Origin of the sequence: Janthinobacterium glycogeni, from assembly GCF_051380725.1 — a bacterium.
GTDB lineage: Bacteria > Pseudomonadota > Gammaproteobacteria > Burkholderiales > Burkholderiaceae_D > Janthinobacterium.
Genome location: NZ_JBNYXP010000007.1, coordinates 224899 through 339527, shown reverse-complemented (window position 1 = coordinate 339527; position 114629 = coordinate 224899). Strand labels below are relative to the sequence as shown.

104 protein-coding genes and 2 riboswitches (2 of these 106 only partly in view) are annotated in these 114629 nt (G+C 62.2%); of the genes, 61 read left to right on the top strand and 43 right to left on the bottom strand.

What is annotated here, in order from left to right:
• The 7 genes from ispC to rpsB form a co-directional block, all read right to left on the bottom strand.
• A protein-coding gene (gene ispC, locus ACQ4W4_RS18705) for a 1-deoxy-D-xylulose-5-phosphate reductoisomerase (RefSeq protein ID WP_436543251.1) crosses the window boundary here: on the bottom strand, positions 1-726 show its 5' portion. It extends 459 nt beyond the left edge of the window; 726 of the gene's 1185 nt are visible here — the first part of the coding sequence; it begins with the start codon at positions 724-726; its stop codon lies beyond the left edge, outside the window.
• A gap of 8 nt (positions 727-734) precedes the next feature.
• The gene (locus tag ACQ4W4_RS18700; protein WP_152252664.1) at positions 735-1568 is read right to left on the bottom strand and encodes a phosphatidate cytidylyltransferase; all 834 of its coding nucleotides are present in this window, start codon (positions 1566-1568) and stop codon (positions 735-737) included.
• On the bottom strand, positions 1568-2335 hold the full coding sequence (gene uppS / locus ACQ4W4_RS18695; RefSeq protein WP_436543250.1) for a polyprenyl diphosphate synthase: 768 nt from the start codon (positions 2333-2335) through the stop codon (positions 1568-1570). Before uppS ends, ACQ4W4_RS18700 begins: the two co-directional genes overlap by 1 nt.
• A gap of 100 nt (positions 2336-2435) precedes the next feature.
• A complete protein-coding gene (gene frr / locus ACQ4W4_RS18690) occupies positions 2436-2996 on the bottom strand; it encodes a ribosome recycling factor (protein ID WP_436543249.1) in 561 nt (186 codons plus the stop codon).
• A 187-nt stretch (positions 2997-3183) separates the two neighbouring features.
• Positions 3184-3900: a UMP kinase gene (gene pyrH, locus ACQ4W4_RS18685; protein ID WP_034752258.1), complete on the bottom strand. Its 717-nt coding sequence runs from the start codon at positions 3898-3900 to the stop codon at positions 3184-3186.
• Positions 3901-4048: 148 nt separating this feature from the next.
• On the bottom strand, positions 4049-4960 hold the full coding sequence (gene tsf, locus ACQ4W4_RS18680; RefSeq protein WP_152252662.1) for a translation elongation factor Ts: 912 nt from the start codon (positions 4958-4960) through the stop codon (positions 4049-4051).
• A gap of 158 nt (positions 4961-5118) precedes the next feature.
• Complete coding sequence (rpsB, locus tag ACQ4W4_RS18675) at positions 5119-5871, bottom strand: 30S ribosomal protein S2 (RefSeq protein ID WP_010397614.1); 753 nt, start codon at positions 5869-5871, stop codon at positions 5119-5121.
• Positions 5872-6271: 400 nt separating this feature from the next.
• Between rpsB and map the strand changes: the two genes are divergently transcribed.
• The 4 genes from map (at position 6272) to ACQ4W4_RS18655 (ending at position 11408) form a co-directional block, all read left to right on the top strand.
• Entirely contained in the window at positions 6272-7084 is an 813-nt protein-coding gene (gene map / locus ACQ4W4_RS18670) for a type I methionyl aminopeptidase (protein ID WP_070221576.1), read from the top strand.
• A 55-nt stretch (positions 7085-7139) separates the two neighbouring features.
• Positions 7140-9707 (top strand): [protein-PII] uridylyltransferase, encoded by a 2568-nt coding sequence (locus ACQ4W4_RS18665; RefSeq protein ID WP_436543248.1) that lies wholly within the window; start codon positions 7140-7142, stop codon positions 9705-9707.
• A gap of 41 nt (positions 9708-9748) precedes the next feature.
• Entirely contained in the window at positions 9749-10498 is a 750-nt protein-coding gene (locus tag ACQ4W4_RS18660; protein WP_034752263.1) for a pseudouridine synthase, read from the top strand.
• Between the two features lie 145 nt (positions 10499-10643).
• On the top strand, positions 10644-11408 hold the full coding sequence (locus ACQ4W4_RS18655) for a flagellar brake protein (RefSeq protein WP_436543247.1): 765 nt from the start codon (positions 10644-10646) through the stop codon (positions 11406-11408).
• A gap of 177 nt (positions 11409-11585) precedes the next feature.
• Here ACQ4W4_RS18655 and def read toward each other — a convergent pair whose 3' ends face one another.
• From def to ACQ4W4_RS18620, 7 genes are all read right to left on the bottom strand, one after another.
• Positions 11586-12122 (bottom strand): peptide deformylase, encoded by a 537-nt coding sequence (gene def, locus ACQ4W4_RS18650; protein ID WP_070221525.1) that lies wholly within the window; start codon positions 12120-12122, stop codon positions 11586-11588.
• On the bottom strand, positions 12119-13012 hold the full coding sequence (gene galU, locus ACQ4W4_RS18645) for a UTP--glucose-1-phosphate uridylyltransferase GalU (RefSeq protein ID WP_326459948.1): 894 nt from the start codon (positions 13010-13012) through the stop codon (positions 12119-12121). Before galU ends, def begins: the two co-directional genes overlap by 4 nt.
• Positions 13013-13032: 20 nt before the next feature.
• Positions 13033-15399, bottom strand: coding sequence for an NAD-dependent DNA ligase LigA (ligA, locus tag ACQ4W4_RS18640; protein WP_436543246.1), 2367 nt, complete (start codon positions 15397-15399; stop codon positions 13033-13035).
• A 14-nt stretch (positions 15400-15413) separates the two neighbouring features.
• Positions 15414-16580, bottom strand: a complete 1167-nt coding sequence (locus ACQ4W4_RS18635; RefSeq protein WP_436543245.1) for a cell division protein ZipA C-terminal FtsZ-binding domain-containing protein — start codon at positions 16578-16580, stop codon at positions 15414-15416.
• Complete coding sequence (smc, locus tag ACQ4W4_RS18630) at positions 16577-20104, bottom strand: chromosome segregation protein SMC (protein WP_436543244.1); 3528 nt, start codon at positions 20102-20104, stop codon at positions 16577-16579. Before smc ends, ACQ4W4_RS18635 begins: the two co-directional genes overlap by 4 nt.
• Before the next feature lie 183 nt (positions 20105-20287).
• Complete coding sequence (locus tag ACQ4W4_RS18625) at positions 20288-20923, bottom strand: phosphatase PAP2 family protein (RefSeq protein ID WP_436543243.1); 636 nt, start codon at positions 20921-20923, stop codon at positions 20288-20290.
• 161 nt (positions 20924-21084) lie between these two features.
• Complete coding sequence (locus ACQ4W4_RS18620; protein ID WP_436543242.1) at positions 21085-21657, bottom strand: ATP-dependent Clp protease proteolytic subunit; 573 nt, start codon at positions 21655-21657, stop codon at positions 21085-21087.
• Positions 21658-21827: 170 nt separating this feature from the next.
• A riboswitch (glycine riboswitch) is annotated at positions 21828-21914 on the top strand.
• Positions 21915-21940: 26 nt separating this feature from the next.
• Positions 21941-22046: riboswitch (glycine riboswitch) on the top strand.
• Positions 22047-22120: 74 nt separating this feature from the next.
• Here ACQ4W4_RS18620 and gcvT point away from each other — a divergent pair.
• The 3 genes from gcvT to gcvP all read left to right on the top strand — a co-directional run bounded on the left by gcvT (position 22121) and on the right by gcvP (position 26712).
• The gene (gcvT, locus tag ACQ4W4_RS18615; protein ID WP_436543241.1) at positions 22121-23242 is read left to right on the top strand and encodes a glycine cleavage system aminomethyltransferase GcvT; all 1122 of its coding nucleotides are present in this window, start codon (positions 22121-22123) and stop codon (positions 23240-23242) included.
• 70 nt (positions 23243-23312) lie between these two features.
• Positions 23313-23693 carry a glycine cleavage system protein GcvH gene (gene gcvH, locus ACQ4W4_RS18610; RefSeq protein WP_436543240.1) on the top strand — a complete coding sequence of 127 codons (381 nt, stop codon included), beginning with the start codon at positions 23313-23315 and terminating at the stop codon, positions 23691-23693.
• Positions 23694-23811: 118 nt separating this feature from the next.
• Complete coding sequence (gene gcvP, locus ACQ4W4_RS18605; protein ID WP_436543239.1) at positions 23812-26712, top strand: aminomethyl-transferring glycine dehydrogenase; 2901 nt, start codon at positions 23812-23814, stop codon at positions 26710-26712.
• 178 nt (positions 26713-26890) lie between these two features.
• On the opposite strand, the gene ACQ4W4_RS18600 is transcribed toward gcvP, so the two are convergent.
• Positions 26891-27049, bottom strand: a complete 159-nt coding sequence (locus ACQ4W4_RS18600; RefSeq protein WP_157792492.1) for a hypothetical protein — start codon at positions 27047-27049, stop codon at positions 26891-26893.
• Positions 27050-27223: 174 nt separating this feature from the next.
• On the opposite strand from ACQ4W4_RS18600, the gene ACQ4W4_RS18595 reads away from it, so the two are divergent.
• From ACQ4W4_RS18595 to ACQ4W4_RS18575, 5 genes are all read left to right on the top strand, one after another.
• The gene (locus tag ACQ4W4_RS18595) at positions 27224-28441 is read left to right on the top strand and encodes a Bcr/CflA family efflux MFS transporter (protein ID WP_436543238.1); all 1218 of its coding nucleotides are present in this window, start codon (positions 27224-27226) and stop codon (positions 28439-28441) included.
• 22 nt (positions 28442-28463) lie between these two features.
• Positions 28464-29075, top strand: a complete 612-nt coding sequence (locus tag ACQ4W4_RS18590; protein ID WP_436543237.1) for a TetR/AcrR family transcriptional regulator — start codon at positions 28464-28466, stop codon at positions 29073-29075.
• A gap of 386 nt (positions 29076-29461) precedes the next feature.
• Complete coding sequence (gene mgtA, locus ACQ4W4_RS18585; RefSeq protein WP_436543236.1) at positions 29462-32146, top strand: magnesium-translocating P-type ATPase; 2685 nt, start codon at positions 29462-29464, stop codon at positions 32144-32146.
• A gap of 36 nt (positions 32147-32182) precedes the next feature.
• A complete protein-coding gene (locus ACQ4W4_RS18580) occupies positions 32183-32524 on the top strand; it encodes a hypothetical protein (RefSeq protein ID WP_436543235.1) in 342 nt (113 codons plus the stop codon).
• Complete coding sequence (locus ACQ4W4_RS18575) at positions 32521-33057, top strand: ribonuclease HI family protein (protein ID WP_436543234.1); 537 nt, start codon at positions 32521-32523, stop codon at positions 33055-33057. The genes ACQ4W4_RS18580 and ACQ4W4_RS18575 overlap by 4 nt, the downstream gene beginning before the upstream one ends.
• A gap of 5 nt (positions 33058-33062) precedes the next feature.
• On the opposite strand, the gene ACQ4W4_RS18570 is transcribed toward ACQ4W4_RS18575, so the two are convergent.
• The 3 genes from ACQ4W4_RS18570 to ACQ4W4_RS18560 form a co-directional block, all read right to left on the bottom strand.
• Complete coding sequence (locus ACQ4W4_RS18570) at positions 33063-34709, bottom strand: methyl-accepting chemotaxis protein (protein ID WP_436543233.1); 1647 nt, start codon at positions 34707-34709, stop codon at positions 33063-33065.
• A gap of 81 nt (positions 34710-34790) precedes the next feature.
• On the bottom strand, positions 34791-36410 hold the full coding sequence (locus ACQ4W4_RS18565; protein WP_436543232.1) for a methyl-accepting chemotaxis protein: 1620 nt from the start codon (positions 36408-36410) through the stop codon (positions 34791-34793).
• A 318-nt stretch (positions 36411-36728) separates the two neighbouring features.
• Complete coding sequence (locus tag ACQ4W4_RS18560; RefSeq protein ID WP_034752308.1) at positions 36729-37220, bottom strand: chemotaxis protein CheW; 492 nt, start codon at positions 37218-37220, stop codon at positions 36729-36731.
• 326 nt (positions 37221-37546) lie between these two features.
• Between ACQ4W4_RS18560 and ACQ4W4_RS18555 the strand changes: the two genes are divergently transcribed.
• The 4 genes from ACQ4W4_RS18555 (at position 37547) to ACQ4W4_RS18540 (ending at position 41387) form a co-directional block, all read left to right on the top strand.
• On the top strand, positions 37547-38197 hold the full coding sequence (locus ACQ4W4_RS18555; protein WP_436543231.1) for an HD domain-containing protein: 651 nt from the start codon (positions 37547-37549) through the stop codon (positions 38195-38197).
• Positions 38198-38316: 119 nt separating this feature from the next.
• Positions 38317-39600, top strand: a complete 1284-nt coding sequence (locus ACQ4W4_RS18550) for a TCR/Tet family MFS transporter (protein WP_436543230.1) — start codon at positions 38317-38319, stop codon at positions 39598-39600.
• 100 nt (positions 39601-39700) lie between these two features.
• The gene (locus ACQ4W4_RS18545; RefSeq protein ID WP_436543229.1) at positions 39701-40522 is read left to right on the top strand and encodes a substrate-binding periplasmic protein; all 822 of its coding nucleotides are present in this window, start codon (positions 39701-39703) and stop codon (positions 40520-40522) included.
• A gap of 7 nt (positions 40523-40529) precedes the next feature.
• Complete coding sequence (locus ACQ4W4_RS18540) at positions 40530-41387, top strand: EamA family transporter (RefSeq protein ID WP_436543228.1); 858 nt, start codon at positions 40530-40532, stop codon at positions 41385-41387.
• On the opposite strand, the gene ACQ4W4_RS18535 is transcribed toward ACQ4W4_RS18540, so the two are convergent.
• The gene (locus ACQ4W4_RS18535) at positions 41384-43339 is read right to left on the bottom strand and encodes a CocE/NonD family hydrolase (protein WP_436543227.1); all 1956 of its coding nucleotides are present in this window, start codon (positions 43337-43339) and stop codon (positions 41384-41386) included. The genes ACQ4W4_RS18540 and ACQ4W4_RS18535 overlap by 4 nt on opposite strands.
• A 316-nt stretch (positions 43340-43655) precedes the next feature.
• Between ACQ4W4_RS18535 and trpS the strand changes: the two genes are divergently transcribed.
• From trpS to ACQ4W4_RS18515, 4 genes are all read left to right on the top strand, one after another.
• Positions 43656-44732 carry a tryptophan--tRNA ligase gene (trpS, locus tag ACQ4W4_RS18530; protein ID WP_436543226.1) on the top strand — a complete coding sequence of 359 codons (1077 nt, stop codon included), beginning with the start codon at positions 43656-43658 and terminating at the stop codon, positions 44730-44732.
• Positions 44733-44861: 129 nt separating this feature from the next.
• A complete protein-coding gene (locus ACQ4W4_RS18525; protein ID WP_436543225.1) occupies positions 44862-46451 on the top strand; it encodes a pyridoxal-dependent decarboxylase in 1590 nt (529 codons plus the stop codon).
• Between the two features lie 36 nt (positions 46452-46487).
• Positions 46488-47732, top strand: a complete 1245-nt coding sequence (locus tag ACQ4W4_RS18520) for a voltage-gated chloride channel family protein (RefSeq protein WP_436543224.1) — start codon at positions 46488-46490, stop codon at positions 47730-47732.
• Positions 47729-48460 (top strand): class I SAM-dependent methyltransferase, encoded by a 732-nt coding sequence (locus ACQ4W4_RS18515; RefSeq protein ID WP_436543223.1) that lies wholly within the window; start codon positions 47729-47731, stop codon positions 48458-48460. Before ACQ4W4_RS18520 ends, ACQ4W4_RS18515 begins: the two co-directional genes overlap by 4 nt.
• Here the strand turns inward: ACQ4W4_RS18515 and ACQ4W4_RS18510 are convergent.
• Together ACQ4W4_RS18510 and ACQ4W4_RS18505 are read right to left on the bottom strand one after the other, a co-directional pair.
• Positions 48457-49380: an ADP-ribosylglycohydrolase family protein gene (locus tag ACQ4W4_RS18510; RefSeq protein WP_436543222.1), complete on the bottom strand. Its 924-nt coding sequence runs from the start codon at positions 49378-49380 to the stop codon at positions 48457-48459. The two genes, ACQ4W4_RS18515 and ACQ4W4_RS18510, sit on opposite strands and share 4 nt — an antisense overlap.
• A 21-nt stretch (positions 49381-49401) precedes the next feature.
• Complete coding sequence (locus ACQ4W4_RS18505; RefSeq protein ID WP_436543221.1) at positions 49402-49959, bottom strand: helix-turn-helix domain-containing protein; 558 nt, start codon at positions 49957-49959, stop codon at positions 49402-49404.
• A gap of 51 nt (positions 49960-50010) precedes the next feature.
• On the opposite strand from ACQ4W4_RS18505, the gene ACQ4W4_RS18500 reads away from it, so the two are divergent.
• On the top strand, positions 50011-50916 hold the full coding sequence (locus ACQ4W4_RS18500) for a DMT family transporter (protein ID WP_436543220.1): 906 nt from the start codon (positions 50011-50013) through the stop codon (positions 50914-50916).
• Between the two features lie 288 nt (positions 50917-51204).
• Here the strand turns inward: ACQ4W4_RS18500 and ACQ4W4_RS18495 are convergent, their stop codons facing one another.
• The 6 genes from ACQ4W4_RS18495 to ACQ4W4_RS18470 all read right to left on the bottom strand — a co-directional run bounded on the left by ACQ4W4_RS18495 (position 51205) and on the right by ACQ4W4_RS18470 (position 58056).
• Positions 51205-52155, bottom strand: a complete 951-nt coding sequence (locus ACQ4W4_RS18495) for a cupin-like domain-containing protein (protein WP_436543219.1) — start codon at positions 52153-52155, stop codon at positions 51205-51207.
• Positions 52156-52203: 48 nt separating this feature from the next.
• Complete coding sequence (locus ACQ4W4_RS18490) at positions 52204-52833, bottom strand: chemotaxis protein CheB (RefSeq protein WP_436543218.1); 630 nt, start codon at positions 52831-52833, stop codon at positions 52204-52206.
• 213 nt (positions 52834-53046) lie between these two features.
• Positions 53047-53790, bottom strand: coding sequence for a DNA-binding protein (locus ACQ4W4_RS18485; protein ID WP_046684938.1), 744 nt, complete (start codon positions 53788-53790; stop codon positions 53047-53049).
• A 142-nt stretch (positions 53791-53932) separates the two neighbouring features.
• Positions 53933-54550: an LON peptidase substrate-binding domain-containing protein gene (locus ACQ4W4_RS18480; RefSeq protein ID WP_436543217.1), complete on the bottom strand. Its 618-nt coding sequence runs from the start codon at positions 54548-54550 to the stop codon at positions 53933-53935.
• A gap of 67 nt (positions 54551-54617) precedes the next feature.
• Entirely contained in the window at positions 54618-55856 is a 1239-nt protein-coding gene (locus ACQ4W4_RS18475; protein WP_436543216.1) for a DEAD/DEAH box helicase, read from the bottom strand.
• A gap of 118 nt (positions 55857-55974) precedes the next feature.
• Positions 55975-58056, bottom strand: coding sequence for a TonB-dependent receptor plug domain-containing protein (locus tag ACQ4W4_RS18470; RefSeq protein ID WP_436543215.1), 2082 nt, complete (start codon positions 58054-58056; stop codon positions 55975-55977).
• Positions 58057-58437: 381 nt separating this feature from the next.
• On the opposite strand from ACQ4W4_RS18470, the gene asd reads away from it, so the two are divergent.
• Entirely contained in the window at positions 58438-59286 is an 849-nt protein-coding gene (asd, locus tag ACQ4W4_RS18465) for an archaetidylserine decarboxylase (protein WP_436543214.1), read from the top strand.
• A 17-nt stretch (positions 59287-59303) separates the two neighbouring features.
• Here asd and ACQ4W4_RS18460 read toward each other — a convergent pair whose 3' ends face one another.
• Complete coding sequence (locus tag ACQ4W4_RS18460) at positions 59304-60209, bottom strand: LysR family transcriptional regulator (RefSeq protein WP_070221552.1); 906 nt, start codon at positions 60207-60209, stop codon at positions 59304-59306.
• Between the two features lie 121 nt (positions 60210-60330).
• Between ACQ4W4_RS18460 and ACQ4W4_RS18455 the strand changes: the two genes are divergently transcribed.
• The 4 genes from ACQ4W4_RS18455 to eruA all read left to right on the top strand — a co-directional run bounded on the left by ACQ4W4_RS18455 (position 60331) and on the right by eruA (position 66927).
• Complete coding sequence (locus tag ACQ4W4_RS18455) at positions 60331-60930, top strand: FMN-dependent NADH-azoreductase (RefSeq protein ID WP_436543213.1); 600 nt, start codon at positions 60331-60333, stop codon at positions 60928-60930.
• A 56-nt stretch (positions 60931-60986) separates the two neighbouring features.
• Positions 60987-61862 (top strand): pirin family protein, encoded by an 876-nt coding sequence (locus ACQ4W4_RS18450; RefSeq protein ID WP_436543212.1) that lies wholly within the window; start codon positions 60987-60989, stop codon positions 61860-61862.
• Positions 61863-61979: 117 nt separating this feature from the next.
• Complete coding sequence (locus ACQ4W4_RS18445; protein WP_436543211.1) at positions 61980-62942, top strand: cation diffusion facilitator family transporter; 963 nt, start codon at positions 61980-61982, stop codon at positions 62940-62942.
• 25 nt (positions 62943-62967) lie between these two features.
• Positions 62968-66927: an NACHT domain-containing antiphage protein EruA gene (gene eruA, locus ACQ4W4_RS18440; protein ID WP_436543210.1), complete on the top strand. Its 3960-nt coding sequence runs from the start codon at positions 62968-62970 to the stop codon at positions 66925-66927.
• A gap of 136 nt (positions 66928-67063) precedes the next feature.
• Here the strand turns inward: eruA and ACQ4W4_RS18435 are convergent, their stop codons facing one another.
• From ACQ4W4_RS18435 to ACQ4W4_RS18425, 3 genes are read right to left on the bottom strand one after another with little or no spacing between them, the layout of a single operon-like run.
• A complete protein-coding gene (locus ACQ4W4_RS18435; protein WP_436543209.1) occupies positions 67064-69316 on the bottom strand; it encodes a RelA/SpoT family protein in 2253 nt (750 codons plus the stop codon).
• 32 nt (positions 69317-69348) lie between these two features.
• Positions 69349-69699 carry a RidA family protein gene (locus ACQ4W4_RS18430; protein WP_436543208.1) on the bottom strand — a complete coding sequence of 117 codons (351 nt, stop codon included), beginning with the start codon at positions 69697-69699 and terminating at the stop codon, positions 69349-69351.
• Between the two features lie 43 nt (positions 69700-69742).
• Positions 69743-70624, bottom strand: a complete 882-nt coding sequence (locus tag ACQ4W4_RS18425; RefSeq protein ID WP_436543207.1) for an alpha/beta fold hydrolase — start codon at positions 70622-70624, stop codon at positions 69743-69745.
• 308 nt (positions 70625-70932) lie between these two features.
• On the opposite strand from ACQ4W4_RS18425, the gene ACQ4W4_RS18420 reads away from it, so the two are divergent.
• Complete coding sequence (locus tag ACQ4W4_RS18420; RefSeq protein WP_436543206.1) at positions 70933-72234, top strand: dicarboxylate/amino acid:cation symporter; 1302 nt, start codon at positions 70933-70935, stop codon at positions 72232-72234.
• Between the two features lie 235 nt (positions 72235-72469).
• Positions 72470-72883 carry a DoxX family protein gene (locus ACQ4W4_RS18415; protein ID WP_436543205.1) on the top strand — a complete coding sequence of 138 codons (414 nt, stop codon included), beginning with the start codon at positions 72470-72472 and terminating at the stop codon, positions 72881-72883.
• Positions 72884-72891: 8 nt separating this feature from the next.
• Here ACQ4W4_RS18415 and ACQ4W4_RS18410 read toward each other — a convergent pair whose 3' ends face one another.
• From ACQ4W4_RS18410 to ACQ4W4_RS18400, 3 genes are all read right to left on the bottom strand, one after another.
• Positions 72892-74100 (bottom strand): phospholipase effector Tle1 domain-containing protein, encoded by a 1209-nt coding sequence (locus ACQ4W4_RS18410; protein ID WP_436543204.1) that lies wholly within the window; start codon positions 74098-74100, stop codon positions 72892-72894.
• Between the two features lie 152 nt (positions 74101-74252).
• Complete coding sequence (locus ACQ4W4_RS18405) at positions 74253-74903, bottom strand: CoA transferase subunit B (RefSeq protein ID WP_102294725.1); 651 nt, start codon at positions 74901-74903, stop codon at positions 74253-74255.
• A gap of 157 nt (positions 74904-75060) precedes the next feature.
• The gene (locus ACQ4W4_RS18400) at positions 75061-75759 is read right to left on the bottom strand and encodes a CoA transferase subunit A (protein ID WP_290603951.1); all 699 of its coding nucleotides are present in this window, start codon (positions 75757-75759) and stop codon (positions 75061-75063) included.
• 147 nt (positions 75760-75906) lie between these two features.
• On the opposite strand from ACQ4W4_RS18400, the gene ACQ4W4_RS18395 reads away from it, so the two are divergent.
• Positions 75907-76473: a LuxR C-terminal-related transcriptional regulator gene (locus ACQ4W4_RS18395; protein ID WP_436543203.1), complete on the top strand. Its 567-nt coding sequence runs from the start codon at positions 75907-75909 to the stop codon at positions 76471-76473.
• A 77-nt stretch (positions 76474-76550) separates the two neighbouring features.
• Here ACQ4W4_RS18395 and ACQ4W4_RS18390 read toward each other — a convergent pair whose 3' ends face one another.
• Entirely contained in the window at positions 76551-77327 is a 777-nt protein-coding gene (locus ACQ4W4_RS18390; protein WP_034752351.1) for an SDR family oxidoreductase, read from the bottom strand.
• Between the two features lie 264 nt (positions 77328-77591).
• Here ACQ4W4_RS18390 and ACQ4W4_RS18385 point away from each other — a divergent pair, with 264 nt between their 5' ends.
• The 10 genes from ACQ4W4_RS18385 to ACQ4W4_RS18340 all read left to right on the top strand — a co-directional run bounded on the left by ACQ4W4_RS18385 (position 77592) and on the right by ACQ4W4_RS18340 (position 89905).
• Positions 77592-79268, top strand: a complete 1677-nt coding sequence (locus tag ACQ4W4_RS18385; RefSeq protein WP_436543202.1) for an electron transfer flavoprotein-ubiquinone oxidoreductase — start codon at positions 77592-77594, stop codon at positions 79266-79268.
• Between the two features lie 230 nt (positions 79269-79498).
• Positions 79499-82108: a tetratricopeptide repeat protein gene (locus tag ACQ4W4_RS18380; protein ID WP_436543201.1), complete on the top strand. Its 2610-nt coding sequence runs from the start codon at positions 79499-79501 to the stop codon at positions 82106-82108.
• Positions 82105-83238, top strand: a complete 1134-nt coding sequence (locus ACQ4W4_RS18375) for a DegT/DnrJ/EryC1/StrS family aminotransferase (protein ID WP_436543200.1) — start codon at positions 82105-82107, stop codon at positions 83236-83238. The genes ACQ4W4_RS18380 and ACQ4W4_RS18375 overlap by 4 nt, the downstream gene beginning before the upstream one ends.
• Entirely contained in the window at positions 83235-83984 is a 750-nt protein-coding gene (locus ACQ4W4_RS18370) for an LbetaH domain-containing protein (protein ID WP_436543199.1), read from the top strand. The genes ACQ4W4_RS18375 and ACQ4W4_RS18370 overlap by 4 nt, the downstream gene beginning before the upstream one ends.
• Positions 83977-84573: an acyltransferase gene (locus ACQ4W4_RS18365; RefSeq protein ID WP_436543198.1), complete on the top strand. Its 597-nt coding sequence runs from the start codon at positions 83977-83979 to the stop codon at positions 84571-84573. The genes ACQ4W4_RS18370 and ACQ4W4_RS18365 overlap by 8 nt, the downstream gene beginning before the upstream one ends.
• Before the next feature lie 172 nt (positions 84574-84745).
• A complete protein-coding gene (locus tag ACQ4W4_RS18360) occupies positions 84746-85597 on the top strand; it encodes a flagellin N-terminal helical domain-containing protein (protein ID WP_099411526.1) in 852 nt (283 codons plus the stop codon).
• A 184-nt stretch (positions 85598-85781) separates the two neighbouring features.
• The gene (locus ACQ4W4_RS18355) at positions 85782-86633 is read left to right on the top strand and encodes a flagellin N-terminal helical domain-containing protein (protein WP_099411527.1); all 852 of its coding nucleotides are present in this window, start codon (positions 85782-85784) and stop codon (positions 86631-86633) included.
• A 184-nt stretch (positions 86634-86817) separates the two neighbouring features.
• The gene (locus ACQ4W4_RS18350) at positions 86818-87696 is read left to right on the top strand and encodes a flagellin N-terminal helical domain-containing protein (RefSeq protein ID WP_077403203.1); all 879 of its coding nucleotides are present in this window, start codon (positions 86818-86820) and stop codon (positions 87694-87696) included.
• Positions 87697-87869: 173 nt separating this feature from the next.
• The gene (locus tag ACQ4W4_RS18345) at positions 87870-88748 is read left to right on the top strand and encodes a flagellin N-terminal helical domain-containing protein (RefSeq protein ID WP_099664379.1); all 879 of its coding nucleotides are present in this window, start codon (positions 87870-87872) and stop codon (positions 88746-88748) included.
• Between the two features lie 56 nt (positions 88749-88804).
• Positions 88805-89905: a hypothetical protein gene (locus ACQ4W4_RS18340; RefSeq protein ID WP_436543197.1), complete on the top strand. Its 1101-nt coding sequence runs from the start codon at positions 88805-88807 to the stop codon at positions 89903-89905.
• Between the two features lie 68 nt (positions 89906-89973).
• Here the strand turns inward: ACQ4W4_RS18340 and ACQ4W4_RS18335 are convergent, their stop codons facing one another.
• From ACQ4W4_RS18335 to ACQ4W4_RS18305, 7 genes are read right to left on the bottom strand one after another with little or no spacing between them, the layout of a single operon-like run.
• A complete protein-coding gene (locus ACQ4W4_RS18335; protein ID WP_070220038.1) occupies positions 89974-92061 on the bottom strand; it encodes a flagellar biosynthesis protein FlhA in 2088 nt (695 codons plus the stop codon).
• On the bottom strand, positions 92058-93197 hold the full coding sequence (gene flhB, locus ACQ4W4_RS18330) for a flagellar type III secretion system protein FlhB (protein ID WP_436543196.1): 1140 nt from the start codon (positions 93195-93197) through the stop codon (positions 92058-92060). Before flhB ends, ACQ4W4_RS18335 begins: the two co-directional genes overlap by 4 nt.
• Complete coding sequence (locus tag ACQ4W4_RS18325; protein ID WP_230505569.1) at positions 93187-93987, bottom strand: flagellar biosynthetic protein FliR; 801 nt, start codon at positions 93985-93987, stop codon at positions 93187-93189. Before ACQ4W4_RS18325 ends, flhB begins: the two co-directional genes overlap by 11 nt.
• An 11-nt stretch (positions 93988-93998) precedes the next feature.
• Positions 93999-94271, bottom strand: a complete 273-nt coding sequence (locus tag ACQ4W4_RS18320) for a flagellar biosynthetic protein FliQ (protein ID WP_034757874.1) — start codon at positions 94269-94271, stop codon at positions 93999-94001.
• 3 nt (positions 94272-94274) lie between these two features.
• Positions 94275-95045, bottom strand: a complete 771-nt coding sequence (fliP, locus tag ACQ4W4_RS18315) for a flagellar type III secretion system pore protein FliP (RefSeq protein WP_230518671.1) — start codon at positions 95043-95045, stop codon at positions 94275-94277.
• Positions 95042-95407, bottom strand: coding sequence for a FliM/FliN family flagellar motor switch protein (locus ACQ4W4_RS18310; protein WP_436543195.1), 366 nt, complete (start codon positions 95405-95407; stop codon positions 95042-95044). Before ACQ4W4_RS18310 ends, fliP begins: the two co-directional genes overlap by 4 nt.
• A 1-nt stretch (position 95408) precedes the next feature.
• Complete coding sequence (locus ACQ4W4_RS18305) at positions 95409-96209, bottom strand: FliM/FliN family flagellar motor switch protein (protein ID WP_099411529.1); 801 nt, start codon at positions 96207-96209, stop codon at positions 95409-95411.
• Between the two features lie 629 nt (positions 96210-96838).
• On the opposite strand from ACQ4W4_RS18305, the gene fliE reads away from it, so the two are divergent.
• The 17 genes from fliE to ACQ4W4_RS18220 all read left to right on the top strand — a co-directional run bounded on the left by fliE (position 96839) and on the right by ACQ4W4_RS18220 (position 110535).
• Positions 96839-97177, top strand: coding sequence for a flagellar hook-basal body complex protein FliE (gene fliE / locus ACQ4W4_RS18300; RefSeq protein ID WP_034787870.1), 339 nt, complete (start codon positions 96839-96841; stop codon positions 97175-97177).
• Between the two features lie 60 nt (positions 97178-97237).
• Complete coding sequence (fliF, locus tag ACQ4W4_RS18295; RefSeq protein ID WP_436543194.1) at positions 97238-98974, top strand: flagellar basal-body MS-ring/collar protein FliF; 1737 nt, start codon at positions 97238-97240, stop codon at positions 98972-98974.
• Complete coding sequence (locus ACQ4W4_RS18290) at positions 98952-99992, top strand: flagellar motor switch protein FliG (protein WP_436543193.1); 1041 nt, start codon at positions 98952-98954, stop codon at positions 99990-99992. The genes fliF and ACQ4W4_RS18290 overlap by 23 nt, the downstream gene beginning before the upstream one ends.
• Entirely contained in the window at positions 99989-100678 is a 690-nt protein-coding gene (gene fliH / locus ACQ4W4_RS18285; protein WP_070219799.1) for a flagellar assembly protein FliH, read from the top strand. Before ACQ4W4_RS18290 ends, fliH begins: the two co-directional genes overlap by 4 nt.
• Complete coding sequence (gene fliI, locus ACQ4W4_RS18280) at positions 100675-101985, top strand: flagellar protein export ATPase FliI (RefSeq protein WP_436543192.1); 1311 nt, start codon at positions 100675-100677, stop codon at positions 101983-101985. Before fliH ends, fliI begins: the two co-directional genes overlap by 4 nt.
• 8 nt (positions 101986-101993) lie before the next feature.
• A complete protein-coding gene (locus tag ACQ4W4_RS18275) occupies positions 101994-102431 on the top strand; it encodes a flagellar export protein FliJ (protein ID WP_077403163.1) in 438 nt (145 codons plus the stop codon).
• An 89-nt stretch (positions 102432-102520) separates the two neighbouring features.
• Positions 102521-103930, top strand: coding sequence for a flagellar filament capping protein FliD (fliD, locus tag ACQ4W4_RS18270; RefSeq protein ID WP_436543191.1), 1410 nt, complete (start codon positions 102521-102523; stop codon positions 103928-103930).
• Between the two features lie 50 nt (positions 103931-103980).
• On the top strand, positions 103981-104370 hold the full coding sequence (gene fliS / locus ACQ4W4_RS18265; RefSeq protein WP_436543190.1) for a flagellar export chaperone FliS: 390 nt from the start codon (positions 103981-103983) through the stop codon (positions 104368-104370).
• 31 nt (positions 104371-104401) lie between these two features.
• The gene (locus ACQ4W4_RS18260) at positions 104402-104680 is read left to right on the top strand and encodes a hypothetical protein (RefSeq protein ID WP_230492253.1); all 279 of its coding nucleotides are present in this window, start codon (positions 104402-104404) and stop codon (positions 104678-104680) included.
• Positions 104677-105840, top strand: coding sequence for a flagellar hook-length control protein FliK (locus tag ACQ4W4_RS18255; RefSeq protein WP_436543189.1), 1164 nt, complete (start codon positions 104677-104679; stop codon positions 105838-105840). The genes ACQ4W4_RS18260 and ACQ4W4_RS18255 overlap by 4 nt, the downstream gene beginning before the upstream one ends.
• An 11-nt stretch (positions 105841-105851) precedes the next feature.
• Positions 105852-106316, top strand: coding sequence for a flagellar basal body-associated FliL family protein (locus tag ACQ4W4_RS18250; protein ID WP_306798497.1), 465 nt, complete (start codon positions 105852-105854; stop codon positions 106314-106316).
• 33 nt (positions 106317-106349) lie between these two features.
• On the top strand, positions 106350-107093 hold the full coding sequence (locus ACQ4W4_RS18245) for a FliA/WhiG family RNA polymerase sigma factor (protein ID WP_046684903.1): 744 nt from the start codon (positions 106350-106352) through the stop codon (positions 107091-107093).
• A 56-nt stretch (positions 107094-107149) separates the two neighbouring features.
• Positions 107150-108064 (top strand): flagellar motor stator protein MotA, encoded by a 915-nt coding sequence (gene motA, locus ACQ4W4_RS18240; protein WP_034757817.1) that lies wholly within the window; start codon positions 107150-107152, stop codon positions 108062-108064.
• Positions 107991-109052: a flagellar motor protein MotB gene (locus ACQ4W4_RS18235; RefSeq protein ID WP_436543188.1), complete on the top strand. Its 1062-nt coding sequence runs from the start codon at positions 107991-107993 to the stop codon at positions 109050-109052. Before motA ends, ACQ4W4_RS18235 begins: the two co-directional genes overlap by 74 nt.
• A gap of 16 nt (positions 109053-109068) precedes the next feature.
• Positions 109069-109359 carry a flagellar biosynthesis anti-sigma factor FlgM gene (flgM, locus tag ACQ4W4_RS18230; protein WP_436543187.1) on the top strand — a complete coding sequence of 97 codons (291 nt, stop codon included), beginning with the start codon at positions 109069-109071 and terminating at the stop codon, positions 109357-109359.
• Positions 109356-109796: a flagellar export chaperone FlgN gene (gene flgN / locus ACQ4W4_RS18225; RefSeq protein WP_083287147.1), complete on the top strand. Its 441-nt coding sequence runs from the start codon at positions 109356-109358 to the stop codon at positions 109794-109796. Before flgM ends, flgN begins: the two co-directional genes overlap by 4 nt.
• Entirely contained in the window at positions 109783-110535 is a 753-nt protein-coding gene (locus ACQ4W4_RS18220) for a glycoside hydrolase family 73 protein (RefSeq protein WP_436543186.1), read from the top strand. Before flgN ends, ACQ4W4_RS18220 begins: the two co-directional genes overlap by 14 nt.
• A 6-nt stretch (positions 110536-110541) precedes the next feature.
• Here ACQ4W4_RS18220 and flgA read toward each other — a convergent pair whose 3' ends face one another.
• Positions 110542-111138, bottom strand: a complete 597-nt coding sequence (gene flgA, locus ACQ4W4_RS18215; protein WP_436543185.1) for a flagellar basal body P-ring formation chaperone FlgA — start codon at positions 111136-111138, stop codon at positions 110542-110544.
• Between the two features lie 305 nt (positions 111139-111443).
• Between flgA and flgB the strand changes: the two genes are divergently transcribed.
• The 5 genes in view from flgB to ACQ4W4_RS18190 are tightly spaced (at most 58 nt apart) and all read left to right on the top strand, a layout consistent with a single transcriptional unit that may run on beyond the window.
• Complete coding sequence (gene flgB, locus ACQ4W4_RS18210; protein WP_034758109.1) at positions 111444-111806, top strand: flagellar basal body rod protein FlgB; 363 nt, start codon at positions 111444-111446, stop codon at positions 111804-111806.
• Positions 111807-111814: 8 nt separating this feature from the next.
• Positions 111815-112231 (top strand): flagellar basal body rod protein FlgC, encoded by a 417-nt coding sequence (gene flgC / locus ACQ4W4_RS18205; protein ID WP_034757795.1) that lies wholly within the window; start codon positions 111815-111817, stop codon positions 112229-112231.
• A 3-nt stretch (positions 112232-112234) separates the two neighbouring features.
• Positions 112235-112888 carry a flagellar hook capping FlgD N-terminal domain-containing protein gene (locus ACQ4W4_RS18200; protein WP_436543184.1) on the top strand — a complete coding sequence of 218 codons (654 nt, stop codon included), beginning with the start codon at positions 112235-112237 and terminating at the stop codon, positions 112886-112888.
• Positions 112889-112946: 58 nt separating this feature from the next.
• Positions 112947-114125 carry a flagellar hook protein FlgE gene (locus tag ACQ4W4_RS18195; RefSeq protein ID WP_436543183.1) on the top strand — a complete coding sequence of 393 codons (1179 nt, stop codon included), beginning with the start codon at positions 112947-112949 and terminating at the stop codon, positions 114123-114125.
• Between the two features lie 26 nt (positions 114126-114151).
• A protein-coding gene (locus tag ACQ4W4_RS18190) for a flagellar basal body rod protein FlgF (RefSeq protein ID WP_436543182.1) crosses the window boundary here: on the top strand, positions 114152-114629 show its 5' portion. It continues 251 nt past the right edge of the window; 478 of the gene's 729 nt are visible here — the first part of the coding sequence; it begins with the start codon at positions 114152-114154; its stop codon lies beyond the right edge, outside the window.

Genomic DNA, 114629 nt, shown 5'->3' with positions numbered 1-114629 from the left:
CTCGATCTGCTCGGCCGGCGCGCCGAACAGCCAGTGCGCCTCGATCACTTCCAGGCCCTTGTTCATCATGGTGGCCGAATCGACGGAAATCTTGCGGCCCATGGCCCAGGTCGGATGCTTGCACGCCTGGTCCGGCGTGACCGTGTCGAGCGTCTCGACGTCGCGCGTAAGGAAAGGGCCGCCGGAAGCCGTCAGCACGATTTTCGCCACGCCCGCCGCGCCTGGCGCGCGGCCATGGGCGTGCGGCATGCACTGGAAGATGGCGTTGTGTTCGCTGTCGATGGGCAGCAGCACCGCGCCGTTGTCATGCACGGCATCGATGAACAGCTGGCCCGACATGACCAGCGCTTCTTTATTGGCCAGCAATACTTTCTTGCCGGCACGCGCTGCCGCCAGGGTGGGCGCCAGGCCGGCCGCGCCGACGATGGCCGCCATCACGCCCGTCACCTGCGGCGCGCTGGCGATGGCGCACAGGGCTTCCTCGCCATACTCGACTTGCGTATCGACGCCCTGCCCGCGCAGCAAGCGCGTCAGTTCAAGGGCGGCGTCCGCCGTGGCGACGACGGCGCGCCGGGGCCGGAATTGCAGGCACTGCGCGGCCAGTTCGGCCACGCGGCTGTGGGCGCTCAGCGCATACACGCTGTATTGTTCGGGATGACGCGCGAGCACGTCCAGGGTGGACACGCCGATCGAGCCGGTCGCGCCAAGAATGGTGATGTATTGCATGAGTTTCCTTAAAGCCAGCTGGCCACGAGGGCGGCAAATGGCAGGACCGGGATCAGCGCATCGATACGGTCGAGTACACCGCCATGGCCGGGCAGCAGGTTGCTGCTGTCCTTGATGCCGGCGCGGCGCTTCAGCTGGGATTCGAACAGGTCGCCGACGATGCTGGCCGCGACGATCAGCAGCAGCACCAGCAAGGCCACCAGCCAGCCGCGGCGCAATTGCAGCTGCACGGCGAAGGTGTCTTGCAAGACCGGCAGCGATGGCGCGGCCACGATGGTGATGGCGGCGATGACCAGCACGGCGATGCCGCCGCCGATGGCGCCTTCCCAGGATTTACCTGGTGAAATACTTGGCGCCAGCTTGCGCTTGCCGAACGCCTTGCCCGAGAAATAGGCGCCGATATCGGCGATCCACACGAGGGCCATGACGGACAGCAGGTACAAAGGGCTATGCAGGAACAGGGCGATGATGGCGACGAAGCAGCCGACGATGGTCACCGGGTACACAAGGCTGAGCAAGGTATTGCCCAGGCCTTCGGTAGGCGGCAAGCCGGTTGCCAGCGAAGGCACGAAGCGGATCAGCCAGATGGCCACGCACAGGGCGAACCAGAAATTGAGCTGCGCCATGCCGTTGCCGACAAAAAACGTATACGCGAAGGCGGCAGTCCAGACGGCGGCGATCAGCAGCGCCTGGCGATTTTTGAAGATGCGGAAGCTTTCCCACACGGCGGCGCCGAAGAACGCCGTGGCGATCACGGCGAAGGCGGGGAAATAATTCAGATACAGAACCGGCAGCAAGACCGCCAAGAGGACCAGGGCGGTGATTATCCGTGTTTTCAGCATCAGTTTGTCTTTTCAGTTAATTGCGCGCTGGTACGGCCAAAGCGCCGTTCGCGCTGCTGGTAAGACGCGATTGCCGCGTCGAGGCACTCGGCATTGAAGTCGGGCCAGAAAGTTTCGGTGAAAAACAACTCAGTGTACGCCAGTTGCCACAGGAGGAAATTGGAAATGCGCTGCTCGCCGCCCGTGCGGATGAACAGATCGGGCTCGGGTGCGTAAGCCATGGCCAGGTGCGGCGCCAGCTGCTCTTCCGTGTAAGCGTGTCCGGCAGGCTGCCCCTCGGCGGGCGCCTCGGCCGTCATTTTGTTGACTGCCTGCATGATGTCCCAGCGGCCGCCGTAGTTGGCGCAGATGGACACCGTCAGGCGCGTGTTGTTCGCCGTCTTGCGCTCCGCATTGGCGATCAGAGTTTGCAGTTCGTCGTTGAAGCGCGACAAGTCGCCCACCACCTTCAGGCGGATGTCGTTCGCATGCATCTTGACCACTTCGCGTTCCAGCATCGTGACGAACAGGCGCATCAGCATCGACACCTCTTCTTCCGGGCGGCGCCAGTTTTCCGAGCTGAAAGCAAACAGGGTCAGGTATTCGACGCCGCGCTCGATACAAGCCTCGACGATGCCGCGCACGGCGTCCGCGCCCTTGACGTGGCCAGCCACACGCGGCAGGAAGCGCTTGGTTGCCCAGCGACCATTGCCATCCATAATGATTGCCACATGGCGCGGCACCGTGCCCACTTCAGGTACTGCCGTTGTCGAACTCGAATAGATCATGAAAACACGAATACCAAAAAATAAAAGATAACTATTATGCTCCAAATAGCACTGCCCGGAAAAGCCGTGCTTTCCCGGGCAGCGCCAAAAGGACTGAAAACTAGACGGTCAGCACTTCTTTTTCTTTATCGACAACCATCTTGTCGATGTCGGCAATAAACTTGTCCGTCAGCTTCTGCACTTCTTCCGACGAGCGGCGCTCATCGTCCTCGGAGCAGGCTTTTTCCTTGACCAGTTTCTTCAGCGACTCGTTCGCATCGCGGCGAATATTACGCACGGCAATCTTCGCGTCTTCGGCTTCGCTCTTGACCAGCTTGACCATTTCCTTGCGGCGCTCTTCCGTCAGCGGCGGCGTCGGAACGCGGATCAGGTCGCCCTGTGCCGAAGGATTCAAGCCCAGGTCGGCGTCACGGATGGCTTTTTCGATGGTGTTGGCCATCTTTTTTTCGTACGGCTGCACGCCGATGGTGCGCGCGTCGATCAGGGTCACGTTGGCAACCTGGGTCAGCGCCGTCGGCGAACCGTAGTAATCGACCATCACGTGGTCCAGGATACCCGTATGGGCGCGGCCGGTACGCACTTTGGCCAGGTCGGCCTTCAGTGTTTCCAGCGACTTCGTCATGCGTTCCTGGGTGTTCTTTTTAACGTCAGCTAAGGACATACGCCCTCCTTTATCTTGATAATAAATGGGTATTACAATTATTCACTTGCCGTGTAAATGTTCGCGCAGCCGGGAGTGCCGAAAACCGCTCAGGGCGAGGCGCAGAACCGAAGACGCTACGAATAGTACATAACGTGGATCAGGCGCTGCAACCCAGCCATGGCGGTTTCTCGGCGCTCCGCTTCCCTTATACGTGCACCAGGGTGCCTTCATCTTCGCCCATGATGACGCGCATCAGCGCGCCTGGCTTGGTGATCGAAAACACCTTGATCGGCAGTTTCTGGTCGCGGCACAGGGCGAATGCGGTGGCATCCATCACTTGCAGGTGCTTGGCGATGGCGTCGTCGAACGTAATCGTGTGGAACAGGGTGGCGTTCGGATCCTTCTTCGGATCGGCCGTGTAGACACCGTCGACCTTGGTGGCCTTCAGGACGATCTCGGCGCTGATCTCGGAACCGCGCAGGGCCGCTGCCGTGTCGGTGGTGAAGAACGGATTGCCGGTACCGGCGGCAAAGACGACCACCTTGCCTTCTTCCAGGTATTGCAGGGCTTTCGGGCGGACGTACGGCTCGACCACTTGTTCGATGCCGATGGCCGACATGACGCGCGCGGTAATGCCGACATGGCGCATGGCATCGGCCAGGGCCAGTGCATTCATCACCGTGGCAAGCATGCCCATGTAGTCGGCGGTGGCGCGGTCCATGCCTTGCGCACCAGGCGCGACGCCGCGGAAGATATTGCCGCCGCCAATCACGATTGCCAGTTCCACACCCAACTTTGCCACCTCGGCCACATCGGCCACCATGCGCTCGATCGTGGCGCGGTTGATGCCGTAGGGATCATCGCCCATCAGGGCTTCGCCGGACAACTTGAGGAGGACGCGCTTGTAGGCTGGTTTTGACATGAGCTGGGGCTCCATAAATGAGGTTATTCGAGTATGACATGGCGCAGCGCCTTGCAGCGCCGGATAGGCGGGAGGCAGCTGCCCATGCCGCCGCCCGGCACGACAGGTGCGGGCGGGCCAAAAAAACGGGCCTCTCGGCCCGCTTTACTTACGCTCCCTGGGAGGCAGCCATCTGTGCTGCGACTTCTGCTGCGAAGTCGTCCTGCTTCTTCTCGATGCCCTCGCCCACTACGTACATGGCGAAACCTTTGACGGTGGTGTTAGCCGCCTTCAGCATTTGCTCAACCGACAGCTTGTCGTTTTTCACGAAAGCTTGGTTCAGCAGGGAAACTTCTTTCAGGAACTTCTGTACGGAACCTTCCAGGCGCTTGGCCAGGATTTCCGGCGATTGCGCTGGCTTGCCTTCGGCGGCCGCTTTGGCTGCGTCTTCTTCGGCTTTCAGTTGTGCAACCGAACGCTCTTTTTCGATCAGTTCCGCTGGCACTTCGTTCGACGACAGCGACACTGGCTTCATGGCGGCGATGTGCATGGCCACGTCTTTGCCCACTTGCTCATCGGCGCCGTCGAATTCGACGATCACGCCGATGCGCGAACCGTGCAGGTACGAAGCCAGCTTGGCGCTGGTTTCGAAACGCTGGAAGCGGCGGATGGTCATGTTTTCGCCGATCTTGCCGATCAGGGCGGCGCGCACGTCTTCCAGGGTCTTGCCATCGAGTGGCAGGGCCAGCAAGGCAGCAACGTCAGCCGGGTTGTGTTCCGCTACCAGACGGGCAGCGTTGTTGGCCAGTGCCAGGAAATCGTCGTTTTTCGCAACGAAGTCGGTTTCCGAGTTCACTTCGACCAGGGCGCCTACGCCATTGGCGATGTAGGTTGCCACGACGCCTTCAGCGGTGATGCGTGCCGATGCTTTCGATGCCTTGCCGCCCAGTTTGACGCGCAGGATCTCTTCCGCACGCGCCATGTCGCCTTCGGCTTCGGTCAGTGCTTTTTTGCATTCCATCATTGGTGCGTCGGTTTTGCCGCGCAATTCGCCTACCATCGCTGCTGTAATCGCTGCCATGTGTTTCTCCTGATTCGGTGAGTCGATAGTCGCGGCCGGGCATGCATGCCTCGCCAGCGGTCACTATCGTTTTTTTGTTAAAAAAAAGGGGGAGCTGCTGCCACCCCTTTTCCCTTACTGCTGTGCTTACAAACGGCTATCCTGCGATAGCCTGGCCATTAAGCCTGTTCGTTAACTTCGACGAATTCGTCGCCAGCGGCTGCTTTAACCATTTCAACAACTTCGTTACCGGCAGCTGCACGGCCTTCGATGATTGCGTCAGCAACACCGCGAGCGTACAACATGATGGCTTTCGAGGAGTCATCGTTACCTGGGATCACGAAGTTCACGCCTTCTGGGGAGTGGTTGGTATCGACAACGCCGATGACCGGGATACCCAGTTTAGCTGCTTCGGTGATCGCACCTTTGTGGTAGCCGACGTCGACGACGAAGATTGCGTCAGGAATGCCGCCCATGTCCTTGATGCCGCCGATCGATTTTTGCAGCTTGATCATTTCGCGGGAGAACATCAGCGCTTCTTTTTTCGACAGCTTCTCGATCGAACCGTCTTCGATCATCACTTCCATGTCTTTCAGACGCTTGATCGAGGTTTTGATCGTTTTGAAGTTGGTCAGCATGCCGCCCAACCAACGTTGATCAACGAAAGGCACGCCAGCGCGTTGTGCTTCAGCAGCGATGATTTCGCGAGCTTGACGCTTGGTGCCAACCATCAGGATGGTGCCACGGTTTGCAGCCAGTTGACGCACGTGCTTCATTGCGTCCTGGTACATCGCCATGGTTTTTTCCAGGTTGATGATGTGGATCTTGTTGCGATGGCCGAAGATGAACGGTGCCATTTTTGGATTCCAAAAACGGGTTTGGTGACCAAAGTGGACACCGGCTTCCAGCATTTCGCGCATTGTTACGGACATTATTAACTCCAGGGTTGGGTCTGGAATCCGATCAGTCACCATACAGGCACCCTTGTCGACCGGATTCGCGTGTTTATATAAATTAAAGACACTGTTTTACTGCATTGCTTAAAAGAGAATTCAAGCAACCCGGGATTCTACACTGAAATGCCTGCCGCATCAAGTCCGCACCGCAAATCGCGCGCCCTGCGGAAACAGCCGGCGCACCACGATGGTGCAAGGCGTGGCAGCGCCGCCTTTTCATCCGATTTCTCTCCACAAATCCCCTCCCGTCCATAGGAAGGAGGCGGCGGATTCAGAGCGCCTCGTTTATAATTTCGGCATATTTGCAGACTTTTCCCCGTACAGCAGGAATCGTCTGTGCTTTTCACCTGAATTCTTGCAGATTGCGAATTACACCATGTCTACCATCCGTATCAATACCGCCGCCGACATCGAAGGCATGCGCATTGCCGGCAAGCTCGGCGCCGAAGTGCTCGACTACATCACGCCTTTCGTCAAGGTCGGCGTCACGACGGGCGAACTCGATCGCCTGTGCCACGAATACATGGTCAACGTGCAAGGCACCATCCCCGCCCCGCTCAACTACTGCCCGCCCGGCTACACGCCCTATCCGAAAGCCATCTGCACCTCCGTCAACGACGTCATCTGCCATGGCATTCCCGGCGACAAGGTCCTGAAAAGCGGCGATTCCGTCAACCTCGACATCACCGTCATCAAGGATGGCTACCACGGCGACAACAGCCGCATGTTCCTCGTCGGCACGCCGACCATCCTGGCCAAGCGCCTGTCGGAAATCACCTATGAGTGCATGTGGCTGGGAATCGACCAGATCAAGCCGGGCGCCCACCTGGGCGATATCGGCCACGCCATCCAGCAGCATGCGGAAAAGGCCGGCTACAGCGTGGTGCGCGAATTCTGCGGCCACGGCATCGGCAAGGTCTTCCATGAAGAGCCGCAAGTCTTGCACTACGGCAAACCAGGCACCCTCGAGCGCCTGGAAGCGGGCATGATCTTCACCGTCGAGCCGATGATCAACTCGGGCCGCCGCGAAATCCGCGAAATGAACGATGGCTGGACCATCAAAACCAAGGACCGCAGCCTGTCGGCGCAATGGGAACACACGGTGCTGGTCACGGAAACGGGCTATGAAGTGCTGACCGTCTCGCCGGGCATGCCGCCGCCGCCCGCCTTTATCGGCAATAAAGCCTGATAAGCGTCATTAATCAAGCCTGCCCCCACCCGACCCACCGCCACCCAGGGCCCAGATGAAAAAGCAAGTTCGGGAACAGCTGAAACAGCAACTGAAAGCCGACCGCCAGGTCGTCATTGCGGCCTTCCAGGCCGACGGCAAGCCTGAAAAACTGCTGCGCAGCCTGCGCCACAGCGTCGATGGCGTGCTGGCGCGGGCCTGGCAGGAAGCGGGTTTGCCGCCAGGCACGGCCCTGGTGGGCGTGGGCGGCTATGGCCGGGGCGAGCTGTTTCCGTATTCCGACGTCGACCTGCTGATCCTGCTGCAACAGGCGCCGGACGCCGCCACGCAGGAAAAGCTCGAGGAACTGGTGCAACTGCTGTGGGACCTGGGCCTGGAAATCGGCCACAGCATCCGCACGGTCGATGAATGCCTGGTCGAATCGAAGGCCGACATCACCGTGCAAACGAGCTTGCTCGAAGCGCGCCTCGTGTGCGGCAACGCGGACCTGTTCGCGCAATTGCAGCAGCGCTATGACGCGGCCATGGACCCGCAGGCCTTCTTCCAGGCGAAAACGGCGGAAATGCGCCAGCGCCATGCCAAGTACGAAGACACGGCCTTCAGCCTGGAACCGAATTGCAAGGAAAGCCCGGGCGGCCTGCGCGACCTGCAGGTCATCCTGTGGGTCGCCAAGGCGGCCGGCCTGGCGAACTCGTGGCGCACGCTGGCCACGGGCGGCCTGATCACCCTGACGGAAGCGCGCCAGCTGATGGAAAAGGAGCGCGCCTTCAAGGATATCCGCGTGCGCCTGCATCTGCACGCGGGGCGGCGCGAAGACCGTCTCGTGTTCGACGTGCAGACGGCGATCGCCGAATCGCTGGGCCTGCAAGCGACGGGCAGCGGGCCGCACATGCGCCGCGCCAGCGAATTCCTCATGCAGCGCTACTACTGGGCCGCCAAGACGGTGACCCAGCTCAACACGATTTTGCTGCAAAACATCGAGGCGCGGCTATTCCCGCAGGACGACGTGGCCGTGCCCATCAACGAGCGCTTCAATGAAGTCAACAGCCTGATCGACATCAGCGCCGACGACACGTTCGAGCAATACCCGTCGGCCATGCTGGAAATCTTCGTCCTGATGACGGAGCGCCCGGCCCTGAAGGGCATGACCTCGCGCGCCACGCGGGCCCTGTGGCACGCGCGCTTCAAGATCGACGCCGCCTTCCGCCAGGATCCCGTCAACCGCGCCCTCTTCCTGCGCATCATGCAAGCCCCTGTCGGCATCATCCACGCGCTGCGGCGCATGAACGAGATGAGCATCCTGGGGCGCTACCTGCCGAATTTCCGCCGCATCGTGGGCCAGATGCAGCACGACCTGTTCCACGTGTACACGGTCGACCAGCACATTCTGATGGTGGTGCGCAACATGCGCCGTTTCACCATGAGCGAACACGCGCACGAATATCCGTTCTGCAGCCAGCTGATGGCCGATTTCTCGCAATCGTGGCTGCTGTACGTGGCGGCCCTGTTCCACGACATCGCCAAGGGCCGCGGCGGCGACCACTCGAAGCTGGGCGTGGCCGACGCCACCCAGTTCTGCCAGGACCACGGCTTGTGCACCGAGGACACGGAACTGGTGGCTTTCTTGGTGGAAAATCACCTGACCATGTCGCAAGTGGCGCAAAAGCAGGATTTGTCCGACCCCGACGTCATCGCCGCCTTTGCGAAAGTGGTCAAGGACGAGCGCCACCTGACGGGCTTGTACCTGCTGACGGTGGCCGACATCCGCGGCACCAGTCCGAAAGTGTGGAACGCCTGGAAGGGCAAGCTGCTGGAAGACCTGTACAAGATCACCCTGCGCGTGCTGGGCGGCGAGCCGCACACGGCCGACCGCGAGCTCAAAAACCGCCAGCAGGAAGCGCTGGCCACCCTGCGCCTGTACGGTTTGCCGCCGGACGCGCACCTGAAGCTGTGGCAACAGCTGGACGTGGCCTACTTCCTGCGCCACGACGCGTCCGACATCGCCTGGCAGACGCGCTCGCTGTATGACAAGCTCGAGAGCAAGTTGCCGGTGGTAAAATGCCGGTTGGCGCCCATCGGCGAAGGCTTGCAGGTGGCCGTGTATATTCCCGACCAGCCCGACCTGTTCGCGCGCATCTGCAGCTATTTCGACCGCAAGAATTTCAGCATCCTCGACGCGAAGATCCACACGACGAAAAACGGCTATGCGCTCGACACGTTCCTCGTCACGGAGCAGAATTTCGCCAAGAGCTACCGCGACATCATCAGCCTGATCGAGCATGAGCTGGGCGAACTGCTGCAGTCGCAAACGCCGCTGCCGCCGCCGGGCAAGGGACGGCTGTCGCGCCTGTCGCGCACCTTCCCCTTCCAGCCGACGGTGGATTTGCGACCCGACGAACGGGGCCAGTACTACCTGCTGTCGGTGGCGGCCAACGACCGCACGGGCCTGCTGTATGCGATCGCCAACGTGCTGACCAAGTACCGCATCAACTTGCACACGGCCAAGATCATGACACTGGGCGAGCGGGTCGAAGACGTCTTCCTCGTCGACGGTCCCGCGCTCAACAATGCCCGCAACCAGATATTGCTGGAAACCGATTTACTCGATGCGCTGAAAGTGTAAGCTTTCCGCGCAGCGCCTACCCTTACTGAAACTGAAACAACATGACCGAAGAATTATTACGTTTGTCCAAACGCATGTCCGAACTGGGCCTGTGCTCGCGCCGCGAAGCCGATGAATGGATCGCACGCGGCTGGGTCCGCGTGGATGGCAAGGTGGTGTCCGAGCTGGGCAGCAAGGTCTACCCGAGCCAGCGCGTCACCGTGGAACGCCAGGCGGCGGCCGAGCAATCGAAGCGCGTCACCGTGCTGATCAACAAACCGGTCGGCTACGTCAGCGGCCAGGCCGAAGACGGCTATACGCCCGCCGTGGCCCTGATCAAGGCGGAAAACCGCTGGGCGGAAGACCGCAGTCCGGAACAGTTCCATCCGACCCAGCTGCGCAGCCTGGTGGCAGCCGGCCGGCTGGATATCGATTCCGTCGGCTTGCTGGTCCTGACGCAGGACGGCCGCGTGGCCAAGCAGCTGATCGGCCACGATACCGACATCGACAAGGAGTACCTGGTACGCGTGAGCTACACCAAGGGCGGCACCCTGCCCGACAGCGAACTGAAAAAGCTCAACCATGGCCTGTGGCTCGACGGCAAGCCGCTGCTGCCGGCCAAGGTGCGCTGGCAAAACGAGGACCAGCTGAGCTTTACCCTGCGTGAAGGCAAGAAACGCCAGATCCGCCGCATGTGCGAAGCCGTCGGCCTGAAAGTGCTGGGCTTGAAACGCGTGCGCATCGGCAAGGTCAAGCTGGGCGACTTGCCGACCGGCCAATGGCGTTACCTGAGCGCGGACGAACAGTTTTAAGCGGCGATGTCAAGGCGGCATACCAGGCCGGCATACATAAGCAACAGGAATATAGTGATATAAAATCAATTATTGTGATTTACTTAGTAAATATTGCCTTAAACCTATACACTATTCCCCATTAGAACAAAAGAGATACGCTGTCGTGAACGATCCCATCCCCAATCCCCTGCGCAAGGGCGCGCCCAGTCTGGCTGACGTGGCCGAGCCGATGGCCCCCGGCACCAAGCCGCACCATATGAGCGATCCGTGGGATATCGGCGAAACCTTGTGCAGCCTGGCTGACAACGGCGACGCCCTCTCCATCTACCCGGCTGGCGGCGAAGACCTCATCCTGGGGCGCATCCTGTCCGTTGACGATGACTTGCCGCAATTCGTGCTGGAACTCAATGAAGGTGCGACCCTGCCGCCTGGCGGCGCCACGTTTGTGTCATGGGTGCAAAACGCCAAACTGCAGTTCACCATCAATGGCGAATGGCAAGCGTATCCCGAGCGGCCGAACGTCTACCTGACGAACTTCCCCAGCCATTGCCTGGTCCTGGAGCGGCGCGAATCGGCGCGCCTGGAAACACCGCTGGGCGTGTACTACCTGGCCGCCTTCGTGCTCGAGGGCCGTCCGTATGAATTGCAGCTGTATGATTTCTCGGCTGGCGGCATCGGCATGCGCGCCCATCCGCGCGACACGGTAGGCCTGTACGTGGGTCGCAAGCTGTCGCGCGTGCGCCTGGAACTGGGGCCGGACAAGGTCATGATCGCCGACCTGGAAATCCGCCTGTCGCGCACCTTCCGCTCCTTCCTGCTGGGCGAACAGGTGCAGATCGGCTGCCGCTTCCTGAACCTGACGGACGCCATGCAGGATGAATTGAAAGCCTTGCTCGATAACCTGGGCAGCAGCCGCAAGGTGCGCTAGGTTTGCCTCTGGCATAAAAAATGGCCGCCCAGCTGATGCTGCGCGGCCATTTTTTGTTTAACAGCCAAAGTCACGAGGCGCCTGAAAAACGATCAGGGCAAGGCGCATTGCCGAAGACAGTACGAATAGTACGGCGAGGCAATGCAACGCAGCCATGGACGTTTTCTCAGGCGCCGATCAATCGTCGTCGTTTGGATCCAGGTCGGGAAACATCACTTCCGTGTAGCCGAATTGCGTAAAATCGACGATGCGCATTGGATACAAAATGCCGTGCAAATGGTCGACTTCATGCTGCACCACGCGCGCATGGAAGCCGTCGCAGTCGCGGCTGATGGGCTGGCCGAACTGGTCGACGCCTTCGTAGTGCAACTCGCTCCAGCGCGGCACGCTGCCGCGCAGGCCGGGCACGGACAGACAGCCTTCAAAACCCTCTTCCTTGCGTTCCGACAAAGGCGTCAGCACCGGGTTGATCAGCACGGTTTCCGGCACTTGCGGCGCGTCCGGATAGCGCAGATTCTGCTTGAAGCCGTAGATCACCACTTGCAGGTTGACGCCGATCTGCGGCGCCGCCAGGCCTGCGCCATTGGCCGCGTGCATGGTGTCGAACATGTCGGCGATCAGGGCATGCAGTTCTGGCGTATCGAATTCGCGTACGGGCTCGGCCATGCGCAGCAGGCGCGGATCGCCCATCTTCAGGATTTCACGTACCGTCATTTTGCGTCCAGTGCCGATTGCAGTTCTTGCAGGTAAGTGCGGAAAGCCGCACCCGTTTCCGGATGTTTCATGCCCATCGCCGTCGTTGCCTTCAGATAGCCAAGCTTGGAGCCGCAATCATAACGCTGCCCCTGATAACGGTAAGCCAGCACGCGCTCCTCGCGCATCAAGGCGGCGATGCCGTCCGTCAACTGGATTTCGCCGCCGGCGCCCGTACCGATTTTTTCCAGGTGCTCGAAGATACGGCTGGTCAGCACATAACGGCCGACCACGGCGAGGGTCGATGGCGCCTCTTCCGGCACGGGCTTTTCCACGATCCCCGAAACCAGCTCCAGGTCAGGCTGATAATGCTGGGCGCTGACGATACCGTACTGCCTGGTTTCCGCGCGCGGCACGTCCTGCACCGCCAGCAAGGAACAGTTTTCATACTGGAACACATCGGCCATCTGCGCCAGCACGGGGCGCACGCCCTCTTCCACATCCATGAAATCGTCGGCCAGCAAGACGGCAAACGGCTCGTCGCCGATCACGGGACGGGCGCACAGCACGGCATGCCCGAGGCCCAGCGGCGCAGACTGGCGGATGTAAATGCAATTGATGTGCTTGGGAATGACGTTTTGCACCATTTCCAGCAACTGGCGCTTGCCGGCCGCTTCCAGTTCCGACTCGAGCTCATAGGCCGTATCGAAATGGTCTTCGATGGCGCGCTTGTTGCGGCCCGTGATGAAGATCATTTCCGTGATACCCGCGGCCACGGCTTCTTCCACTGCGTACTGGATCAATGGCTTGTCAACGATGGGTAACATTTCCTTTGGCTGCGCCTTGGTTGCAGGCAAAAAACGGCTGCCCAGGCCGGCGACGGGAAAGACTGCTTTTCTGATTTTTTTCATGGGTCTTCTGCAATGAATGTTTAGTCTTGCGCCAACAGGGTCAGCAAACCAGCCTCGTCGAGTATGGTCACGCCCAGCTCCTGCGCCTTGACCAGCTTGCTGCCGGCGTCCGAGCCGGCCACGACGTAACCGGTTTTCTTCGACACGGAACCGCTGACCTTGCCGCCGGCCGCCTCGATCAACTCCGCAGCCTCGTCGCGGCTCATGTTGGGCAAGGTGCCCGTCAAGACAAAGGTTTTGCCGTCCAGCTTGCCGCCAGCGGCTGGCATTTCAGGCAATTGTGACAGTAATTCATTTCGCAGGGCGTCCAGTTGACCTAGCAGCTTGACATTGCCCTCATCGGCCAGCCATTGCGCCAGCGCTTCGGCCACGGCGGCGGGCAAGCCCGCGTGGAAGCTGGCACCCTGCGCCGCCAGGCTGGCCAGGGTCACGCCCCGCTCCACCAGCTGCCTGCTGCGCGGCTCCGTGAGCTTCGGGATGCCGATGGCGGCCAGCAAGGTGGTTTGTTCGAGTTGCGTGCGCAGCTTGGCGCTGGGCGCGTGTTCGCCCTGCGGCGCGACACCGGCGTCCAGCAATGCCTGCAACGCCTGCTGGTTCTTTTCTTCGGCAAAGAAATCGGCAATCGATTCAGCCACGGTGCCGCCGATGTCGGGCAGCACGCGCAACAAGGCCGCTGGCGCGCGACGCACATAATCCAGGCTTCCCAACCACTCGGCCAGCGTCTTCGCCGTCGATTCGCCTACGTGGCGGATGCCCAGTGCAAACAGGAAACGCTCGAGCGGCGGGCGCTTGCTGGCCTCGATGCCTGCCAGCAGATTTTCCGCCCACTTGGTGGGAATCTTGCCTTGTTGCACTGTTTCCGGCGTCGAAGCGTCGCGCTCGTCGGCGCGCAACTTCATTTCCAGCAATTTATCCAGGGTCAGGCTGTACAGGTCCGCCAGGCCATGCACGTACTCGAGTTCGACCAGGGTATCGATATAACGTTCCCCCAGGCCTTCGATATCCATCATGCGGCGGCCCGCGAAATGACGGAACGCTTCCTTGCGCTGGGCCGAGCAGAACAGGCCGCCCGAGCAGCGGGCGATGGCCTCGCCGTCTTCGCGCACCACGTGCGAGCCGCACACGGGGCACGCTTCCAGCATCTTGAACGGTGGCGGCGCCGGTTCCGGACGTTTTTCCAGCACCACACTCAGCACTTCCGGGATCACGTCGCCGGCGCGGCGCACGATGACGGTATCGCCCACGCGCACATCCTTGCGCAGCACTTCGTCTTCATTGTGCAAGGTGGCGTTGGTCACCGTCACGCCGCCCACGGACACGGGCGCCAGGCGCGCCACGGGCGTCATGGCGCCCGTGCGGCCCACCTGGATATCGATGCCCAGCACTTGCGTCAGCGCTTCTTCGGCGGGGAACTTGTGCGCCAGCGCAAAACGCGGCGCGCGCGAGACAAAACCCAGCTCCTGCTGGTCTTCCGTCGCGTTCACCTTGTAGACGACGCCGTCGATTTCATACGGCAAGGCGGGGCGGCGCGCGCCGATATCGGCGTAGTAGGCAAGCAAGCCCTGCGCGCCCTGCACCACCTTGCGCTCCTTGGACACGGGGATGCCCAGGGTTTCATACCAGTCCAGCAAGGCCGAATGCGACACGGGCATGGCGGCGCCTTCCAGCGCACCGATGCCGTAGGCATAGAAACGCAGCTTGCGCTGCGCCGTGATGCGCGAATCGAGCTGGCGCAGGCTGCCGGCCGCCGCATTGCGCGGGTTGGCGAATTCCTTGTGCCCCGCTTCGCGCTGGCGTTCGTTCAGGCGCGCAAAATCGCCCTTGAACATCATCACTTCGCCGCGCACATCGAGCACGGCGGGAATCTTGTCGCCATGCAGGCGCAAAGGGATGCCGGCAATGGTGCGGATATTCGCCGTCACGTCCTCGCCCGTGGCGCCGTCGCCGCGCGTGGCCGCCTGCACGAACAGGCCGTGCTCATAGCGCAGGTTGATGGCCAGACCGTCGAATTTCACTTCGGCCGCATACGCGACGTCCTGCGCATCGAGGCCCAGGCCTTCGCGCACGCGGCGGTCGAAGTTGACGATATCGTCATCGGTGAAACCATTGTTCAACGACAGCATCGGCACCGTGTGCGTGACTTGCTCGAATTGCGGCAAGGGCGCCGCGCCCACGCGCAAGGTGGGCGAGTCGGGCTGCAGCAACTCGGGATGGGCCGTTTCCAGCGTTTGCAGTTCGACAAACAGCTTGTCGTACTCGGCGTCGGGGATGGTGGGATTGTCGAGCACGTGGTAGGCGTGCAGATGCCGATTGAGTTCGGCCGTGAGTGCCAGGACGCGGTGGGCGGCACTCCGTGCAGCGGCGTCCTGGTGGATCGGATCAGTCATTGTTGCGGGATTCTTCAGCTAAATAAACGCAGGGCGCGGGTGGAACCGGCCGGAATGTCGGCCGCGTCCATTTCCTGGTAAAACTCTTGCACCTGGCCGGCGATCTCGGCCAGCGCCGCGTCGGACAAGGCCTGGTTGTAATCGTCGACGATGGTGGCGTCGAGGCGGCCCACCAGCGCCTTGGCGCAGGCGACCATGGCGCCGAAACCGTCGCGCGCGGGCGCCACGCATGGCACGTCCAGCAACAAGGTCAGGCGTGGCGTCGTTTCTTCGGCCAGGGTGACATTCGTCGACAGCGAGAACAGATAACTGCCTTCGCCGTCGGGCATGACGAAACGGCCATCCGGACGCACGTCAAAGCCCTGTTTTTCCAGCGCGAACAGCAAGGTGGAAATGGCCCATGGCGCGCCATTCGTGTGCAGGTTCACGCCCAGCTGGGCGTCATGGCCGGCGACGAAACGGTGCAGATTGCGCGCTTCGGCCATCACTTCCATCATGTCGGGCACTTCCGGCTCGGCGCCGATCTCGTCGGCAACACCGCGCAGGCGCGTGACCAGTTCCGAGTATTCGAGCTCATTCAGGGCCGTGCTGCGGCTGGCCAGCTGTACGCCGCCCTGCATCTTGGTATAGACACCGCCATGCGTGATCGGTTCCCAATCGCCATTCACGTGCAAACCGATGAAGTGGACGGGCTTGTTGCCCACCAGGCGCAGGGTTTGCAGCACGGGCAGGATCTTGTCGCCACGCACGGGTGCTTCCAGCGACAAAGGCAGCAGGCAATCGATGAGCGGGTCGACCAGGCTGGTCGCCTGCTCGCTGGCGGCGCTGACTTCCGGCTGCAGCGGCGCGGCCACGGCAGCCGGCGCTTCCACACCGGCATCGCCGAGCGACGGTTCCGCATGCACGGGCGCGTCCGGCACAGCGGCAGCCGGCGGCGCGCCGAACGACGGTTCGGCCTTGGCTGCGGGCGCCGCATCGAAGCGCGGCTCCTGGCGCAAGACGGGTTCCTGGGCTTCCACTGCCGGCGCATCGCCGTCGCGCATCAACACGTCATCGTGGTCGGTGGAAAAGGCACGCTCCACGCTTTTCTTGGCCTTGTATTCCTGCCATTTGTTGTAGGAGAAAACACCGACGATAAAGACGCCGCCGGCGCCGAACAAGGTAATTTGAAGGTCTGTCATGCTGCTTGTGCCTCGGTTGCAAAATTTGCGGCGGACTCCATGTCCACCGCCACGATGCGCGATACGCCCTGCTCCTGCATCGTCACACCGATCAATTGATGGGCCATTTCCATCGCAATCTTGTTATGCGAAATGAAAAGGAATTGGGTCTGGTCGGACATGCGCTTGACCATGCGGCAGAAGCGTTCCGTGTTCGAATCGTCCAGCGGCGCATCGACTTCGTCGAGCAGGCAGAACGGCGCCGGATTCAGGCGGAACATGGAAAACACCAATGCGGTCGCGGTCAGCGCCTTCTCTCCACCGGACAACAGGTGGATGGTGGCATTTTTCTTGCCGGGAGGCTGCGCCATGACTTGTACACCGGAATCGAGAATCTCGTCGCCCGTCATGGTCAGCCTGGCCTGTCCCCCGCCGAACAGGATGGGGAACAGCTCGGAAAAGTGGTGGTTGACCTTGTCGAACGTATCTTGCAGCAAGTCGCGCGTTTCCTTGTCGATCTTGTGGATCGCGTCTTCCAGCGTGTTGATCGCTTCCGTCAGGTCGGCATTCTGGGCGTCGAGGAAATTCTTGCGCTCCGACGCCTGCGCCAGTTCGTCCAGCGCGGCCAGATTGACTGCGCCCAGTGCCGTGATGGCATTGGTCAGGCGCGTCACTTCGCCCTGCAGATACGATGGACGCATGTCCGGATGCAGTTTTTCCGTCAGGGCCGCTTCATCGGCGCCCGACTCCAGCAATTGCTGGGCGAATTGCTCCTGGTTCAAGCGCGCGGCCTGCTCCTTGAGCTGCATTTCCATGATCTTGTCGCGCTGCGGCTGCAAGCTGCGTTCCGATTGCGTGCGCGCATCTTCGGACAGGCGCAGCTGCTGCGTAATTTGATCGAGTTCGTGACGCGCGTCCGCCAGCGCCTTCTCCTGCGTCGTGCGGCGCTCGAGCAAGTCCTGCAAGCCGTCGGCGGCAGCGCCGCTTTCCAGGTTGGCCAGTTCCAGTTCGCCCGCCTGCAGGCTGGCCGTCACTTGCTGGGCCTGCGTACTGGCCGTGGCGATATTGCGGCGCAATTCCTCGATCTTCGCGCGGTGGGCTTTTTCCGCGTATTCCGTATCCTTGGCGGCCCGCTCCAGGTCGCGCAAGGCTTCGCGCGCTTCGGCCAGCCGCTGTTCCTTCTGCAGGAAGTCCGTATGGCCGTCTTCGTGCGCTTCCTGCAAATTGCCCAGTTCCATGTCCAGCTGTTCGAACTTCTCTTCCGATTCGGCCTTGATCTGCTGCTGCTCCGCTTCCTGCGCGGCGATTTCGGCGAGATCCGCGCCGATCTGCGTGCTGCGCTGGTTGAAGCGCGCTTCCACTTCGGACAGTTTCACCACGTCCAGCTGCAAGGTATGCACGGAGGAAGTGAGCTGCTGGATGCGCAGGCGCAAGTCGGACAGGTTGCGCGTCAAGTTCGCCACGGCCGCGTCGGCCCGCACGGAACGGGCGCGCGCCTCTTCGGCCAGTAGCTGCTGGGCGCGCAACTGCTTGCCGATATTGTCGATTTCCTGCTGGCGCCCCAGCATGCCTTCCTGCTCCGAATCGGCCGCATAGAAGCGCACGCTGGTGGCCGTGACCACGTGACCTGCGCGCGTGACGAAATAGCCGCCCGGCGGCAACTTGCCACGCTCTGCCAGGGCTTCGGCCGCGTCTTCCACGGCGTAGGCGTTGTACAGCCAATCCTGCAGCAAGCCGCGCAAGCCCGGATCGTTGAGTTTGAGCAAGTTCAAAAACGGCTTCAGGCCAGCCACTTCCGGCTGCGGCAGCGGCGCCACGGTGGATGGCGCGTACAGGGCCAGCTTGGCCGGTGGCGCGTCGGCAAAAAACGCCTTGGCCCAGTCGATGTTCGACAGTTGCAGGGCCGACGTGCGCTCGCGCAGGATCGATTCCATGGCCGCTTCCCAGCCCGCTTCGATCTGCAGCTTTTGCCACAGGCGCGGCAAGCTGTCGAGTTCGTGCTTTTTCAGCCACGGCTGAACCTTGCCTTGCGTCTGCACGCGTTCCTGCAATTGTTTTAAGGCGGAAAGACGCGCTTCCAGCTGGGCATTCGCCGCCGTCTCGGCATTGACCTGTGCCTGCGCTTCGGCCCGCTCCTGCTCCAGCTTCGGTTGCTGCTCGAGCGCCTCTTCCAGATAGAAGCCCTGTTCTTCCAGCGCTTGCTGCTTTTCTTCCAGCTGCAGTTTCAGGTTTTCCAGGTGGCTGCTGTCGGGCAGACTCAGGCTGTTCTTTTCCTGCTGCAGGCGCTCGCGGCGCGTCAACAGGCTGGCCAGGATGTTCGAGGCGTTGCGCTGGTGCGCCGATTCCAGTTCCAGCTGCTGCTGCGCCTGCATGATGCGCGCGCGCGATTCCGTGCTCTTGTTTTGCGCGGCGCGCCAGGCGGCGTCCAGCTCGGGCAATTGCTCACCCTTCTGCTCGGCCATCATTTGCGACTGTTCCACCTTGGCGGCCAGTTCCTCGAGGTGGAATTCCGCCTCTTCGATCTGTTCCTGGTATTCGCTGCCCTGGCTGTTCCACTGGTCGCGCTGGGCCGTCAGTGTCGCCAGCTGGGCCTGCAGGCGGGCGCGCGATTCGATGACGAACTTGATCTGCGCTTCCAGGCTGCCGATTTCCGCATTCGTCTGGTACAGATGGCCTTGCGCCGTATGCAGGCGGTCGCCCACGGCAAAGTGGGCCTGGCGCATCTGCTCGAGCGTCAGTTCCACGTTGCGCAGCTTGGCCGTCTGCTCTTCCAGGTCCGTCTGCGCCTGTTCCACTTCGCGGAAATAGCGCGTCTGCTCGTGTTGCGCCTCGTTCTTGCGCAGCAGCCACAGCAGTTTCTGCTTTTCTTCCTGGTCCGCCTGCAAGGCGTGGAACCGCGTGGCCACGGCCGCCTGCGCTTCCAGTTTTTCCAGGTTGGCATTGAGTTCGCGCAAGATGTCTTCCACGCGCAGCAGATTCTCGCGCGTGTCCTGCAAGCGGTTTTCCGTCTCGCGGCGGCGTTCCTTGTATTTGGAGACACCGGCCGCTTCTTCGAGGAAGACGCGCAATTCTTCGGGGCGCGATTCGATAATGCGCGAAATCATGCCCTGCCCGATGATGGCGTAGGCGCGTGGCCCCAGGCCCGTGCCGAGGAAGATATCCTGGATGTCGCGCCGGCGCACGGGCTGGCCGTTGATGTAATAGGTGGAGGTGCCGTCGCGCGTCAGGGTGCGCTTGACGGCGATCTCGGCGTACTGGCCCCACTGGCCGGACGCCTTGCCGTCGTTATTATCGAACACCAGTTCCACGGAAGCGCGGCCGGCCGGCTTGCGGTGGGTGGAGCCATTGAAAATGACGTCCTGCATCGATTCGCCGCGCAATTCGGACGCTTTCGATTCGCCCAGCACCCAGCGCACGGCGTCGATGATGTTCGACTTGCCGCAGCCATTCGGCCCGACCACGCCCACGAGCTGGCCTGGCACCTGAAAATTGGTGGGATCGACGAAAGACTTAAATCCCGACAACTTGATGGAAGAGAGACGCACGTGTTTTAGAGTTCCTGGCCTATGCTGGCGGTTATATTATGGGTGAACCCGGTTCATGTTCAGTTCAGATGCCGCATCGCGACGGCAGCCTGGCCGCTCGCCGCAAAAAAGTGGTTCATCATACCATTTCCTGGTGCTTTTCTGGCCAAAAAACCGTCGCGCCAGGCGCCTGTCGGCAGCGGATCAGGGGGCAGGACGGCCATCCTGCGCCAGTTTCCAGTCCGCGCGGGAAAAAACGCGCTCATGGCCGGACAGCACCAGGGCCAGTTTTTTCAGCCATTGTTCGGTCGGCATGGGCTCCGCCTTGAAGCTGAGCAACACCATCAGCGCCAGGCTGGCCAGGGCCAGCGCATGGCTGACGGCAAAATTGACGGCGCCACGGGCATTCCACATGAAGCCCAGCGCCAGCGCCAGGCCCAGCACGCAGCCGCTGACGGCTTCGGACACGCTGTGCGCATGCACGACCACGCGGGAAATGGCCACCAGCACGGCAAAGGCCACGCCGACAAGCACGCCGGCATGGCGCCAGCGCGGCTCGGCCCGCTGCAACAGCACATACATCAGCACGGGAAACACGGCGCCGGCGCGCATGGCGTGGCCGCTGAAACCGGTAAAATCGAGCGCGCTGCTGCCCACGCCCCAACTCATGAAGGCCAGCTTCGACAGCACCACGAGGGCCAAGCCGCCGCCATACCACAAGCTCCAGCTGAGTACCAGCCGCCACTGGCGCGACACGAGTAGCCACAGGGCAATCGCCACGCCAGCCGGCCCCATGACGGACATATCGGCCGCAAAAGAAATCTCATTCCACCAAGTCATCGTGCCTACGCTTATTTCATGATCAGCGTGCACTATGCCACGAGTGGCCCTGCTTGCACCCGGGTTTTCATCAACTACAGGCAAGAATTACATTCCATTACAATTTCCACCTCAGAAATTGCCATATGAAAATATCTCGCGCACGCCGCAGCGGCGGCGCGTCAGATATTCGTCAGGCGCTTGCCCTTGGGCGGCGCAAAGTCGCGGATCGATTCGATCATGCCCACTTCCAGCGCCTGGTCGGCCGTCAGGTGCAGGTCCGAATACGCGTGCACCTGCCACTGCTCGTCCGTCAGCTTGACGTGGCCGCGCAGGATGCGCTCGGTGCGCATGTCGTCGGCGCGCAAGCCTTCGACGATGATGCTGAGCGCGTCGGGGCGCGAACCGGGCGAGGCGGTCGCATGCGACTTGTGCACCATGAAACGGGCCGTGTCGCTGGCATGGCGGCGCCGCCCCGCCAGGAACAGGGTGACGGCGATGGAGGCCACGGCGCCCGCGTTGTAGGTGATGATGTCGAGCGGCAACTTGCTGAGGAAGTTGTACAGACAGATGCCATCGCTGACATAGCCGCCGTTCGACTGGATCAGGATGTGCGCGGTGGTGAGCTTGTCTTCCGTGATGTCGGCGGCGGCATTGAAGACGCGCCGCACCATGTCGCTGTTGACGTCGCCCGAGAGGGTAAAGTAACCGTGCTGCTCTGTGTTGTTTTGCGTCTCGCTTTGTGTAGTGTTCATGGCAGGCACCCGCAAGAAAGCCAGGATTTCATCATAGCGCATTCCTGCGCGGCCGGGCGCCCTTTTACGCGCGGGCAGCCCCCTCCCCCAGCCCCGCAAACCGGGACTTTTGCGGCAATTTGGCAACGCCTTTACAGATTGACAGAAACACCCTGCTGGCATATATTCCTCCCACTTGATCGGGAGAGGGCAACCCAGCGTTGCCGCCGAAGGGGCACTACCCAAAAACTCTCAGGCAAAAGGACCGATCAGGCGGACTGAAGTTGTTGCTTTGGCGACACTACAGCTCAACTCTGGAGAGCGGCCGCGGCGAATGCCGGCGGCCCACCGAAGGGGCGCACGGGGCAAGCCCCCGTAATCTCTCAGGTACAAAGGACAGGGGGGTCAGTGATCACGCTGGAAAGCCGTGTTTGGCTATTCTATGTTTTGTTAACTTCCCCTTTACCTTCGTCCCGAGGAATCCATGACGCTCAAAGCGACCCCACTCAACAACGCCCACCGTGCCCTCGGCGCCCGCATGGTCGATTTCGGCGGCTGGGACATGCCCGTCAACTACGGCTCGCAAATCGAAGAACACAACGCCGTGCGCGGCGACGCCGGCATGTTCGACGTGTCCCATATGTGCGTGGTCGATATCGAAGGTCCGAACGTGCGCGCCTTCCTGCGCGGCTTGCTGGCCAATAACGTCGACAAGCTGCAAGTGTCGGGCAAGGCGCTGTACTCGTGCATGCTCAATGCCGAAGGCACCGTCATCGATGACCTGATCGTCTACTTCTTCAACGAAAACTGGTTCCGCCTCGTTGTCAACGCGGGCACGGCGGAAAAAGACGTGGCCTGGATGCAGCAGCAAAATACCGCCACCAACAGCGGCCTGACGATCACCGAGCGCCGCAATGCGAACCAGCCGATGGCCCTGGTGGCCGTGCAAGGCCCGAACGCGCGCGCCAAGGTATGGCAAGTGCTGCCGGAAACGCAGGCCGCGTCCGAAGCCATCAAGCCGTTCAACGTCGTCATCGTCAAGGACACGGCCTTCGGCGAAGTCATGCTGGCACGCACCGGCTACACGGGCGAAGACGGCTTTGAAATCGGCGTGGCCGCCACCCAGGTGGAAGCGCTGTGGAACGCGCTGGCAGCGGCCGGCGTCAAGCCGGCCGGCCTCGGTGCGCGCGATACCCTGCGCCTGGAAGCGGGCATGAATCTGTACGGCCAGGACATGGACGAAACCGTCAACCCGCTCGACGCGGGCCTGGCGTGGACCATCGACCTGGTCAGCGAGCGCGACTTCATCGGCAAGGCCGCCCTGCTGGCCAAAGGCCAGAACGCGCAATTCGTGGGCCTGATCCTGCGCGAAAAAGGCGGCGTGCTGCGCGCCCACCAGAAAGTCATCATCGCCGGCAGCGAAGCCACGGGCGAAATCACCAGCGGCACCTTCAGCCCGACGATGCAGGAAGCCATTGCCCTGGCGCGCGTGCCGAACGGCGTCGCCGTGGGCGACACCGTGCACGTGGAAATCCGCGGCAAGCAGCTGACCGCTTCCGTTGTCAAGCTGCCTTTCGTGCGTAACGGTAAAATCCTGGCTGCGTAAGCGTATTAGAGCCGCCCGCAAGACCGCACAACCATAATCAATAACGAACACTTACCATCTGGAGCCACACATGAACATTCCTGCAGAACTGAAGTACACCGCTTCCCACGAATGGGTACGCCTTGAAGGCGACGGCACGATCACCGTCGGCATCACCGAGTACGCGCAGGACGCCCTGGGCGATATCGTCTTCGTCGAACTGCCAACCGTGGGCAACAGCTATGGCGCCGGCGACGACGCCGCCGTGGTGGAATCGGTCAAGGCAGCGAGCGACATCTACGCGCCGATCGCCGGCGAAGTCGTGGCCGTCAACGACGACGTGGTCAACTCGCCTGAGTCGATCAACGCCGACGCCTACGCCAACTGGCTGTTCAAGATCAAGCCAGCCGACGTGTCGGCCCTGGACGGCTTGCTCGACGCCGCCGCCTATGGCGCCACCACCGGCGCGTAATCGCGTTTGATTCACGGGCCGCGCTTGCGGCCCGTTTGCATTTAATTTTGTAGCTATACCCCGCCGCCGCGCCCGCGCGCCGCCTCCCGGTTTTTCAGTCTTTTTTGGCCTCTATATCATGACCCGCACCAGCCTGACCCAACTCGAAGCACGCGATGCCTTCATCGCCCGCCACATCGGCCCTTCTGCCACCGAACAGCAAGCCATGCTGGCGACCCTCGGCTATCCATCGCGCGCCGCGCTGATCGACGCCCTGGTACCGGCCAACATCCGCAACAAGGGCGCCCTGCCCCTGGGCGCGTACTCGCAGCCGATGCCGGAACAGGAAGCCCTGTCGCGCCTGAAAGCCATCGCCGGCAAGAACCAGGTACTCAAATCCCTGATCGGCCAGGGCTATTACAACACGTTCACCCCTGGCGTCGTATTGCGCAACATCTTTGAAAACCCGGCCTGGTACACGGCGTACACGCCTTACCAGCCCGAGATTTCGCAGGGCCGCCTGGAAGCGATCCTGAACTTCCAGCAAGTGATCACGGATTTGACCGGCATGGGCATCTCGAACGCCTCGATGCTGGACGAAGGCACGGCCGCCGCCGAGGCGATGACCCTGATCCAGCGCGTGGGCAAGTCGAAGTCGAACGTGCTGTATGTCGCCAATGACGTGCTGCCGCAAACGCTGGAAGTGGTGCAGACGCGCGCCCAGCCGATCGGCATCGAAGTGCGCACCTTCGACCCGGCTGAAATCGAGTCGCTGGACGCCTGCTTCGGCGTGCTGCTGCAATACCCTGGCGTGAACGGCGTCGTGCGCGACTACCGCGCCGGCGTGGAAAAACTGCACGCGAATGGCGCCATGGTCATCGTCGCGGCCGACCTGCTGGCCCTGACCATGCTCACGCCGCCGGGCGAATGGGGCGCCGACGTCGTCGTCGGCAACAGCCAGCGCTTCGGCGTGCCGCTCGGTTTCGGCGGCCCGCACGCGGGCTACCTGTCCACGCGCGATGAATTCAAGCGCAATATGTCGGGCCGCCTGGTGGGCGTGACCGTCGATGCGCAAGGCAACAAGGCCTACCGCCTGGCCCTGCAAACGCGCGAACAGCATATCCGCCGCGAAAAAGCCACGTCGAACATCTGCACGGCGCAAGTGCTGCTGGCCGTGATGGCCTCGATGTACGCCGTCTACCACGGCCCTGCCGGCCTGCTGCAGATCGCCCAGCGCGTGCACCGCTTTACGGGCGTGCTGGCGGCGAACCTGAAGACCCTCGGCTACGGCGTTGTCAATGCGACTTACTTCGACACCCTGACCATCAACGTCGCCGATGCGGCGCAACTGCACGCGACGGCCATGCACCACGGCGTCAACCTGCGCAAAGTCGATGCTACCCACGTCGGCGTGTCGCTCGACGAAACCACCACGCGCGACGATATCGCGCTGCTGTGGAAGGTGTTCGCGCACGGCCTGGCCAACGCGCCTGCCGCCCCGGACCTGGATACAGTGGAAGTGGGCGTCACCAGCGCCCTGCCGACGCAGCTGGCGCGCGAGAGCGCCTACCTGACCCACCCCGTCTTCAACAGCTACCACTCGGAACACGAAATGCTGCGCTACCTGCGCAGCCTGGCCGACAAGGACCTGGCGCTGGACCGCACCATGATCCCGCTCGGCTCGTGCACCATGAAGCTGAACGCGACGAGCGAAATGATCCCCGTCACCTGGCCGGAATTTTCGAACATCCACCCGTTCGCGCCGGACGCGCAAACGGTGGGCTACCGCGAAATGATCGCGCAGCTGGAAGAAATGCTGTGCGCGCTGACCGGCTACGCGGCCGTCTCGCTGCAGCCGAACGCCGGCTCGCAGGGCGAATACGCGGGCCTGCTGGTGATCAAGGCCTACCACGAATCGCGCGGCGAAGGCCACCGCAACATCTGCCTGATTCCCTCGTCGGCGCACGGCACCAACCCCGCATCGGCCAACATGGTCGGCATGCAGGTCGTCGTCACCAGCTGCGACGCCAACGGCAACGTGGACCTGGCCGACCTGAAGGCGAAAGCGGAAAAGCACAGCGCCAACCTGGCGTGCGTGATGGTCACCTACCCGTCCACGCACGGCGTGTTTGAAGAAGGCATCCAGGAACTGTGCGAAATCATCCACTCGCACGGCGGCCAGGTCTACATCGACGGCGCCAACATGAACGCGCTGGTCGGCGTGGCCGCTCCCGGCTCGTTTGGCGGCGACGTGTCGCACCTGAACCTGCACAAGACCTTCTGCATCCCGCACGGCGGCGGCGGACCAGGCGTGGGTCCGATCGGCGTGGGTGCCCACCTGGCGAAATTCCTGCCGAACCAGCGTTCGTCGGGCTACCAGCGCGACGTCGCGGGTATCGGCGCCGTCAGCGCCGCGCCATTCGGCTCGGCCAGCATCCTGCCGATTTCGTGGATGTACATCGCCATGATGGGCGCGGAAGGCTTGACGGCAGCGACCGAGACGGCCATCCTGGCTGCGAACTACATCGCGCGCCGCCTGGCGCCGCACTATCCCGTGCTGTACTCGGGCCACGACGGCCTGGTCGCGCACGAGTGCATCCTGGACCTGCGCCCGATCACGGACGCCACCGGCATCAGCAACGAAGACGTGGCCAAGCGCTTGATGGACTTCGGTTTCCATGCGCCGACCATGAGCTTCCCCGTGCCGGGCACCCTGATGATCGAGCCGACGGAAAGCGAATCGAAAGTGGAAATCGACCGCTTCATCGACGCCATGATCGCCATCCGCGGTGAAATCGCCAAGGTCGCCAGCGGTGAATTCGACCACGACGACAATCCTTTGAGGAACGCGCCGCATACGGCACAGGTATTGATGTCGGACAACTGGGAACGCAAGTACAGCCGTGAAATCGCGGCCTACCCGGTCGCTTCCCTGCGCCAGCGCAAATACTGGCCACCGGTCGGCCGCGCCGACAACGTGTACGGCGACCGCAACCTGTTCTGCGGTTGCGCGCCCATCAGCTCGTACGAAGAAGAGTAAGCGCCGGGCGCCCGCTCCGGCGGGCGTATCGACGACAAGAAGGCAGGCCACGCGGCCTGCCTTTTTTTATGCCTGCACGTCCACGTAGGTCGGATTAGCGCGCAAGCGCGTAATCCGACAACATCGTTGGCGTATATGGGGATGTCGGATTACGCTCCGCTAATCCGACCTACAGTACCTAGAGTGCCAGCAATACCGCACCTGGCAATCCCAGCACGGTGCCCAGTATCGTCAGGCACACGACATCGCGCCGCTCGCAGCGGCTGCGGTGCGAACTCCAGGCGGCAAACAGCAGGGCCACGGCCACGCCGCTGAGCGAAATGCCCACTTCCGTCATGCCGGCTCTCCCCGCGGATGCGGCGCACCTGTCACTATTTCTTTTCTCATCGTCCTCATCCTTTTCAGTTATATGGCAATCTGATCACTTCCCTACCTATCGGTAGGTAGCCAGTGTACAATAAAAAAGACGGCAGTGTCCATGCCGGTTTTTTGACGACAAGAAGGAATCGCAATGCAGCAGCAAACCCCTCTCCCCGCCGCCAGTCTCGGGCTGGCCGCTTCCCTGGCCCTGGTGGCCGTGCTGGGCCCAGCCGGCATCGACATGTACCTCGCCTCCATGCCCGCCATGGCGCGCGAGCTGCACACTTCGTATGCGAACGTGCAGCTGAGCCTGACCGTCTTCCTGCTGGCCCTCGGCGGCGGGCAGTTGCTGTGCGGCCCGCTGACGGACATGCTGGGCCGGCGCCGGCCGCTGCTGGCCGGCATCGCCGTCTACATCGTCGCGGCCATATGGGCGTCGCAAGCGGAGCAATTGCACACCCTGCTGCTGGCGCGCACGGTACAAGGTCTGGGCGCGGCGCTGACCCTGGTCGTCGTGATGAGCATGGTGCGCGACGTGGCCGATGGCGTGCGGGCGGCGCAGTTGTTTGCCCTGTTAATGACCATCGTGGGCCTGGCGCCCGTGCTGGCGCCGGCCGTGGGCGGCTTGCTCGACGCGCGTTACGGCTGGCGCGCCGTGATGCTGGCCCTGGCCGCGCTGGGCGCCTTAACCCTGCTCAATAGCGCGCTGTTCCTCCCGGAAACCCTGCCGCTGAAGAACCGCGTGCGACCACAAGGCATGCACCGCACGTATGCGCGCATCGCGTTCGACCGCGCCTTCCTGCTGCCCGCGCTGGCCCTGTCGGCCGCGTTCTTTTTCCTGTTTGCGTATATTGGCGGCGCGTCGCTCGTCTACCAGCGCGATTTCGGCCTGTCCGCCGGCAGTTTCGGCCTCGTGTTCGGCGCCACCGGTGTGGCCGTGCTGCTGGGCGCGATGGCCAGCGGCCGCATGGTGGAGAAACACGGCGTGGCGCGCTTGAGCGTGGCGGGTGCCTGCGCCATGCTGGGCGGCGCAGCGCTGGCCCTGCTCGGCGCCTGGGCGGGCGCCGGCATCGCCGCCGTCGTGCCGGGCATGTTCATGGCCCTGTTTGGCCTGGGCATGGCGGAAGCGGCGCTGATGGCCATGGCCATGGGTTCGCAGCAGCGCGCGCTCGGCTCCACGGCCGCGCTGCTGGGCGCCATCCAGATGAGCTTGTCGTCCCTGGCCACGCCGCTGGCGGCCGGCCTGTCCGAACGGGGGCCGCTGCCGTGGCTGCTGTTCTTGACCGCGGCCGGCCTGCTGGTATCATGGCTGACCCTGGCCACTGCGCGCGTCCATCCGGTCCATGCCAGCAGCCTGGGAGCGCACTGACGCCTCACCCACTCTCACCCCAATGATGAAAAAACGCTCGGCCTCGGCCGATAACATCTGCGCCGTCGCCGTCGTGCACTTTTCGGAACACGGCTACGACGCTTCCTCCCTCAACGATATCGCCGCGCAGGCGGGCATGCGCAAGGCCTCGCTGTACTCGCACTTCGCCGGCAAGGACGCCCTTTTCCTCGACGTCTTTGCCGACGCGCTGGCCGAAGAACAAGCCTTCATGGACGCCTGCTTCGCCGACGAGGCGGCGCTGCCGGCGACCGGCGGCCAGCTGGCCGGTTCGCTGTACTGCGACCGCATGGCGCAGCGCTACGCCGATTCAGCCCATCTGCGCTTTTTGCTGCGCACGGCGTATTTGCCGCCCGCGCCCCTGCGCATCGAAGTCGGTACGGGCTACGAAGCCTTGCTGGCGCAATTGCAGCGCCATTACGTGTCCAGTCTGGGCCGGTCGGCGCCCGCCCTGCCCCCCCAGCGCATCGACCTGTATGCGCAAGCCTACCTGGGCATCGTCGACAGCCTGCACGTGGAGCTGATCTACGCGGGCGGCGCCGCGCTGCAGCAGCGCCATGCGGCCCTGTGGCAGATATTGTCTGATTCGCTGGCGATGGCGGTGCCAGCGGCATGACAGCGGCCGATACAACAACCACATTACACTTTGGAAACCTAAGATTTCTTCAGTTGACACTGATGCAGCCCATCCATAAGATGCCCTCATTATTCATTTACGGAGTCCCACGTGGGTACTTGTTCTAGTGACAGTAGCCGATCTTGTATCGGTGATTGCCTCGGCAGCTAAGCAGCAAGCAACGCGGAATTTCCTTTTCTCCGTGCCTTGCTGAGCAAGGTGCGGTGTCTCGCGCGGCCAGTCCGGCCGCGCGCCTCTCCCCCCTCTTTCCGATCGCGACCGGCTACTGACCCGGATTGCCCGCCAGCACTATCGTGCTTTGGCGGCACGCAAGTCTTGCCTGCGGCTGCGCCGCCCGTCAACACATCGTCGTGAAAGGAAGAGCAATGAATCTCTTCACCCGCTTATTCGAATCGTTCCTGCGCAAGCGCCATACGGCAGGCAACTTCCGCCGCCGCGCCATGCCGCTGGAAAACAGCACGGCCCGCCCCGTGCCCGACCACCTGGCGCGCCAGTTGCTGGCCGCCGCCCATGAAGACCTGGATAGCGCCCTGAATCGCCTGCACACGCGTCTGGAAGGCTTGCGCGATGCCGAGGCGCAAGTCATCGGCGCGCAAACGGGTCCGAACGAGGTCGAGCATGAGAAACCGCTGGCCTGGTACCAGCACCTGTGGCTGTGCTACAAGAATCCGTTCAACCTGCTGCTCACCGTGCTGGCCATCGTTTCCTACCTGACGGAAGACCCGAAGGCGACCATCGTCATCGGCACCATGGTGATTTTGTCGACCCTGCTGCGCTTCGTGCAGGAAGGCCGCTCGAACCGGGCCGCCGAGCGCCTCAAAGCCATGGTCAGCAATACGGCCACCGTGCTGCGCAATGGTCAGCAGATCGAATTGCCCATCCGCCAGCTGGTGCAGGGCGACCTCATCGTGCTGTCGGCCGGCGACATGATCCCCGCCGATTGCCGCCTGCTGTCCGCAAAAGACCTGTTCGTCAGCCAGGCCGCCATGACGGGCGAATCCTTGCCGGTGGAAAAGATGGCCGAGCTGGCCGACGCCCAGGGCAAAGACCCGATGGAGCTGGCCAATCTGCTGTTCATGGGCACGAACGTGATCTCGGGCGCGGCCACGGCGCTGGTCCTGGCCACGGGCAACCGCACCTATTTCGGCACCATCGCCACGCGCGTGACGGCCACCGAGCGCACGCCCACCGCGTTCGAGGCGGGCGTCAACAGCGTCAGCTGGCTCTTGATCCGCTTCGCCCTCGTGATGGCGCCGCTCGTGTTCCTCATCAATGGCTGGACCAAGGGCGACTGGATGGAAGCGTTCCTGTTCGCCCTGTCCGTCGCCGTGGGCCTGACGCCGGAAATGCTGCCCATGATCGTCACCAGCACCCTGGCCAAGGGCGCCGTGAAACTGTCGAAAAAGAAGGTCGTCGTCAAGCGCCTGGACGCCATTCAGAACTTCGGCGCCATGGACGTGTTGTGCACGGACAAGACGGGCACCTTGACGCAGGACAAGATCGTGCTCGAGCGCCATACGGACGTGTTCGGCCAGCCGTCCGACGAAGTGCTGCAATTTGCCTACCTGAACAGCCACTACCAGACGGGCCTGAAAAACCTGCTCGACCGCGCCGTGCTCGACCATGTGGAATTGCAGACGGAAATGCAGCTGGCCCGCGATTACGTGAAAGTCGATGAAATCCCCTTCGATTTCGTGCGCCGCCGCATGTCCGTCGTTGTTTCCGAAAAGAATGATCACCATGAACTGATCTGCAAGGGCGCCGTCGAGGAAATCCTTGCCGCCTGCAGCCACCTGCGCCTGGGCGGCGTCAACATTCCGCTCGACGCCGCCCTGCTGGACAAGGTACTGGAAACCACGCATGGCCTGAACGCGGAAGGCTTGCGCGTGGTGGCCGTGGCCGTCAAGGAAGTACCGCCGCATAAAACCGTGTACGGCGTGGCCGATGAAACGGCGCTGACCCTGATCGGCTATGTGGCGTTTCTCGACCCGCCTAAGGAATCGACGGCGCCCGCCCTGCGCGCGCTGGCGGAACACGGCGTCACCGTGAAAGTATTGACGGGAGACAATCACCTGGTGACGGCGAAGATTTGCCGCGAAGTGGGCCTGGCCGTGCACGGCGTTCTGCAAGGCCCGCAACTGGACGACATGGATGACGCAACCCTGGCGAAAGCGGCCGAGGACAACACGGTGTTTGCCAAGCTCAGCCCGCTGCACAAGGAGCGCCTCGTGCGCGCCCTGCGCGGCAATGGCCATATCGTCGGCTTCATGGGCGACGGCATCAACGACGCGCCCGCCCTGCGCGCGGCCGACATCGGCATTTCCGTCGATTCGGCCGTCGATATCGCCAAGGAAGCGGCCGACATCATCCTGCTGGAAAAGAGCCTGATGGTGCTCGAGGAAGGCGTGCTGGAAGGCCGCCGCACCTTCAGCAACATGCTCAAATACATCCGCATGACGGCCAGCTCGAACTTCGGCAATGTGTTTTCCGTGCTGGTGGCCAGCGCCTTCCTGCCGTTCCTGCCCATGCTGCCGCTGCACCTGCTGGTGCAAAACCTGCTGTATGACGTGTCGCAGATCGCCATTCCCTTCGACAATGTCGACGCCGAACTGATCCAGCAGCCGCTGAGCTGGAACCCGCGCGACATCGGCCGCTTCATGGTGTTCTTCGGCCCCATCAGCTCGATCTTCGACATCAGCACGTTCATCCTGATGTGGCATGTGTTCGGCGCGAATACGCCGGAACAGCAAACCCTGTTCCAGTCCGGCTGGTTCGTCGTGGGACTGTTGACGCAAACCCTGATCGTGCACCTGATCCGCACGCCCAAGCTGCCCTTCATCGACAGCATCGCTTCCGTGCCCCTGCTGGTGGCCACCACCATCATCATGGCCGTGGGCGTGTTCCTGCCGATGGGGCCGCTGGCGACCTACTTCAAGCTGCAAGCCTTGCCACTGGGCTACTTCCCCTGGCTGCTGGGCATCCTCGTCTGCTACACCGTGCTGACGACGTTCATGAAACGCGTGTATCTGCGCAAATTCGGCTGGCAATAGTATGATGAGCCGCTCTTTCTCCTCACAAAGGCACGCATGAGCGGCTCCTCCCTTTCCAAACGTCATCTCGCCCTGCTGCTGTCGGCCCTGGTCTTCCCCGGCAGCGGGCATTTTGTCTTGCAACGCAAGGCGCGCGGCTGCCTCTTCCTCGTGCCTGCCCTGGTCGCGCTGGTGATGGTACTGCGCCAGATCATGGCACGCTTAGACCAGGTAATGGCACAGATCGACAGCGGCGCCCTGCCCCTGGACGTGCAGCTGATCATGGAAAAAGTGGAGGCACTCTCGGCCAATGACGGCCCCGCCATGACGGTGGCCGTTTGTGTGCTGGTGGCGTGCTGGATCGGCAGCCTCATCGACACCATGTTGATCAAGCCATGACGGCGGAAGCGCAGGCGCGCAAAGCACGCAAGGAAGCCAAGATGCAGGCGCGCCGCGCGCAGCTGGCGCTCAGCCGCCAGGACCATGGCGGGCCGCTGGCCTGGCGCGGCTGGTTCGACGGTTCCGCCCATCCGAATCCGGGCAGGCTGGGCATAGGCGCCTTGCTGCTGGGACCGAGCGGCGAGCGTATCGAAGTGAGCGAGGCGGCCGGTTATGGTAGCAGCAGCGACGCGGAGTATGCGGCCCTGACGGCCTTGCTGCAGGCGGCGCTGGGCGTGCGCCCGCCGCCCGTGCAACTGCTGCTGTACGGCGACAGCCAGGTAGTGATCAATGATGTGCTGGGTACGACGCCGGTCGGCGCCAAGGGACTGGAAGTACAAAGGGCCACCGTGGTGGCCCTGCTGGAACAATTCACGGATGTCAGCTTGCGCTGGCTGCCGCGCCACAGGAATGGCGAGGCGGACCGGCTATCGCAGCTGGCGATTGATCGGGGGTCACACCCGTCGGGTCTGACCCCAGCCGTTACGGGGTAAGCAACTTAAGCGGCGCGGCCGATCTGCAATGCCTCTTGCGGCGCCTTGGCCGCCGGGCGCTTGCTGCCGCCCACGGCCTTCAAGCCGCCGGCGCCCGCCTGCTGCCCATTCAATTTGAACACACTGACGACTTGCGCCAGGTTGTGCGCCTGGTGCTGCATCGATTCGGCGGCCGCCGCCGATTCTTCCACCAACGCCGCATTCTGTTGCGTGACGGCATCCATTTGGCCGATGGCCCGGTTGATCTCGTCGATGCCCACGCTTTGCTCGCTGCTGGCCGCCGTGATTTCCGTGATGATGTCGCTCACGCGCTGCACGCTGTCGACGATGTCGTTCATGGTCGAACCGGCTTGCGCCACCAGTATGCTGCCCGCGTTGACTTGTTCCACCGACGCGCCGATCAGGGTCTTGATCTCTTTCGCGGCCGAAGCGGAACGCTGGGCCAGGTTGCGCACTTCGGACGCCACCACCGCAAAGCCTCGGCCCTGCTCGCCGGCGCGCGCCGCTTCCACGGCCGCATTCAAGGCCAGAATGTTCGTCTGGAAGGCGATGCCGTCGATCACGGAAATGATGTCGACGATCTTGTTCGACGAGGCGTTGATCGATTCCATCGTGCCCACCACCTGCGCCACCACTTCGCCGCCCTTGACGGCCACTTGCGCCGCCGACGCCGCCAACTGGTTGGCCTGGCGCGCATTGTCCGCATTCTGTTTCACGGTGGAAGTCAGCTCTTCCATCGACGACGCCGTCTCTTCCAGCGAACCGGCCTGCTCTTCCGTGCGGGAAGACAGATCCTGGTTGCCGGCGGCGATCTGCGTCGACGAGGTGGCGATGCTGTCCGTACCGCTGCGCACTTCGCCGACGATGTTGAGCAGGCTCGTGTTCATGTCCTTCAACGCGAGTAAAAGCTGCCCGGTTTCGTCCTTGGCGCTGGCGTCGATCTGCGCAGTCAAGTCGCCATCGGCCACCTTGCGGGCGATGTCCACGGCCGTGCGCAAGGGGCGCACGATGCCCGTCGTCAGCAGCCAGGCGCATACGACGCCAAAGCCCAGCGCCAGCACGGCCAGGGTCAGCAGCAAGTTGCGGCTCGTCTTGGCGACATCGTCGATTTCGCGCGCCGTCGTGTCGATGCTGGCGCGCTGGTGCTGCAGCATGTCGTTGACCACTTTCAGGTATTTCGTCGAACCGGGCACGAAGATGCCCTGGAAAGCCTTCTCCGCTTCCGCTTCCTGTCCATCCGCCTTCAACTTCGATACTTGCGCGCGTGAATCGAGGTAAACCTTGCGCTGTTCGCTCACCAGGCGGAACAGTTCCTTTTCTTCCGGGCTGGAAATCAAGGCTTCGATTTTCTTTTGCAGTTCGCCCGAGACGACCGACGATTGCTTGGCCTCTTCCGCAAAATACGCGCCCAGAGTCGTGTCGCTGCTGCGCGCGATGGCCGTGGTGCGGCGCACGCCGCTGTCGATTTTCGCGTACCAGTCGGAAATATAGCGTTCCTTCGCCAGCGGCAATTCCATCATGGTGCGTGTGGCCATGGCCACGTCGTGCAAGCGCCACACGCTGATGCCCGTGATGAGCATGGAAAACAGCAAGATCACGGCAAAACCCAGGCCGAGGCGCACACCAATACTGACGTTTCTTAACAAATTCATGTGAATATCCTAAAAAAGCGGAACCAGACTATATAAAAGGGGGACGGCAGAAAGCGGCTGCACGGGGCAGCCGCGCGGGCATCAGCGCGTGCCGATGCGCAAGGCCGTTTGCGGCGCAGCCGGGCGTTTCAAGCCGCCGGCGCCGGCCTGCTGGCCATTCAATTTAAAGACGCTGACGACCTGCGCCAGGTTGTGCGCCTGGTGCTGCATCGATTCGGCGGCGGCCGCCGATTCTTCCACCAGCGCCGCATTCTGTTGCGTCACGGCATCCATCTGGCCGATGGCCCGGTTGATCTCGTCGATGCCCACGCTTTGCTCGCTGCTGGCCGCCGTGATTTCCGTGATGATGTCGCTCACGCGCTGCACGCTGTCGACGATGTCGTTCATGGTCGAACCGGCTTGCGCCACCAGCATGCTGCCCGCGTTGACCTGCTCCACCGACGCGCCGATCAGGGTCTTGATCTCTTTCGCCGCCGAGGCGGAACGCTGGGCCAGGTTGCGCACCTCGGACGCCACGACGGCAAAGCCACGGCCCTGCTCGCCGGCACGCGCCGCTTCCACGGCCGCATTCAGGGCCAGGATATTCGTCTGGAAGGCGATGCCGTCAATCACACTGATGATGTCGACGATCTTGTTCGACGAGGCATTGATCGATTCCATCGTGCCCACCACCTGCGCCACCACTTCGCCGCCCTTGACGGCCACTTGCGCCGCCGACGCCGCCAACTGGTTGGCCTGGCGCGCATTGTCCGCATTCTGTTTCACGGTGCTGGTCAATTCTTCCATCGACGAGGCCGTCTCTTCCAGCGAACCGGCCTGCTCTTCCGTGCGGGAAGACAGGTCCTGGTTGCCGGCGGCGATCTGCGTCGACGAGGTGGCGATGCTGTCCGTACCGCTGCGCACTTCGCCGACGATGTTGAGCAGGCTCGTGTTCATGTCCTTCAACGCTTGCAGCAATTGCCCGGTTTCATCCTTGGCGCTGGCGTCGATCTGCGCCGTCAAGTCGCCATCGGCCACCTTGCGGGCGATGTCCACGGCCGTGCGCAAGGGGCGCACGATGCCCGTCGTCAAGACCCAGGCGCACACGACGCCAAAAGCCAGCGCCAGCGCGGCCAGCACCAGCATCAGGTTGCGGCTGGTATTGGCGACGGCGTCGATCTCGCGCGCCGTCGTGTCGATCGTGGCGCGCTGGTGTTCCAGCAAGTCCGACACCATCTTCTGGTATTTCGCGGCGGCCGGCACGAAGGTCTTTTCAAACACTTCATTGGCGGCCTCGACCTGCGCTTCGCCCTTCAGCTTGTAGACCTGGTCGCGCGAGCCGATGTACACCTTGCGCTGTTCCAGCAAGCCCGCGAACATGGCTTTTTCCTCGGGCTTGTCGATCAGCGCCTCGATTTTCTTTTGCAGCTCCGCCGAGCTGGACGACGAGACTTTCGATTCTTCGGCGAAATAGCCACTGAGCGAGGTGTCGCTGCTGCGGGCAATGGCGATGGTGCGGCGCACGGCGCTGTCGATGCGGCCATACCAGTCGGAAATATAGCGTTCCTTCGCCAGCGGCTGCTCCATCATGACGCGCGTGGCGCTGGCCACGTCGTGCAGGCGCCAGACGCTGATGCCCGTAATGAGCATGGAAAACAGCAAAATCACGGCAAAACCAAGTCCAAGGCGAACACCGATGCTGACGTTGCGTAATACATTCATGTGACTATCCTAAAAAGCCCGGATGCCGTGGCGACAGGCTGGCAGTTTCGCGCCGGGGCGGGTTGGCTGCCGTGGCGAAACGGGCGTGAAAAAGTGAAACGGAAGTGAAACTGGCGCACGGTTCGGCTGAACCGTGCGCCAGGAAAGGCGCTAGCGTGCGCCTTGCAGAAAAACCAAGCAATGCTTGGGGTCAATTGTTTCTAAAAAACCCTCTCGGCACTAGGGTGTCAGGAAATGTTCAGGGCACGGCGCGTTGCCGAAGACAGTACGAATGTACGGCGAGGCAATGCAACGCCGTCCTGGACTTTTCCTGGCGGCCTAGGCTGCCAATTTTTCAATTAAACCCATGTCGGCGCTGGACATCAGCTGATCGATATCGACCAGGATCAGCATGCGTTCGTCGATGGTACCCAGGCCGATCACGTATTCCGTGTTGATCGAACGGCCCATGTCCGGCGCCGGCTTGATCTGTTCCGGCATCAGGGTGGTGACGTCGGAAACGCGGTCGACGACCATGCCGACGACGCGGTTGCCGATATTGAGGATGATGACGACGGTGAACTGGTCATAGCTGGGCGTGCCCAGGTTGAACTTGATGCGCATGTCGACGATCGGCACGATGATGCCGCGCAGGTTGACTACGCCCTTGACGAACTCGGGGGCGTTGGCGATGCGGGTCGGCGTTTCATAGCTGCGGATTTCGCTGACTTTCTGGATGTCGATGCCATACTCTTCCTGGCCCAGGGTAAAGGCCAGGTATTCGGCAGCCTTGGCAACGGTTGCGCCAGTGTCGCTGGAATTGGTGTTCATAATAATCCTTTCGTTAACTCGCCTGGGGCGCAGTCAAGGCACGCTGCGCGCAACCTTGGACGTGACGGGCATGCGCGATGGAATGGCCGCCACTGCTATGTTTTTGCAAATACTTTCTCGCAATTAGCTTATGCTTCTAATTTCCGTGCGGCAATGTTACCCCATGTAAATTTTACATGCACTAAAAAAGAGCGGCTGCCTGAGCGAAACTTTTCAAAAATATAAGTTATGTGGCAAATACGGCACGCCGCAGCGCCGCCCTCCCCGCCGCACGGGACGGCGTTTTATGCCACACTGGCGGCCTCCGCTTTTTACGACAGTGAACCATGCATTCTTTGCTTTCCCAATGGCAGCCACGCCTGCTGACGCTGGCCACGGCCGGCCTGGGCGATGACAGCGCCCACGACATCAACCACCTGCACCGCGTCTGGCGCAATGCCAGCGTTCTGCTGCAGGAACATGCGCAGGCCGACGCCCTCACCGTGATGGCCGCCTGCTACCTGCACGACCTGGTCAACCTGCCGAAAAACCACCCGGAACGCCATCTGGCCTCGCGCCAGGCGGCCACGCTGGCGTGCCACCAGCTGGCGGAACTGGATTTTCCACCAGAAAAACTGGCCGGCGTGGCCCACGCCATCGAGACGCACAGTTTTTCCGCCAATCTGCCGCCGCACACGATCGAGGCGCAAATCGTGCAGGATGCCGACCGTATCGACGCGCTGGGCGCCGTGGGGCTGGCGCGCCTGTTTTACACGGCCGCGCGCATGGAGAGCGCACTGGCGCATGGCAGCGATCCGTTGGCCCAGCATCGCGAACTCGACGACAAGGCCTACGCGCTCGACCATATCGTCACCAAGCTCGACAAACTGCCCGGCAAGATGCAGACGGCGGCCGGCCGCGCGCTGGCCGAGCAGCGGCTGGCCGTGCTGACCGATTTCCGTGCCGCCTTTGCCGACGAATGGGGAGTTGCGCACTGACATGGGTGGCGATAGCCAGCAGCGCGCATGCTGTCTATAATGCAAGCCTCAGCTATCGCGCGGCGCGTCAGCAGCATCCTGTAACGCGCCGGCGCGATGCCAACGCGCCGAAAGCATGCATGTCCGATAAAATCAGCCCCGACAGTCATTCCCCGTCCTCGCCCGCCGCGCCCGCGCGCGCCGGCAATCTCAATTTCATCCTCGTCTGCGTCTTCATCGACATGCTGGGCATCGGCCTGGTGGTGCCCGTGCTGCCCATCCTGATCGGCGACTTTGTCAGCGGCAAGGATGAGCAAGCGTTCTGGTACGGCATCATGGCGGCCGTCTTCGGCTTGCTGCAGTTCATCTTCATGCCCATGCTGGGCGCCATCAGCGACCGCGTGGGACGCCGTCCCGTGCTGCTGTACTCGATGGCCGGCATGGGCATCAACTTTCTCGCCACAGGCTGGGCGCCGAACCTGGCCTGCCTGTTCATCGGCCGCATCATCGGCGGCGTCTCGTCGGCCAGCATGTCGGTCGCGTCCGCCTACGCCTCCGACATTTCCACGCACGACAACCGTGCCAAGAGCTTCGGCAAGATCGGCGCCGCCTTCGGCCTGGGTTTCATTTGCGGGCCCATGCTGGGCGGCCTGCTGGGCGAGGTCAATCTGCACCTGCCGTTTTACGTGGCGGCCGGCCTGTCGGCGGCCAATTTCATCTACGGCTATTTCTGCGTGCCCGAGTCGTTGCAGCCGGGCCCGCGCGCACCCTTTACCTGGGCGCGCATCAACCCGTTTGCCGCCCTGCTGAAACTGGTGCGCCGCGTGGAGATCCGCGGCCTGGTGCTGGCCTTCGGCCTGATGACGTTTGCACAAATGATGCTCAACACCACGTGGGTGCTGTACACGCACTTCCGCTTCGACTGGACGCCGCGCCAGAACGGCATCGCCCTGTTCTGCGTGGGCCTGTGCGCGGCCGTCGTGCAGGCGGGCTTGCTGGGCATCCTCATCAAGCGCTTCGGCGAAGTGCGGCTGTCCCTGCTGGGCATGGCCTCGGGCGCCCTCACCTATTTGCTGTACGGGCTGGCCACGCAAGGCTGGATGATGTATGCGCTGATCCTGTGCAACCTGCTGGCCTTCGCCGCCGGTCCGGCCCTGCAAGGCATCATCTCGAAGGCCTCCGCCGCCGGCGAACAGGGCGAACTGATGGGTTCCCTGCAATCGATCAGCAGCCTGGGCATCATCATCATGCCTTTGCTCGGCAGCATGATCCTCGGCGAAGTGAGCCATTTGCCGCCGCAGGACTGGCGCATCGGCAGCACCTTCTACCTGTGCGCCATCATGCAAACCCTGGGCATCATCGTGGCTTGGCGCTACTTCCAGGCGCAGCGCCTGGCCAGACTTGCGGTTTCCACCACAAAGTAGTCGGCGGGATAATATTGCATTTAAGAAATAAATAGGCGAGAATGGGACAATCAAGCGGACGTTGCCGACGCCCGCGATTCGATGGCAAGCAAGGATGGGTATGACTGACTTTTATTCCAGCGCCTGGCGCCGGACCGTGGCCATGCTGGCGCTGGCGCTGCCGACCCTGGCGGGCGCGCAATGCTCGCGCGACATCCAGGTGCCCGTCTCGGCCATCGGCGCCAGCGTGGTGACCAATGGCGCCACGATCAGCGGCATCTATCCCGACTTGCTGCGCAGCATGGGCACCAAACTCGGCTGCAATTTCATCTTCACGGCCGTGCCCCGCGCGCGCCTGGAAGCGATGTTCGAGGCGGGCAAGGCCGATATGCTGATCCCGGCCAGCAGCACGCCGCGGCGCGACCAGCACGGCCTGTTCATTCCCTTGATGGGCAGCCGGCCCCTGCTGATCTCGCTGCAGGGCACGCGCGCGCCCATCAACACCATGCAGGAACTGATCGAGCGGCGCGAATTGCGCGTGGCGCTCGTGCGCGGCTACGACTATGGCGCTCCGTACCAGGCGCTGGCCAAGGAATTGAGCAGCCAGGGACGTCTGTTCTACGAAGTCGACGCGCTGTCCGTGGCGCGCCTGATGCAAAGCGGCTTCATCGACGCCACCATCATGGCGCCCACCATCCTCGCCGGCGTGGCGCAAAACGATGCGCGCGTGTATGGCCTGGCCGACCGCCTGCGCCTGGAAGCCTTGCCGGAATTACCATGGGGCATGAGCGGCGTCTACCTGTCGCGCAAGTCGCTGACGGCGGAAGACCAGGCCACCCTGCGCGAATTGCTGGACAAGGCGGGCCGCTCGGGCACCCTGATGGAAGGCTTCCAGCGCCATCACCGCCAGGAACTGCTGTCGCAAAGCATACGCCCGCGCTAAGGCCAGCATGTCCGGTTTCGTCGTCGCCGTCGTCCTGTTTGCCGCCCTGCTGCACGCCAGCTGGAACGCCATCGTCAAGTCGGGCAAGGATACCTTTCTCAGCACGGTGCTCGTCTCCACGGGCGCAGCCCTGATTTCGCTGGCAATCCTGCCCTTTGTCGTGGCTCCCGCACCGGCCAGCTGGCCCTACCTGGCCGCCTCGGCCGTAGCGCAGCTCGCCTATTATTCTCTGCTGGCGGCCGCCTACAAGGCGGGCGACATGAGCCACGCCTATCCGCTGATGCGCGGCAGCGCCCCGCTGATCGTGGCGCTGGCCAGCTGGCCGCTGATCGGCGAGCGGCTTTCTGCCATGCAGATGGGCGCCGTCGCCTGCATCTGCGCGGGCATCCTCGGCCTGTATGTTGCCGCGCGCCGGCCTGTGACGGCCATAGCCGCGAAAAACACGGGACGCGCCACGGCCTTTGCGCTGGGCAACGCCTGCGTCATCGCCAGCTATACCTTGATCGACGGCATGGGCGTGCGCCTGTCCGGCGCGCCGGCCGCCTACACCATGTGGATTTTTGTCTTGAACGGCACGGGGCTGCTGCTATGGACGCTGCTGCGCCGCCCCGCCGATTTGCTTGCGTATGCGCAAACGCAATGGCGGCTGGCCGCCTTTGGCGGCTTCGGCACCCTCGCATCGTATGGCCTGGCCCTGTGGGCCATGACGCAGGCGCCCGTGGCCGCCATCGCGGCCCTGCGCGAGACGTCGATTCTGTTCGCCATCGCCATCGCGGCCCTGTTCCTGCGCGAAAAAATCAGCCCCCGCCGCTACCTGGCCATCGGCCTGATCGCGGCGGGCGCCATCCTGATGCGAATCGCTTAGCGCGCGTCGAGCGGCGCTATCGGCAACTCGATGGCGCTGGCCGCCCCTGTCGCGTGGTACACGCGCTGCGTCGCCTTTCTATAATGACCTGGGTCGGCCAGGAAGATGTTCGGCACGTAGTTTTGCGGGTTGCGGTCGTACAGGGGGAACCAGCTCGACTGCACTTGCACGGCGATGCGGTGGCCGGGCAGGAAGACGTGATTCGCGTTCGGCAAAGCGAAGCGGTAGCGCTCCACTTTACCTGCCGGTATCGGCGTCGGGTGCTCGAAGCTGTCGCGGTAGCGCCCGCGGAAGATATCCATCGCCACGCCCAGCTGGTAGCCGCCCATGGCCGGCTGCGACGGCACTTCGTCCGGATACACATCGATCAGTTTTACCACCCAGTCGGCATCCGTGCCGCTGGTGGCGGCAAACAGGTTCACCATCGGCGCGCCGGCGATGCGCACGGCCGTCTTCAACGGTTCGGACACATAGCTGAGCACGTCCGTGCGGTCGGCATAGCCGCGCTGGTCGCTGACCAGCCATGGCTTCCACACATCGGGGTCCATGAGGCGCACGGGACGGGGCACGAAAGGCACGGGCTTGGCGGGATCGGCCACGTATTCATCGAAGGCGCCTTCCGCCGCATCCGCAGCGCCCGATGGCGCCGCAAAGCCCAGCGTGGAACCGTCCTGCAGGTAGATCGGCGTCAGTTTCGTCTCGCACGTCTCGCAGGCCAGCGGCCACTGCTGCAGGCGCTGCCACTGGTTGGTGCCGCTCTGGTACGACACCACGGGCGCCGTGTTCGCTTCCGGCGCACCATCCTTCAGGTATTGATTCAGGAATGGCTGCATGACTTTTTCACGGAACTGACGCGCCGTATCGCCGTCAAACTTCAAGGCGCCCAGGCTGGAGCCGTCATAGTTGACGCCGCTATGGCGCCACGGGCCGATGGCCAGGTAATTGAGGTTGTTGCGCTTGTCGCGCCCCTCCATCGCCGTGTAGGTGGCGTAGGGGCCATAGATGTCTTCCTGGTCCCACTGCCCCACCACGTGCATGGTGGGCACGATCAGCGGGCGCTTGGCCAGGATCTTGTCGAGCGCCTGTTCTTGCCAGTAACTGTCGTAGGCCGGGTGCTCGAACAGCTTTTTCGTGTAGGTCAGCTTGTCGATGCCGAACTTCTTCGCATAGTCGCCGGCCGAGCCGATGCGCAGATACGCTTCGTAATCGTCGTAGACGCCCAGCGCGGGCGCCTCGCTACTGCCGCGGGCGCTCGTCTGCCACGCCAGGTAAGACAGGCTCGGCATGCGGAAGGCGCCGTTGTGGAACCAGTCGTCGCCGCGCCAGCCGTCGACCATGGCGCTCATGGGAATGGCCACCTTCAGCGCCGGATGCGGGTCGACCAGAGCCATCAGCACCGTATGACCCTCGTACGAGGAACCCAGCATGCCCACCTTGCCATTCGTTTCCGGCACGTTTTTCACGAGCCAGTCGATCGTGTCCCATGCATCGGTCACGTTATCGACTTTGGTATGGTTCAGCGGTCCGCGCACGGGGCGCGTCATCACGTAATCGCCTTCCGAGCCATGCTTGCCGCGCACGTCCTGGAACACGCGGATGTAGCCGTTTTCCACCAGGGTATCGTCACCCTGCGGCAATGCGGCCAGCATGCTGGGGCTGGCCGCGCGCTGGGCGCGGCGGGCCGCATTGTACGGCGTGCGCGTGAGCATGATCGGCGCCCGTTTGGCGTCTTTCGGCACGACGATCACCGTGTACAGCTTGACGCCGTCGCGCATGGGGATCATCACCACGCGCTTGACGTAATCATTGACATCGGGCATCACCAGCTTGGCGCCGATATCGGGCGTCATCGGCGGCGTTTGCGCCAGCACAGGCACAGCAAACAAGGAACTGAATAGGGAGCTGACAACAAAGGCCAGGCCGGTGAGCCGGACGGGGGACGACATGCGCATACTGTTCTCCAATGATTCATGCCACGCAAAAGTGGCCGAATGGCAATAGTACCCGGAAAGCAAGTTCTGCAATAGGCAAGCCTCTGATGCGGCGCAGCAGATAAATCCGGCCGCAACTTGACAGAACGCGCCCGAACTGCAACCATAACGCCATGAAATTTATCCCGTCACAACACGCCTGCTTGAATTGGTGGTCCCGCTCACTTTCGCGCGGCCACTCTATAGTGATGTGAATTTGATCCACGCCGCCTCGATCGGTGGCGTAACAGGCTCAGCCTGGATCATCCCCGATGCAGGCGGCTCAAAAGGAAACTTGATGAGCTTGCCTAACACTCCAGATACCCAAGACCAGAACGACGCACCGGCAGCACCGCTGTCGCCCGCGGCCATCGCCTCGCAATCCGTGATCCTGACGGGCGACCGCCCGACCGGTCCCCTGCACCTGGGCCACTACGTAGGCAGCCTGCGCGACCGCGTGCGCTACCAGAACAGCTACAAGCAATTCATCATGCTGGCCGACGCGCAAGCGCTGACGGACAATATGGACGACATCGACAAGGTGCACCGCAATGTCGTCGAAGTGGCGCTCGACTACCTGGCCGTCGGCATCGACCCGAGCAAGACCACGGTGTTCATCCAGTCGCAAATTCCGGAACTGGCCGAGCTGACCTTTTACTACCTGAACATCGTCACCGTGGCACGCCTCGAGCGCAACCCCACCGTCAAGGAAGAAATCCGTTTGCGCGGCTTCGAGCGCGACATTCCGGCGGGCTTTTTGACCTACCCTGCCAGCCAGGCGGCCGACATCACGGCCTTCAAGGCGGGCGTGGTGCCCGTGGGCGAAGACCAGATCCCGATGATCGAGCAAACGAATGAAATCGTGCGCCGCTTCAACCGCATGTACAACCGCGAAGTGCTGATGGAATGCAAGGCGCTGGTGCCGGACATCGGCCGCCTGCCCGGCATCGACGGCAAGGCGAAGATGAGCAAGTCGTTGGGCAACACCATCAACCTGGGCGCGACCGCGGCCGAAATCACGGCCGCCGTGAAAAAAGTCTATACGGACCCGCTGCACCTGCGCGTGGAAGACCCCGGCCACCTGGAAGGCAACATCGCCTTTACCTACCTCGATGCGTTTGACCCGGAAAAAGCGGCGCTGGCCGAAATGAAAGCCCATTACGTGCGCGGCGGCCTGGGCGACAGCATCGTCAAGAAGCGCCTGGACGTGGTCTTGCAGGACATGCTGGCGCCGATCCGCGCCCGCCGCGAAGAGTTCGCCAAGGACAAGGGGCAAGTCATCCAGATGCTGAAAGAAGGCACCTTCAAGGCACGCGAAGTGGCGGCCCGCACGGCCGATGAAGTCAAGTCGGCGCTGGGCCTCAACTACTTCTGATCAGCAGCAATAGCAAACTGATATAGCAAACTGATGCGCTCAGGCGGAGTCGGGTAAAATCCCGCTTCCGCCTGGGCGCAATTCGTTTGTCACCGTGGCACCAGCAATCCGTAGAGAAGACAACGCGCCATGACCGAGACCCCTATCGAACAGCTGCTGCAGCAGCATTTTTCCATCGCTGCGCTACAACAGGCGCCCGCGCCCTTGCAGCAGGCCTTGCGCATGCTGGGCGGCTGGCTGGCCGCCGAACGCGCCGAACCGTATCCGCACACGCCGTATGCGCAATTGCTGACGCAGTTGTCCGACACCAGCCTGCCCGCGCACGGCATGCCCATAACGGATTTCCTGCAGGAACTCGACTCCACGGTGCTGGCCAATACGGCCCAGCTGAACCATCCGCAATACATCGGCCACATGACGCAGGCCTTGCCCTGGATCAGCGTGCTGGCCGAAGCGTTTACAGCCACCCTGAACCAGAACCAGGTCAAGATCGAGACGGCGTACGTCTCGACCCTGATCGAAAAGCAGATTCTCGGCTGGCTGCACCGCCAGGTCTACCAGCAGGCTGACAGCGTCTACGCGCAGGCGATGGCCGCCACCAGCGGCGCGCTGGGCAATGTCGTCAACGGCGGCACCATGGGCAACCTGACGGCACTGGCCGTGGCGCTGGAAAAACAATTGCCCGGTACGCGCAAGCGCGGTCTGTTTGCCGCCATGCAGGAATCCGGCTACGCGGGGCTGGCCGTACTCGGCTCGGCCCGCAGCCATTATTCCGTGAAAAAGGCGCTGGCCACCCTGGGCCTCGGCGAAAATTCCTTGCACCTGGTGGCGGTCGATCGCGACAACCGCATCGACATCGCCGCACTGGAAGCGACGATTGCCGACTTGAAATTGCGCAAGATCAAGGTGGTCGCCATGATCGGCATTGCCGGCACGACGGAAACGGGCGCCATCGATCCGCTGGCCGCCATGGCGGCCATTGCCGCGCGCGAAAACATCTGGTTCCACGTGGACGCGGCCTGGGGCGGCGCGCTCTTGATCGCGGAACAGTACCGGCCCCTGTACGACGGGATTGCTTTGGCCGACTCCGTCGTCATCGACGGACATAAGCTGCTGTGGGTGCCGATGGCGCAAAGCATGGTGCTGTTCAAGGATAGCGCCAGCCTGAACCAGTTGAAGCACAATGCCAACTACATCTTGCGCGACAATTCGGGCGACCTGGGCCAGACCTCGCTGGAAGGCTCGCGCCGCTTCGATGCCTTGAAACTGTGGACCTCGTTCAAGGTGCTGGGCGTATCCGGCTACACGACCTTGCTGCAGCAGGCGGCCACCCTGTCCGCCCAGTTGCAGGACTTGCTGGCCGACCAGCAGGATTTCGAACTCGTCACGCGCTCCGACACCTTCATTCTGACCTACCGCTACGTGCCCGCGCATTTGCGCCAGCGCATGGACAGCTTGCTGGCCGGCGGCCAGGTGGATGCGGCAACGGAACTGAACAAACAGCTGAACACGCTCAACGCCAAGCTGCAGAACCGGCAGAAGGCGCAAGGCCACAGCTTCGTGTCGCGCACGGTCCTCGAATCGACGCGCTATCCCGGCCCGACCACTGTGCTGCGCGTGGTCATGACGAACGTCAAGACGCGCCCCCACCACCTGCGCGCCATCCTGGCCGAACAGCGCGCCATCGGCCAGGCGCTGGTGGCCGAGCTGGGCCTGTAAGGATTCCCCCCACCATCAACCTGGACTGGATGCCCGATGCACCGCCTGAGCGCCCTCACCGATCTGTTAAAGCATCTGTTGAAATGGCTGCTGCTCGCAGGCATCGTGGCCGTATTGGCCGGAACGGCCTCGGCCGGCTTCCTGTTCGCCCTGGAATGGGCCACGCGCACGCGCCTGGCGCACGCCTGGCTGATCTGGCTGCTGCCCGTGGCGGGCTTTGCCGTAGGCTGGCTGTATCTGCGCTACGGCAGCACGGTGGAAGGCGGCGCGAACCTGCTCATCGATGAAATCCACGACCCGAAAAAAATCATTCCGCTACGCATGGCGCCGCTGGTGCTGGGCGGCACCGTCATCTCGCATCTGTTCGGCGCCTCCGTCGGGCGCGAAGGCACGGCCGTGCAGATGGGCGGCGCGCTGGCCGACCAGCTCACGCGCATATTTCGTTTGAACAATGAAGACCGCCGCATCATCCTGATGGCCGGCATCAGCGCCGGCTTTGCCTCCGTCTTCGGCACGCCGCTGGCGGGCGCCATCTTCGGCCTGGAAGTGCTGGCCATCGGCCGCTTGCGCTACGAAGCCATGCTGCCCTGCCTGGCTGCCGCCGTCATCGCAGACCAGGTGGGCTTGCTGTGGGGCGTCCAGCATACGCATTACGCCGTGCCGTTGATCCCCGCCCTCTCCGCCTGGACTTTATCTGCCATGGTCATCGCGGGCGTGCTGTTCGGCGTGACCGGCAAAGTGTTTGCGCACGCCACGCACGGCTTGAGCGCATGGATGAAGCGCTGGATCGGCTACGCGCCGCTGCGCCCGCTGGCGGGCGGCGTCGCCGTCGCGCTCGCCGTGTGGCTGCTGGGCACCGACAAATATATCGGGCTGGGCATCCCCACCATCGTCGACGCCCTCCAGGAACCGCTGCCTGCATACGATTTCCTCGGCAAGATGGCGTTTACCATCGTCTCGCTGGGCACGGGCTTCAAGGGCGGTGAAGTGACGCCCCTGTTCTTCATCGGTGCGACCCTGGGCAATGCTCTGGGCCCGCTGCTGCACCAGCCCGCCACCTTGCTGGCCGCCATCGGCTTTGTCGCCGTGTTTGCCGGTGCCGCCAACACGCCGATTGCCTCGACCCTGATGGCGATAGAACTGTTCGGCGCCGAGATCGGCGTGTACGCGGCCATCGCCTGCGTCGTCGCCTACCTGTTTTCCGGCCACGCGGGCATTTACCGGGCGCAGCGGGGCGGGCACGCCAAGCGCACGGCCCACAAGGATTCAGCAGACACATGACACAGAATATCTACGACAACGACACCTTCTTCACGGCCTACAGCCAGCTGCCCCGCTCGATTGGCGGCCTCGACAGCGCCCCCGAATGGCCGGCCCTGCGCGCCATGCTGCCCGAACTGCAGGGAAAAAGCGTGCTCGACCTGGGCTGCGGCTATGGCTGGTTCTGCCGCTGGGCGGCAGAACAGGGCGCGGCGCGGGTGCTGGGCGTGGACGTGTCCGAAAAGATGCTGGCGCAGGCAGGCAGCATGGGAGCCCATGCAGCTGTCAGCTATGCCCGGCTTGACCTGGAACAACTGGCCTTGCCACCGGCCAGCTACGACCTCATCTACAGCTCGCTCGCCTTCCACTACATCGCAGGCTTCGACGCCTTGCTGGGCGCCATCCGCCACGGCCTGAAGCCGGGCGGCAAACTGGTATTTTCCATCGAGCACCCGATCTTCATAGCGCCGCGCCAGCCCGGCTGGCTGACGGATGGGCCGGGCCGCAAGCGCTGGCCCGTCGACAGCTACCAGCAGCAAGGCCCGCGCGTATCCGACTGGCTGGCGCCCGGCGTGATCAAGCAGCACCGCACCCTGGGCACGACCATCAATGCCTTGCTACACGCCAGTTTCCAGCTGGAGCACGTGGAAGAATGGGGACCGACCGACGAGCAGGTCGCGCAACAGCAGGCCCTGGCGGAAGAGAGGGAACGGCCGATGCTGCTGCTGGTGGGCTGCAGCCTGCGCTAGTCCCGGGCCCGCTCGAACAATTTGCCCGCCAGTTCCTCGATTTCGTCGCGCATGGCCAGCGCATCCAGCCACAGCGGCGGAATCGCCTGCGCGCCATAATACGCGCCGGCAAGCTGGCCGACGATGGCGCCGCTCGTATCGGCATCTTCGCCCAGATTGACAGCGCGCAATACCGCCGCTTCCAGTGAATCGGTATGGAAGAAGCACCAGAGCGCCGCTTCCAGCGATTCCACGCAATAACCGCTGCCGCGTATCTGCCGCTCCGTTTTGGCGAGGAAACTGCCGCTGGCCAGCTCCACCAGCTTCGGTTCCGCAGGCCGGAACGCGATACTGTCCAGCAGCGCATCCTTCGCCGTGCCCGCCAGCGCGCCGCACAGCAAGGCGGCGAAAAGCTGGCAGCTTTCGACGGCTTCCGCCGCCGCGTGGGTGGTGCGGGAACTGTCGGCGGCGCAGGCCACCGCCGCTCCGGCATCGGGATAGGCAAACAGCACGACCGGGACCAGGCGCATGAGCGAACCATTGCCCGCCGTGTCAGGCGCGGCGGAGCCGCTCCAGGGATTGCCCGTCTCCTGGAAACTGGCCAGCGCGCTCCTTACCGTGCCGCCGATATCGAAGCAGCTGCCGGTGGAACTCAGGTAGCCCCATTGCCACCAGTTCAAGTACCGCACCATCTGGTCCGCCGCATCGAACGCCCCTTTCTGAACCAGGCTTTCGGCCAGGCACAGCGCCATCGAAGTATCGTCCGTCCATTGTCCCGGCTGCAAGCCGAACGGACCGCCGCCAGTCATGTCCGTCACCGGCGCAAAGCTGCCGCGCGGAGAAAATTCCACGCTGGTACCGACGGCATCGCCGCAGGCAAGTCCCAGCATGGCGCCCAGATAGCGGTTGTGTAAGGTTGGCGTGTACAACGTTGACGTCATGATGATTTTCCCTTGATATTCCTAGCTGACCACATTGCGCGTAAAGCGCAAGGTGGATGCGCCCGCATTGACGTAGGCATACGCTTGCGCGCTGCTGAAGACGGAAAAATCGCCCGTGGCCAATTGTCTGGTTTCCGCCGCCAGCACCAGCTGTAACTCACCCTCCAGCACATAGAGCATTTCGCTGAAGCCCGCCGGATCGGCTTGCGCATCGTAGCGCTCGCCCGGCGCCAGGGTCCATGACCACAGTTCCACCTGGCGGCTGGCGGGCGCCGCGCCCAGCAGCACGGCCTGACTTGCCTGGGAGGCGCTTTGCCATATCAGCACGCGCAGGCTGTCATGCGGCTGCCGCGGCGGCTGGACCAGGTCGACAAAGGCCACGTTCAAGGCGACGGCTACGTGGTCGAGGTTGGCCAGGCTGATGTTGGTGCTGCCCGCCTCGACGCCATTGACCATGCGCCGGCTCAGGCCAGACTGGCGCGCCAGTTCCTCCTGGCTGAGGCCGGCGGCAAGGCGCAAGCGCCGCAGATTAGTGGCCAGGTGGGCCAGCACGCCACCGGCCTCGGCTTGACTGCGCAATATATTGCTCCTATGATGATGGGAAATATTTTGCTCATAGCATAGCCGCCCATGAAAACACACGCAAGTCCCCCGCCCGCCTTCGGCCTGCCCGAACTGGCCCTGATCGCCATTACGTTCGTCTGGGGCGGCACGTTTCTCGTCGTGCAACATGCCGTGACGGTCAGCGGCCCACTCGCGTTTGTTGCCGCCCGTTTTGCCGTGGCCGCCGGCATCGGCGCCCTGATTTGCCGGGGCCAGCTGCGCCATCTGACGAAGGCCGAATTGCTGACGGGCATGGGCATTGGCGTGAGCATCTTTGGCGGCTACGCGCTGCAAACCTATGGCCTGATGCATATTTCCAGCAGCAAATCGGCCTTCATCACGGCCTTTTATGTCCCCATCGTGCCGCTGGTGCAATGGCTGGTCTTCAAGCAGCGCCCCCACCCTGCCGTGTGGGCCGCCGTCGTGCTGGCATTCGTCGGTTTGCTGCTGCTCACCGGTACGGATGGCTTGAACATGGCCTTCGGCACAGGCGAGCTGATCACGGCCGTGGGCGCCATCGCCATTGCCCTGGAAATCATCCTCATCAGCCGCGTCTCGCCGCAATTGAACATCTTGCGCGTGACCATCGTGCAACTGGCGACGGCATCCCTGATCGCCCTGCTGCTGATGCCCGTCATGGGCGAAGCGCCACCGGTGCTCAGCAAGACCTTCCTCCTCAGCGTACTGGCCCTGGGCTGTGCCAGCGCGCTGATCCAGTATGTGATGAACTGGGCGCAAAAGCGCATTTCCGCCACCAAGGCCACCTTGATCTATGCGGGCGAACCGGTCTGGGCTGGCGTGATCGGCCGTATCGCGGGCGAACGCCTGCCGGCCCTGGCCATCGTGGGCGCGGTCCTGATCATCGCTGCCGGCATCCTCAGCGAATGGCGGCCCAGGCGCCGGCGCGGTACGGCCAAAGCCCTGCAACCATAAGGCAGCATGGGTGGCCGGAATTGCGCAAAATCAAACCGGCGCGCCTTACTTTCAGCGCAGACCCATCTCTTCCAGCCAACCAGGTACGCCCAGCGCATGGGCGGCCCGTACCAGGCTGGCTTGCTCTTCCGCACTGGCATGTTGCAATTCGGCCGAGACCGATTCCAGTGCGGCAATGTCAGCATCAGGATCGCCTTCGGCCAGGCGTTCAATGTAAGTGGTGGCGAGTATCAGGGCACGGGCCAGGGTATCGATATGCTGCTCCAGTAGTGGTTTAACAATGAGGGTTCAATCGGCGGCCCGCCGCAGCGCCGTATCTCCATGCAGCGCCAGCGGCACGGCCCTGGCCCAGCGGTTCGAGGACAGGGAAAACGTCAGCGCACGCACCTGGTGGTACCAGCCGGCGGGCACGTACAGCATGTCGCCCGGCTCGACGACGCATTCGATCATGGTGGCCTGGCGCGCCAGGGGGAAACGCTGGAAATCGGGCGTTTCCGGGTCGAATGGGGAGCCGAACAGGATGGCGTTCGCTTCGCTCGGATAGAGAAAGGCGTCATGGTGCGGCGGCGACAAAAAGATGCGCTTGCGGCCCCACACTTGCGCGAAGATATTGTCGTCGTAATCGCAATGCAGGGGCGTCACCGTGCCAGCCGGTCCCACCCAGAAGCGCGGCGGGCCCATCTTGTCGAAATACGTAGGCCAGTGGCACAGGCGGTTCAGCTCGCGCAATTCCAGATTGCCCAGGTACGGCGGCAGCGCATACCCGCCCTCTGCCACCAGGTCCAGGTATTGCCCCATTGACATGTCCTGCATGGCGCGGTCTGCCGCGAACGCCGTGTTGATGTAGTCGCCCACCCGCGCACGCACGGGCACATGGCTGAACTGCTCGCGCAAGACGCCGGGCTCCAGCTTGGACAAGGGCCAGCGCCGCACCAGTCCGCGCATCAGGAAGGGCAAGCCCAGCGCGGCGCGCGCGCGAAAGGCGGCGGCGTCCAGCATGGCCAGGCGCGGCACTTCGGTAATGGCGGGCAAGTCCCGCGCCGCCTGCTTGATGGCCTCGCGCATGGCATTGATGGACGTGACGCCGCGCACCTGCGCATCCTTGTCTTCGCGCGCCTGCCTGTGCGCGAGGGCCGCTTCGGGCGAACCGAATTCGGCAGGCGGGCGTGGCGGCAGCGCACGCGGCGCCGTGGATGGCGGCATTTGCCCGGTGGCAGGTGAATTTTTCTCTACTGACATAACCCTTCTTTGCTATCGATGCCTTGCGCGCGATGGGCCAGGCCTGCGCTATTTTAAGCGAGCACGGCCCGGTTGGGCGCATCGGCGATCATCTGCGTCCGGCACGGGACGGCCGCCGCCCAGCGCCAGCAGCACAGCGGCCATGCCGGCGACAGGCAGGCGCCAGTCCACCTCCACATGGGCCAGCGCGCTTTGCGGCATCGATGGGGCTGGCGCTTCCTGCGGCTCCTGCACCAGCGCCTTGCCGCCACGGGCCTTGATCGCCCGCAAGCCGGCCGTGCCGTCGTCGAGATAGCCGCTGAGGATCACGCCCGCCACCGCCGGCCCGAAAGCGGCGGCCGCGCTGCGAAACAGCGGGTCGATGGCGGGACGCGTGTGATGTTCCCTGGGGCCCAGGGTCAGCTCGACGGTGGCCTGGCCAGCCAGCCCGGCGACGAGCATGTGCCGGTCGGGCGGCGCCAGCAGGATGCACCCTGCGCGCACGGGTTCGCCCGTTTCGGCAAAGCGCACGGGCAAGGCGGAGTTTTTGCCGAGGAGCTCGGGCAGCACGCTGTTGCGCGCCCCGACGTGCATGACGGCCAGGATCGGGGCGGGGAAACTCGCCGGCAAGGCGGCGAAGATGGTAGATAGCGCATTCACGCCGCCCACGGAAGCCCCCATGACAATCAGCGTTACCATGCCAGGCCCTTTCGCCCCAGTCCAGCATGGATTCTGCTGCGCCTTGCATCATGATTCCGTGCGCCATATAACCGAGGGCACCACGACGCATCGACGCGCGGCAAAAGCGTCGCGAGCGGAAGGGAGAGGTGGCCGAAAAGCGCAACCGCACTGAAGTGCGGTGAGCATCGCAGGCTACCTATACCGACGCGCAGCAGCTGAGGCCAGGCGTCCTCAGACAGGTGTTTTGAAGATCGGATCGACGATGAACTGCTGCGCCTTGATGCGCAAGGTGCGCTCCTCGTCGAGCTCGGCGCGCGTTTCGCCCAGCTCTTCGCGTTCCGCTTCCAGTTCCAGGCGCGCGGCCGCCAGTTCCGTTTCCACGCGCGTCAGGCTTTCCAGCTTCAGCTGGGCCTGGATCAGTTCGGCGCGCGCCGCTTCGGCCGCCTCTTCCAGACGCGGGATGCCTTCGAGCTTGAATTGCGCCTTGGCCAGGTCCATGCGCGCCTGCTCGGCCGCCTCTTCCAGGCGCGGCAAGCCTTCCAGGCGCAGCTGCGCCTTGGCCAGGTCCGTGCGGGCCTGGTTCGCCACTTGCCGCTCGCGCTCGAGTTCCTCGCGCAAGGTTTCCAGCTCGCCCGCCTGCAAGTCGAGCAACTCTTGCTGGCGCTCGTTTTCGCTGGCCAGGTCCATCAATTCCTGTTGATTGTCGTTCATCTCGGCTTCATGCGCGCTGTGGCTGGCGCTTAATTCCTGTCCTACATAATCGAGGATGGCTTGCTGCAGCACGGGCGACAGTTCGGCGGCGGCGGCGATCTGGCGCTGCGCGCCCGCCTTGCGGCGCTGCAAGAGCTTGCTGATGGTGCCCAGGCAGGCGCCGTTGCCCAGCCGTTCGCGCAAGGCGCGCACCGTGATGGCCTGGCCTTCGCCCGCCATCGCTTCCATTGCAGCATTGATCTGTTCCGCGCTTACTTTTGCCATGTCGTGTGCTCTTGAATGTTGCCCAGGGCAATCTTGCCCAGGGGCATTATCTTATGCCAGCGGCGGCAAAGCGTAAAGTATTTCTCAATAGAAATTGCAATTGCACAACGAAAGCGCAAGAAAACATGCGGCCTGACATGTTTTACTCTTCCAGCAAGCCGTTTTCCGTCAGCATATCCTGCACCAGTTCCAGGCGCAGCACGGGATTGTCCTGGCTCAGCAGCAATTGCTTTTGCATGGCGCTCAGGGACAGCAGTTCGCACCAGCGGTTCGCCACCCAGCCGCACTCGTCGAGGCGGAAAGGCGGCTGCAGCGGCATCTGCTCGGGTGGAATCTTTTGCTCCTGCAAGGTGCGGATCAGGGCGCCCAGCGCGTCGGCCACGTTCTGCTGCTCCTGGGGAATGGGTATGGTTTTATCGGGCGGCAAGGTTTCAATGCGCGCCATCGACAAGCCGTGCTTCAGCTGTTCGCTGGAGACGATGTGAAAGCGCTGCATGCCCATGCATTTGATTTGCAGCAAGCCCGACAAGGGCGCGGACCAGTCGATGACGCGCGCCAAGGTGCCCACGGGCGCCAGGGTTTCCAGCTGGCCCGGCTTGCGCACTTCCGCGCCGTCCAGCAGCTGCACCACGCCGAACGGCTGCTCGCCCATGATGCACTGACGTATCATGTCCAGATAGCGTACCTCGAAGATCTGCAGGGGCAGATAGCCGTCGGGATACAGCACCGTATTGAGCGGGAACAAAGGTATCGAGGTCATACGCGCATGATGGCACGAATGGCATATCCGTGCTGCGCGCTTTGCCCTGCCTGGCCAACGTCCCCGCTTACTTGTAGAAGCGGCGCTTCTTGGCTCGCTCGGCCGCCTTCGGCGCCAGCACCTTGACGGCCTTTTTCTGGATGGTGCCGCCGGCGGACGTGCCCGGCACGCGGTGCTCCGCCTCGAAGCCCGGTTCTTCGCCGCGCTTGAGGGTTTGCCGCGTCAGCGCTTCCACGGCCGACAGCAATTCCACCTCGTCGGCGCAAACGAGCGAGACCGCTTCTCCCGAGGCGCCCGCGCGGCCCGTGCGGCCGATGCGGTGAATGTAATCTTCCGCCACGGTGGGCAAGTCGAAATTGACGACGACGGGCAACTGGTCGATATCGAGGCCACGGGCGGCCACGTCGGTGGCCACCAGCACCTGCACCTCGGCCGACTTGAAACGGGCCAGCGCGCGCAGGCGGTTTGGCTGCGTCTTGTCGCCGTGAATCGAATCGGCGCGCACACCCTGCTCCAGCAAGGTGTTCACCAGCAGTTCGACGCCCTTGCGCGTCTTGACGAAGACCAATACCTGGCCCCAGCGCTTTTTCTTCAGCAAGTGCAGAAACAGTTCCGGCTTGCGTTTCTTGTCGCACACGATCACCGACTGTTTCACGGCTTTCACCGTGCTGTTGCGCGCACTTACTTCCACCGACACGGGGTCCTTCAGCATGGTTTTCGCCATGGCGCGGATGGCGTCCGAGAAGGTGGCCGAGAACAGCAGCGTCTGGCGCTGCTTGGGCATGGTCATCAGCAATATATCGAGTTCGCGCTCGAAGCCCAGGTCCAGCATGCGGTCGGCCTCGTCCAGCACCAGGGTCTGCACTTGCTCGAACTTGACGGCGCCCTGCGTCTGCAAGTCCAGCAAACGGCCCGGCGTGGCCACCAGCACGTCGAGGCCCTTGCGCAGCTTGGCAATCTGCGGCTCGATGGGCACGCCGCCATACGCGACAAAACTGCGCAGCGGCAAGTTGCCGCCATAGCTGCGGAAGCTGGCATACACCTGCTCGGCCAGTTCGCGCGTGGGCACGAGCACCAGCACGCGCACGCACTGGGGCGCCACCATGCCTTCCAGGATCAGGCGCTGCAGCAGAGGCACGGCAAAACCGGCCGTCTTGCCCGTGCCTGTCTGGGCGGCGGCCATCAGGTCGCGCCCGGCCAGCACCGCGGGAATCGCCTGCGCCTGCACGGGCGTGGGCTTGGCATAGCCGAGCTCATCGAGTTTGCGGACCAGGGGATCGATCAGGCCGAGGGAGGAAAACGTCATGGGGAGAGCAATCTTGGCAAAGTAAAAGGCGGCGCGCACGGACGGGCCGTGCGCGCGATTGCCGAGATTATAGGCCAGCGGGGATGCCGGCCGGGGTTTCACCGTGAAAACAAACGCGTCAAAACTTCATTTCCAGGGTCGCGCGCGCCTGCGGCGAGCTGGGCGAAATACTGTTGCGCTGTATCGTGCCGCTGGCGTCCGTATAGACGGTGTTGCTTTCGAAGTCTTGCGCCAGCAGGTTCGACACGGCCAGGCGCAGCTGGTTCTTCGCATCGATTTTCCACAGCGCATAGATGTCGAGGTCGCGCCGCGGCGACGTGTAGGCGCTCTGGCGCTCGGTGATGCGCACGGGGCCGCCATTGCGGAAGTTGAAGCTGCCGCCCGTGGTCAGCACGCCATCGGGCGTCTTGTAGTCGAGGCCGAAGTTGCCGCTGACGGGGGTCTGCTGGTCGAGCCGGTTGTCCGGCCCCGGCACCTGCTCCACTTGCGACCAGTTGCGGCTGATGCTGGCGCGCAAGTCGATGGCGGGCACGGGCGCGGCCAGCACGGCGCGCAGCGGGAACTTCGCTTCCAGTTCCAGTGTCTGCGTATTCGCGCGGCCATCGTTGACGGGTGTGGATACCCAGCGGTCATTGATGAACAGCAAACCCTGGCGCGTGTAGCCATCGATCCGGCGGGCCGAGGCGCGCGCGCTGAGCAAGGCGCCTTCGGCCCAGTAATGTTCGTACGAGGCGTCGATGCCCAGCGCCAGCTCCGGCTTCAGATAGGGATTGCCTTCGCGGTCGGGGTCCGTCTGGCTGTTGTTGGTCGAGGTATTGCGGCGCGGAATCAGGCTTGACGTGGGCTGCGCCTTGTAGGTGCGCGTCAGGGCCAGGCGCACCTGGTCGCCCTTGGTGTCAGGCAGCTTCCACAGGGTTTGCAGCAGCGGGCTCCACACGCTGGTGCGCTGATTCACTTCGTCGTAGGTATCGCCCGCGCTGCGCGTATCGATGCCTTCCCAGCGCACGCCCGCATACATGGACCAGCGCGGCGTGACGTCCCATTCATCCTGCACGTACAGGGCCAGGCGCTCGATGGTGGCGTCGAAACCCTCGTCGCTGTTGACGGGCGGACGCGCGCCGGACACGCCCAGCGCCGCTTCGCGCTGGCGGCGCGTTTCCTCGCGCTCCGTGTAGGCGCCGTCCCAGCCCATCGACAGGGCATGGCCGGGCAGCAAGGGCGTGGAATACTTGCCGGTGGAACTGACGCCGTTTTCCGTCGCCTTCACGCCGACCTTGCGTTCGAGCGCCAGGCCGCCGCCATCGATAAAGCCTTGCTGCAGGCTGTCGGACGTATTGCGGGCGGCCGAGGCGCCGATTTTCAGTTCCAGCCTGGCGCCGCCGGCCAGCTTGTGCATCCACGTCAGGTCGCTGCGGCCGAAGGCATTGTGGTTGCTGGAGCTGCCCGTGTTGGTGTCGTAGTCGGGGCGCAAGCCCTGCTCTGTTTCCGCGCGGCTGACGTTGCGGTGATTCGAGCGCCCGCCGTTGAAGAACAATTGCGCCGTCACGTTGTCGCCGTTGGCCAGCACCCAGTTCAGGCGCGGCGACAGATTGATGCCTTCCGGACGGCCGTCGCCCGTGCCGTTCGTGCGGCGCAGCAGGTTTTGCCGGCCGTCGGGCGCGTAGCCCAGTTCCAGGCCGGGATTGTCGTAATGGTAGTCGTAGCGGTACAGCGAACCGGCCAGCGAGTATGAAAAATTGCCGTCGCGATCGGACAGCTGCAGATTCACGCTGGGCGAAAAGCTCACGTCGCTGCCCTGCACGCCCAGCTTGAGTTCGCGCTGCGCCGTCTTCACGGCCTTTTTCAGCACCACGTTGATGGTGCCGGCGATCGACTGCGTGCTGTACTCGGCGCTGGCCGCATGCAGGATCTCGATGCGTTCGATCACGTCCGGCGACAGGGTGTCGAGCGAGAAGCCGGCCGGCGCCCGCTCGCCATTGAGCAGGATCTGCGTGTAGCCGCTGCCCAGCCCGCGCATGCGGATTTCGCCGCCCGAGCGCCCGGCCGCGCCGGACACGGTAATGCCGGGCAAGCGCTTGAGCACGTCGGTGACGTTCGTGTCGCCATACTTGAGAATTTCCTCGCTGCCCACAATCATCTTGCTGGCGGTATCGTCGCGGCGCGGATCGTAGCCGCTGCCCTTGACTTCGACGGTTTGCATGGGCGTTTCAGCCTTGTTGGCCTTCAACGGCGCGGCGGCAGTATCGACGGCCGGCGTTTCGGATTGCTGGGCATGGGCATTCCATGCGAGTAAAACGGCGGAACAAAGGACGGTAAGACGAAGGCAACGGCGTGGCATCATGACCTGGCTGAAAAAAGTTGGCTGAATAAAAATGGCTAAAAGCTAAAAAACAGGCCGCCATATTGTGCTGTAATTTTTTCTCACTGGCACAGTTTCCTGAAAATATTTCCTATAGCAAATTAAATTCGGCGGCAGGCTGCGCTACGCCCCCTTGCATACGGCGCATATCATTGCGCGCCACATCGCCGCTATAATGCGTTTTCATCATTGTTCCCATCTCCCCGTCAAAGGCTTCCCATCGTGTCTGACCGTCTTGCCGTCCTGCCTCAATATCTGCTTCCAAAAGGAGCGTTGACCAACTTTGCCGGCCGGATCGCCGGCGCCAAGGGCGGCGCCATGACCACGCGGCTGATCCGCTGGTTCGTCGGCCGCTACAACGTCAACATGGATGAGGCGCTGGACCCGGATATCACGCACTACGCGAGCTTCAACGACTTTTTCACGCGCGCCCTGCGCCCCGACGCGCGTCCGCTGGCCAAGGCCGACTACATCTGCCCCGTCGATGGCCGCATCAGCCAGTTCGGCACGATCGACAAGGATCAGATCTTCCAGGCCAAGGGCCACAACTTCAGCACCACGGCCCTGGTGGGCGGCGACGCGGCCCTCGCGGCCCGGTTCGAACATGGCAGCTTCGCCAATCTGTACCTGAGCCCGCGCGACTACCACCGCATCCACATGCCGTGCGACGGCCGTTTGACGCGCATGATTTATGTTCCCGGTGAACTGTTTTCCGTCAACCCGACGACGGCGCGCGGCATTCCCGGCCTGTTCGCGCGCAACGAGCGCGTCGTCTGCGTGTTCGACACGGCCAACGGCCCCTTCGTCATGACGCTGGTCGGCGCGACTATCGTCGGCAGCATGGCCACCGTCTGGCACGGCGTCGTCAACCCGCCCCGCACGGGCGAGATCCGCGACTGGAGCTACGCGAACGACAATGTGGTGCTGAAACAGGGCGAGGAGCTGGGCCGCTTCCTGCTCGGTTCCACCGTCGTCATGCTGTTCCCGCAAGGCACAGTCAATTTCAATGCCGGCTGGCAACCGGCCGGCCCCGTGCAACTGGGCGAAGTCATGGGCAACGTGCCCAAGTAAATCCTCTGGACGCGCGCCTACACGGGCGCGTCGGTCCGGTACATTTCTTCCATCAAGTCAAGAAATGCGCGCGTCTTGGCCGGCATCAAGCGCCGGCCGGGAAACACGGCCCAGCCCGTGACGAGCGGGAAACTCCACTCCGGCAGCACGCGCACCAGCTCCCCCGTCGCCACATAGGCCTTGGCAAAACGGTCCGTGCTGGCCGCGATGCCCACGCCCGTGCAGGCCATGCGCACCAGCAATTCCGGCGAGTTCGCCAGCAGGCGCACCGGTAAATCGCGTTCCCACGTCGTCTTGCCACGGATCAAAGTCCAGTGCACGAGGCCATGCACGGCGCGTGGCAAGCTGAGCAAATCATGGCCGTACAGATCGTCGGGATGCTCGGGCAAGCCGTGCACGCTCGTGTATTGCGGCGAGGCATACAACGCCAGGGTGCTGAAGGCCACGCGCCGCGCGGACAGGCTGGCGTCATCGGGCAAGTTGCCCATGCGGATGGCCAGGTCGAAGTTCTCTTCTAACAAGTCCACGCGGCGCGCCGACAAGTCCAGTTCCAGCGAAATGGCCGGATAGCGCCGCACGAACTCGGCCAGCACCTGGCGCATCAGCGCGTCGCCGAAATCGGCCGGCATGGAAATGCGCAGCAAACCGCTGGGTCCCGCCTGCCGGTGCTGGGCCAGCGCCCCGGCCGCCTCCGTTTCTTCCACCACCTTGCGCGCGTGTTCGAGCAGGCTGGCGCCAAATTCCGTCAGCGCCAGCTTGCGCGTGGTGCGCAGCAGCAGCCGTTCGCCCAGTTTCGCTTCCAGCTGCGAGATACGGCGCGACAGGGTCGACTTGGGCAAATCCACGCGCACGGCGGCGCGACTGAAACTGCCGCATTCGACGACGCGGGCAAACAGCAGCAAATCTCCGGGATCGATATCCATCACTTACCTTTACGATTGTTCCATCAGTGGATTAATGTTATCCATTTTAACGGCTTCCGGATCAATTTTGGAATTGCTATAGTTCATCCATCGCAAGACACCTCACCACGGAGAAAACAAGATGAACATCCTGCAAATCAATTCCAGCGCCCGCAGCACCGGTTCCGCCTCGACCCGCCTGGCTGACGCCATCGTCAGCCGCGTACAAGCGGCCAACCCACAGGCAAGCCTGGTGCGCCGCGACCTGGCCGCCCAACCGCACCCCGTGCTCGACGAGCCGACCCTGCAAGCGCTGTTCACGCCAGCGGACAAGCGCACGCCGGAGCAAGCGGCCCGCATCGCCCTGGACGACGCGCTGATTGCGCAAGTACAAGCGGCTGACGTGATCGTCATCGGCGCGCCGATGTACAACTTCGGCATCACCGTGCAACTGAAAAGCTGGTTCGACGCGATTGCCCGCGCCAACGTCACCTTCAAGTACACGGAAAACGGCCCCGTTGGCCTGCTGACCGGCAAGAAAGTCTATGTGGGCCTGTCCCGCGGCGGCTTGCACCGCGACAGCGCCAACGATAGCCAGGTGCCTTACCTGAACACCATGTTCGGTTTCCTGGGCCTGACCGACGTGCAGTACGTGTATTCGGAAGGCATGGGCATGGGCCCTGAAGCCGTGGCCAAGGCGCAAGCGCAGGCGGACGCCGAGATCAACGCGATCCTGGTGTAATCACAGCAGTGAAAGGGGCGGCGCAGTGGCGCCGTCCTGGCCTAGAGGAGAGAACAATGAGCGATACCACCACCGTCAACAAGCCACGCGCCGTCGAGCGCGTAATCGCCGGCCAGGCCGTCATGGATGGCGCCGGCGTGAAGATCAACCGCGTGCTGACGCAGCAGCTGCAGCGCCGCCTCGACCCGTTCTTGATGCTCGACAACTTTGCCAGCGACAAGCCGAACGACTATATCGCCGGCTTCCCCGAGCATCCGCACCGCGGTTTCGAAACCGTGTCGTACATGATCACGGGGCGCATGCGCCACAAGGACAGCGCGGGCCACGAAGGCTTGCTGACCTCGGGCGGCGTGCAATGGATGACGGCCGGCAGCGGCGTGATCCACTCGGAAATGCCGGAGCAGGAAGAAGGCGTGATGGAAGGTTTTCAGCTGTGGCTGAACCTGCCCGCGCGCGACAAGATGCGTACGCCGTGGTACCGCGATTTCACCAGCAGCGAAATCCCCCGCTACACGACGGACGCGGGCGTGGCCGTGCAAGTGATCGCCGGCCAGAGCCATGGCGTGACGGGCGCCGTGCAGCGCGAGCTGACGGAACCGTTGTACCTCGATATCGACTTGCCGGCCGGCGCCAGCTTCGAGCAGCCCTTGCCGCCAGGTCATAACGCCTTCCTGTACACGTTCCGCGGCGAAGTGCGGGTCGATGGCAAGGCCGTGCCCGCCCTGCGCATGGCGATCTTCGCCAACACGCCGGGCAGCGATGGCGTGCGCATCGAGGCGCCGCAAGGCGGCCGCGTGATCCTCGTCGCCGGCCAGCCCTTGAACGAACCAATCGCGCAGTACGGTCCGTTTGTCATGAATACCCAGGCGGAAGTGTTCCAGGCCGTACAGGATTTCCGCGAAGGCAAGTTTGGCGAGACGGCGGCGCAGTAACATTGCTTGTCCCAGGAAAAACCTGCAGCGCCTCCGGGCCTGCAGGTTTTTTGTCGTGCCGACTATTTTGTTGCTTTTCAATTACACTGACGGCAACCTCATTCAACAAAGCACTCCATGCAGCCGACGCACACCGAACACGACGCCACCCATTTGCACGCCCACCTGAAGGGCGACGCCAAGCACACCCACTCGTTCGAGGGGCGCAGCCAGAGCATCCTCGCGTGGGCGCTGGGGCTGACCCTGTCATTTGCCGGCATCGAGGTGGCGGCCGGCTTCCTGTCCAATTCGCTGGCCCTGATTTCCGACGCGGGCCACATGGTCACGGACGCGGCCGCGCTGGGCCTGGCCTTGCTGGCGCAGATCATCGCGCGCCGCCCGCCCTCGCCGCGCCATTCGTTCGGCTTCGGCCGCGCCGAAGCGCTGGCCGCCTTCGTCAATGGCCTTGCCATGCTGTGCGTGGTGGGCTGGATCTGCTATGAAGCCGTGCTGCGCTTTTCCGCCCCGCAACCCGTCAAGGGCGGCATGGTCTTCATCGTCGCCTTCATCGGCCTGGCGATCAACGTGGTGGTGGCGTGGGTATTATCGAAAGACAAGCAAAGCGTGAACACGCGCGCCGCCCTCGTGCACGTGATGGGCGATTTGCTCGGTTCGGTCGCCGCCATCGTCGCCGGCGCCGTGATTTACTTTACGGGCTGGATGCAGATCGACCCGCTGCTGTCCGTGCTCGTGTCGCTGCTGATCCTGAAGTCTACTTTCGGGGTATTGAAAGAGTCGTACCACTTCCTGATGGAAGGCGTGCCGCACCACATCGACTACGTCGAGGTGGGCACGGACGTGGAACAAGTGGACGGCGTGATCGCCGTGCACGATCTGCATGTGTGGGACATGTCGCCGGGCCAGCCGGCCCTGATCGGCCACGTGGAAATCGAACACCTCGACCATTGGCCGAAGGTCTTGCGCGCGATCAAGAAGATGTTATTGAGCAAGCATGGCATCGACCACATCACCTTGCAGCCGGAGACGGCGACGATGGCGGGGCTGCATCAAGATGATCACAGCCACAGGAAGTTGACTTAAGGTCGCCAAGAAAGGCGGATGTTTGATGACGAATACCTCTCAGATTGAACACAAGGCAATCCTCAGAACACTTTGGTATCAAAAAGACGAGGCAAACACGGGCACACTTTCGCAGGCTGATCTTGTTCAGCGTGCTGAACCAATGATCATCCTTGGCGAAGCAGGAATGGGGAAGTCCTATCTTCTTGAATGGCTGGCCACAAATTCAGCCTATGCGCGCTGTACTGCTCGCCAACTCCTTAATCGTCATAACCCTCATACCCTTCTTGGCGATGCCAAAATTTTGTTAATTGACGCTTTAGATGAAGTGAGCACACAACAGGGTGGAGATGCTGTTGACCAAGTCCTTCAAAAGCTGGGAGAGCTTGGCTACCCGACTTTTGTATTGTCATGTCGTGTAGCGGATTGGCGTAGTGCCACTGGCCTGGCAGCTATTTACGAGCAATATGTAGAAAAACCACTTGAACTGCACCTTGAACCTTTCAATGATGATGATGCAGTCAATTTTCTTGGTTCCAGACTGGGAATCGATACAGCACAAAAAGTGATCGAGCATTTCAATGCGCGTAACCTGCAGGGCCTGCTCGGCAATCCACAAACACTAGAGCTAATAGTCAGAGTTGCTGATAAGGAAGATTTACCAGAAACGCGTAGTGAACTTTTCTCAAAAGCAATCGAAGTATTACGAGTTGAACACCAGGATAGCAAAGCGTCCTACCAACCCGCGGAGGAAGCCGGACTCAACGCTGCTGGAGCAGCTTTTGCGGCATTAATCCTGACTGGTAGCGAGGCTTTGGTGCGGAAAGCAGCAGCGAACCTAAGCGAAGGTGAGCTACTGCTTGCCGATATCGCTATTCTTCCGGGCACCAATGAGATCCGGGCGATGCTATCAAGCAGACTATTCAAGGCGGACGGCGCAGACCGGTTCAGCTACTGGCATCGCCGGATCGGTGAATTCCTGGCTGCACATTGGCTGGCAAAGAACGCTAACACGCAACGCAAACGCAGACGTCTTCTTACTCTGTTTCACAGTCATGGTTTGGTACCTGCAAACCTTCGGGGACTTCATGCTTGGCTAGCACGCGAACCCTCGCTTGCATTTCAAGTAATTGCGGCAGACCCTATGGGAGTCATCGAATATGGTGACGCCGATGACCTCTCACTTGAACAAGCACGTGCCCTTATTAACGCCCTGCAACGCCTTGCTATTGATAATCCTGATTTCCGCGACTGGGGCTCCTATTCGGTACGTGGGATCGTTCAATCAGAACTCCTCAGCGAGGTGCGCGAACTGATCACTCATCCTAAAACACCATTCGGTCTGCGTCTGCTTATACTTGAAGCGATGAAAGGAGCGAAGATTGCGTCTGATCTCACGAACGAACTACGTGCTCTCGTACTAGACGACAGCGCTTTTTTCGCAAATAGAAGCGCAGCAGCGGAGGCACTTGGGGGATTAGTAGTAGATGAAGATTGGGCAACTATCATACGAACTCTACACGCATATGGAAACGATCTCTCCGTTCGTCTAGCGATAGAAATAAGCGATGAAGTCGGCTATGCCCATTTAGATGACAGTTTGATTGTCGACCTAGTCATAAGCCATACACAGATCGACAATCACACGATTGGTATCCTTCTACGTATGCAACAACACTTACCGCTCTCACGTCTTGATGGAATTCTTGATCACCTTACATCTGCTACGAAAGCACTAGGTAATCCACTCAATCCCCATACAATTTACGATATTGCCGATTTTGCCAATTATCTCATCGTAAGGCGCGTTAGCGCTGGCGGAGTATCGGCAGATAATCTCTGGTCGTGGCTAGATACATTTGATAGCTGGGTAGGGTATCAACGAACACATAAACAACAGTTAGATGAGCTTATTCGAAATGATGACTCTCTACGCCAATGCATCCAAAGTCTCGTGCTGTTAGAAAAATGCAATGATGACTCTATCGAAAAAAGAGCATTTTCTCTGACCAGAAGAGCCCCAAGCCTTTTTCCGACATCTAGCGATGACGTTATTGCCTTGCTAAAAAAACTCGATCCAGCCAATCGAAACGATCTGCGTTGGCGTGAAATTGTAAATCTTGCCATGTATACGGATGAGACTAGCGCCATAATCAAAGAGACTGCACTGCCCTTCGCAGCACATAGGCCAGACTTGCAAGCTTGGATAAACAAACCCCGAGTATCTCAATTAACTAAATTGCAGATCCACAACAAAAGACTAGAACTTCGACATGCGGCAAAGCGCGCCAGAAAATACGCTGAACAACGTCAATATTTCACAGCTCAAATCGACCGTGTTCGTTTGGGTGAAGGCGATATACTCATCCGACCAGCCAAAGCCTATCTCAACCTATTCAGCGATCTCGACAAGTCGATCGCAGCTCATGAACGTATCGCGAATTGGCTCGGAAATGAACTCGCCGATGCTGCGCGCAATGGTTTTGAGGTATTCCTAAGAAGAAACCCGCCATCTCCTACGGCCAAAGAAATTGCCGACTCGCTTGCACAAGGCCGGCATTGGGAGTTGGCTTACGTCATAGTTGTAGCTCTTGCAGAACGCTTCCGGCAAGATATTAAATTGGATGACCTTACTGATGAATGCTTAATGGCGGGATTTTTCGAATTACGCCGCAGCAAAACAGAAAAAGACGCAGGAATCGACGGTTTAGATGGAGCGCTGGAGGCAGCACTCCATAAACGTGGGGTATGGTGCGCCGCGATGCGACTGTATTATGAGCCTCAGTTTGTGGCGCGGCTTACCTATGTTGATGACCTCTATGCATTGATGCGGGATGAAAAAAATGCGGTTGCCGCAGCCGATCTTGCAGACGATTGGTTGAGGCGCTTTCCAAAAATGCCGCACGCCCCAGAATTGCAACTAGTTACCCGCCTCCTCCGGTCCGGTGATTTCGAGAAACTACGTCGTGCAAGAGAACGATTTACAGAAATAAACGATGAAGAGCGCCGTCGTAATTGGTTTGCTATTGGCGTGCTAGTTGATTTCAAAAGAACTTTGACATGTCTTGAAACTTCCATGGTTGATCCAGAAGTGCTTTGGAATTTAAAAAAACTCATCGGCGGGACTTCTACTGCTGGCGCCAATATCGCACTTAGTCCCTCACAGTTAGAATGGATCATCAGAACCTTTCGTCCATTCTGGCCATTCGCCCATCGTCAGACTGGCGGCTTTGTTGGGGATAAAAATGCCTGGGATGCGAGCGATCAACTGACTTACCTTATTCGCCGTCTTGGTAACGATACTAGCAGCGAAGCCAGTGCATCACTCCAACGTCTGAGAAACGCGCCGGATGATGGCTATACAGAAACAATCAAATCCGTAGCCTCCGAGCAAGCACGAATCCGTGTCGAGGTTGCCTATACAGCACCTACGCTTGACGCTATTAATGCAATCGTTCGCGATCACGCACCTTCGAATGCCGCAGATATCCAATCCTTCATGATAGAAGAACTGTCAGTGGTGCAAGCAAAAATCAAGAGTGACGATGCAGAATCCTGGAGGGGCTTCTATAACAACGACACCGCGTGCGATGAGGAGCGCTGCCGGGATCATCTGCTCGGGCTCCTGCGCCAAGGTTCAGAGGGAATAGTACTCGAACCAGAAACCCATATTGCCGCAGATAAAGAAGTCGACATCACCTGTTCGGTGGGATCGATACGTATCCCAATTGAAATTAAGGGGCAATGGCATCCTCAGCTTTGGCTGGGCGCCGACGCACAACTCGATGCACTATACACACAAGACTGGCGCGCAAATAGATACGGTATTTATCTCGTGCTGTGGTTTGGAGAAGGACAACCAGCCAATAAACTCCTCAAGAACCCAGGTCACTCCAGAGAACGTCCTCAAAGCCCGGAGGACCTTCGTCAGATGCTAACGACCTCTAGCAGAGCCGCATCAGAAGGACGCGTCATAGTCGTTGTGCTTGATTTGAGACATCCCTAAAAAGTAGCAGATTTACATGAGCAGCCTTCGAAGCAACACGACCTTCAACGCTCATCATTTTATTTATATCGAACAATAATCAGCTAATTTTTAAGACTGGTTTCATTGACCGATATGACATAGCCTGCTTCAAAAATTAGCTCCTCCTTGCCTCCAGCACCCCGCTCACATCCTTGATCACATTCAAGGCTTTTAACAACTGCGCCGTCGAGCTGATCTCTGCCGTAAAGGTCATGCGAGCCTGGCCCTTGGCGCTTTGGGTGTTGACGCCAATCACGTTGATCTTTTCACGCGAAAAGATTTCGGAAATGTCGCGCAGCAAGCCCTGGCGGTCGCCGGCCAGAATGAAGATGTCGACCGGATACACGGTGTCGTGCCCGCCCGTGCTGCCCCATTCCGTGAAGATCACGCGCTCGGGCGCCTTGGCGCGCATTTCCTCGAAATTCTTGCAGGTGGCGCGGTGGATCGACACGCCCTTGCCGCGCGTAACAAAGCCCACGATGCTGTCCGGCGGCGCCGGCTTGCAGCACTTGGCCAGCACCGTCATGAGGCCTTCCGTGCCCACCACCAGCACGCCGGACTTGGCGCCCTGCTCCACGCTGGAAGCGCGGCTTTTGCCGACCAACACGGCGTCTTCCGGCACCACCACTTCGCCATTGTCGTGCAGCGCCTGCTCCACGTGGCGCAGGCTGAATTCATCCTTGCCCACCGACAGGAACAGCTCGTCGACCTTGGCAAAGCCCAGCTTTTGCGCCAGCGCCTCGAGGTTGACGGCTGTCTTGCCTTCACGCTGCAGCGATTTTTCCACCAGCGCGCGGCCATGCGCCAGGGTTTCCTGCATGTCGATGGCGTGGAACCAGGCGCGGATCTTCGAGCGCGTGCGCGTGCTGACGGCGTAGCCGGCGCTGAGCCAGTCGCGCGACGGCCCGGCCGTGCCCGGCGCGCCCTTGGCCGTGATGATTTCACAGGTCTGGCCGTTCTTCAGCTGCGTATTCAGGGGCACCATGATGCCGTCGACCTTGGCGCCGCGGCAGCGGTGGCCCACGTCCGTGTGCAGGTGATACGCAAAGTCGACTGGGGTGGCGCCCACGGGCAATTCCAGCACCCGCGCCTGCGGCGTCATGACGAAGATGCGGTCGTCCAAGGTGGCGGACTTGAGCTTTTCCACCCATTCACGCTGGATTTCTTCCTGCCCCACGACGGCGTCGGCCACCTCCGTTTTCCAGGCCAGCAGCTGGCGCAGCCAGGCGATCTTTTCGTCGTATTTCTGACCGGCAAAGTTCGAACCGCCCTCTTCCTTGTAGCGCCAGTGCGCGGCCACGCCGTATTCGGCAAAGCTGTGCATTTCATTCGTGCGGATTTGCACTTCCAGCGGGCGGCCATCCTCGGCCGTCACCACCGTGTGCAGCGACTGGTAACCGTTCGGTTTGGGCCGCGAAATGTAATCGTCGAATTCCTTCGGGATGGGGGTCCAGATATTGTGGACCACGCCCAGCACCGTGTAGCAAGTCTTCACATCGGCAACGATGACGCGGAAGGCGCGCACGTCGTACAGGGCCGTAAAGTCCAGTTCCTTGCCGCGCATCTTGTTCCAGATGCTGTAAATATGTTTCGGGCGGCCAAACACTTCCGCCTGGATGCCGGCCGAAGCCAGCTCCGTCTGCAGGCGCAGAATCGCCGAGGAAACAAAGCCCTCGCGCATCATGCGCTTTTCTTCCAGCATCTTGGCGATGCGTTTATACGCTTCCGGCTCGATGAAGCGGAACGACAAATCTTCCAGTTCCCACTTCAGCTGCCAGATGCCGAGGCGGTTGGCCAGCGGCGCGTACAAATCCAGCGTTTCCTTGCCGTATTCGCGCGTCATTTCGTTGAACAGCTTTAAATCGGCAAAATAACGCAAGGTCGTTACGCAAGCGGCCAGGCGCACCAGCACGACACGCATGTCGGACGCCATCGCCAGCAACATCTTGCGCAAGGTTTCCACCTGGGCCACGGCCTGCTGCGCAGCATTCTTGCCGCGACCGGCAGCGCCGCCGTGCTGCGCCTGGGTCAGCGCGCGCAAACGGATCAGCTGGCGCACGCCTGTCGCCAGGTCGCACACCTGCTTGCCGAAGCGCGGCTCGATGTCGGCCGCTGTATCGGGTTCCAGCAAGGTCAGCTCGAACATCAGGCCGGCGATGCGTGTTTCCGCATCGCTGCGCAGGAACGCCAGGGTGGTGGCCACGCCGATGGAGAAGTCCAGCGCGGAGCGGCCGGCAAAAGTCTGCTTGTCGCCATACGCTTCGGTGGCATACGCGAGCGCGTCCAGCACGCGCGCGCAGTCCGGCGCACTCAAGCCCTCTACCAGTTGTTCCGAGGTGGCGCTATTCGGGGCCGAGATGGAAACCATGTGATACCTTATAAACTTAACAACTCAATAACTTAGCGCTCTGCAGCGATGATGACGATTTCTACCAAGCAAGCTGGATTGGCCAGTTTCGCTTCCACGGTGGCGCGCGGCGGCGTGTGGCTTGATGCGACCCAATCGTCCCACACTTCGTTCATGCCCTCGAAATCTTTCATGTCGGCGATGTAGATCTGGCACGACAGGATGCAGGTCTTGTCGCTGCCCGCTTCCATCAGCAAACGGTCGACATGGCCGAGCACTTCGCGCGTCTGGCCGACGATGCCTTGCGTGGTGTCTTCCGCGATCTGGCCAGCCAGGTAAATGGTGTTGTTGTGTATCGCTACTTCGGAGAGGCGTTTGCCTACGTGCAGTCGTGTAATTTCCATGCTTCTTCTTTCGGTTGTTTCAAAATCTGTACAGCTGCTGGTGTTACTTGCCCAGCAAAAACTTGCGGGCGATGGCGATCTGGTCGTCGTGGACGAAAGTGGGCGCATGGCCCACGCCGGCGATTTCCACCAGTTGCGCCTTCGGGCCGCGGCCCAGCATCAGCGTGGCCGTCGCGTGCGACAACAAATCGGATTCCGAGCCGCGCACCAGCAAAGTGGGGCAGCGCACGGCATCATACGCGGCCCACAGCATGGCTTCGTCGCTGGCCGCCGATTCCGGCGTGGCCGAACGAAACGGCATGGCCAGTCCCATATCATAGTGACGGCGCCAATGGCCATCCTTATCCTGGCGCAACACATCGACCGCCAGTTTACGCCATTCCGCATCCGTGTGCGGGCCGAAGCTGGCGGACACGTCGCGAACAAAACGCGCGCCCTGCTCGAAGGTTTCGAAACGCAAGTCCTGGCCGATATAGTCGCCGATGCGCTGCAAGGCTTCCGGCGCCAGGGTCGGGCCGATATCGTTCAGCACCAGCTTGCTGATCGGGCTGTCCGGCAACGAGGCCAGGCCCAGGCCGATCAAGCCGCCCATCGAGGTGCCGAACCAGTCCACCGTCTGGCGCTCGCCATTGGCCAGCACGCGCGCCAGCAGGGTCACCATGTCGCTCACATACTGGGGCACGCGGTAGAACTGGGGATTGGCCAGCCAGCCCGAGCGCCCGCGCCCCACCACATCGGGGCAGATCACGCGGTAATCGCTGGCCAGGGCGCGCGCCAGGTTGTCGAAATCGTCCGCCACGCGCGTCACGCCATGGGCGCAGACGAGCACGTTCGGATTGTCGGGCGCGCCCCACTCCTTGTACGACATGCGGTGCAGGCCCGCCGGCGAGATGCATTGCACTGACTTGATGCTGGCTTCGATCATGCGATTCCTTTAACACCGGAGAAAACCTGCTGCGCGTCGATTTTGTCCGGCGTCGTTATTGGGTAGTAAAAAACAAAGAAACCGGCGATTTGCCGGTTGCCTCGCGCGCGACGCTACGGCAGTGTAGCGCAGCGCGGGCAATGCTCCAAGCGCACGGCTGAAATGCTGCGCCGCAGCACAGTACTGGCACGCTGGCCATGGCGCAATACCCGATATAGCGAAACTGCATATCTGCGGTTATCCACAATTGAGCACGCCTGCCAATGGGCGGATGATTCGCAGCATCAACCCGCAAGAGGAGACCACTCGTGAAAAAACCATTCTATAAAATCCTGTACGTACAGGTGCTGTTCGCCATCGTGGCTGGCGTGCTGCTGGGGGTGTTCTACCCTTCGAACGCCGTCGACATGAAACCGCTGGGCGACGGCTTTATCAAACTGATCAAGATGATCATCGCCCCGGTGATCTTCTGTACCGTGGTCTCCGGCATCGCCGGCATGCAGGACGTCAAGAAAATCGGCCGCGTAGGCGGCAAGGCGCTGCTGTACTTCGAAGTGGTCTCTACTTTCGCGCTGGCCATCGGCCTGCTGGTTGCTAACATTTTGAAACCGGGCGCCGGCTTCAACGCCGATCCGGCCCACCTGGACGCCAAGTCGATCGCGCAATACACGCATGCCGAAGGCTTGACCACCGTCGACTTCCTGATGAATATCATCCCGAAGACCTTCGTCGACGCCTTCGCCAAGGGCGACATCCTGCAAGTGCTGTTGATCGCCATCCTGTTCGGCTTTTCGCTGTCCCTGCTGGGCGAGCGCGGCCGTCCCGTCACCAAGCTGATCGACGAGCTGTCGCATGCCATCTTCGGCATGGTCAACATCATCATGAAAGTCGCTCCCATCGGCGCGTTCGGCGCGATGGCCTTCACCATCGGCAAATACGGCCTGGCCTCGCTGATCCCGCTGGCTAAACTGATGGGTTCGTTCTACCTGACCTGCTTCCTGTTCGTCTTCGTCGTGCTGGGCCTGATCGCCAAGTACACGGGCTTCTCCATCGGCCGTTTCTTGCTGTACATCAAGGAAGAGCTGCTGATCGTACTCGGTACCAGCTCGTCGGAATCGGCCCTGCCGGCCCTGATGAAGAAACTCGAGCGCCTGGGCTGCTCCAAGCCAGTCGTCGGCCTGGTCGTACCGACCGGCTACTCGTTCAACCTGGACGGCACCAATATCTACATGACGATGGCCGCCCTGTTCGTAGCGCAAGCCACCAACACGGAACTGACCATCTGGCAGGAACTGACCATCCTGGGCGTGGCGATGCTGACCTCGAAAGGCGCGTCCGGCATCACGGGCGCCGGCTTCATCACCCTGGCCGCCACCCTGGCCGTGGTGCCGACCATCCCCGTGGCGGGCATGGCGCTGATCCTGGGCATCGACCGCTTCATGAGCGAATGCCGCGCGCTGACCAATTTTGTGGGCAACGGCGTGGCCACCATCGTCGTGTCGAAATGGGAAAAGGAACTGGACATGGACAAGCTGCACAGCGAGCTGGCCCATCCCACCCACCCGGCCGACGATGCGTATGTCGCACCGAGCGTGAATATCGTCAAGTAAGCGAGACGTCTTCCTGAAAAGCCCCGCGGAGCGATCCGCGGGGCTTTTTGCATTGCGCGCCAGTTTGTTCGTATCATCAACAATCAGTAAATCATACATCAATATTTAGCATGATGATCAATGAATGAAAAACCATTACAGTACTGTCACCTGTTCGCCGCCAGGCTCCCGCATAATGACATTGCGTTAATGCAAGCCTGACACCGAACCATCCACCTTTTGAATGGAGCACCTCATGTCCCTCACGCCCGCCTTTTACGCCACCTGGTCCCCACGCTTGCTGGGCCTGCTGCGCATCATCCTCGGCTTCCTTTTCCTGCAGCATGGCACGGCAAAACTGTTCGGTGCGCCGCATGTGGCCATGTTCGACGGCTTGCAACTGTTTTCCCTGATGGGTGCGGCCGGCGTCATCGAGCTGGCGGGCGGCACCTTGCTGCTGGTCGGCCTGTTCACGCGCCCCATCGCCTTCATCCTGTCGGGCCAGATGGCGGCCGCCTACTTCATCGCGCATGCGCCTGCCGGCTTTTTGCCGATCCTGAACGGCGGCGAAATGGCTGTGATGTACTGCTTCACCTTCCTGTATTTCGCGGCGGCGGGCGCCGGCGCCTACAGCCTCGATGGATTGCGCGGCAAGGCGGCTAGCATCTGAGCGAGCAACTAGCGGGGACAGAGCAAGGGATAAGGCTTATCGTCGATCACGCCATGGAAGTTCAACTGCCCATGGCGGACAGTCTCCCTCGCAATCAATCCGGCCGAGGCCGCACCATCGTCGGGCTTCGTCCTGTCCTCGCAATGGCTGAACAGATTCCCTGGCCAGTCGCCGATCGACCAATGCGCCACGCCCAGCGGATCGCCAGCCAGCTGCAACGGCGGGAGCGCATAGTCTTGCGCCAGGCCCGCCATCATCCACGCCAGCGACAGGTCGGACAAAGCCCGTGAATCGGCGTAACCACCACCGATATCGGCATGCGATCCGGGAAACCAGAGTTCGCTGACCTGCGTGTAGTTGGCGTTAATGGACGGACACAGCAAAAGAGGATGGAAGCGGCTGCGCTTTTCATCGCGCGACACGGCGTGCAGAATACGCCTAATCGGTGGGTACGAGTCGGACTTGTAGCGGTCGCCTTCCCTGCGATCGTTCAGCTCCTTGCACACCCCGAAGTCCTTGAACAGCGAGCCGGGCACGGTATCCCACACGCCAAGAAACTGCACCTCAGCCGGCTCCATGTGCAGCTGAAAACGCTCATGCAACTCCTTGGCGGCGATCGGCTCCTGTCCGGGCCGCCAAGTTCTCCAGGCGTCCATATAGTCGGCATCGTTCTTGGCCTTGACGACCTCCAGGATGGCATTGCCGCGTTTCAGGCGCTGCGCCATATTGTCCTCCGACCTGGCGGGCACGCCCGCATAAGCGATCAGGCCGGCCAGCGCGCGCGCCTGGTGGGCGCCCCGGCTGAAGCCAAAAATATACAGTTTGTCACCTGGGCGAAACGCCTGCGCGATGAAATCATAGCCGCGCAGGATGCGCGGTTCCATGCCAAAGCCGAGGCTGGCACCCAGCAGCGGACTATCCACGCTGCCCACGCCTTCGATATAGATGCCGCTGGTCTGCGCATCGTTGGCATTGAACACCGCATCAAACACCTGGCGCACGTTGGTCCCGGAGGCGCTGTCATTACGCGTTCCGTCCAGGAACACAAAAATATCTTTCGCCAGTGTAGGGTCACCCGTGAAGGTTTTCTCCGTGATCGCCGGATTGCCATATTCGCCCATTGCCGCACAAGCAGAAAGCAACACCGCCATGCCCACTGCCGCGATACAGCCTGCCAGGTGCCGGCATCGCGACCAACCGCGCCCAATTGTCATCATGATTGCTCCCGGTAAAAGACCTCGACCACCGTGCTCTATTGCAGCTTAGGCAGAAACTCGGAACAGCATTAGACATGGCGCAGACATCAGGTGCCTCGGGCAAAAAAAAAGCGGACATCGCTGTCCGCTTTTTTATGCATGCAACGATCCGTTTATACTGCGGAAACGTCCAGTTCCGCGCCCGTGGCCGCCTGTACCTGTTCCTTGGTCACGCCCGGCGCCAGTTCCACCAGCTTCAGGCCGTTTTCCGTCACGTCGATGACGCCCAGGTCGCTGATGATGACGTCGACCACGCCCACGCCCGTCAGCGGCAGATCGCACTGTTTCAGCAGCTTGTGCGACGTCGTGCCATCCTTGGCCGTGGCCACGTGTTCCATCAGCACGACGACGCGCTTGACGCCGGCGACGAGGTCCATCGCGCCGCCCATGCCCTTGACCATCTTGCCTGGAATCATCCAGTTCGCCAGGTCGCCCTTTTCCGACACCTGCATGGCGCCGAGGATGGCCAGGTTGATCTTGCCGCCGCGGATCATGCCGAACGAGTCGGCCGAGCTGAAGTAGGCGGCGCCCGGCAAGGCCGTCACCGTCTGCTTGCCCGCGTTGATCAGGTCGGCATCGACCTCATCGTCCGTGGGGAACGGGCCGATGCCCAGCAAGCCGTTTTCCGACTGCAAAAACACTTCGATATTGTCCGGCACATAGTTGGCCACCAGGGTCGGCAAGCCGATGCCCAGGTTCACATAAAAGCCATCCTGCAATTCTTTCGCCGCGCGCGCGGCCATTTCGTCACGTGTCCAAGCCATGATCATCTCCCTCAATTTTCGTGGAACGCCTGTCCAAACCTACTGCGCGGCGCGCTTTGCGGCCTGCGATGCTCACCGTACTAAAGTACGGTTGCGCTTCTTAGCCACAAATCACTGCCGCTCGCTACGGTTTTGCCATGCGTAAATCTTCTATTTATTAGTCGGTGCGCACGGTGCGCTGCTCGATGCGTTTTTCCGGGTGCGCGTTGACCACGATGCGGTGCACGAAGATGCTCGGCGTGTGCACCTGGTCCGGATCGATCTCGCCCACTTCGACCAGTTTTTCCACTTCGACGATGGTGATCTTGCCCGCCATGGCCACGTTCGGGTTGAAATTGCGCGCCGTCTTGCGGTAGACCAAATTGCCCGCGCGGTCGGCCATGTAGGCTTTCACCAACGACACATCGGCCACGAGGCTGCGTTCCATCACGTATTGCTCGCCATCGAATTCGCGCAGTTCCTTGCCGTCGGCAACGATGGTGCCCACGCCCGTCTTGGTGAAGAAGGCGGGAATGCCGGCGCCGCCGGCGCGCAGCTTCTCGGCCAGTGTGCCTTGCGGCGTGAATTCCAGCTCCAGTTCGCCGGCCAGGTACTGGCGCGCGAATTCCTTGTTTTCACCCACGTAGGAGGCGATCATTTTCTTGATCTGGCGCGTGGTCAGCAGCTGGCCCAGGCCGAAGCCGTCGACGCCGGCGTTGTTGGAAATGGCGGTCAGGCCCGTCACGCCCGAATCGCGCAAGGCGCCGATCAGGGCTTCGGGTATGCCGCACAGGCCGAAGCCGCCGACGGCGATGGTCTGGCCATCTTGGACGATACCGGCCAACGCCGAGGCGGCGTCAGGATAAACTTTATTCATGGGTGTCCCTCTATCTTTTGTTAAGCTTTGGTCTTGAGTCCATGACTCAGGCAGCGACTCAGCATAAAATACGCGAGTGGAAAGTACAATACCGTAGAACTACCGGCGCCGTGCCGGCCATCCCCCTGTGAGAGTGATACGTATCAGATGAACGCCGCGTCAGCCATCGATTATGAAAGCATCTTCCTGCACGCGCCCGTGGGCATGTGCATGTCGGAAAACCGCATCATGCGCAGCTGCAACGAAGCGCTGGCGGCCATGTTCGGCTATGCGCGCGCCCAGCTCGACGACCAGTCCTTCGAGGTACTCTACCCCACGCACGACGAATTCCTGCGCACCGGTGACCGCATCATCCCCATCATGAACGCCAAAGGCCGCTATTCGGACGAGCGTATCATGCGCCGCAGCAATGGTGAATTGTTCTGGTGCCACGTGACGGGCCACGCCATGCTGCCGCACCAACCGCTGGGAGCGGGCATCTGGACGTTCGAAGATGTCAGCGAGAAACGTCCCGTAACGGCGGAACTGACCCCGCGCGAGCGCGAAATCGCCGCGCTGCTGGTGGAAGGCAAGACCAGCAAGGTCATCGCCCGCCAGATCGACCTGAGCCCCCGCACGGTGGAAATGCACCGCGCCAAGCTGATGCGCAAGTTCGCCGCGTCGACATCGTCGGAGCTGGTGCACAAGCTGGTGGGACTGCAGCTGCAGCGCTAGGGCTGCGGCCATGGTTACTTATCTTTTACGCCGCATAAAACCGTCGCAAGCGGCAGCGCGCAGCAGGTTTTATGGCGTTAAAAGGTGCTCATGCCGCCATCGGCGGAAATGATGGCGCCATTGATGAAATGCGAATCCTCGCCCGCCAGCAGCAGCAGCAGGCCGTCCAGGTCTTCCGGCTTGCCCGGGCGCTTGTTCGGCAGCATTTCGATCAGTTTCTTGCCCTGCTCGGTGGCAAAGTAATCCTCGTTGATTTCCGTGGAAATGTAGCCGGGGCAGATGGCGTTGGTGTTGATGCCATACTTGCCCCACTCCACAGCCATGGCGCGCGTCATGTGCACCATGCCCGCCTTGCTCATGCAATACACGCCGATCTGCGGCAGCACCTGCAAGCCCGCCATCGAGGCGATATTGATGATGCGGTGCTGTTTCTTCGGGTCGCCCTTGGCGCGCGCGATCATGCGCTTGGCCGTTTGCTGGGCCACGAAGAACGAACCGCGCAGATTGGTGTCCATCACGAACGAGTAATCCTCGGGCGTGACGTCGACCAGGCGTTGCGTGGTGGAGACACCGGAATTGTTGACGAGGATATCGATGGGGCCCGCTTCCGTTTCCGCATGCGCGATGGCCGACTTGATGCTGGCAAAGTCGGTCACGTCGAGCGACACCACGTGCGCGGCGCCGCCGTCGGCCTCGATTTCGGCGCGCAATTCCTTCAGGCGTTCGGTGCGGCGCGACGCCAGCACGACCTGCGCGCCGGCCTGGGCCAGCACTTTCGCAAAGCGCGCGCCGAGGCCGCTCGATGCGCCGGTAATCAGGGCAATCTTGCCCTCGAAATTGACTTCTATGCCCACGAGCTACTCCTGTTTTATTTTAGACAACACTTTACGCCGTGCCGATGGCGCAGGGGCAAAATACCCTGCGTCGCACTTGAGCAAAGGTAAACGCCATCATTACACAAAATGGCCGGATTTAGATTGCGGCGAGGGGCAATGTCACGCAAAATGGCGCCAAAGTTGCAATCCTCGTCAAAAACAAGCACACTCGTGCTTAAATTTCCCCGATGATGCTTTAATCCCTATCCTTGCTACCTAATTGAGTGACTATAAATCGAGACCATGACACAGCCTAATAACTTAGTTGAACAGTACGGACCGCGCGAAACCATGGAGTATGACGTGGTGATCGTCGGCGGTGGCCCCGCAGGCCTGGCCGCGGCGATCCGCCTGAAGCAGCTGGCCGCTGAAAAGAGCCAGGAAGTGTCTGTCTGCGTGCTGGAAAAAGGCGGCGAACTGGGCGCGCATATCCTGTCGGGCGCCATCATGGACCCGAAAGCGCTGACGGAACTGATTCCTAACTGGAAAGAACTGGGCGCGCCCCTGAACACGGCAGTGACGGAAGACCGCATCCTGTTCCTGACCGAAACGAAAGCCTATAAAACGCCAGGCTTCGCCGTGCCGGCCTGCTTTGAAAACCACGGCAACTACATCGTCTCGCTGGGCAATGTGGTGCGCTGGATGGGCCAGCAGGCGGAAAACCTGGGCGTGGAAATCTTCCCGGGCTTCCCTGCCGCGGAAATCCTCTACAACGACGACGGCTCCGTGAAAGGCGTGGCGACCGGCAACATGGGCGTCAAGCGCGACGGCCAGCCCGGTCCCGATTTCCAGCTGGGCATGGAGTTGCACGCCAAGTACACCCTGTTCGCCGAAGGCGCGCGCGGCCACCTGGGCAAGCAATTGATGGCCAGGTATGACTTGAATGCCGGCAAGGATCCGCAATCGTATGGCATCGGCATCAAGGAATTGTGGGAAATCGACCCGGCCCAGCACAAGCCGGGCCTGGTGATCCACTCGAGCGGCTGGCCGCTGGACACGAAGACCTACGGCGGCTCCTTCCTGTATCACCTGGAAAACAACCAGGTGATGGTGGGGTATGTGGTCGGCCTGAACTACGAAAACCCGTACCTGTCGCCGTACGAGGAATTCCAGCGCTACAAGACGCATCCGGAAATCCGCAAGTTCTTCGAAGGCGGCAAGCGCATCTCGTACGGCGCGCGGGCGATTGCGGCCGGCGGCCTGCAATCGCTGCCGAAACTGGTGTTTGCCGGCGGCGCGCTGATCGGCTGCGATGCGGGCTTTTTGAACATGAGCCGCATCAAGGGCAGCCACGCGGCCATCAAGAGCGGCATGCTGGCGGCGGATGCGGCCTTCGGCGCGCTGGGCGAACAGCGCCAGCACGACGAACTGACGAGCTACCCCGTCGCCTTTGAACAATCGTGGCTGCATGAAGAACTGCACGTGGCGCGCAACGTCAAGCCATGGCTGTCGAAAGGTTTGTACCTGGGCAGCCTGATGACGGGCATCGACCAGCTGATCTTCCGCGGCAAGGCGCCGTGGACCCTGCACCATTCGCATGGCGACCACGAATGCCTGAAACCGGCGGCCCAGTCGACACCGATCGTGTATCCGAAACCGGATGGCAAGCTGACTTTCGACAAGATGTCGTCCGTGTTCATCTCGAACACGAACCACGCGGAAGACCAGCCGATCCACCTGACGTTGAAGAACGCCAGCGTGCCCGTCGACGTCAACCTGGCCACGTATGCGGGTCCGGAGGCGCGTTACTGTCCCGCCGGCGTGTACGAATTCGTGAAGAACGACGACGGCGCCGAACGCCTGCAGATCAATGCGCAAAACTGCGTGCACTGTAAAACCTGCGACATCAAGGACCCGACGCAAAACATCGTGTGGGTGACACCGGAAGGCGGCGGCGGGCCGAACTATCCGAATATGTAATCGCAAGGTTCCGCGGCACCGGCTGAAAATCGGCCAGAACAGCGCACTCCCATCCGGCAGTGCGCTGTTTTTTTGTCGGAAGGATCAGAATTGCCCGCACTTTGGACCAACTGCAACAGCAAGTGCGCATTCGCGCGGCGTGCGCCAACAAATTCCCCTCGGAAAGTTTCTCACGGGCACTGTCACCAGTTACAATTCCCGTTGCTAAACATTTCTGCCAGCCTCAGCCCATGCACCCGACCCTCCCTCCCGCAGTCTCCCCCGACACCGAATTACAGCAAGCCATCGCTGAACACCAGGCAGGGCGTTTTGCCGAGGCGGAAGAGATTTACCTGTCGATCCTGCAGGCCCATCCCTATCATGCCATCGCCAACCATAACCTGGGCTTGCTGGCCGGGCAAGTAGGCCAGCACGTGGCCGGCCTGCCGTATTTGCGCAAGGCGCTGTCCGTCGCCCCGGACGAAGGCCAGTTCTGGCTGTCCTATGCGCAGGGATTGCTGCAGGCGGGACAGCCCGACGAAGCGCTCGACATCGTCGACACCGCCATCGGCCGCGGACTGGACAATGATGCTTCGCAAGCGCTGCGCCGGCAGGCGCAGGAAGCCGTCGCGCTGGCGGCCCTGTCGCCGTCGCAGCCGGAAATGGACCACATCGTACAGCTGTACCAGGCAGGCCAGCATGCGCAGATGGAAGCGGCCTGCCGGCAATTGCTGGCAAGCTATCCCGACTCGCCATTCGGCTGGAGTGTGCTGGGCACGGCCCTGCAGCTGCAAGGCAAGGATGCCCTCGCCACGCTGCAGCGGACGGTGGAACTGACGCCGCACGATGCGCAGGCGCATGGCCACCTGGGCAATGCCTGGCAAACGGCCGGAAAACTCGATGCAGCCCGCGACTGCTACCTGCGGGCGCTGGAAATCGAGCCGGCGTTCGCCGAGGCGCACTGTAACCTGGGCAACCTGCTCCAGGCGGAAAACCGGCTGGACGAGGCCGTGGCGAGCTACCGCCGCGCCCTTGCCTTGAAGCCGGACTACGCGCTGGCGGCATTTAACATGGGCAATGCGCTGCTGCGCCAGAAACAGTTTGGCGCCGCTGCCGACAGCTTCCGCGCCGCCACCCTTGCATTGCCCGACGACGCCGAAGCGCACAACCGGCTCGGCCAGGCGCTGCACGAAAACAAAAATGTGCAGGACGCCGTGCGCAGCTTCCAGCGCGCGCTGCAAATCAAACCCGATTACCGGGCGGCACGGAACAATCTGGTCGCCGCCTACCTGGCGCTGAAACAGTATCAGGATGTATTGACGTGCCTCAACACGGCCATGGAATCCGAACCAGATGATGAAGAATTGCACTTTCATTTAGGTAATGTCATGCGCACCATGGGCAAAAGCAAGGAAGCGCTGGCCGCGTTCCAGCGCGCCCTGGAAATCAAGCCCGGCTACGCAGCGGCGGAAATCAACCTGTGCTCGCTACTCCATGCCGAAGGCCACCTGGAGGAAGCCATCGCCAGCGGCTATCGCGCACGGACGGTGGCGCCGCATATTCCGGAAAGCCACAGCGGTCTGCTGTTTTGCCTCAGCCATAGCATCGACATCGACGCCCAACGCCTGTTTGAGGAACATTGCCGCTTCGGCGACGCCTTCGACCGCCCGTCCACGGCCGGGACAGCGGAAGGCCAAGGTTTCCACAACGACAACGATCCCGCGCGGCGCATCAGGGTCGGCTTTGTCTCGGGCGACTTCAATTCGCACGTGGTGTCCAATTTCGTCGTGCCCGTGATCGCGCACCTGAGCGCCAGCCCCGGCCTGAGCCTGTATGCCTATTACAACAATACGCTGGAAGACGCCGTCACGCAGCGCCTGCGCGGCTATTTCCCGCATTGGCAAAACATCATCGAGGTGAGCGACAGCAACTTGCAGGAAAAGATCCGCGAAGACGGCATCGACATCCTGGTCGACCTGTCCAGCCATACGGCCTTCAACCGCCTGACGGCCTTTGGCCGCAAACTGGCGCCGATTCAGGTCAGCTGGATCGCCTATCCCGGCACAACGGGCCTGAAAACCATGGATTACTACCTGACGGACCCGCAATTCGACGTCGATGAAAAGTACTTCACGGAAAAAGTCGTGCTGCTGCCCGCCAGCGTGCCCTTCCTGCCATCGTCGGACTCCCCGGAGCTGGTCCGCGCGCCCGCGCTGGGCAACGGCTACCTGACCTTCGGCAGCTTCAATCGGCTCAGCAAGCTCAATCCAGGCGTCATCGCCCGCTGGGCAAAACTGCTGCGGGCCCTGCCCGAAGCGAAAATGCATCTGGCAGCCATGCAAAAGGACAGCGACATCGCCACCTTGCAAGCCTGGTTCGCGCAGGAAGGCATCGCCGCCGACCGCCTGACCTTCCACGGCCGCACCCACCTGGGCGGCTATCTGGCCCTGCACCAGCAAATCGACCTTTGCCTCGACACCTTCCCGTACACGGGCGGCACCACCACGCTGCACGCGCTGTGGATGGGCGTGCCGACGCTGACGCTCAAGGGTACGAGCGTACCGAGCCATGCCGGCGCCTGCATCTTGCAGCATGTGGGTCTCGACGCCTTCATCGCGACCGACGACGACGATTTCGTCCGGAAAGGAATATTCTTGTCTAACAACATCATGCAACTGGCCGTCCTGCGCGCAGACTTGCGCAACCGCATGCAAGTGTCGGCATTGGCCGACTCCCGGGCCATCGCCCACAATATGGAACAGGCTTTCCGCACCATGTGGCAGCGCTGGTGCGGCGGCTTGCCGCCCGCATCGTTTGCCATTGCGCCCGACGACGCCAGCAAGCAGGCGGTGCAGTCATGAGCGCCAAGAAGCCCATTTACGTCACGCAGCCGCTCATGCCGGATTTGCAAGATTTCCTGCCGTATCTGGAAGAAATCTGGGAAAACAAAATCCTCACCAACGGCGGCCCGTTCCACCAGCAACTGGAACAGGCGCTGTGCGACTATCTGGGCGTCAAGCACATCTGCCTGTTTACCAATGGCACGCTGGCGCTGATCACGGCCCTGCAGGCGCTGCGCATCACCGGCGAAGTGATCACCACGCCCTATTCCTTCGTCGCCACCGCCCATTCGCTGCTGTGGAATGGCATCAAGCCCATTTTTGTCGATATCGACCCGCTGAGCCTGAATATGGATCCCGCCAGGATCGAGGCAGCCATCACGCCGCACACCACCGCCATCATGCCGGTGCACTGCTATGGCCGTCCCTGCGACGTGGAACGCATCGAAAAGATCGCCGACAACTATGGCTTGAAAGTCATCTACGACGCGGCGCATGCGTTCGGCGTGCGGCACAAGGGCAGCAGCGTGCTCAATTGCGGCGACCTGTCCGTGCTGAGTTTTCACGCCACCAAGATTTTCAATACCTTTGAAGGGGGCGCGATCGTCTGCCCCGACGCCAAGACCAAGCAACGCATCGACCATCTGAAAAATTTCGGCTTCGTCGACGAAGTGACGGTGGTGGCACCCGGCATCAACGGCAAGATGAGCGAGATCAACGCCGCATTCGGCCTCCTGCAATTGAAGGGCATCGATGCGGCTCGCCTGCAGCGGCGCGCCATCGATGGCCGCTACCGGGAACGGCTGGCGGCCATCGCCGGCATCGACTGCCTGCCGGCGGGAGAGGAAGAATCGGCCAACCATTCCTACTTTCCCATACTCGTCAAGGAAGCCTACGGCACCAGCCGCGACGCACTGTTCCATCTGCTGCGGGACGAGAATATCTATGCGCGCCGCTATTTCTATCCGCTCATCAGCGACTTCCCCATGTACCGCAGCATGCCGACCGCCGCCCACAGCAATCTGCCGAACGCGCTGCAGGCATCGCGGCAAATCATCTGCCTGCCCATCTATCCCGGCCTGGGCCTCGATCAGGTCGATGCCATCTGCGACATCGTCGAGCGGCATGCACAGGCCGGCCTGACTCCATGAATATTTCCACAGACACCGACTTTTTCGGCACCATCGACGACCATCGCTGGGCGGCACAATTTACCGTGCTGTCCTACAAGAACGGCGGCCAGACCCTGATACCGCATGGCTTTTTCCGTAACTGGCTGGGCAATGAGCCGGACTTCGGGCAATTTACCATTGGCCGCTGTTCCGGCATCGGCATCGGTTCGCAAGCCAAATACGATTCGACCGCGCAGCACCTGCAAATCGGGCGCTACGTTTCCGGCGGCGCGAATCTGCGCTTCATCCTCAACGGCCAGCACGACATGCGCACCATTTCCACGTATCTTCTGGCATTGGGCGGCATGGGCCTGGAAAACAGCCCGATTCCCCAATATGCCGATACGGTCATCAAGAACGATGTGTGGATCGGCGACGAGGCGATGATATTGGGCGGCGCGGTCATCGAGAATGGCTGCGTCATCGGTGCGCGCACGCTGGTGCCGCCCAATTTCCGCAGTGAACCCTACGGCGTTTACGCAGGGACGCCGGCGCGGCTGCTGCGCTTCCGCTTCAGCGAGGAATTGCGCGCAGCCCTGCTGGCGCTGGCCTGGTGGGAACTGCCGCTGAGCTGGATACGCGAGAATAATGCGCATTTCCTGCAAAACATGACGGCCGACGACGGCGAGGCGCTGCGCATCATTGCCGAACTGGCAGAAAGCAAGCGCCGCCACCTGGAAGCCGGCACCGGCGCCGCACACCCGCACAAGGATGACCATGTCTGAACTTTTCAATCCCGGCTATTACACCGAAGAAGACTTGCACGGCGCGGGGTTTCGCAGCCTCGGCCACAACGTGCGCATCGCCAGGAACTGCGTCATCATCGGCATCGACAATATCGCCATCGGCAACAACGTGCGCATCGATGGCTACAGCACGCTGGTGGCGGCAGGTGGCCATATCCGCATCGGCAGCTACGTTCACATTGGCGGCGGCTGCTTTCTCTCCGGCGGCGCCGGCATCACGCTGGAAGACTACGCCGGCTTGTCGCAGGGCGTGCGCCTGTACAGCAAGACCGATGACTACAGCGGAGCGAGCATGACCAACCCCACCGTGCCGGCGGAATTTACAAACTGCAAAAGCGGCGCCGTCCACCTGGGCAGGCACGTCATCATCGGCTCGGGCAGCGTGGTGCTGCCCGGCGCGCAGCTTGGCGAAGGCGTCGCCGTGGGCGCGCTCAGCCTGGTCACCAAGTCCCTGCCGGCGTGGGGAATCTATGCGGGCACACCGGCGAAGCGTATCAAAAGCCGCGACCAGGGGCTGTTAATTGCGGAAGAGCAATTGCGCGCGCGGGATGCCGTGAAAAATAGTTAAAAGTATATTTTTAATCATAATTTCCATGGCAATAAAAAATCATCGCAGGCCAGCGGCCAGATAAAAAATATTTCCATGTAGCATTTAATACATAAGCAGAAATAGCCGCCTTGTGCTTGTGAGAGCAGAAAAATAGCGCGTCTCGCTGAATATATCCTACAGGAGCAATACAATGCTGAGCCTTCACACCAATAACGCATCGCTGTCCGCACAAAACTCGATCGCCAAGACCCAATCGCAACTGTCGACCTCGATGACCCGCCTGTCGACCGGCTACCGCATCAACTCGGCAATGGACGACGCTGCCGGCCTGCAGATCGCTACCCGCCTGAAAGCACAGACCAGCGGCATGACGGTCGCCATGAGCAACACGCAAAACAGCACCTCGATGCTGCAAACGGCTGAAGGCGCGTTCGGTGAAGTCACCAACATGCTGGTGCGCATGAAAGATCTGGCCACGCAAGCTGCCGATGCTTCGTCGAACACGGCCGACAAGGACGCCATGCAAGCCGAGTACGACGCACTGGGCCTGGAATTGTCCAACGTGATGAACAACACCACGTTCGGCGGCCAAGCTCTGCTGACCGGCGGCACCATCGCCAGCGCCATGACGTTCCAGATCGGCGCCGCGAAATCGGAAACGATGACCATCAACCTGTCCACCTCGATGGGCAGCGTCGCCACCGCACTGGGTTCGGCCACCGCCAACTTCGCCGGCACCGCTGGCGGCACCGAACTGAAAACCCTGGCCAACACGGCCATCGGCAGCCTGGTTTCGGCCATCGACAGCATCGGCGTGGTACGTTCGGCACTGGGCGCCGCCGCCAACCGCCTCGACCACGTCAACAGCAACCTGTCGAACATCTCGACCAACACCAAGGCCGCTACCGGCCGCATCATGGACGTCGACTTCGCCACCGAAAGCTCGAACATGACCTCGTCGCAGATGCTGCTGCAAGCCGGCACCGCGATGCTGAAACAAAGCAACAGCATGTCCTCGATGGTCATGTCCTTGCTGCAATAATCACCGGCGCCTCGCGCCACATGAAAGCCCCGGCAAACGATTGCCGGGGCTTTTTTTCATGGCGGCGCGCCAGATAAAAAATTTCCATGTGGAATTTAATGAAAGGCGCTCCCCTGTCGCCTTGTAGGGGTGAGGGCAAGAAATTACCTGCCGCTCGACGAATTCACTTACCAGGAGCAATACAATGCTGAGCCTTCACACCAACAACGCATCGCTGTCCGCACAAAACTCGATCGCCAAAACGCAATCGCAACTGTCGACCTCGATGACCCGCCTGTCGACTGGCTACCGCATCAACTCGGCAATGGACGACGCTGCCGGCCTGCAGATCGCCACCCGCCTGAAAGCACAGACCAGCGGCATGACGGTCGCCATGAGCAACACGCAAAACAGCACCTCGATGCTGCAAACGGCTGAAGGCGCGTTCGGTGAAGTCACCAACATGCTGGTGCGCATGAAAGATCTGGCCACGCAAGCTGCCGATGCTTCATCGAACACGGCCGACAAAGACGCCATGCAAGCAGAATACGACGCATTGGGCCTGGAATTGTCCAACGTGATGAAAAACACCACGTTCGGCGGCCAAGCTCTGCTGACCGGCGGCACCATCGCCAGCGCCATGACGTTCCAGATCGGCGCCGCGAAGTCGGAAACGATGAGCATCAACCTGTCCACCTCGATGGGCAGCGTCACGGCCGCACTGGGTTCGGCCAGCGCCAACTTCGGCGCCGCCGGCCTGGGCACCGAACTGACCGCCAGCGCCAACGCCGCCATCGGCAGCCTGGTTTCGGCCATCGACAGCATCGGCGTGGTACGTTCGGCACTGGGCGCCGCCGCCAACCGCCTCGACCACGTCAACAGCAACCTGTCGAACATCTCGACCAACACCAAGGCCGCTACCGGCCGCATCATGGACGTCGACTTCGCCACCGAAAGCTCGAACATGACGTCGTCGCAAATGCTGCTGCAAGCCGGCACCGCGATGCTGAAACAAAGCAACAGCATGTCCTCGATGGTCATGTCCTTGCTGCAATAATCACCGGCGCCGCGCGCCACATGAAAGCCCCGGCAAGCGATTGCCGGGGCTTTTTTTCATGGCGGCGCGCCAGATAAAAAATTTCCATGTGGAATTTAATGAAAGGCGCTCCCCTGTCGCCTTGTAGGGGTGAGGGCAAGAAATTACCTGCCGCTCGACGAATTCACTTACCAGGAGCAATACAATGCTGAGCCTTCACACCAACAACGCATCGCTGTCCGCACAGAACTCGATCGCCAAGACCCAATCGCAACTGTCGACCTCGATGACCCGCCTGTCGACCGGCTACCGCATCAACTCGGCAATGGACGACGCTGCCGGCCTGCAGATCGCTACCCGCCTGAAAGCACAGACCAGCGGCATGACGGTCGCCATGAGCAACACGCAAAACAGCACTTCGATGCTGCAAACGGCTGAAGGCGCGTTCGGCGAAGTCACCAACATGCTGGTGCGCATGAAAGACCTGGCCACGCAAGCTGCCGATGCTTCGTCGAACACGGCCGACAAGACCGCCATGCAAGCCGAATACGACGCGCTGGGCCTGGAACTGTACAACGTGATGACCAATACCACGTTCGGCGGCCAGAATCTGCTGGGCGACGGCACGACCGGCAAGGGCACCCTGTCGGAAGCCAAGATGACCTTCCAGATCGGCGCCGCCAAGTCGGAAACCATGGACTTCACCGTGCAAGCAGGCATGGTCACGCTGGACGGCGCGCTGAAAGGCCTGTCCGCCAACAACTTCAAGGCAACCAGCGCCGGCGTCGGCACGGAACTGACCGGCACGGCAAACGCCACGATCGACCTGCTGAAAAATGCCATCGACAATGTCGGCACGATCCGCTCCTCCCTGGGCGCCGCCGCCAACCGCCTCGACCACGTCAACAGCAACCTGTCGAACATCGCCACCAACACCAAGGCCGCTACCGGCCGCATCATGGACGTCGACTTCGCCACCGAAAGCTCGAACATGACCTCGTCGCAAATGCTGCTGCAAGCCGGCACCGCGATGCTGAAACAAAGCAACAGCATGTCCTCGATGGTCATGTCCTTGCTGCAATAATCTTTGCCGGGCCGCTTGCGGCCAGCAACGCCAAGCCAGACTGCGGTCTGGCTTTTTTTATGCGCGAAACGTATTTATTTTACTATATTGCCTTTCGATTTAACAATGCGGGCGGCGCAGTCGCCTATACAAGGTAGACCCGATTCACCCTCACCGCCCACCGGAGCCGCCTTGTGCTGAGCATTCACACCAATATCGCCGCAATGTACGCCCAAAGCGCCGCCGCCAGTGCGCAAAGCCGGCTGGCGACGTCGATGCAGCGCCTGTCCACCGGCTTTCGCATCAACTCGGCCATGGACGACGCCGCCGGCTTGCAGATTGCCACGCGCCTCAGTGCCCAGGTCAGCGGCATGACGGTGGCCATGCGCAACACGCAGAACAGCACCTCGATGCTGCAGACGGCCGAAGGCGCGTTTGGCGAAGTCACCGACATGCTGGTGCGCATGAAAGACCTGGCCACGCAGGCGGCCGACGCTTCATCCAACCAGACCGACCGCGACGCCATGCAGTCCGAATACGATGCGCTGGGGCTCGAGCTGTACAACGTCATGACCAACACCTCCTACGGCGGCGGCCTGCTGCTGGGCAACGGCAGTGCCGGCAAGGGCACCTTGTCGGAGGCGATGACCTTCCAGATCGGCGCCAGCAGCAGCGAAACCATGCAGTTCGACGTGTCAGGCAAGATGGGCGGCCTGGACACCTTGCTGAAAGCCATTTCGGCCAACTTTGCCGCCAGCGGCACGGCCGGCAGCGAAATCGGCACGAATGGCAGCGCCAACAACATGATCGACCAGCTGGCGGCGGCGCTCGACCAGGTCGGCGGCGTGCGCTCGGCCCTGGGCGCGGCGGCCAACCGCCTCGACCACGTGCACAACAACCTGGCCAACATGGTCACCAATACCAAGGCCGCCATCGGCCGCATCATGGATGTCGATTACGCGGCGGAGAGCGCCAACATGGTGTCGGCACAAATGTTGCTGCAGGCAAGCACGGCGATGCTCAAGCAAAGCCAGAGCATGCAGAAAATGATACTGTCCCTGTTGCAGCCATGATGGCTGATACCGCCTGACTCACCGGCTCTTATAGACTTTCATCTGGACATAGTGGCATGGCGATAGACCGCATTTCATCGGGCAATCCGGTGCCTCTGATTACCCAGCGCTTCGACGTCAGCCCCGCGACGCCGATGGTGCCGGGCGTGGTGCAGCCGCTGGTGCCGATCGGGCCCTACATGGCGCCCGCGCCCGACGCCGGTACTCTGCCCGCCCAGCTGCAGCAGCAGGGCCAGGACAGCCTGGCGTCCCTCATCAAGCCCAATGCCGATGGCACGGGCGGCGCCTTGCCGCGCGACAGCAGCGCCATGCAGGTCAATCAGCTGTTCTTCACGCGCCAGCTCGTCTGGCAGCCGCCCGACGCGGCGCAGCTGGCCGCCTCGTGGCGCGTGATGGTCAGGACCTATGGCGAACAATATGCGGCCCTGCAGGAACAGGCGCGCGGCCAGCACGTGCCGGGCAATCTGTTCATGGCCGAGCAACAACCGGCGCTGCTGCGCGAAGGCGTCCGTCCGCCCCTGACGGTCGACAGCGAAGCGTGGCGCTTTGCCGTGTATGGCTGGGGCGGCCAGCGCCTGCTGCTGCGCGTGCTGGCCAGCGACGAAGATGAAGAAGCGACACCGAGACGGCGCGGCAAGGTGGCGCTGCGCGTCGAACTGATCATCATCGGCGTCGGCCGGGTCGTGATCCAGATGGAGCCGTCCGGCGACGGCGTGCTGCTGGAACTGGCCGCCGACGAGGAAGCGGCGCTGCGCCATCTGCGCCTGGCCCTGCCCGAGATCGCCGACGCCGTGCGGCGCGCCGGCCTGCGCCTGGTGCGCTGCCGCCTGAACCGCCAGCTGCATGCACAGCGCATACACGGCAACTACCCGATGCAGGCGGGCGCCGCCTCGCTGTCGCTGGCCCTGTTCCGCGCCATGGCCGAAGTGGCCCTGCTGCTGACGCAGCCGGAAGCGGAAGCGGCGGCCGATCCCGACGCACCTGCGGCCCCCGCGGACGCGGCCGAAGAGGAAACCATCGTCACCTCGAAGGAAGTGGCGGCGCCGCTCGGTTACGACTATGGCGACGACGAAGACACGGTGCAAGGCCGCACCGTGCTGCTGCTGGCCGACGGCCAGGAGCACGACCTGCTGCCGCCCATCGACGAGCAGGATTGAGGCAACAGGATTGAGGCAACACAAAAAAAACGGCGCCCGCAGCGCCGTTTTTCTTTTTACTCCACCGCTTACCCCACCGTGCCGATGATGCTCACTTCGCGGTTTTCCGGGATTTCGTTGTATGACAGCACGTGCAGGCCAGGCGCGAACAGGCGCGCGTAGCGGGCCAGCAGCGGACGGATCTGCGGCAGCACCAGCAACAGCGGCGGCGTGGCCTGCTGCTTCATCTGCTCGCGCGCCACCGGCATGTTCACTTGCAGCTGCGACAGCAGATGCGGGTCGATCGGATAGTTATCGAGCGTCACCTTGCCCGACTGGCGCGCCTGGTTCAGGGAGCCGAGCAGCATGTTTTCCAGCTCGCCGCCCAGATTAAACGCCTGCATTTCCATCTTCTGGCCGAACAGGCCGCTGACGATCTGGCGCCGCAGCGCGCAACGCACCTCGGCCGCCAGCAGGATCGGATCCTTGGTCGTTTCCGAACTGTCGAGCAAGGTGGTGGCGATGGGCACGATATCCTTCAGTGACACATTTTCCGCCAACAAGACACGGAACACGCGCAGCATCTGCGTGTGCGTCAGCGCCTTGTCCAGCGCGCCGGCCAGCTTCGGCGACAGGGCCGTCAGGCGCTCCATCAGGTTCGAGACATCTTCGTGGCGAAACAGCTCCGGCAGGTATTCGCGCACCATTTTCGACAAGTGCGTGGCGATCACGCTCGGCGCCTCGATGACCTGGTAACCGAGGCCCAGCGCATGCGCCTTTTCACTCGGCTCGATCCACGTGACGGGCATGCCGTAGGCCGGTTCGATGCCGGGAATGCCGTCGAGCTGGCCATATACGTTCGGCGAGGGGATCGCCATCAGCCGGTCGGCCTGCACCTCCGCCTGCGCCACCACGGTGCCTGACAGCACGATCGCGTACTGCGACGGCTTCAGCGCCAGGTCGTCGCGCACGCCGATGTTCGGCAGCAGCAAACCCATCGCCTCGGACAGGCTCTGGCGCACGCCCTTGACGCGCTTGGTCAACGGTTCGCCCTGGGTTTTATCCACCATGCCGACCAGCTTGTAGCCGAGCATCACCATCAGCGGCTGCACGGCGGGCAGCTGCTGCCACTCCAGTTCGGCAGGCTTGTCGTCGCGCAAGGCTGCCTCGATGGCCGCCATGCCGGCCGCATCGGGTCCCTTCACGCGCTTGGTCAAGCGCCAGGCAACAAAGGCCAGCACGGCGGCAAAGGTCATGAACATGAACCACGGCATGCCCGGAATCAGGGCCAGCGCCACCATCATGCCGGCCGCGCTGTAGATCACCGTTGGCGAGGTCAGCACCTGGCCCGCCACCTGCTGCTCGAAATCGCCCGAATCGCTGATACGGGTCACCAGGATGGCGGCCGCGGCCGACAGCAGCAGCGCCGGAATCTGCGCCACCAGGCCATCGCCGATGGTCAGCAGTGCGTACTGGCGGAAGGCGTCGCCGAACGACAGGTCGTGCATCAGCGAGCCGATGGCCACGCCGCCCACCATGTTGATGATCAGGATCAGGATACTGGCGACGGCGTCGCCGCGCACGAACTTCGACGCGCCGTCCATGGCGCCATAGAAATCGGCTTCGGCGGCCACGTCCTTGCGCCGGATCTGGGCTTTTTCCTGGTTGATCAGGCCGGCGTTCAGGTCGGCGTCGATCGCCATCTGCTTGCCCGGCAAGGCATCGAGGGTAAAGCGCGCCGACACTTCCGAGATGCGCTCGGCGCCCTTGGTGACAACGGCGAAGTTGATGATCATCAAGATCACGAAGACCACGATACCGACGACGAAGTTACCTCCGATCACGACGTTACCAAACGCCTCGATCACCTTACCGGCCGCGTCCGCGCCCGTATGGCCGTGCAGCAGCACCACGCGCGTGGACGCCACGTTCAGAGTCAGCCTGAGCATGGTGGTGGCCAGGATCACCGTCGGGAAGACGGAGAAGTCGAGCGGCCGCTTGGCCGAGACGCTGACGAGGATGACGATCAGTGCCAGCACGATATTGAAAGTGAACAAGATATCGAGCAGCACGGGCGGCAGCGGCAAGATGATCATCGCCAGGATCACCAGCAGGAACAGCGGCGTGGCGAACTTGTGGCGGCGCATTTCGGCAACCAACCGGTTCAGGAAATTCATGAAGGTACTACCTCGCTCAAATGAGATGGCACGACCACCTCGGTGGGAAATGGGGGCTGGGCGGCGCGCTGCCCAGTACGGAATGCTTTCAGCTGCAGGATGTAGTTGAGCACCTGCGACACGGCCTGGTACAGCTGCACGGGAATCTGCTGCTGCACCTGGCTGGTGTTGTAGATGGCGCGCGCCAGCGGCGGCAACTCCAGCGTTTCGATGTTGTGTTCCTTCGCCACCTGGCGGATATACAGCGCCATCTCGTCGACGCCCTTGGCCACGACAAACGGCGCCTCGGCGCGGTCCTGATCATACTTGAGCGCGACGGCGTAATGCTCGGGGTTGACGATCACCACGTCGGCGTCGGGCACGGTCTTGCGCACGCTGCGCCGGCCGATCTGCTGCTGCAGCTGGCGGATGCGCTGGCGCACTTCGGGCCGCCCTTCGCTGCTTTTATGTTCTTCCTTGACGTCCTGCTTGCTCATGCGCTGGTTGCGGGCAAAGAAAAACGCCTGCGCCGGCACATCGATGATGGCAAACAGCACGAAGACGGAAATGAGCGCCATCAGGCCGTCGAGCATCAGCGCCGAGCCGTCGAGCATGGCTTGCTGCAGGGGCCGGTGTTGCAGATCCACGTACTGCGTCAGGCTGGAGCGGCTCACGTGCACGAGCACCATGCCCAGCACGGCGGCCTTGGCGATCGACAAGCCGAATTCAAAGCCATGCTTGGGCGACACCAGGCGGCCCAGGTTCTTGGCCGGACTCAGGCGCTCCATCTTCGGCATCCAGTTCTTCGTGCTGATGACCCAGCCGCCAGGGACCAATGAGCCGAGCACGACAAACAAGGGCACGCAGAACAGCGGCACGATCATCTTGATCAGCAAGCTCACGGAAGTCGTAAACGCCATCGACATGGCATTGTCCAGCGCGCCCTTGCTGTCGAGCGGCATGAATGCCATGGCGAACAGCTCGCGAAAGCTCACCAGATAGCCGGGCAGCAGGTAAATGAAGACCTTCATGCTGATCAAAATGCCCAGCGCCGTCGACAGGTCGCGCGAACGCACCACCTGCCCTTCCTGGCGCGATTTCTTCAGCTTCTGTGCTGAAGCCTTTTCTGTCTTGTCGCCCGTGCTGCTATCCGCCATGGGCCACCCGCATCTGTTCGGCGATCATGTCGAGCACGCGGTTCGTCATGGCAATGTAGTGCTCCGGGATAAAGCGCACGATCTGCCCCAGCATCAGCAGCCCGAACATGGTAATCATGGAAAAGCCCAGCGAAAACAGGTTCAGCGACGGCGCCACGCGGTTCAGGAAGCCAAAGCCCAGTTGCACCACCATGGTGGAAAAGACGATGGGCAAGGCCAGCAGCATGGCGGCGGCGAAAATCCACGCCACGTTATACGCCACCGTCTGCAGCAGCAGCGGTCCGTAGCCCTGCCCCACGGGCCAGGCCTTGAAACTGGCGCCGATCACGCCCGTCAGCACGAGGTGGCCATCGATGGCGAAAAACACGATCATGCACATGATGGTGAGCATCCCCGTGATCACGTCCGACGAGGTGCCGTTGAGCGGATCGTTCATGACGGCCATGGAAAAGCCCACCTGGCTCGACACGAGGTAGCCAAGCACCGACATGACCGACATGGCGAAGTGGAAAGCCAGGCCCAGGACGAAGCCGATGATGGCCTGCTCCAGGGTGGCGACGAGGGCGTGCAGGGAAAACGGATCGATCTTCAACAAGTCCTGCGACACGCCCGACGCCTGCATGACGGGCAGCATCAGGATCGCCAGCACCAGCGACAGCAGCACCCGCACGGGGACGGGCACCATGGCGTCGCCGATTACGGGCGAAGCGCTGAGCATGGCCAGGATGCGGCAGAACGGCCACCACACGGCCAGCAGAAACGGCAGCACCTGATTGAAAATCTGATCCATGGCGCGCGGCGCTATCCGACCAGGGTGGCGGCGCGCTGAAAAATGGACACGCAATAATCCATCAGGTAACCGGCCATCCAGCGTCCGGCCAGGATCAGGGCCAGCAGGGTGACCAGCAGGCGCGGCAGGAAACTCATGGTCTGTTCATTGATCGAGGTGGCCGCCTGCACCAGCGCGACCAGCAAGCCCATGAGCAAACCCGGCACGACCAGAATCACCACCAGCAGCATGACGACATGCAGCGCTTCGATGATCAGGTCGACGGCGACTTCAGGGGTAAACATCGGTCAATAGCCCTGTATGCTGGTAACTAAGGTGTTGACGGTCAGCGTCCAGCCGTCGACCAGCACGAACAGCAGCAGCTTGAACGGCAGCGAGATGACGAGCGGCGAGAGCATCATCATACCCATGGCCATCAGCACGGACGCCACCACCAGATCGATGATGAGGAAGGGGATGAACAGCATGCAGCCGATCTGGAACGCTGTCTTGAGTTCGGACAACACGAATGCGGCCAGCTTGACCGTGAAACTGTGGTCTTGCGGACGCATGGTCGACGGTTCGCCGGCCAGGTGCGCGATCTGCGCCAGCGCGGCCTTGCTCGTCTGCGCCAGCATGAAGCGCGAAATCGGCACTTCGGCGATCTTCAGCGCTTCCTGCATGCCGATCTGGTCGCGGTCGTAGGGCACGAACGCTTCCTTCCACACCTGGTCGCCGATGGGACGCATGACCAGCAAGGTGAGGATCAGGGCGATGCCGGTGACGATACGGTTGGGCAAGCCCTGCTGCAGGCCCAGGGCCTGGCGCAGCAGGGACAGCACGATGACGAAGCGGGTAAAGCTGGTCATCATCATGACCATCACGGGCAGCAGCCCGAGCAGCGTCATGACGACGAGGATCTGCATCTTGACCGACAAGTCGGTCTTCGCGCCCGGCACCACGCCAGCGAGCAGGTCCTGTGCGCCGGCGGCGCTGCAGCACAGCATCAGAACAGGGACAGCCAGCGCGGCAGCCAGCGCGCCGCGGCGCCGGCTCAAGCCGGGTACCGCCAGCTTCATGCTGTCATCAGGTCGAGATTGAGGCCGTCGAGGTCGATGACTTTCAGGCCATAGTTCTCGCCGGCCACCACCACTTCGGCACGGCCGATCGGCGTGCCATTGACCTTGATCACCAGCGGTTCGCCGGCCAGCATGTCGAGTTCGATCACGCTTTCCGGGCCGATGGCCATCAACTCTTCCAGTGAAATGCGGGCCGAGCCCACTTCCAGGGTCAGGGTGACGGGAATCTTGCGCATCATCTGCGGAATGTCGCGGCGCGCGCGGGTGCTGGCCACTTCGGAGACGTCGCCCTGGTCGATGATCATGTCATCGCCCAGGTCTTCCAGCAGGGTTTCGCTCTGGTTGGTATCGGTCATATTCATATTATTCGACATCTTCAAATGAGGTTAAACAGAGCTTGCCCTTGTGTTCGGAAACAGCCGCTGTAAATAAACGGGAGTCGTCCAACATGACGTCGGTACGGCTCAGACTGACGGGAATCACGTCGCCCACGCGCAGGTCGAACAAGGCGCCCAGCTGCATCTGCTTGCTGACGAGCCGGCCTTCCAGGGTCACTTGCAGGCGCGAAGCGAGCGGGCGCACGCTGCCACGCAAGGCTTTCTTCGCTTGCGCGCGTTCGGGCAGCAGGCCGCGCAACACATCGGCCATCAGGCGCTTGTCCAGCGAGAACCAGAACTGGCCGCTCTGCCCCGCCTCGACGTCGCTGAGCGACACGGTGACGATCCAGCTGCCGCGCGCCGGGTGCACGCCGGACTGCACGGCCACCTCGGCACTGGTGTCGATGTCGCTGCTCTTGCCCAGGGTTTGCAAATTCTTGTGGATGCGCGTGAACAAACTGTTCACCAACTGTTGTCCCAGCACCACAGCGAGGCGCTCTTCCGTGGCCGTCACGCGCACTTGCGCCGGATCGGGCAGCGCGCCCTTGGCGCCGGCACTACCGTAGCGATAGTTCAGCACGCTCAAGAGGATCTGCCGTTCGAGCGCAAAACCCGGCTGACCAGCCGGCGTGGAAAAACTCAGCCAGCGATTCGCGCTGTCCTCGCTCTCCACGCGCGACAAGGTCACGGCATCGATCTGGAAATTGCCCCAGTAGCGCCGGCTCATCGGCTGGCGCAGGGCCACGGCCAGGTCGTCGCGCAGCTGGGCGCCGAATACATGCAGCAAATGGACAGGACGTCCAAGCAGACAGGAATCGAGGACTTGATGGCGCACAGTTTGATCTGTCTTGGTAATGATTGTCATGTAGTGGTCATGTCGGTATTGCGGTGGCAGAACAAATTATACGGATCGCCCGAAATTAAATACAGCATCATCTTGGCCTTGCCAACCGGCCGGCGAGCAAACGATTGCGCATCGTATCGCATGCTGGATGACTACGGTGCTGAACAATACATGAAAAAGCAAAATATTGCCATGTATCAATATTCCTTGAGGCAATCCTCTCTTTACTTTATAGTTGCCTCGAGGTAAGCTTATAGCGAGAAAAAAGTGATTTGCAGTGCGCCATTCCGCTTACCTGATTCCGGTTTTTATGGCAGTTTCCAGCCCCTCTTATTGCCACCAGAAGAAACTTTTATCAGATAATTATTAGTTGTCATGGCCATGTAAATCATTCGGCGCGAGTCTGCCGGGTTTGTTTGAATCTGCTTGAGCGGATGGTGTGGCAACTGATAACACTGATGGGCTCTGTCAATTGGGCCGGGCAAGATGGCATTGGATGTAATGCCTGCCGGAATGGCAACACCAGTAATTTCTGATTGATACGTCACCGCATATTGAAAGTAGAGGGCAAGATGAGCAACGAACTCGCAGGTCTGATCAAGGCCGATCTGGCAGCACTGAGCAATGACGCGCGCGCCCTGGGCGCCAGCATCGCGCCGGCCGCCCAGTTCGGCGCGCCGGAACAATCCGGCTTCTCGTTTGCGCAAAGCATGAAAGACGCCATCGGCAAGGTCAACGGCGACGACCGCATGGCTGCGCAGAAAATGAGCGACGTCGACAGCGGCAAGAGCGACGACATGGTCGGCGCCATGCTGGCCAGCCAGGAAGCGAGCCTGTCCTTCTCCATGTTGATGCAAGTGCGCAACAAGGTCATGGGCGCCGTCGACGAACTCATCAAACTGCCTCTGTAATCTTCACGTCCTGATCCACGCCCAGCCTCCCAGCGAAAGTTACCCCAAGTGATTACCCCCATGAAGTCCGCATTTGCGCGCTGGCGCCTTGGCGCCCAGCCCGCCATCCCGCCCGCCCTGCTGAAAAACCTGGTTCCCATCGTCGTGCTGGCCATCGGCATCACCGCCATGGTGACCATGTATGCCTGGCGCGACCAGGCCAACTACAAGCCGGTGTTTGGCGCGCGCGAAAAAGTGGCCGTGACGGACATGATGGCCACCCTGGACGCCGAGCACATCCCCTACCGTTTGCATCCGGACAGCGGCCAGGTGCTGGTGCCCGACGCCATGCTGGGCAAGGTGCGCATGCTGCTCGCCTCGAAGGGCGTGACGGCGCAGCTGCCGGCCGGCCTGGAACTGATGGACAAGAATGACCCGCTGGGCGTATCGCAATTCGTGCAGGACGTGCGCTTCCGCCGCGGCCTGGAAGGCGAGCTGGCGCAAAGCATCATGACGATGGACGCGATCGCTTCGGCGCGCGTCCATCTGTCGATTGCCAAGTCGACGTCGTTTGTCGCCAGTGACGGCGACAAATCGTCGGCCTCCATCGTCGTGGCGCTGAAACCGGGCCGCACCCTGGCGCCGGAACAGATCGCCGCCGTCATCAACATGGTGGCCGGCAGCGTCGCCAGCCTGGCGCCCACGCGCGTGAGCCTGGTCGACCAGGGCGGCAACCTGCTGTCCTCGCACGTCGACCTGACGGACGGCTTCGATGCGTCGGCCGCCGGCAATGAAGGCGCGAAACGCTTCCAGGATGAAATCCGCCGCAACGTCACGGGCTTGCTGGGTCCCGTCATCGGCGAAGACAACTTCAAGCTCAGCGTGACGGCCGCCGTGAACAACGACCGCGTGGACGAAACGCTGGAAAAATACGGCGAAGCCCCGAAAGTGACGAGCGAAGCGATGCGCGAAGAGCAGGAGCGCAACCGCACCGTGGCCGGCATTCCCGGCAGCCTGTCGAACCGCCCGCCGGCGGCCGCCGTGCCGGCGCCGGCCGACGCCGCCGGCGCCGCGCCCGCCGATGGCGCGCCGAAGCCGTCCGACGACGGCACGGCCCGCAAGAACGCCACCACGCGCCAGTACGCCTACGACCGCAGCATCACGCAGATCAAGCGCAGCCGTGGCCGCCTGGAAAAACTCAGCGTCGCCGTCGTCCTCAACAGCGCCGCCGCACCGAACCCGAAAACGGGCTGGACACCAGCCGAACTGGGCAATATTGAAAAAATGCTGAGCAGCGGCCTGGGCATCAACGCTCAGCGCGGCGACAGCCTGAGCCTGACGGCGCTGGCCTTCCCGGCCAAGCCGCCCGTGGCGCAGTGGTGGGAAGAGCGCGACACCGTCGTCGATTTCAGCAGCTGGCTGCTGTACGCCCTGGGCGCCGTGCTCGGCTACTTCCTGATCCTGCGTCCGCTGCTGCGCCTGTTGACCACGCGCCTGGCGCCGCCGGCACTGAAACAGCTCGATCCGGCCCTGGCGCTGGGCGGCGGCAGCGCCGCCGCCGGCGCCAATGGCGCGGCCGTTGCCGGCGCGCCAGCCCTGGGCGTGAATGGCAGCCCGCTGGCGCTCGAAGGCGAGGCCGCCGCCGGCAACACCATGCCGGTCGTGCCGCTGCTGGAAAATTATGACTTGCCGCCACCAGGCTCGGCGGTCGACGTGATGGTCGACCACCTGAAAGTGCTGGCGGAAAAAGAACCCGAGCGTGTCGCCGAAGTCGTCAAACAATGGATGCAGAAAAATGGCCGAACTCAACAACAATAATCCCTCCGACGGCGCCGAATACGAAAGCGCCAGCCTGAACCCCGTGGAACAGGCCGCCATTGTGCTGCTGAGCATCGGCGAAGAACAGGCCGCCAATGTGCTGCGCTGCCTGTCGCGTGAAGAATTGCTGGAAGTCACGCAGGTGATGTCGCGCATGAGCGGCATCAAGGTCGAATCCGTGAAAACGGCGATGCAGACCTTCTTCGACGACTACCGCCAGCAAAGCGGCGTGCATGGCGCTTCGCGCAGCTACCTGAAGCGCTCGCTGGACATGGCGCTGGGCAGCGATATCGCAAATAGCGTGCTCAACAACATTTACGGCGACGCCATCCGCCCCAAAATGGCGCGCCTGCAATGGGCCTCGCCAAAATGGCTGGCCGAATACATCGTCAACGAACACGTGCAGATGCAGGCCGTGTTCCTGGCCTTCCTGCCGCCCGCGCTGGCCGGCCAGATCCTCGACGCCCTGCCCGTCGAAGGCCGCGACCTGGTCTTGCTGAACCTGGCGCGCCTGGACGAGATCGACCGCGACCTGCTGGTCGAACTCGACGAACTGGTGGGCCGCTGCCTGGGCGCGCTCGACACGCAAAGCACCAGCGTGGAAGGCATCCGCCAGGCGGCCGAGATTCTCAACCGCATGCCGGGCAACCGCGCCGCGCTGGTCGAGCTGCTGCGCGCGCACGACCCGGACGTCGTGTCGGAAATCGAACTGAGCATGTACGACTTCCTGATCCTGGCCACGCAGAGCGATGTCACGCTCACGCGCATCCTGGAAGACGTGCCGATGGAACAGTGGGCGATTGCACTGAAGGGTGCGGAACCGTCTATCCGCGACGCCGTGCTGAAAACCATGCCGCGCCGCCAGGCGCAGAGCTTCGAAGACATGATGCGCCGCTCCGGCCCCGTGCCGCTGTCGCGCATCGAACAGACGCGCCAGGAAATCATGGCCACCGTCAAGGGCCTCGCCGATGCGGGCGAGATCGAAGTGCAACTGTTTGCTGAAGCGGTGATCGAATGAAACACTTCCGCTCGTATCGTTTCCCGCCGCTGTCGCAATTCATCGCCGCCGGCCAGCGTGCCTCCAACGAGGACACGGATGGCCAGTGGCAGGCGTCCGTCTCGGAAGGTTTCGAGCAGGGCCAGCGCGACGGCTACGAAGTGGGCCTGGTGCAAGGCCAGCAGGATGGCTACGACGCCGGACGCAGCGACGGCATGGCGCAGGGCCGCGAAGAAGGCCGCAATGAAACCCTGGTGGCGCTGGACCGCCTGGCGCGCCCCGTCGACGCCATCTTGCGCGACCTGAAAAAAGTGCGCGCCGATTACCGCGAAGCGCAGCGCAAGGAAGTGGTCGACCTGGTGGCCAAGGTGGCGCGCCAGGTGATCCGCGCGGAACTGGCGCTGCAGCCGGTGCAATTGCTGGCCCTGGTCGACGAGACCCTGGCCTCGATGCCGCCCACGCGCGAGGAAATCGACGTCTTCCTCAATCCGGAAGAACTCAAACGCATCAGCGAACTCGATCCGAAGCGCGCCAAGCGCTGGAACCTGATCGCCGACGCGCGCCTCGACGCGGGCGAATGCCGCATCAAGGCCGGCGACAATGAAGTCGACGCCGGCTGCCATCAGCGTCTGTCGGCCTGCATGGAGCAGGTCAGCAGCCATCTGGCGCTGGCCGCCGAACACGCAGACCACGGCGCGCCTGCATGATCGCCGACACGCTGCGCAGCTTCGAGATCGGCGACATTCCGGTCGCGACCCCTACCGGCCGCCTGGTCGGCGCCTCCGGCCTGCTGCTGGAAAGCGCCGGCTGCCGCCTGCACACGGGCCAGCGTTGTCAAATTGAAACTGTCAGCGGCGAGTGGCTCGATGCGCAAGTCGTCGGTTTCCGCGAAAAACTTTCCTATCTGATGCCGTTCAAGAAGGCCACGGGCCTGACCACGGGCGCGCGCGTGCTGCCCCTGCCCGACAAGGCCAGCCTGCAGATCGGCCCGTCGTGGCTGGGCCGCATGGTCAATGGCCTGGGCGAGCCGATCGACGACCTGGGCCGCCTCGGCGGCGAACACATCCTGGAAGTCACGCCGCCGAAGATCAATCCCCTGAAGAAACAACCGGTGGTCGAGCCGCTGGACGTGGGCGTGCGCGCCATCAACAGCATGCTGACCCTGGGCAAGGGCCAGCGCGTGGGCCTGATGGCCGGTTCCGGCGTCGGCAAGAGCGTGCTGCTGGGTCTGATCACGCGCCAGACGGTGGCCGATGTCGTCGTCGTCGGCCTGATCGGCGAGCGGGGCCGCGAAGTGCGCGAATTCGTGGAAAAATCGCTGGGCGCCGAAGGCTTGAAAAAGGCCGTGCTGGTGATCGCGCCGGCCGACGAATCGCCCTTGATGCGCATCATGGCCACCGAACTGTGCCATTCGATCGCCGCCCATTACCGCGACCAGGGCAAGCACGTGCTGCTGCTGGTCGACTCGCTGACGCGCTACGCCATGGCCTTGCGCGAAGTGGCGCTGGCCCTGGGCGAGCCGCCGGCCACGCGCGGCTACCCGCCGTCCGTGTTTTCGAACCTGCCGCAACTGGTGGAAAGCGCCGGCAATGGCGCCCATCCGGAAGGCAGCATGAGCGCCATCTACACGGTGCTGGCCGAAGGCGACGACCAGCAGGACCCGGTGGTCGATACGGCGCGCGCGATTCTCGACGGCCACATCGTGCTTACGCGCGAACTGGCGGAGCGGGGCCACTACCCCGCCATCGATATCGCCGCCTCGATCAGCCGCTGCATGGCGCAGGTGATCACGCCCCCCCACATGCAGGCGGCGCGCGCGCTGAAAGCGTCGATGGCGCGCCATGCGCGCGTGCGCGACCTGATCCCGCTGGGCGCCTACGTGCCCGGCGCCGACCCGGTCACCGACCGCGCCGTGCAGCTGCACGCCCCCATCGAAGCCTTCCTGTGCCAGGGCACCAAGGAAGAGGCGCCGATGGGGCCGTGCATCGAACAACTTGAACAGATCATGGCCTAGGAGCATACGTGAGCGACGCGCATACCATCCGCAACCTGACCACCCTGGTCGGCCTGCGCAGCACCGAAGTGGAACGCCTGCAAGGCGAAATGGCGGCGCAGACGGCCGTGCGCGAGCGCTACCAGAAAAACCTGGAGCGCCTGACGGGCCTGTACACGGATAGCGGCCCCAGCGGCGCCCTGCCCCTGGCCCTGTCCGTCAACTGCGGCAACTTCAAGCAAGCCGTCATGCAGATGGCCGACCAGCACCGTACCGACCTGCATTTGCACGAGGCCAACATGGCCGTCTCGCAACGCGCGCTCAATACCGCCTGGGCCAAGCGCGAAGTGCTGGACCAGGTGCTGACGCAAAAACAAAAATATGTTGCAAATGAGCAACAACGTGTCGATGCCAAGCGGCAAGACGAGCTGGCGACGCAATTCTGGTTCCGCGGGCAGGTAAAATGAGCTTGGTATAAGTTTCTTTCAGGAAAACTTCACAAAACGGGAATAGGGGTCGCCTTGTACCGGTATATCCCTTTATTCAGGAGTCTGGCATGGCAAGCGTAATTACTGCACCGCAATACGATCCGATCCCAACGGCCGAAAAACTGGCGACCAAGGCAGTCGCCGCGCAAAAGGCTGCCCTGCAGGCGCAAAACACGCTGGCCAGCAACACCAGCACGGCGCTGGGTAACTTGAAGTCGGCCATCTCCGCCTTCCAGAGCGCCATGTCGGCCATGACCAGCAGCAAATCGGTGCTGAGCCAGTCCGCCACCTTCCCGGCCGCCGGCTATGGCACGGCCACGGCAGGCATCAATGCGACGCCGGGCACCTATTCCTTTTTTGTTGAAAAACTGGCCACGGCCAGCCAGATGTCGTATGGCGGCTTGAGCAGCGTCAATACCGCCGATGGCACGGGCACGCTGAAAGTGAAAATCGGCGATGGCGTGGGCGACAACACGCTCGACATCGACCTGGCCGCCGCCGACAAGGATGGCAACGGCACACTGACACCGCAAGAAATCGCTGCCGCCATCAACGGCAACAGCAAGAACAATTCGCGCGTCACGGCGTCCATCGTGACCATCAATAACCAGGCGCAACTGGTACTGACGTCGAATGCGACGGGCATTGCCAACGCCGCCACGCTCGACGCCAGCGCTGTCGACAATATCGCGCTGAAAGGCGCGATGATCGCTCCAGCCAACATCAAGGAAGTCGTCAAGGCTGACGACGCCATCGTCTGGCTGGGCGGCAAACCCGGCGGCACCGCCATCACGCAGGCATCGAATACATTCACCAACGTGCAGGATGTGAAAATCACGTTCACGCGCGCCATGAGTGCCGGCGAAGCGCCCGTCACGCTGACCGTCGCCACGGACAACTCCGGCACCGCCGCCAACGTGCAAGCGTTCGTCGATGCCTACAACAAGCTGAAAAGCCTGATGGATGGCCTGGCCAGTCCCGGCAATCCGGAAAAGAACATCGCCGCGGGCATCTTCGCCCATGATTCCGGCCTGAATGCCCTGCGCACCAGCATGGGCAATGCCCTGCGCCTGAACGTCAATGGCGTCTCGCTCGTGTCCTACGGCATTACGGCCCAGCGCGACGGCACAATCAGCCTCAACGCCGCCAAGCTGACGGCCAAGCTGGCCGACAACCCGACGGGCCTGGACAAGCTTTTTGGCAACAACAGCCTGTCCGCCCCGGCCGGCGTACTCGGCAGCCTGGACAAGGTACTGGGCCAGTGGAGCAATGTGACCAAGGGCCAGATCACCCAGCGCCAGGCCGCCACGGACAAGCTGCAAAAAAGCCTGGTCAAGAGCGGTGAGCGCCTCACGGCCCAATATGACACGGCATACAAACGTTTCCTCGATCAATTTTCACGCCTGCAAGTAATGCAGGAGCAAATGAGCAAGACGTCCGATATGTTCGATGCCATGTTTAGCAACAATAAATCCTAAGGCGGATGCGCCTGCCGCGCCGCCACAGTTAACATAGCGAGAAGACAATCATGTTAAACAATGAAGCTTACGGCAACTACCATGCCGTCAACCTGGATGCCCAGACCGCCCGCGCCACACCGGTCGAGCTGGTACTGGTGCTGACGGACGGCCTGCTGGAAGAACTGGCGCGCGCGCGCGGGCATATCGTAGGCAAGCGCTACGAGCAAAAGGCCATCAGCCTGGATAAATGCACGCAGATCATCAACGGTCTGTCGAGCTCGCTCGATTTCGACAATGGCGGCGAAGTGGTCGTCAACCTGGCCCGTCTGTACGACTATTGCGTGGCGCGCCTGTACACGGCCGGCATCAAGCTCGACCCGACCCTGATCGACGAAGTGACGACCCTGATGACCACCATCAAGCGCGGCTGGGTGGGCGTCCAGACCAACAATGCCTAGGCGCGGCGTCCTGCAACAGCTGAACCGGCAATTGAGCGCCGCCATCGCGCAAGCGGATTGGGAAGCAATGGGGAAACTGTCCGCCAGCCTGGCGAAAAACATCCCCCTGCTGGCCGAACGAGGCGCATGGAATGCGCTGGAACAAACAGAATTGTTGCAATTGCGCAAAAATCACGCGCAAGCGGTTAAAATTTGCTCTGAGGAAAAAGAACGCCTGGGTCAACACCTGGGTGCATTACAGGCAAATAAGGAAGGTTGGGTCGCCTACGCCGCGCTCGGCGAATACGACTCGGACGGGAATCAAGCATGATCATGAACTTCAACACGGCGCCGGCCGCTCCGGCACCGGCGACCCCTGCGGCATCCGCACCGGTACCGGCGGCAGCGCCGTCACAGGCCGCCGCCTTGCCCGGCACACCAGGCTATGCCGCTACTGGCGCCGTGGCCTCCGCCCTGCCCCTGTTTGCGCAGGTGCTTGACGTGACGGGCGTGGAAACGGCCGATGCCGATACGCCCGCTCCCGCGAAGGAGAGCAACAGCGACAGCCAGGCCGACAGCAGCCTGCCGGCCATGGCCGCCCCCGTCATCGGCTTGCCGGTGACCATGCTGCCGCCAACGGACGCGGCCGCAGCCGAGGCACGTGCCGCCGCCCAGGCGCAAGTACAGACACAAGCACAGACACAGGTGCAGGCGAATGTGGCGCAAGCCAATCCTGCACTCAACATCACCCTGCATCCGTCGGCGGTCACCCTGAACGCACCGGCGCCAGCGCCAGCGCCAGGCCGCGACACGCGCGAGCCGGTGGCTGCCGCCAACCCGGCAACGGTCGCCAAGGGCGGCGCGCCGGCACAACCGTTCGAATCGCTGCTGCAGCAAAGCGCGCCGGCAACCGCCGTCGCCGCACCTGCCGTTGCCGCGCGCGAAGGCGAACGTGGCGCCGCGACGCCGGCGCCGGCCACGCCCAACCTGGGCCTGACGGGCGCGGTCGGCAATACGGCTACAGCGGCCCCGGCCGGCGACACCATCAAGCTCAACGGGCCAGCCCAGCAATGGCAGGAACCGCTGCGCGAAGCGCTGGGCGAACGCCTGCAGACGCAGATCGGCCGCAACAGCGAACACGCGACGATCCGCCTCGACCCGCCCATGCTGGGCCGCATTGAGATTTCCATCCGCCACACGGCCGGCGCGCTGCAGGTAAACGTCACGGCGTCGAATTCGGAAGTGTTGCGCCAGTTGCAAGGCATCGGCGAGAACATGCGCAGCGACCTGACGCAGCGCCAGTACACCGACGTGGCCGTCAATATCAGCGCCACCCCGCGCAGCCCCGCCGCCCAGGCGTTCGCCGAAGGCGATGCGCGCGGCCAGCGTCAGCCGGGCCGCCAGCAGGACGACGCCGAGCCGGGACGCGCCCTGTACGACGGCAGCACTGCCGCTACCACTTACGCCAGCCACGAGCGAGAGACCGCCTGATGAATATGAAAATGAAACTGATAGCCGGCTTTGTCGGCGTGGCCGTGCTGGCCGCTGGCGCCGCTGGCGGCGCCATCTGGTATCTGGCCAAGCCGGTCGCCGGCCATGCCGATGTCGCCGAAGCGAAAGCCCCGCCACCGCCCGCCACGGGCAAGAAGGCGCGCAAGTTCCTCACGCTGGATAAAGTCATCGTGATGTTGCGCCGCGGCCCCGGCGAAGGCGAAACGCATTACCTGTCGGCCGACCTGGTGATCGCCACCACCGAGGAAAAGGAAAAGCTGACCAAGGACCACTTGCCGCTGATGCGCTCGATCGCCGTCAGCACCTTGTCGAGTTTTCCGCTGGACAAGGCGCAGACCATGACCGTGGAACAATATGCCGAGCAGATCAACAAGGCCTTCAATGTCAGCTACGAGCGTGAACAGATGGAAAAACCGTTCACCGAAGTCATGGTCGGCAAGCTGATCATTGAATAAGCCAACACGCCAGCCGACCTAGTGGGAGATCCCTTGGCCTATGTAGAGCAATACCAGGAAGCGTATGGCGCCGGCGAATATGCCGCCGCCAGCGCTTGCGCGGCCGTGCTCAGCGTTGCTGAAGAGCAACAACATCTGGTGGCGTACTCCCCGTTGGTGAAACGCATCGTACGCCAGCTCAATTCGCAGGTGTCGGGCGCCATCGACCGCGACGACATGGAACAGATCGGCCTGATGGGCCTGCTCGAAGCCTTGCGCCGCTACGGCGTGCCGGATCAGTCTTTCGGCAGCTATGCCAGCCTGCGCATCCGTGGCGCCATCCTCGATGAACTGCGACGCCAGGACTGGCGCCCGCGCGCCGTGCGCCAGGAAAGCCACCGCCTGCGCGACAGCGTGCGCGCCCTGACCCGCCGCCTGGGACGCGAGCCGCTGGACGCGGAAATCATGGCCGCGCTGAAGCTGACGCCGGAAGCTTTCCAGGAATACCAGTTGGCGGAAAACGCCGAGCTGATCGCCAGTTTCGATGAAGTGCTGCAGGAAAGCCTGGGACAGGCCGACAGCGCACCGAGCCCGGAAGAGCAATTGATGGTGCGGCGCAGCCTGGAGCAGGCGCTGCGCGCGCTCGACGAACGCGAGCAGCGCGTGATCCAGATGTATTACGAATTCGAACTGAGCTACAAAGAAATAGCCGCCGTACTGGACCTGAGCGACGCCCGCGTCTGCCAGCTCAACAAGACGGCGCTGGGCAAGATGAAAGCCATGCTGCAAGACGCATAAGTTTCAGCACTATCCATCAAATTGACGCAGCACAATGACGCAGAAAGGCAGTTGACATGGTAATTATCGGTATCTTAATCGTGATGGGGTGTGTATTCGGAGGCTTCGCCCTGATGGGCGGCACCGTCCACGCGATCTGGCAACCGGTCGAGTTGATCATCATCATCGGCGCCGCCGTCGGCGCCCTGGTGCTGGGCAACCCGAAGCATGTACTCGGTGAAATGCTGCACCAGATGCGCAAGATCGTCACGCACAAGAAGCAAGGCTCGGAATTCCAGCGCCAGTTGCTGCTGCTGATGTATGAACTGCTGCAAACGGCCGCCGGCGGCCTGAAGGCGCTGGACGCCCACGTCGAGGCGCCGCGCGAAAGCGCCCTGTTCCAGCGCTATCCGCTGGTGCTGGAAGAGCCGAAGCTGCTGGCCTTCATCGTCGACAACTTCCGTTTGATGGCGATGGGTAAGATCAACGCGCATGAGCTCGAAGGCGTGCTGGAGCAGGAACTGGAAGCCATCCACGACGAATTGCTGCAGCCGTCAAAGTCCCTGCACAAGATCGCCGAAGCCATGCCCGGCTTCGGTATTCTGGCCGCCGTTCTGGGCATCGTGATGGCCATGAATTCCGTGGCCGACGGCGCCGATGCGGCGGAAATTTCGGAAAAAGTGGGCGCCGCCATGGTCGGTACCTTCATCGGCATCTTCTTTTGCTACGGCGTGCTCGATCCGATGTGCAACATGATGAAACAGCTGGTGGGCGAGGAAGGCTCGACCATGGAATGCGTGAAGGTCGTGCTGGTCACGCACGTGGCGGGCAAACCGCCCCTGCTGGCCATCGACGCGGGCCGCCGCCTGGTGCAGCTGAACATCAAGCCGAGCTTCGCCCAGCTGGAAAGCTGGATCAATGCGCTGGAAGATGGCGGCGCCGAACAAGAGCAAGGCCAAGGCCGGGGAGGCCGCCGTGCTAAAGCCGCATGAGAAACATGAACAGGCCATCATCAAGCGTGCCGGCCGCAAGCATGACGACGATGGCCATGGCGGCGCCTGGAAAGTAGCGTTCGCCGACTTTTGCCTGGCCCTGCTGTCGCTGTTCCTCGTGCTGTGGCTGATGGCCGCGCGCGAGCAGCAGGCGATGAAGGAAATCATGATGGACGCATCGGCGGGCAGCCGCCAGGGCGAAGGCCAGGGCGTCATGCCGGAACAGAAAGGCGGCCCGCGCGGCAGCCTGATCGAGCGCTTCCCCATGCCCCGCAAGGGTACCGGCGACACGCGCACGGAAGGCAAGCAGACGCAGGACGGCAAGGCCGGCAGCGCGCCGCAAAACCAGACGAAAGTGAGCTACCAGTCGCCGGAAGACTTGCTCTCCCTGTCGCGCGCGCTCGACAAGCTCAGCGACGAAGCGGGACTGAAGAGCAATCTGCAATCGGTGATCACGCCCTACGGCTTGCGCGTCATGCTGCACGATACGGACAAGCAAGGCATGTTCGTGCGCGGCAGCGCCGTGCCGACCGACCGTTTCCGCAAGCTGCTGCGCCAGATGGGGCCCGTGTTTGCGCAAATGGACAACCAGATGCTGATCGTCGGCCATACGGACTCGATGCAGTACGCCAATACCGGCTATGAAGGCTTTTCAAACTGGACCCTGTCGGCCAACCGCGCCATGTCGGCGCGCGCGCAATTGCTGATCGGCAGCATGAGTCCGGACAGCGTGCTGCAAGTGGTCGGCATGGCCGACCGCGCGCCGCTGGACGTGAAAAATGCCAGCGCCGGCATCAACCGCCGCATCGAACTGTTAATATTGACGCGTGGCCAGGCCGACAGCATCGCCGCCATGTTCGGCATGGCCGGACAAAAGGCGCAGGGCGAAGAGCTGCAGGTGGGTGAGCCGGACTCCGGCACCCTGCAACGCCTGCGCGAAAAACTGGGCCTGCCCGCAAAGAAAGATCGGGAAGAGCATGCAAATTAAGGGCAAGGGACAACGTATGAAAATCTCCTCCGGCAACACCGGCGCCGCCGTGCGCAGCAGCGCCGTCGCGCCGGCCGAGGCGATCGCCGAGAACGCGGGCGCCGCTGGCGTCATGCAAGGCTCGTCGGCCGGGGCGGAACTGCAATCGGCCGTGCTGCAGCCGGCCATGGCCGCCCTGCGCGCCATGCCCGAGATCGACCATGAACGCGTGGCCATGCTGCGCGATGCGCTGGCCAAGGGCGAATTGCCGTTCGATCCATCGAAACTGGCGGGCCTGATCCAGCGTTTCCACGGCGGTGAGTCGTGACCGCGCCGCGCAAGGGCATCACGCGCCAGGAAGCCGTGCGCCGCGTGCTGCAAGGCATGACGGACGACCGCGCCGGCTATGCCGCCCTGCAAACCTTATTGGAAGAGCAATTCCAGGCCACCTTGCACCACCAGAGCACCCGGCTGACGGCGCTGGCCGACCAGGTCGTCGCCGCCGTCGAGCCCCTCGATGCGCGCCGACGCCAGCGGGTCAGTCTCGTCACCGCCCTGCTGGGCCCGCAAGGCGACATGCCCCAATTGTTTGCGCTGTTGCAAGAAGATGCGCGTGCGACCGCCCAGCGCGACTGGGCCGCGCTCGAGCAGATGGTGCTCGAATGCAAGCGCCTGAATGCCCGCAACAGCGATTTATTAACAGAGCAGTACAGCATCATGCAGCGCGTGCTGCATGGCGAGGAAGATACGTATGCGCCAGGCTGATTTCCTGACCACCCGCGCCACGGCGGCGACGCCATCGACGGCGGCGACCCATGCCGTGCAGAGCAATATGCGCGCCACCGAATCCACGGCCTCCAGCGGCAACTTTGGCAGCGTGTTCCGGCAGGTACAGGGCGAAGTGGCCCGCTTCATCGAACAGGGCGGCGGCAACGCCACCAACCTGAGCCCGCAAGGACGCGCCTATCTGGAACAGAGCCAGCCCGTCAATGTGCTGGGCGCCATCAGCCAGGGCGGCGAGATCGGCGAAACGCAGCAGCAATTCCTCGCCTCGATCAAGCCATGGACGGAAGAAACGGGCGCGCGCCTGGGCGTGGCGCCGGAAATCGTCGCCGCCCACGCGGCGCTGGAATCGGGCTGGGGCCAGCGTCCGCTGCGCCAGGGCACGGGCGCGGACACCAATAATCTGTTCGGCATCAAGGCCGGCGGTAAATGGCAGGGCGACGTCGCCAGCAACCTGACGACCGAATACGAGGCCGGCAGCGGCACGGCGCTGAAGAAAACCGAGCGCTTCCGCAGCTATCCGGACCAGGCCAGCGCCTTCCGCGACTATGCGCAAGTACTGCTCGACAATCCGCGCTACCGCGCCGCCCTCAACACGGGCGCCGACGCGGGCGCCTTCGCGCAGGGTTTGGCGCGCGGCGGTTATGCCACCGACCCCAACTATGCCGCCAAGCTGACGCAGCTGGCGACACGTCTGCAGCGCACGGCCGCTGCGGACTGACTCTCCTTAACGGCCCGGCATATCGGCCGGTTCCACCACGCCCGCATCGACCACCCTGGCACGTATCACCGTGCCGCTGGTGGCGTTGCGCACGCGGATCAGCTCGCCAAGCGCGCCCGGATCCATCGCCTCGCCGGCCATGCTCACTTCCACCTGCTCCTTGCGCGCCACGATGTTGACCGCACTGCCCCGCTTGATCAGCACGGGCGAGGCCAGCTGCCCCTGGCGCAGCACTTCGCCGGCGCGCAAGCTGCGCCGGCTCGACAGGCCAATCGCGCCAGGCAAGGCGGAAATACTGTCCGGCACCATCGTCACGTCGCGCCGCGCCAGCGCCACGTCACCCGATTGCAACGGCGTATTGGCCGTGACGGGGGCGCTGGTGACGGCCACTTGCGCCGTGATGCTGCCGCGCGCCAGCATTTCGTAACGCCATCCGTTGCTTCCAGGACACACTGCGACAAAGCGCATGCGCTGCGCCGTGCGGCTGTCCGCCGTTTCCAGCGCAACGGGCGCGGCGCACGCCGGCATGGGGCGCGTGCTTTTCACGACGGTCACCTGAAACTGGGGTTCCAGCAGTCCCGCCGTGGCCGCCTGCTGTGTCAATTGCTCACGAGCTAACTGTTCCACACGCGAAAATATATTGTCGGCTGGCAATTCTGCGCGACCTGCACTACTATATAGGCTGGTCAGTAAAAATAGGCTTGGCAGCAGTATGTGACGACATTGCGCCTTGTTCCACATCACGGAATAGTTCTCAAAGTAAATCATTGCTAACCTTAATCAAAGATACTGAAGCGGCATGACCTTACCATGCGTCAACATGACTTGGCTGGGATTTTACCTCTGCACCACTTATTTTCTGGACCAAACCGCAAAAAGCACGATCGAATTCAACACAAAGGATGACCATGGGGATTAATTTCAAGGATGCGCTGGGCGTGCATGCCGATGCACTCGCGCTGCGTGCCGACCGTACACGCGTGCTGGCGGCCAACATCGCCAATGAAAACACGCCCGGCTTCCAGGCCATGGACATGGATTTCGGCAGCGCCCTGCAACAATTGCAGGATAACGAGGCCGGCCTGCTGTCGACCGATGACGATGCCAGTGCCCTGTACCGCGTACCCTACCACCCCAGCCGCGACGGCAATACCGTCGAAATCGGCGTCGAGCAGGCGGCGTTCTCGCAGAATGCCACCGACTTCCAGACCAGCCTCACTTTCGTCAACATGAAACTGAAGGGTCTGTCCAAGGCCATTTCCGGACAATAAGGATCAGCATGAGCTTCCAGGATATTTCCAAGATCGCCGGTTCGGCGATGGCGGCGCAAACCGTGCGCCTCAATACCATCGCCAGCAACCTGGCCAATGCCGATTCCGTTGCCGGTTCCGAAGGCGAAACCTACCGCGCGCGCAAACCCGTGTTTGCGGCCGTGATGGATGGCCCGGGTGCCAGCGGCGCCGGCGGACGAGTACAGGTGCTCGACGTGGTGCAAAGCGATGAGCCGCTGCGCAAGGTGTATGAACCGGGCCACCCGATGGCCAATGCCGACGGCATGGTGTTCTACCCCAACGTCAACCAGGTCGCCGAGATGACCGACATGATGTCGGCCTCGCGCGCGTTTGAAACCAATGTCGAAGTTCTGGGCCGCATCAAGTCGATGCAGCAATCGCTCCTCAAATTAGGTGAAGCATAATCCATGGAAACCAATCTCTTTACAAACAACACCGGCGGCAGCAATAGCAACAGCAATGCCGTCAAGTCGCAAAGCAATGCCACCCAGGATATGTTCACCAAGTTGCTGGTCGCGCAGATCAAGAACCAGGATCCCCTGGCGCCGACCGATCCGAGCCAGTTTGTCAATCAATTGACGCAGCAGGCGCAGACGGAAGCGATGCAAAACCTGTCGGCGCTGACCAGCGCCAATGCCAGCGTGCTGCAATCGATGCAAGTGCTGGCCCTGGGCGCGCAAGTGGGTTCGGAAGTCATGGTCAACAGCGAAACGGTGCAGCTCGACAAGAGCAAGGTCAGCGGCACCATCGCGCTGGCCGCCGGCACCACCAAGACCACCGTGACCCTGAAAGGGCTGGACGACAAGGAATACAAGATCGAACTGGGCGCCAAGTCGGCCGGCACGGTGCCGTTCACCATCGATCCCGTCGCCTTGGGCTTGCCTGCCGGCACGTACAGCATGGCGGTCACCACCAATGGCACCGAAAAACCATCGGTCGACATCGCGGGCAAGCTCAACAGCGTGCGCCTGTCGTCCAATGGCAGCATGATTCTGAGCGTGTCGAACCTGGGCGAAGTCAACCCTGGCGCGATCACCGGCTTTAACGGCAAGACGGCCTGATCCGCTCGCCCCTTCGTTTCCTGAACACTAATCTCGTCCTTCACTAAAGGAAGTCAACATGAGTTTCGACATCGCCCTGTCCGGTATCCAGTCCATCAACCAACAGTTGAACAGCACCAGTAACAATATCGCCAATGCCGGCACTTACGGTTTCAAGAGCAGCCGCGCCAACTTTTCGGCCATGTACGCCGGTTCGCGCGCCACGGGCACGGAAGTAGGCTCGATCACGCAAAGCATGTCGCTCAATGGCGGCGTGCTGAACACGGGCCGCTCGCTCGACGCGGCCATCGACGGCCGCGGCTACTTCGTCACGCGCGATGCGCAAAACACCATGACCTACAGCCGCGTCGGCATCTTTTCGGCCAGCAATGAGGGCAAGCTGATCGACTCGAACGGCCGCCTGGTGCAGGGTTATGCCGCCGTCAAGGGCAGCACCACCCTGGGCACCATGGGCGACATGAACATTCCGACGGGCCAGATTCCCGCCGTGGCGTCGACCAAGCTGGCGTATGCCGCCAACATGTCGTCCGAATGGACCATCAAGACCCCGGCTTTCGACAAGACCAATGAACTGAGCTACAACAGCGCCAAGTCCTCGATCGTCTACGATTCGCTGGGCGCCAAGCACTCGGTGGGCCAGTACTTCGTCAAGACGGCAACGGGCGTGGACGTGCACTACACCCTCGACAACGCCGATCTGGCGACGGTGACGAGCATGACCTTCAATACCTCCGGCAAGCTGAACATGACCGCGCCAGTCAACCTGGCGCTGGGCACGCCGGCAGGCGCCGCGCCGCTGTCGATCGCCATCGACTACACGGGCACCACCCAGTACGCTGGCGAAGCGACCACCTCGACCGACCGCGCCGACGGCTATGCCTCGGGCACCTACACGGGCGTGGAACTGGCCGATGACGGCTCCGTCGTGGCGAAATACACGAACGGCCAGAAGCAAAGCATCGGCGTGATCGCCCTGGCCACCTTCCCCGACGAAGGCGCCTTGACGGCCGTCAACGATACCAGCTGGGTCGCCTCGACCACCTCCGGCACCGCCATGTATGACCGTCCGGGCGTCGGCATGGCCGGCAAACTGACGACGAGCTCGCTGGAACAGTCGAACGTCGACATCACCTCCGAACTGGTGGGCCTGATGACGTCGCAGCGTAACTACCAGGCGAACTCGAAGGTCATCTCGACCGAGAACGCCATGCTGCAATCGCTGATGCAAGCGCTGTAATCCACGATACGCAAAGGTAAAAAGCAATGGATGCGCTGATTTATACCGCCATGAGCGGGGCCGACCGTGCCCTGCGGGCACAGCAGGTACACGCCAACAACCTGGCCAATATCGAGACGGGCGGCTTTCGCGCCAACCTGGAAGTGTCCACTGCCCAGCCGCTGCAAAACGGCTATGGCTACGACGACCGCCACATGACGCAGACGCAGTCGAGCGCCGTCGGCACCCGCACGGGCGCCATCAAGGAAACGGGACGCGAACTCGACGTAGCCGTCACGGGCCCCGGATTTCTCGCTGTGCAATGGCAAAACGGCGAAGCCTACACGCGCGCCGGCGCCATGGACCTCGATGAAACGGGCGCGCTGACCATCAACGGCCGGCCCGTGCTGGGCGAAGGCGGCCCGATCACGATTCCCGAGCACACCAGCCTGTCGATCGGCGCCGATGGCACGATTTCCATCCAGGTGCCGGGCACCGCGCAAATGCAGACGGTCGACAAGCTCA

What these genes read in the sequence shown, in the direction of transcription:
- ACQ4W4_RS18410 (WP_436543204.1), bottom strand. Translation starts at nt 74,100, where the DNA reads ATGATGACAATTGGGCGCGGTTGGTCGCGATGCCGGCACCTGGCAGGC.
- mgtA (WP_436543236.1), top strand. Translation starts at nt 29,462, where the DNA reads ATGAATCTCTTCACCCGCTTATTCGAATCGTTCCTGCGCAAGCGCCAT.
- galU (WP_326459948.1), bottom strand. Translation starts at nt 13,012, where the DNA reads ATGAAAAAAATCAGAAAAGCAGTCTTTCCCGTCGCCGGCCTGGGCAGC.
- ACQ4W4_RS18595 (WP_436543238.1), top strand. Translation starts at nt 27,224, where the DNA reads ATGCAGCAGCAAACCCCTCTCCCCGCCGCCAGTCTCGGGCTGGCCGCT.
- ACQ4W4_RS18660 (WP_034752263.1), top strand. Translation starts at nt 9,749, where the DNA reads ATGACCGAAGAATTATTACGTTTGTCCAAACGCATGTCCGAACTGGGC.
- ACQ4W4_RS18665 (WP_436543248.1), top strand. Translation starts at nt 7,140, where the DNA reads ATGAAAAAGCAAGTTCGGGAACAGCTGAAACAGCAACTGAAAGCCGAC.
- fliP (WP_230518671.1), bottom strand. Translation starts at nt 95,045, where the DNA reads ATGAAGCTGGCGGTACCCGGCTTGAGCCGGCGCCGCGGCGCGCTGGCT.
- ACQ4W4_RS18490 (WP_436543218.1), bottom strand. Translation starts at nt 52,833, where the DNA reads ATGGTAACGCTGATTGTCATGGGGGCTTCCGTGGGCGGCGTGAATGCG.
- ACQ4W4_RS18370 (WP_436543199.1), top strand. Translation starts at nt 83,235, where the DNA reads ATGAATATTTCCACAGACACCGACTTTTTCGGCACCATCGACGACCAT.
- rpsB (WP_010397614.1), bottom strand. Translation starts at nt 5,871, where the DNA reads ATGTCCGTAACAATGCGCGAAATGCTGGAAGCCGGTGTCCACTTTGGT.
- ACQ4W4_RS18360 (WP_099411526.1), top strand. Translation starts at nt 84,746, where the DNA reads ATGCTGAGCCTTCACACCAATAACGCATCGCTGTCCGCACAAAACTCG.
- ACQ4W4_RS18450 (WP_436543212.1), top strand. Translation starts at nt 60,987, where the DNA reads ATGAGCGATACCACCACCGTCAACAAGCCACGCGCCGTCGAGCGCGTA.
- ACQ4W4_RS18700 (WP_152252664.1), bottom strand. Translation starts at nt 1,568, where the DNA reads ATGCTGAAAACACGGATAATCACCGCCCTGGTCCTCTTGGCGGTCTTG.
- ACQ4W4_RS18255 (WP_436543189.1), top strand. Translation starts at nt 104,677, where the DNA reads ATGATCATGAACTTCAACACGGCGCCGGCCGCTCCGGCACCGGCGACC.
- ACQ4W4_RS18565 (WP_436543232.1), bottom strand. Translation starts at nt 36,410, where the DNA reads ATGAATGTATTACGCAACGTCAGCATCGGTGTTCGCCTTGGACTTGGT.
- ACQ4W4_RS18340 (WP_436543197.1), top strand. Translation starts at nt 88,805, where the DNA reads ATGGCGATAGACCGCATTTCATCGGGCAATCCGGTGCCTCTGATTACC.
- gcvP (WP_436543239.1), top strand. Translation starts at nt 23,812, where the DNA reads ATGACCCGCACCAGCCTGACCCAACTCGAAGCACGCGATGCCTTCATC.
- ACQ4W4_RS18430 (WP_436543208.1), bottom strand. Translation starts at nt 69,699, where the DNA reads ATGGAAATTACACGACTGCACGTAGGCAAACGCCTCTCCGAAGTAGCG.
- ACQ4W4_RS18455 (WP_436543213.1), top strand. Translation starts at nt 60,331, where the DNA reads ATGAACATCCTGCAAATCAATTCCAGCGCCCGCAGCACCGGTTCCGCC.
- ACQ4W4_RS18355 (WP_099411527.1), top strand. Translation starts at nt 85,782, where the DNA reads ATGCTGAGCCTTCACACCAACAACGCATCGCTGTCCGCACAAAACTCG.
- ACQ4W4_RS18495 (WP_436543219.1), bottom strand. Translation starts at nt 52,155, where the DNA reads ATGTCAGTAGAGAAAAATTCACCTGCCACCGGGCAAATGCCGCCATCC.
- ACQ4W4_RS18375 (WP_436543200.1), top strand. Translation starts at nt 82,105, where the DNA reads ATGAGCGCCAAGAAGCCCATTTACGTCACGCAGCCGCTCATGCCGGAT.
- ACQ4W4_RS18580 (WP_436543235.1), top strand. Translation starts at nt 32,183, where the DNA reads ATGAGCGGCTCCTCCCTTTCCAAACGTCATCTCGCCCTGCTGCTGTCG.
- ACQ4W4_RS18460 (WP_070221552.1), bottom strand. Translation starts at nt 60,209, where the DNA reads ATGGATATCGATCCCGGAGATTTGCTGCTGTTTGCCCGCGTCGTCGAA.
- ACQ4W4_RS18195 (WP_436543183.1), top strand. Translation starts at nt 112,947, where the DNA reads ATGAGTTTCGACATCGCCCTGTCCGGTATCCAGTCCATCAACCAACAG.
- flgM (WP_436543187.1), top strand. Translation starts at nt 109,069, where the DNA reads ATGAAAATCTCCTCCGGCAACACCGGCGCCGCCGTGCGCAGCAGCGCC.
- ACQ4W4_RS18470 (WP_436543215.1), bottom strand. Translation starts at nt 58,056, where the DNA reads ATGCAAACCGTCGAAGTCAAGGGCAGCGGCTACGATCCGCGCCGCGAC.
- flgB (WP_034758109.1), top strand. Translation starts at nt 111,444, where the DNA reads ATGGGGATTAATTTCAAGGATGCGCTGGGCGTGCATGCCGATGCACTC.
- ACQ4W4_RS18320 (WP_034757874.1), bottom strand. Translation starts at nt 94,271, where the DNA reads ATGTTTACCCCTGAAGTCGCCGTCGACCTGATCATCGAAGCGCTGCAT.
- fliF (WP_436543194.1), top strand. Translation starts at nt 97,238, where the DNA reads ATGAAGTCCGCATTTGCGCGCTGGCGCCTTGGCGCCCAGCCCGCCATC.
- def (WP_070221525.1), bottom strand. Translation starts at nt 12,122, where the DNA reads ATGACGGTACGTGAAATCCTGAAGATGGGCGATCCGCGCCTGCTGCGC.
- ACQ4W4_RS18555 (WP_436543231.1), top strand. Translation starts at nt 37,547, where the DNA reads ATGCATTCTTTGCTTTCCCAATGGCAGCCACGCCTGCTGACGCTGGCC.
- ACQ4W4_RS18445 (WP_436543211.1), top strand. Translation starts at nt 61,980, where the DNA reads ATGCAGCCGACGCACACCGAACACGACGCCACCCATTTGCACGCCCAC.
- flgC (WP_034757795.1), top strand. Translation starts at nt 111,815, where the DNA reads ATGAGCTTCCAGGATATTTCCAAGATCGCCGGTTCGGCGATGGCGGCG.
- ACQ4W4_RS18365 (WP_436543198.1), top strand. Translation starts at nt 83,977, where the DNA reads ATGTCTGAACTTTTCAATCCCGGCTATTACACCGAAGAAGACTTGCAC.
- ACQ4W4_RS18575 (WP_436543234.1), top strand. Translation starts at nt 32,521, where the DNA reads ATGACGGCGGAAGCGCAGGCGCGCAAAGCACGCAAGGAAGCCAAGATG.
- fliH (WP_070219799.1), top strand. Translation starts at nt 99,989, where the DNA reads ATGAAACACTTCCGCTCGTATCGTTTCCCGCCGCTGTCGCAATTCATC.
- ACQ4W4_RS18350 (WP_077403203.1), top strand. Translation starts at nt 86,818, where the DNA reads ATGCTGAGCCTTCACACCAACAACGCATCGCTGTCCGCACAGAACTCG.
- tsf (WP_152252662.1), bottom strand. Translation starts at nt 4,960, where the DNA reads ATGGCAGCGATTACAGCAGCGATGGTAGGCGAATTGCGCGGCAAAACC.
- fliE (WP_034787870.1), top strand. Translation starts at nt 96,839, where the DNA reads ATGAGCAACGAACTCGCAGGTCTGATCAAGGCCGATCTGGCAGCACTG.
- ACQ4W4_RS18395 (WP_436543203.1), top strand. Translation starts at nt 75,907, where the DNA reads ATGAACGCCGCGTCAGCCATCGATTATGAAAGCATCTTCCTGCACGCG.
- ligA (WP_436543246.1), bottom strand. Translation starts at nt 15,399, where the DNA reads ATGACTGATCCGATCCACCAGGACGCCGCTGCACGGAGTGCCGCCCAC.
- ACQ4W4_RS18250 (WP_306798497.1), top strand. Translation starts at nt 105,852, where the DNA reads ATGAAACTGATAGCCGGCTTTGTCGGCGTGGCCGTGCTGGCCGCTGGC.
- ACQ4W4_RS18400 (WP_290603951.1), bottom strand. Translation starts at nt 75,759, where the DNA reads ATGAATAAAGTTTATCCTGACGCCGCCTCGGCGTTGGCCGGTATCGTC.
- ACQ4W4_RS18385 (WP_436543202.1), top strand. Translation starts at nt 77,592, where the DNA reads ATGACACAGCCTAATAACTTAGTTGAACAGTACGGACCGCGCGAAACC.
- motA (WP_034757817.1), top strand. Translation starts at nt 107,150, where the DNA reads ATGGTAATTATCGGTATCTTAATCGTGATGGGGTGTGTATTCGGAGGC.
- ACQ4W4_RS18500 (WP_436543220.1), top strand. Translation starts at nt 50,011, where the DNA reads ATGAAAACACACGCAAGTCCCCCGCCCGCCTTCGGCCTGCCCGAACTG.
- ACQ4W4_RS18570 (WP_436543233.1), bottom strand. Translation starts at nt 34,709, where the DNA reads ATGAATTTGTTAAGAAACGTCAGTATTGGTGTGCGCCTCGGCCTGGGT.
- ACQ4W4_RS18200 (WP_436543184.1), top strand. Translation starts at nt 112,235, where the DNA reads ATGGAAACCAATCTCTTTACAAACAACACCGGCGGCAGCAATAGCAAC.
- fliD (WP_436543191.1), top strand. Translation starts at nt 102,521, where the DNA reads ATGGCAAGCGTAATTACTGCACCGCAATACGATCCGATCCCAACGGCC.
- ACQ4W4_RS18405 (WP_102294725.1), bottom strand. Translation starts at nt 74,903, where the DNA reads ATGGCTTGGACACGTGACGAAATGGCCGCGCGCGCGGCGAAAGAATTG.
- map (WP_070221576.1), top strand. Translation starts at nt 6,272, where the DNA reads ATGTCTACCATCCGTATCAATACCGCCGCCGACATCGAAGGCATGCGC.
- ACQ4W4_RS18335 (WP_070220038.1), bottom strand. Translation starts at nt 92,061, where the DNA reads ATGAATTTCCTGAACCGGTTGGTTGCCGAAATGCGCCGCCACAAGTTC.
- ACQ4W4_RS18220 (WP_436543186.1), top strand. Translation starts at nt 109,783, where the DNA reads ATGCGCCAGGCTGATTTCCTGACCACCCGCGCCACGGCGGCGACGCCA.
- ACQ4W4_RS18550 (WP_436543230.1), top strand. Translation starts at nt 38,317, where the DNA reads ATGTCCGATAAAATCAGCCCCGACAGTCATTCCCCGTCCTCGCCCGCC.
- flhB (WP_436543196.1), bottom strand. Translation starts at nt 93,197, where the DNA reads ATGGCGGATAGCAGCACGGGCGACAAGACAGAAAAGGCTTCAGCACAG.
- pyrH (WP_034752258.1), bottom strand. Translation starts at nt 3,900, where the DNA reads ATGTCAAAACCAGCCTACAAGCGCGTCCTCCTCAAGTTGTCCGGCGAA.
- ACQ4W4_RS18475 (WP_436543216.1), bottom strand. Translation starts at nt 55,856, where the DNA reads ATGACGTTTTCCTCCCTCGGCCTGATCGATCCCCTGGTCCGCAAACTC.
- ACQ4W4_RS18485 (WP_046684938.1), bottom strand. Translation starts at nt 53,790, where the DNA reads ATGGCAAAAGTAAGCGCGGAACAGATCAATGCTGCAATGGAAGCGATG.
- fliS (WP_436543190.1), top strand. Translation starts at nt 103,981, where the DNA reads ATGTTAAACAATGAAGCTTACGGCAACTACCATGCCGTCAACCTGGAT.
- ACQ4W4_RS18540 (WP_436543228.1), top strand. Translation starts at nt 40,530, where the DNA reads ATGTCCGGTTTCGTCGTCGCCGTCGTCCTGTTTGCCGCCCTGCTGCAC.
- ACQ4W4_RS18625 (WP_436543243.1), bottom strand. Translation starts at nt 20,923, where the DNA reads ATGACTTGGTGGAATGAGATTTCTTTTGCGGCCGATATGTCCGTCATG.
- ACQ4W4_RS18425 (WP_436543207.1), bottom strand. Translation starts at nt 70,624, where the DNA reads ATGATCGAAGCCAGCATCAAGTCAGTGCAATGCATCTCGCCGGCGGGC.
- ACQ4W4_RS18520 (WP_436543224.1), top strand. Translation starts at nt 46,488, where the DNA reads ATGCACCGCCTGAGCGCCCTCACCGATCTGTTAAAGCATCTGTTGAAA.
- trpS (WP_436543226.1), top strand. Translation starts at nt 43,656, where the DNA reads ATGAGCTTGCCTAACACTCCAGATACCCAAGACCAGAACGACGCACCG.
- ACQ4W4_RS18380 (WP_436543201.1), top strand. Translation starts at nt 79,499, where the DNA reads ATGCACCCGACCCTCCCTCCCGCAGTCTCCCCCGACACCGAATTACAG.
- ACQ4W4_RS18290 (WP_436543193.1), top strand. Translation starts at nt 98,952, where the DNA reads ATGGCCGAACTCAACAACAATAATCCCTCCGACGGCGCCGAATACGAA.
- ACQ4W4_RS18435 (WP_436543209.1), bottom strand. Translation starts at nt 69,316, where the DNA reads ATGGTTTCCATCTCGGCCCCGAATAGCGCCACCTCGGAACAACTGGTA.
- ACQ4W4_RS18600 (WP_157792492.1), bottom strand. Translation starts at nt 27,049, where the DNA reads ATGACGGAAGTGGGCATTTCGCTCAGCGGCGTGGCCGTGGCCCTGCTG.
- fliI (WP_436543192.1), top strand. Translation starts at nt 100,675, where the DNA reads ATGATCGCCGACACGCTGCGCAGCTTCGAGATCGGCGACATTCCGGTC.
- ACQ4W4_RS18525 (WP_436543225.1), top strand. Translation starts at nt 44,862, where the DNA reads ATGACCGAGACCCCTATCGAACAGCTGCTGCAGCAGCATTTTTCCATC.
- ACQ4W4_RS18510 (WP_436543222.1), bottom strand. Translation starts at nt 49,380, where the DNA reads ATGACGTCAACGTTGTACACGCCAACCTTACACAACCGCTATCTGGGC.
- ACQ4W4_RS18620 (WP_436543242.1), bottom strand. Translation starts at nt 21,657, where the DNA reads ATGAACACTACACAAAGCGAGACGCAAAACAACACAGAGCAGCACGGT.
- ACQ4W4_RS18235 (WP_436543188.1), top strand. Translation starts at nt 107,991, where the DNA reads ATGCGCTGGAAGATGGCGGCGCCGAACAAGAGCAAGGCCAAGGCCGGG.
- ACQ4W4_RS18635 (WP_436543245.1), bottom strand. Translation starts at nt 16,580, where the DNA reads ATGACAGACCTTCAAATTACCTTGTTCGGCGCCGGCGGCGTCTTTATC.
- ACQ4W4_RS18545 (WP_436543229.1), top strand. Translation starts at nt 39,701, where the DNA reads ATGACTGACTTTTATTCCAGCGCCTGGCGCCGGACCGTGGCCATGCTG.
- ACQ4W4_RS18560 (WP_034752308.1), bottom strand. Translation starts at nt 37,220, where the DNA reads ATGAACACCAATTCCAGCGACACTGGCGCAACCGTTGCCAAGGCTGCC.
- ACQ4W4_RS18515 (WP_436543223.1), top strand. Translation starts at nt 47,729, where the DNA reads ATGACACAGAATATCTACGACAACGACACCTTCTTCACGGCCTACAGC.
- ACQ4W4_RS18325 (WP_230505569.1), bottom strand. Translation starts at nt 93,987, where the DNA reads ATGGATCAGATTTTCAATCAGGTGCTGCCGTTTCTGCTGGCCGTGTGG.
- ACQ4W4_RS18480 (WP_436543217.1), bottom strand. Translation starts at nt 54,550, where the DNA reads ATGACCTCGATACCTTTGTTCCCGCTCAATACGGTGCTGTATCCCGAC.
- ACQ4W4_RS18415 (WP_436543205.1), top strand. Translation starts at nt 72,470, where the DNA reads ATGTCCCTCACGCCCGCCTTTTACGCCACCTGGTCCCCACGCTTGCTG.
- frr (WP_436543249.1), bottom strand. Translation starts at nt 2,996, where the DNA reads ATGTCCTTAGCTGACGTTAAAAAGAACACCCAGGAACGCATGACGAAG.
- gcvH (WP_436543240.1), top strand. Translation starts at nt 23,313, where the DNA reads ATGAACATTCCTGCAGAACTGAAGTACACCGCTTCCCACGAATGGGTA.
- ACQ4W4_RS18590 (WP_436543237.1), top strand. Translation starts at nt 28,464, where the DNA reads ATGATGAAAAAACGCTCGGCCTCGGCCGATAACATCTGCGCCGTCGCC.
- ACQ4W4_RS18310 (WP_436543195.1), bottom strand. Translation starts at nt 95,407, where the DNA reads ATGAATATGACCGATACCAACCAGAGCGAAACCCTGCTGGAAGACCTG.
- uppS (WP_436543250.1), bottom strand. Translation starts at nt 2,335, where the DNA reads ATGATCTATTCGAGTTCGACAACGGCAGTACCTGAAGTGGGCACGGTG.
- gcvT (WP_436543241.1), top strand. Translation starts at nt 22,121, where the DNA reads ATGACGCTCAAAGCGACCCCACTCAACAACGCCCACCGTGCCCTCGGC.
- ACQ4W4_RS18535 (WP_436543227.1), bottom strand. Translation starts at nt 43,339, where the DNA reads ATGCGCATGTCGTCCCCCGTCCGGCTCACCGGCCTGGCCTTTGTTGTC.
- eruA (WP_436543210.1), top strand. Translation starts at nt 62,968, where the DNA reads ATGACGAATACCTCTCAGATTGAACACAAGGCAATCCTCAGAACACTT.